We start from the raw sequence: 115,343 nt of genomic DNA, 5'->3' as shown, positions 1-115,343 counted from the left end.
CTAGTGTTTATGCCGTTAAAACTTATTGATGAACTGTATGAGAAACATTACAGGCTTGTAGGCAAACTCGCTAGCGATATACTCAATGAAAGTAGAATTCTACTCCTATTTCCCATATTATTACCTCTTCCATCGGAACACGAGTTAGTTAGCATGTATGTTGAGTCAATTAATAAGCTAAGGGAATCAATAAAGGAAATACCGAGTAATGTTTTCTATGCAGACGAGTATGACTATTTAGCTAATCATAGGAAGTCGACGACAATTAAGGCTTTAGTTACATTTTCGTTTCTTTACGATTTGCTGAACAGATACGGTTTTTCTGGCTTTAAGAATAAAAGAGGCTGGAAATCTTCATCAAAATGGTTTGAGGAAACAGTTAAGCTACTACTAGTCAACGAGTATGTACAAGGCATATTCAGTAAGAACGTTACAGATTATCTTGTTAAAGAGTATAAGACAGGAGGGCCTTGCCAAGAAGATATAGCTATCCCTATAAAGCGAGAAGATAGAGCTGATATACTTATTGTAGATACGAAACTTAGAAAAGACGATATTTGTCGAATACTGTTATCGAGTGCATACAAGCACCAGAACAATAAACAAGAGAGACAAGTTAGTGAATGTAAGCATAGAAAACAAACAGAATCACTAATAAAATATGAACACTACATCACAGTAAAATCTGATAAACTAAGAAAATTAGAGGAGCTTCTACAGAAAGAAACACCAATAGGCGACTACTATCTGGTCTTCATACAACGTGTCAAACCTTCAATCAAATGTCTAGAGAACTTAAATTCAGTAAAACCTAGAGGGTATAAGAAAATCATGATATACAGTATTGAGGATTTTGCTGAAATACTTACAAAGAGTCAAAACCTAGTAGATTAAAAGCTAAACAAAACACTCCAATAACTCTACGAGGTAGCCAAATATACCTGTCTCTTTAGATAATTATCAACACAATTAAAAATAAATTGGATTATACTGGGATACTCTCGATTAGCAATTTCTATATTTATTACTTGTAACAACTTGTTAGTTCATAATAAATGCTCCAATAGTTATTGTTAATGTTTATAGGGAAAGTTTTGTTTACTAGTCTCCTCACGCTTCTCAAGTTCTTTAAGCTCATCTAATAGCTCCTTAAGTAGTTTTCTTAGCATCTTCTCGTCTATTTCGTCAAGTTTTACCTCAAAGAGTACATTGTCTTCGTACATACTGCTCTCCTACTTATATGAGAAGAGGTTTTAACCAGCCGAAGTAAAACTAATAAGATGATGATCTATAAATCAGATCTCTTAATTCTTATCACTAATACGTCCAGCTAGAATAATACCTAATCGTAGATGTACGATTATCTGATACATTGAACTATAAATCTACAGGCATTGTGAACACAATATAATACCAGCGCTAAGACTATAGTTAAGAATGGGGGCGCTAGGTAATTGGTTGCTCGGTCTTCGGAGTATGTTAATAGAATATTGCAAGCCATAGACAACTACATAACTGATAACCTGTCTTATTTAAGAGCTTGTGACCTCAGCGAATTCTACAAAACCTTATTTAAAGAACTCAAAGAATTCTTTGGTGGTTCATGGGGATTTGATGGTGTTACTGAAGTTCTTATTTTTAGAACATTACACCACATAATAGGAGAAAAAGCAAAGATAATTAAAATAACAAATGATCTTAACGCCTTTTACTATGAAGGCAAAAACATTGTTCTAGGTGCTGGACTACCGCTCCAAATTAATAATGAGAAGATATGGCCAGACATTATAGTCTACATACCATACGATAATAACCCTAGGATGATAAATCAATTAGTCTCTATTCTGGAGATCAAAGCATATCCTCAAGGTGGGCTAAAAGGACTTAAAAACACAATAAATAGACTCAAAATCATACATAATCACTACAAGAATCCGAAGTCTGCACTGATAATATATGATGTTCCCGTCAAAGACAAGAAGAGAAGTAAGATGTGGAAGTACCTTCACAAAGAGCTAAGCGAAGAAGAGCTTATACCCGATTACATTGACGTAATAATTCTAGCAGAACATGACAATAAAGTTATTGATCTATTTAAGCCCTACGTTTCTCTTTAGCAAAGGTTAACGATACAGGAAGGTATTAGCCTTTTGTTGGTGTCGTTTCTAAAATACAAAGTCTATTTGAGCGTATTGCTTCTATTAGACTAGATCAGGACGTGAATAATAGATATTTTTATCTTTGTTTTTAAGACCTAGGTTACATACGGGTGTTTCTAGTATGGGCGGTGTCGATGAAGTTCTGAGAGAACTTCGCTTAGTTCGCGAGAGGCTTGAGAGGATAAAGAAAATTGAGTAGATATGGTGTATTCTTTACAACAAAAATATGGTTGAGGAATTGTTTGCTCTTGGATGCATGAATTTTTATATCCACATGATGATGTTTGTTGCGAGTATGCTGGTTAGTAGGCATATTAGTACGTGGGTGAAGTCGAGTATTGTGAAGCTGGTTATTTTAGCTATGACTAGGCCTATTGTGAATGCGACGATGGTCACTAGTATGAGGCCTAGTTCGATGACACTGTTTAGTACTTCCATGCTGGGTAGTATTACTGGTATTTGTCCTGTTGGTGTAGTGATTAGTGATTCTATTGATGGCAGTATTATCTGTAGTATCACTAGTATCAGTATGCTCAAGAATACTGGGGCCGTGTAGCCTAGGAAAGCATAGGTTCTCGTGGAGCTTTTTACTCTCTTCTTCTCGCTCACTACATTGTTTACGAAGTTTGTCAGGTTCTCGAGGATCTGGGGGTTGCCGCCGCCGGTCTCAACGATCTCGTTTAAGACGAAGAAGACGTAGTTTCCTAGCCAGCTTCTCAAGCTAAGGCTTTCTACAACGTTCCTGAAGGGCACGTTTAGCTCTAGTTGCTTTGCGATCCACTGCAGTATCTTGTCGAAGAACTTGTTATAGGTTCTCCTCTTAGGCAAGTCTCTTATTGCCTGGACTATATCATAGCCTATCTTCTTCATCTCCGTGATATCCCTGAGGAACTGCACGAGAGCATTCTCCACCTTATCTACCTCATTGTGCTCGAGAAGATACTCTACAGCTATAGGGATCGAGGTGAAAAGTAGTGTTACCGCGATAACATTATGTAGCCCCGGCATCAGCAGCCTTAATAGAACGAATAATGGTATGGAAGGCACTATTACTAATGGTAGTTTACGCTGTATATCGTATTTATCATAGAACTTAGGCTGTATTGTATGAACAGCTGATATCGTCACAAAAGCCAGGAGAGGCAGTAGCCCTACGGTAAAAATCTGTAGTGTAAGCATAGTAAGCGGGCCTGCGAACACCAGCGAAGACACTATCAGGAGTGCCGGCAAGATCAAGAACAACGCCATAGAAGCTTCACCCAGGGTACTGGCTACCTCACTATACCTCTTCCACTTATTGACAAGCTCCTTCAACTCATCCTCAGCTTTCAACGTCAAATAAGCTGTTGCATCACCACCACTCCTTATTATCGACGAATACCCTAGTACAATGGTCTGGAATTTCTCGCTAGGATGATTAAGCGCAATGCTATCAAGAGCGTCCAGCGGGTTATGGGAGAAAAACATGTAGTCTCTCCTGATTACCTTGGCCTCACGCTCTAGCTTGGGGAGAACATTCTTTCCAATAATCCTCTCAAAAGCCGAGTACAGGGATATGCCTGCAGCATGAAGTATCGCGGCATAGGTTAGGAAGAACGCTAGCTCGTTCTCTACATCACTCTTCCTATTAGATATCTTGAGGTTTATCTCCATAGTGGGTATAGACAGTATCACGAACGGGATTATGTTGACCAGAAATATCAGGGGGTTCCCGATTATATTGAAATACGTGAACAAGCTTGTCACTACAGTCAAAACCAACGTTATGATGAATAATAGGATGTACTTCCCAACGTAAAATGTTGGATGCGTGAATATTAGTGCTTTAGGCATGTTCTTCTTAACATTTTCCTCCATGTAGTTGAATAACTTGCTTATTATAGGCGCGTTCTTTAAATACATTATCACCAGCGTAGCGACCTTAGTGGTCTTTTTTCTAACAAGTATTTCGGAGTAAGCTAGCAGAGATAAGCCGCCAACGAAGTTTAGTAGAGATAAAACTATGATGTATGATAGGAAGTAGAAAATCTTCATCGGCAGCTCGACTCTCCAGCTTAGAGCAACTGCCATCATTAGTAGCGTCGAAAGAATATTTGCTACTATGAAAGAGTTAAATAATGTATTAATACTCTTTATTTTCTCTTCAACTAGCTTACTCATTCTCTTATCCTCCTTCTCTCACTATAGAACCTCTGTATATGCTTCACAACATCCTCGTACCTCAATATATTGTTCTCTACGAGAGACTCAAGGAATTTCCTTCTCAGCACCAGCTCCTCGTATACCATATCCTTTGTCCAGCCAAGCAGTCTTGCCATGCTCTCCAGTTTCACACTCTTCTTAACCACTTCCTCTTCGTCATCAGGGTAGTGTTTATCCTTTTCTGGATCCCAGTAAAATACCTTGATATAATCGACATCAGTAGCCCCCTTCACTCCAGTGATCTCATCAACCTCGATAACCCTCCTCATAGGCTTTCTCCCGGGGATCCTGATGAACCTCGTAATTATTACATTGCTTATCAATGGGAGAAACGATATCGGGACATTAATAGGCGGGGTCACTAGTCTCATTACCATAGATTTTATGGAGTCTCCATGAAACGTACAAGCACCTCCATGACCCGTGGCAAGTGCTTGTACAAACACGTAGGCTTCCTCGCCTCTAATCTCGCCGACTATGATAAACTGGGCTCTTTCTCTCAAGGCTAGTTTAACCAGGTCAAAGAGCCCTATCTCGGTTTTTGACTCAGCTAATGTGTACACGTGTCTTGCAACCAAAGGCTTCCATCCTATATGTGGCAGCCTCAGCTCGGGTGTGTCTTCTACACTAACGATCTTCCATGTCGGAGGCAATAGTGTCGCCAGGGTGTTGAGTAGCGTGGTGTTATGTACTATTATAGTGTTTGCTTCAAAAGTCTCATTACCCGGAACCTCAAGATCATAAACGTAGCCACCAGACTGCTCTACCATAGTGATCTCTCTAATATTCTCAAATACAACCGGGCCATTACTAGAGGATCCCGTCACACTATCAAGCTTGACAACGTATTTTCCATCAACATTCTCTATAGAGACGCTGTTTCCTAAACCAACATACTGGAGTACATGTAGAAACTTGTACGCTGTTTCCTCCGAGTCGAATACTATTTCCGAGCTCTTTGTAGCATCTCTAATTCCCTCCAAGAATTTAGCCAGCCATTCTCTATTGAACAAGAATAGATACCTGAATAATTCCTCTTTAAGGTTGACAATACGTTTAAGCAAGTAGGCTACACTACTATCTAGTAACATGTATTCTCTAGACACGCCTCTATCAACGGCCTCGTACTTGAGCCCAAGACTGTCGAGACAGTTCTTGATTTTCTCATGGACAAGGTCATCATTCTTGTCAACCCTAATTCTTAAATTACTAGTCTTATCGTTAGCCTGTACAAGAATATACCCAAGTATGTAGCCCAATTCAGGCTTTGCTATAATATCACGGTTACCCTCAGGCAGTACACGGGAAGACTCGTCACCTAGAATATTCTTCAGTATCTCGTCTTGTTTTATGTCCACGGTAGTTTTGGGTAGCTCAAGTCTATTAATGACTACCAGCTTGTCTCCACTATTGAGTTCAAGAGGTTTCTTCACGTATAAATTCCTGCCATCCGTAGTAATTAATGAATGATCCTCAGTCACTATTATTTGTCTCCCGCTTTCAGTAACAATCTTTACGAGCCTACGGGGAGCTCTATGCCTTATTATATACTTGGGCTTCTTCCACGAGACATTAAATCCTTTATCTAAAGCAAGTATCCTTAAATCAACATCTGATAAATCTATGTACTCCATGTCACCCTGTTTTACCACAGGCTTATGCCTACTTAGTAGATCCCATAATTCCTCTATTGTCACTAGCAGAGGCTTATTAGACAGGATCGCTGCTAATACGCTGTGCCCATGAACTGATTTACCGCTAGCCATCTCACCCACAATGAACACAGAGCCTTTATTCTCTAAGAGAAGCCACCAGTATGCCGCCATTAATGAGCTCACGGTACCAAACTTTATTAGATGACATATAGTGAAGGGTTCTTCTCGGAATTTTCTAATCGTAATACTTGAACCGAAAGGCGTTATCTCTCTAGAATAAGTTATTGCCACTCTATGTTTTTCCGGAAGAGAACCTTCTGCTATAGGGAAGGCGGTGGACACGTGTTTCTTAGCCTTATGGGCAATCATCAATATCGTGTTATCCAGGACAGACTCGTCGTCAAATATTATGTTGGATATCAACCAGTCTAGATATGAGTAATCTCTATGAAAAACCCTAACAGGCCTGCCGACTCCTTCTAGAGAAATATCCTCAATCCTAGGATCCTTTAACGGGACATCTAAAGGCCCATAACCCAGAGTATCCCTGATTATATAGTATTTCAGTTTATCAAAAGACTCCAGGACTTGCTCGTAAATACCCAAATCTTTAGCAATAGATATCATTTGTTCTTCAACATACTTGACAGGCTCTTCTTTCTCTAGAGGCTTCATAGCGTAGTAGAGAGAATTCATTATTATGTTGTAGAGACGTTTTTCTTGCTCATTAAGCTCGGGCTCGTCAACAATATAGTAGCCTAGTCCTTCATACTCATAGATATAAACAGCAGCTAGCCCGATATTGTATCTCTCAAGTAGAGTCCCGTTCTTAACTACATGAGGCATCTTGTCAAGCGACATTCTTAATATCTTGGACTCTCTTACGATTTTTGGCTTACGTTTTCTAAACAATCTAAACTTGATCAAGGCACAATCACACCCGACTTAATTAAAAGAGTAAAAGACCTCCCTCTAGACGTTACGACTACTATAATAGCGTTATTGGTATTGAGTTGTATATTGTAGGAAACTTTTTCACCTGGATTAAGGACTATGTTGATATCCGTCTTCGTCATATTTGATAAGGATAACAGGACGTTATTATCAAGATCGTGGACCAATATATCATCAATGTTTACTGATATTGGGCCTGTATTCACGATTGTTAAGTTCAGCACTCCATTGACGATTGAACCGTTTAGATACAGTTTTTCCATGTTTCTCTCTTGTTCAAGTGATTCAACATACCTAACGGTGTCCATGTACATAGAGTATTCTGTAAGGAATATTATCATGATTGAAATAGCTATAGCTAGAGCGAAGATGAACAGCAGTGCACCTATGATGTTAGATATAGACTTCTTCTTAGCCATCATTACACACCAAAAGTAAACGTAAATACATTGCCTAACCCAGTAATCAAGGTAACCGTATGAGTATCCTCAGCTAAAGGCGAGCCTACTTCTATCGATATTATCGCCAGCCTACTACTAACAGGTATTGTATCACCTAGATCTTCCCCATAAACATCGACAATAGTATAGTTCTCTTTAGGAACATCATTATTGTCTAGAAATATCGTCGTAATTAATACGTTGACATCACCATAATTATAGACCACGAGGTTTACATGAGTTGAATTAGTGTAGACATACGCTAACGACAATCTTTCAAGCAGTTGTTCTTTACGGTATGAGAAGACCTCAAATATAAGACCCTTTTTTGATTCAACATAAATAGATAAGTTAACTACATAAAGAGCCATAGCAGCCAGTGTTATCGCTATCAACATTACCGAACTGAATACTTGAGAGATAGATTTCATTAACAGTATACCCCATTCATTACCTCAGATACATAGTAGAATAAACAGCTAATAATAATCCTAGCGTGCCTAGTTCTTTATCACTAAACGGGGGGTCAGTGGGAGAACCCCAGTGTATATACAAGCCTTTACCTATACGGAGTATACAGGCACCACTTCGTGTCTCACTTCGATCAGTATAGAATTTAGTTACAACCATGCTCTCGATTCCACGTTTCTTTAAAAACACCGAGTAAGTAATCCTCATGTTATCAACAAGTTTCCTACTTATATTGTTGAAACCATAAGTGTTAAGCCAAGACTTAAAATTAACGATATCTGAGGTCCTATTCTCTACATCATCGTATTCCTGTATAGAAGAACCCACGATCGCGGTGCCTCTCCCTCTTGACCCGAAGAGCAAGTATTCAAATCCTTCAATCCCTATCTCTATAATATCATCATCGCATACAGCATAGTATAGCGGGTATCCTGATAGATGCACCCATATCCATCCATAATCTCTTATATTATTATGAAGTAGCTCAATAAATTCAAGAACCTTCTCAGTATCATTAAAATACTCTCTTGGAACAGGGATTAAGCCTCCAAATGGATTTATTATAATTACATCATCTCTAGGATTTAATACAAGTTCAAGCCATTCATCCATTGACGATATGGTCTTCACAACTATACCTAGTTTCCTTGACGCCTCTAGGATACCGTTTACTACTTCACTAACATTTTCTATTGATCCTTTTTTACTAAGATTTAATTGTGCAAAATCCTGTAGTAATATTGTTGGAGCAAATATATACATAGGCTTATGGATTAACTCAAAACCGCTGCACTTGACAATTACTGAAAAGTTTATATCGCCAACTATCTCAATAACATAATCCTCTCCCACAATGAAATCATATCCATAGGAACCAACAATATATATTCTCGAGATATCTCCTGGAGCAATAACACTATACTCGGAAGAGAAAATACTTGTTTCGCCATGAAGTACCATTTTAACCCTAATACTAGTCCGTCCATTATTATACAAGACTATGTGAGCATATATATTACTGTATTGTTTAACAAGCTTTGCATCAACTAACTCAATAGATTCTTCATTAGGAATACTCATACTTATCATGACAAAGTATAGTATAGTAGCTACACTAGCAACTATTATTATCAAAAGCAATGATGCTACTATAGGTGATAATACTTTCATCCTCATATCATATCCTTAGACTACTTTCTCGCCCCATTAAACATGATGTGAAAAAGCCGTATTAAAGCTAAGCGTCTAAGCAGATTCTCTTACATAGGAAGAAGCAATATATCGTGCAAGGAATATAAACACTATTGATAAGACGAAAGCAGTTATTGGAAAGACCATATCCCGAAGATCAATCTCATACATAAGTCTCGAGCCAGCTCCTCTATAATAATCGATCGAGATATATAGCAATAAAGCAATTACCGCACCCAAGATCACGATTAACACAGAAATAACTCTGGATTTTAATTGATCTTTTATCCTCAATACCAACCCCTCATTCCCAGCGAGCGAATCTAGTCAATGAGCAATTTAAATCAATATTTTGTCGTGGCCCCAACTTATATAACAACTCCTCACCACTTAATAGGAATGACTTGATTCCTCTAAATTTTCTCACTCCCTTAATTTTATTGTCCACTGCATGGTATTAAGGTTCTTGAAGCTGAAATACCTTGATGAAGCGCTGTTTCATATACTTCAACGCTATATTGTGTTCTGAGAAAAAAGTGTTTTATGATTTTTATGTTTGTCTTAATGTTGTTTTTATCATTTTTATTATTGTTTCGTGTTTTTGTAGGAGGATTACTGCTATTATGATGATTGCTATTGTTACCAATCCGTAGATTATTGGGTCTAGCGGCGTGGTCGATATTGTTTGTGTTATTGTTGTTGTGGAGACCAGGAGTTTGGTTTCTGTTTGTGTTGTTGTAGTGGTTGATACTTGTGGTACTGGCGTGGTTTCTGTTACTGTCTCCGTCTTAGTCATTGTTTCTGTGGTCGTTTCTGTTACGGTCTCTGTCTGGGTTTCTGTGACGGTTGTCGTGACGTATACTGTCACGGTTTCTGGTGCTTCTAGTGTTGAGGCATAGAGGTATGCTTGGTCGTATGTTGAAGCCGGATCCGATGACATGTTGACTATGGTGTACCCTGGTTTCTCCACGTAGATATCTATCTTTGTAACGTTGTTGTACGTGGTCTTGTTTAGTACTATGGCGTTCTCGCTTACTGTGATGTTTACTTTGCTGCTCCATGGATGAGCTATGACTATAGTGATGTTCGTGGGCTCAGTGATGTTTAGAGCAAGCTTATAGACTCCTTCTTCGGGCAAGAGCACGGCGCTGTCATAGAGTATTGTTCCTCCACGGGTGCTCCAGACAAGATCCTCGAATGCATCGACGACCTCCTTCGGAGCCCTCATCTCATCGTTAATGAGATCCGTTGCCTCGAGGACAAACTTCCACTCGCTAGCCCACTCGATTGCTTGTTGTAGAAGCACTTTGCTGCTATTGGTTACCCCGGCTTCGACCTCGAAGCTAAAGTAGACAGCTCTATAACCATAATATGGGTCCCAATAGACATCATAGACAGTTATACCGGCGGCGCCATTGGGAGACAAGGCAACTATCTTCAATGGCATCAGTTGTGTGACACGTCTATACACGTCCTCAGGAATAGTGATATTGACCTCTAGTTTAGCTCCAAGCCCAGGGATATCGACTAGTGCTTTAATACTGTTCTCAACTATCTCGGCTCTAGCAAGACCTCTCCTTAGATCCCTTATCTCGTGATCCAATGCTTTATCGAGGTATCCGGTAAGGTTTTCTCTCAGCCTCCTCCCTGTGGCATTCTCCACTATCTCGTACACCCTGTTGTAGAAACCTGTAACATAGCCCTTAGCGTTCCCAGTATGGTTAATCGCAGTGTAGGCTATGGCGCTCGGCGCCCCAAGCTGCCATCCAACCTGCGTGTATGCCTTGTACTTGCTGTTGATGCCCGTGTAGGGGTTCGGTATAACTATTGGTTCGCTTGGGAGACTCCAGCCCAATGCCTTGCCTTCACGTGTCAGCTCCAGCTCTCCGCTCCACGGGACATAGGGTACCTGCAGTGGAGTCGAGCCAATAGCTAGGCCAAGAGAGTAGGCGAACAGGTTCTCTCTACCCATCTCGCATAACTCCTCAGCGATCTTGTCGCGAGCATACTCCCACAGCGGTAGCCATATCAGCCCTAGGGCGCTTGCTAGTCTCCTGCTACTAGCTATGTCCTCGATACCACTGCCTATGTGGCCGCGTGACCCGATCTTTATCCTGGTCTCACAGGAGACCCATAGCATCCAGTCACTGAGTGTTCCATGGGTTGCAATAAGTCCTGCATGATGTTCTCTAACGTAGTCAAGAATACACTCCAGAGCCGATTTACCACCGCAATCTATACTGCTTAGATCCCAGTTGAACAAGAAACCAGCGTTCAAGCCAAGATATAGATTACTAAGTATCACTACCCTAGGCTCAACGGACCTAAGGTACTCGTCAATACTCTCCCCGGGGTACACTATAGTCACACTATATTTCTCGCCAACATAATGCCAGTTATGGAAGACAACGAAACTCCTGCAAAGCAGCTCAGCAAGCTTATTAGCACTCTCTATTTTCCCCATATAGCTTGATGGGAAAGAGAACTTGCTATTGATACTAATCATGTCTCGTAGCTGCCTATAGTTTTCCTTAATAAGCCAAAGCTTCACATGAGGATCTATTACTAGGACCCGCTCGCCAGTACTATTATAGACATAGTAGAGACCCATAGGCGAAACAATAGTATTATTGCCTTCATCAACTGCTCTCGCCCTAAACTCGACGAAGACACCTGGCTGTTGCCCGGGTATCTCGGCTATGCCCATGAAGAAAGGTATACTAGTATGCGGTATGGTCTCGTTTACACCAGCTATCCCCAAAACAGTATTTATGTCGTGGATCATCTTGTTGAAATCTCTTGTTATATTGTCCAGGTAATCCATTATCGTGTCGTTAGTCACAGGAGCAGTGGCCCATGACTCGTTGTTGACACAATACTCGAACACGAGATCCCTTATACCACTATAGCCCTTATCGTCAACAACCACTATAGAGATATTCAATGGCGTTGAATCAGGTAGGCTCCAACCCCTGGGTGCAAGCCCTAGAGTCTCCTTGTAAGCCCCGGGGTCCTCGAGAGTATTCGATACTTGTGCCAGTACTAGTGGCGGGATATTTTCTCCTAGAGCAGACGAGTTTACTTCCAAGGAGACATTATAGGTTTTGTCACCAACTATTATACTACAGTTTGCAACTCCCTTAACAGTCACTATAAACGGGATATCGGCTGAGAGCCATGATGCACTAGTATTGATTACTTTGTATGGGAGCCCAGGGAACCCGCTGATAAACCAGGAGTCTCCCAGTGGCCTAAAAGGTATTTCCCGGACTACTGGTTTTGGTAAGAAGTCCCTTAACCCGAGGTGATCGATTATTGTAGTCAATGTTATGTTTACTCTAGTATTATTGTACACGGGGACATAGTCTTCACTAAAGTACTCGTAGACTCCATCCTCGTCACGGTCATAGTAGCATCTAACATAGTATCCCCCTATGTCGTACAGATAGAAGGTCTCGGAGCCACTACTATTAGTGAAGCCCGATGCAACAAGCTCTAGTAATCCCGGTTCAAGCAACGACTCCTCCCAAACCTCCACGTACACGTTGCCTATAGGCGAGCCATCCAGATAGGTATTGACGACAAGCGTGATGTTCCCATAGCCAGGGTTATAAGTTGGCTCTACTTGTAAACCCATACTCAAGTTTATCTCAGAGAATACTTTGAGTACTGGATAACCCGTGTATGAGCCGTTTATATGTACGAGTATCAGTACCGGGGTTAAGTCTCTGGGGTTGCTTGGAACAACATATACTTCAATACTACTAGGAGTATTATCGTCAAGATAGTTCTGGAGAGATGTGTTTAATGTATACACCCTAGTGCTCACTAAACCCATGGATGCAATAATTAATACAATAAGAACAACTGTGGCTGGGAATCGATTAGACAAGAAGGATTACCACCTTCCGTTTTTACGTACTATGTACCAGGTAATCCAATATGTTAATATGTTATGGCATGGTATATTTGTTTTTATCAAAAGTAAATAGCTGGATGATAAATTTACTGTATTAGCATAAGGATAGCAAATCTTTTAAATTAATAAACATAAGTATAGGGGAAAACATATTCCGGTTTTTATAAATAAGCCATTCTGTTTATGTAAATGAAACCCTGTTTATATGATAAAATAGTATTCAACTAGAACAGCATTAAAATACATATACTGCTTTGTAAACTAGAATTATTTTCTTGTGGAGAACACATGCTAGGGTCTTTCTTCAAATATATCATAGCAGCCCTGGTATCGATTGTTGTTGTTTCCAGTATCTATGCTGGATTATATAAGGAGTTGAGGAGGAGAGAAGGAAAGAAAGTTGCGTTCTCTAAGGTTGTGGAGTCTTGGCTACATTGTTCGCCTAGCCGTGGCTTATTGTTTATTATGACACTTGGGCTTGCTGTTGTCACAGTGGTTGTGAGCTATGTGCTCAGGCTCGCTATAGCTTTCCTACAGGAGAGTCTTGGTGTTGTGTATAGAGAGGATTTATCGACTCGTATGCTGTATCTTTTCACGCTGATTACTGCTCTACACTTCATTGTCTTGACTTTCCTGAACACATTATCGAGGATATTACATAGTAAAAGTAGTGTTAGGGACACGGTGAATAAGATTAGTTACTACAGGTACTTCCACATACTCTACATAATCCCGGGTATCTTCATAGCAGAGTACATGCTCCTACTGGTTAACTACTTGTTCCTGTCAATGAACTATGATAGTATAGATAAGGTATTCTCCTCGGCTATGAGCGGTCTAGAGAATACTATGACTAGTAGTCTAGGGGGTCTTGGGGGAGCAGCTGTATTCATGGCTGTGGGTAAAACCTTTATTGTCACGAAGATAAAGATCGAGTCCATACTAGTGGTACCGCTATGGGGGCTGCTTGCTGGGAGAACATTCAGGAAGAAGCACTTGATAGAAAAAAGACTGAAGAACCTACTGGCAGTACTCTCTGTAATAGCTGCCAACACGTTCATACTATACGTTATTGTGGTTAAAACAATACTCTATGGCCAAGTAAACACAATGGCGCTAGTATTCTACACAGCTTCTTCATTCATATTAACTGTCTCAATGGTTCTCCTACTCTTCTTCCTGCTAATATACAGAGACTACACGGCTAAAACAAGCAGGGCAACCATCTATCCTGTTTTCGCACTTCTAGTAGTACTATTGGGCCTCTCCACGCTCTTCCATATGATACTAGTACAGCCGATACAACCAGTACAATCCCCTACAAGGCTCATAGAGTTTCTCGAGAAGATCTTTTCTTATCTACGCTGAGATAATGAGTTGTTTCCGCCTCCACTCCTTCTCGAATAACAGTGCTAGCACGACTAGACTTACTGTGTACAATATAGCTGTTAGTCTCAGCGGTAGCTCCAAGTCTATGTCGAGCAAGTAGCCACCAATAGCTCTCCCAGCCCCAGCCGGTAGCTGCCTCGAGAGGCTTAGGAGCCCGCTGGCAATACCTCTCCTACTATTTGGCACCAGGCTTAACGCGAAAGCTGTGTACAAGGGGTTCGCCACGTTCATCAAGATGCTTCTCACAAGGTATATCGTGCTCGCGGCAAGGTAGTCGTCAACGAGAGTCATAGCTATAAGTAATGGTATGCTCGGTATTGTTGCCGCCAAATATATTCTCAGAGGCCCACCATACTTGTCCGCCAGGACAGGAAGCCGGGTCATTATAAAAGCCATGGCTAGCTGCTGGAGCCCAAATATACTACCTATCTCACCGCTTGTAACACCGTATTTTGCAGCGAAATAATACCCTATGTTATGTATAGACATGGCTGCCCCGAAGCCAATCAAGCTCCCTATTACGATTAAGTAGTTGAATCTACCGAGTCCACGAATCCCCCTAAAGATCTCTCCTAGGCTAGGAGATCCCATCCTCTCAAAAGATCTTTCTCTAACTCTTGCAACAAGAAACACGTTAGCAATCATTATAGGCGTTAGTGCCAGGAGAGAAAAACCATAAGCCAAAGCCAAGTCTATTCCTAGGCTCATCGACAAAATGACTGGTATCCAGCCGAGGAAAGAACCAGCAGCGCTGCCGAGTGTCCTAGAAGCTCTAACATAGCTGAAAGAGTAATGTAGCATGCTGTCGTCAACACTCCTGGAAGTCAACACGTTAATACTAGTCATTACAAGGCTACTCGAGAAACCAAGAAGCAGGTAGCCCATAGCGATAAAGTGGAGTAGCCTTGTGGAGAACAAGAAGAAGCTTAGCCCATACAAAACAAGCCCTATAGAAGCTATCCTCTTAGAGCCATATACATCACATAGGATACCAGCCAGTAGCGTCGAGAAAGAAGCAACGAAAACACTGCCACCACTCATCAAACCAAAGATACTACCACTAACACCAAGAATACGGAGATAGGGAGCGAGAACAGCCCACGAGAAACCAAAACCAATACCATTAACTAGAGAAACCAACAGCAAAGACTTGTCAACCAAGCCCCTCCGCACACCACTACTCTTCAAAACAACATCAATAAACCCCTCCAAAACCAGGACACCCGCCGAAGGCAAGGGGGCTTCCGGGGAACATCAAGAACTATCATTGAATTCCAATATATAGTTGATGGGCTTCTTTTCTGTGGAAAACACACTAACTTTACCAGAGCTCTGTAAGCAATTGTAGAAGAAGATAGCTAAATAATAACACAGTTATGTTGTACTTAGTGTTTTCGCTAGGATATTATGCTTTATCGTATGTCTGCTTGTTTTAACATACGCATATAATTATTTTACATTCCTAGCTAATATTTTTGGTGGAATTAATTTATTTATGTTTAAAGAATATAGTTTATGCTGTCTAGATAAACTTATATATGTGTTTATACCAAATACTTGATGTAAAGGTGTTAGAATTGTCTAAATACATGATCTTAGCTCTTGTCCTCTTACTAGCAGTAATGGTACCTAGTATAAGTGTTGCAGCTGAGGATAACGATAGTGTACCTAGGATGATGTTCTCAAGGACTTATGGTACAGACACCTGGAGCCTCTCATGGATCAGCGACGAGCTTCTCATGTATAGCGAAGGATATGGATTCATAAGTCTTATCAATGTCTCATCAGGAGAAACCAAGACTATCTATGTTGGTGAACTAGCCACTAGTTTTGTACAGGGGATCCTGGTCGGCGGCGACAAGATCTTTCTGATCAACAGTAATGGTGATGGAGGATTGTACAGTTTGCCCCAAGAGAAGCTTTTATGGCTCAAGAAAGGAGTCTATGGGTTCATGGATTTACTTGGTGTATACAGCAATAGAGTCGTACTAGCTAATTACACGCATATAATAATAGTTAATCCATTCAGCGGCACTACAGATGTAGTTAAGGAGACTTCTGGTATCCGTCATACTCTAAGAAGCGGTTATGTCAAGTACAGAGATTACTATAACCAAAACTACTACATACGTGTATATAGTATAGACACAGGTATAACCAGGGAAGTCAAACTAGATGATCCAGGGAAAAACGATATCGACCCTAATCTAGATGTTTTGATAACCTATTATGATAACGGGACATTAGTTAAGAGATCTATTTCCACAGGCAACGAACTTGATAGAAGAACACTATGGTATATTACTTATGCTGACATAGTTGTTGATAGTGTAGACCACAAGATACTGCTTGTAACTTCTAATAAGATATATGTTATAGACATAGCTACACTTTATATTGAAAAAATGGTAGGTCATTCAGCAAACGGTATACACAGTATAGGTTTGTCGCCAAGCGAAAAATATTATGCTGTGCTATCACCTGGTAATGGAATCTATGTATATCGTGTAGATAGCATGGTACTAGTCTACAGATCCGGGGATCTTACTACAAGTCTTTATGATACTTACTGGCTTGACGACAAGCACCTTATAGCGTATGGCTATGACGCTGGAAAGAATGCATATGCGGTAATATATGATGTGAATGGGAGTATTATATCGACATATGAGTCATCACACGCTCCTGGAAAAGTGATAGTTAGAGATGATACGTTGTATTTGATTAGCTATGCTGGTGACGAACTATATGTTATGGAGCATGATCTTGAGAATGGTTTTCTCAAAGACTACAAAGTATTTGAATTACCTGATTACATCAATTACTTGAACTGGGTATGCCTAACTGACGGAAAACTAGTGGTTGAGTATAGTTATGTAGACGATTTCTTTTGGATGGTCTATACACATATAGTTGTCTTCGACTATGCCGGAGGATATGAAGTCTATAGAATAGATCATTCACCGGGGATGCTGAACATAGTCGTTCTAAACGGGACAGTAGTCAGAGGAACAACACCTGAGGTCATTGGCGATATAAGTCTCCCTACTAGAGACCGTGTCTATGAATACAATATCGAGACCGGGGAGGTAACACAGCTATACGACTACAATGGATTCTCAGAGAACTATAGCCAAAAACTAGATGCAAGACTAGCAGGCAATGGCAAGACCCTGGCGGTAGTCAAGTATACTATTGAACAAGGGCTTAGGAAACCCGGACTAGACATCTACATCGTAGACATCAACACAGGTAACACGCTACTGGAGCTAAGCATAGACGACTACGTGTACATGGGAGGTATGACGTGGAGTAACGACAACGAGACACTGATTCTAGCACTAAACAACAAACTTCTCTTCCTGAACACAAGCAGCGGTAATTACTACATGGAGCCCGTGAAGATAAACTGGTTTGTAAAGAAACTATCATACAGTCCATCAGGCTACTACATGTCAATACTAACCCATAGTCTATACTCACTCTCAGTATACCAGCTAAAAGAAACTCCTGTACAAGAGCCCCCGACAGAGACAGTGACAAAAACAGTAACTACCACGAAAACAAGCACGGTAACAGAAACCACGACGGAAACAAAGACAGAGACAGCAACAATCAGAGACACGACAACAGTAACCGAGGAGACAACAGTAACAGAAACCATAACAAACACGGTTACACAAGAAGTCTCCGGAGGTCAAGACAACGCCATACTATACATGATGGTAGGAGCCTTCGCAGCAGTAATCGCAGTACAAGCATACTACATCATGAAACTAAAAAAGGGGTAACAAAACCTTTTTCTTCATTCCAACACCAAGTATTCGCCTATAGTTTTTTCTGGCATCTCACCTATTACATGGTGGTTTTTCTATACAACGTCTTTACAAGGTTGTTGTGTATAATGTGATGGTGTTTCTAGAAGATTATAGTGCTTAGTATCAAGTGAAGACTATACGCTTATTTGACTACGTAAATTGTATAGGCATTACATACACATTGTTCCAGTTGTTCCACTGTACCAGCCTACATTGTTCCATGTTGGTTCTTAATAGGAATGAACACAGACTAGATACTATGAGACCATGTTTCTAAAGGTGATTATGTTTTGTCTCTAGGTAATAATGGCTGGAAAATATTGTCAATAATTCTCATTATCGCACTTGTTCTCTCAATAGGCTATATTGTATATGATAAACTTATTGTTGAAAGAATGGGAGGCGGAAGCCCATCGCTTAAAGAAGTGGCGAGTTTTTTAAGAGAGGTTGCCGAGCTTGAGAGAAAAGGATATGATGTCTATTACGTTGAATACCTCCTGCTTTCAGCTAGATACCACTATGCTAATGGTGATAAAGAAACAGCCATAGAGTTGTTCCATAAAGCACGAGACGAGCTAGAGAATGTTGTGCTTCTACCAGTGCTCCCATCGATAAACTATAGTGTTGCTGATAACACTCTCTACATAAAGAAGATACCAGGGAAATGGGACTTCGTACCGCTGGGTACTGTTTTTGTGTTGTCTCAACGAGGCTATCTTGTCTACCCGAGGAACGATAGATCATGGAAGCTAAGCTGCTTCATAATAATTGCCATAGGTTTTGACGAGAATAACCAGCCAGTATTCATGTACCAGGGAAGACTTCCTTTGATTCCACGAGAGGTTCCGTTGGGTGGCTTTGTCCCAAAGATCTATGTTGATGGTGAATGGATCGAGCCTGATGACATGAGGTTCGTTGGCCCACTATACTATGACGATGGTAGCGGACGCTATGGATACCCTACTGTCTATGAATACGATTTGTCTGGAAGATACCTAGAGTACTTGATGTACATACCACATAATAGAACATGGATCCACGAAATAGTTGATGTAGTGGAGGACAAGACTCTACTCGAGATACGAGCCCAGGCAATAGGTGCACCAATGTGGCTCGGCATATGGAATGAAACGTATTTACCACACGGGGTCTACGCTAAAGCCCGGGGAGTCGATCTCTGGGCTGGGTTCTGGGACATAGGGATCATGGAGGCTAGAGTGTATATCGGGGGTAAGGAGAGAGTTTATCACGGCGTGTTTGTATTCGATAGAGCTTCACACCGTGCCCACCAGGCTGCATCAGAGAAAAACCTTGGATCCCCTCTAGCCTTCTCCTGCATGGTGATCTACCAGCCTGGAATAAACATAATGATTGCATCATCCGAAAACCCCTCGCCATGGGATCCCGGGTTCCATTTAGAACACCAAGTCAGGATAAACCTGCTAGACCAAAGACTAGTCCTTGATACAACAAACTTCACCCTCCAAGACGACGGCAACCCACAGCCCAGGATATTCAGGCTCTACGGAACCCTCAGCAACGGGTACTTCAATCTAACAGGGGAAGTAATCGGCTACTGGCCCGAAAAATGGGTTGTGTCTCAGGGCGTATGGTGGAATAACGAAGGAGCAGCAGTATGGGGTAGAGCATTCATCCACTGGACTGGAGTAATAGTAGTCAACGGGCACAAGATAAACATAGACGCATATGGTGCAGGAGAATTCACACGATACACAAGCCAGTGCCAGGCATCCGAAAGAGACAGCAATGAGTGTTGGTGTCGCTAGAATTGGTGTCAAGACATCTAACTAGACTAACATGCCATGTGCAAAGATGCTAAACAAAGCTACTATAGAAGAGAATCAGGTCTGATGCTGCGATCCTATTGGCAACAAGATAGTTTTCAATTATTTGGATCGGCTTTTTATTAATTGTCTTGATAAACTTCATTACTTCATTTATTAATCCCTCAGTATCACACTAGCTCTCCGGCAACTACGTTTATCTAGACAATGATAGTGATGAGATCACTTTGACTAATATACTCGAGCAATAGTGTCTGCACAATGTTTCTGTGAAGAAATCAACATTGTTTTAGTATAAGGTCGGGAATACAAGAGAATGTTTACAGTACTCTCTTTTCTAGTTGTGCGGAAAGCAATGGTAAATGTTCTGTACGCTACTATATTGTATTGTTTGTTATCTCTGAGAGTAGCTTGTTTTGGACGAAAACCTATTGTTTTAATGTTTCTACAGAGGTGGTTGAGTAGGAGCATACGTACCAAGTTTGCCACGGTGTTATTAAGCCTTATGATCCTCATGGTGACATGTATATACTGGTAGGTCTTCCTTGAAGTCCCGGAGTTTATATTCACAATTGCCACGGCGATAGTAACTATAACTATGTTTCGAGGTACTGAACAAAAGAACAAAAACTTATGGTTACTCACATTATATGGTTTAATCAGTAAAGGTAAATAATAAATATAACTTAATGAAGTACTAGATCGACCTATGACCTAGGAAGCGAGGATCTTGATTATTTATTACCTAGCTCACCTCCTTACCAAAAGCAATCAAGTAATTGTTACTGCACAAAGTATGGAGTTTTTAGAGGAATTACTGAACATAAATTTGCTTTATTCTTGATTAGATAATAATTGCCTGCTCTGCCTCCATTAATGTATTGTTCTTTGTTATGATGTAAAATCTTAGACTACTCTCTTTAATAGTGTTTATCTTGAAGCAGGAAAAAATACCTAATAGCATGTATTCCCTGTTAAGTTTGTCAAGTAAATTAGCAAAAAAGATTTTGTCTTGATGAGAGGGATAAGCAATCCTATGTAATGTAACTGTTATTGTTTGTGGATTCAATGCTCCAGATTTTTTCATAGACGGTGTATATGGATGGGTGTGTAGCATCCCTATACAAGTTTTTAATTTTGCCAGCTCTATTCGGGGGAGTAAGTATGAATTTGTAGTTGCATAGTTTTTCACGATCTCGATATCTGTTATGAGAAGCTGTAATTCTCCATGAGAGCTCCAATCTTCTTTACCGTAGATATACATGGCGATTTCCTTGGGATAAGCCTCAAAGGCCCGTTCTTTTAGTCTTTCTAATAAAGAATATAGGTAAACAACTTTGGCCATAATAATCACCATAACTCATTTTTAATAATCCAACGATTAAGCTCATGGAGGTTACTGAAGCGTATTCGTGTAAGCTCGTTGACGTATTTGCTATTACATTCTCTTGGCCGAATTTTCTTGATGTTAATTGTATCGTGTATAGCATATATTGATAAGAGAACATTCTCTTTTATCGTTCCTATAGCGTAATTTAATGCTAACCATGCTGCTTCTGCTGATACAGTATATGTGACAACAGGGTTTATAGCGTATCCTTGTCCACCTATATTAGCTTGAAGAAAATCAGGACATAGTGGCTTAGAAGGTGTTCCTTTTCCGCAATAACCGCCAACCCATCCATCATCTCTATCCGCACCCAGGCTTACAAGAGGTTTCCCGAAAGCTATGCTCCATATAGTTAGTATTCTTCTAGGGGAAACCTTGTCTACGGCTGCTATGAGAACATCGCTTCTTTTGATAATATCATCGAATTTATTAAGAAGACCCGTAAGCTCGTTCTCACTTATAACTAGGTCCGATGATGGTATTGGTTCTGTAATTACAGTTATTTTTGTATCAAGAAACGGGTATGTTAATAGCAGTTTTTCTGCCAAAGCTTTAGATTTAGGTACACCAATATATCTAGGCCCATATGGTTGATATCCTACATTCTCTATATCAACGATATCATAATCTATGAGAATAAGTTCCCGAGGATTAAATCTTGCCAGGATTTCCGCTATAATTGACCCAATAGATCCACAACCTATAATAGCTATTCTCTTCTCATTAATTCCTTGAAGCTCCTTCTTCTTATTCAGATAGTGTTTAAGCAGTCTCAGTTCAAAACCATAGTATTTACCATTACCCATAGGCATTTCCGTTACCCTCTCTTTGTTGTGCTTTAGAGTTCAGCTTATCTTCTGAAATCCAAGAAAAATGAATAGAATTTACAGCGACAACATCTACATTTATTTTAGATAGTATTGATACTCGCCATGCCTTTCTTTCTTTAATATTGATCACATAAACATTATTTAAACCAGTTCTTGACGCATAGAGTCCAACAAACCATTGTGTAAGAGGGGATAACTCTCTGTTGTTTACAACATTCCCGGAGATACCTAACATCCCTTCTTTTATTATTGATGCAGGAAGCTTGCTTGCCTCCTCTTTATTGTAAACAGTATGTACATATAACGTATTAGTGTATGGATCTTCTGATACAATATATAGCGATATGTCATTATTGTTTAATAACTTGGTAGAGTTAGCCAACACGATATTATTTATTTCGGTAACTTGATAATCATAGTTGAGTATGGGCACATAAAACATTATCTCAAAATGTATTGTTAAAGATTGTCTTTCATTACTTGTAATTCTCGCTGAAGCTATGGAGTATAAGTAAGGTTTTGTTAGAGCAAGTGTGTTTGCCTCTAGCAGTTTCTCAGCAATCTCTCTAAATGTATTGCTATCTGTGCCTGATGGTTTAGCTTCTAGCCAGGGATGTGTATGCCCAAAAACTTCTCCTGCTCTAGCAGGTATTTGTATTGAGTATTTTGACTTGGGTTTTGCCTTTATTTCATAGACTTTTTCATGTAGTTTGTAGATTAGAGTGTTATCTTTTTCATAGATGTCGTATTTCGCTGCAAAACCTGATTCACATGAATGGAGTTCATTGTTGTTGCCCATGGAATTATTGTGATCTGTACTAGTACACTTTAAACAATCTTTGACTGTTTGTGTAAATACTTTGGCAAGAAAATCAATAGATGTGTATACTTTTATCATGGTTTTAATACTTTGTCGTGATTGGTTTATTTTATTTCTTTTCTTTATTCTATCAAACATTTTGTAAAGTCACCCCCTAAAGTTGGGATATACTAGATCAAAAATAGGTTCATGTTCTTTGGGATTATCTGTTTTTAGCAAACCTCTCAAATGATCCTTAAGAGCACCTATATAGAGGGTTTTCCTTTCGAGACACCTTAAGAATTCAGTGTCCCAGTGGACTTCGTAATACTCATAACCAATCGGAAGATTGTTTTTCCTCAAGTACTCTTCAAGGACATTCCTATATAATTTACTGTAAACTTGTTGTAAGGGGCTTCTATTGGAAAACAAACATGGATGAATGTATCCGGGATAAACATATACTCGTGGGATTTTCCTCGGATAATGTAAAAGATCTTCCGCAACAATAAAAGCATGTTTTCTCCTATTTTTTGTACCAACAAATATTATGAAAGCATATGTACCTATACATAAAGGAGTATCTAATGGTCTAATTACATCATAACTTGTTTCCAGCTCCTTGAGTATATACTTGTAGCTAACAAAAACTTTACGATTATTTAAATCACAATACTTAATATAAAAAGAGGTATTCATTATACCACCGTTTTTAATAATCCGTAGTTAAGCAACAGTCTTGTAAGTATCAATCTCGACAACATCACCATCCTTAAATACGCTACCAATGACAACTTCGTCGTCAGCACTTGGATTAATATCGATTAATGTTGCTTCGTCTCTACCAAAAATTCTTTTTAAGTAATCCCTGAATTCCTTAAACTTCATTGAACTTGGTACTTCGATTTCTCTCTGGGCATCAGTCATCCTGTCAATGACTACTAGCTTAAGACGAGGCTTCACTGCATACCACACCTCTCCTATCCTAGTTCTAGTTAATTTTTGTTGTACTCTATAGATAAATTTTACTCAAAAAATAATCTATTACTAGTTCAATAGGCTCGATAGTTTATATTTGCAATATGCTCAATTAGATACCAATTAGACCGAACAAGAGAAAGGAAAATAATCGAATAGTTAAAAAGGTAATCAGTTATTATAATATTTACCGGAGTGTTTTTTAGTAATAAGATCAATCTTATTGTTTACAAAGGCTAAACTTTGATATAGCAGATACTATTACTTTACCTGCTTGTTCTTTTTCTGCTCTATTCTTTATTAGTCCTCTCTCTACTAATGCAAGAAGTTCTTCTATCATTACCCTAAGCTCATTCGGAGTAACACGTACGACATAAATTCTCGTTCGTGGATCAATTTTTTCTTCTTTAAGTTTTCTTGTTTTCTCCACTATACTTTTCAGTAGATCAGGACAATTGTTAACAATATTGCTTGGGAGAATTATTCGGAGTCTATCAATAGTTGTTGCCCTTACAATTGGTATTGATTCTATCAATCGAAGATTCTTAAGCTTAGCTAAGCTTCTCTTAATACTTCCTACGGGAATATGAGGAGCTTTTTCTGAAAGGTCTTCTAGTGTTGCAACTCCACCATTTTCTAGAATCAATGCGAAAACTTCTAATTCAGTAGGCGATAACTCGAGCAGTAAGTTCGTTCGTTTCACAATCATAATATAGCCTCCCTCTCTTTTCAAAGTAGATTGTCTCACTAGTTTACCTCTTCGGCGCCAGCTTATTTACTTTTATCATTGTATTTACGGTATTTTTCAAGAATTTTCGAAGATCTATAGTAGGGAAAATTAATAAACAGTGATGCGTAATCTTAGTAAAAAATGTACACGGTGCAGATAATTGACCTCTTGTGTTGAATATTATAGGCGTTTGGGTTTCTTACTTAAGAATGCAGCAAAAGAGCTAAAAGCATTGGGAATATCCTCTGTGAAAAATCTAAAGTACGTTAAGTACGCTAAATATAGGGTAAGGATGAATAATTAAGATTATGATTTAATCATTTTCTTCATTAGCATAGTAATGTTTATTAGAATATCTCTTCCTATTTGATTATTAAATCTATTATCAAAAATTACTTGGAGGTCTACAGGTGAATAATTGTTTTCCCTAAATTTAATTATTATTTTATTGCTGAAATAAGGCGTTTCAGCCCGTCTTATGGTTATACCTATCTCTTCTAGATCATTTAAAAAATCAGCCAATTTTTTGTAAAAAGTCTTGTTGCTCACGATTTTCTGTTTTTCAAATTTTTCTACAAGATTTCTACGAGTATTACTAGAAGCTGATATAAGTTTAATACAAGCACTTGGAAGATCCTCTATAGAAACAGTGTAAATCTTTCTTCTTCCATCACAAATTTCTAGAACACCCTCTAAAATAAGTAGTAATGCATCTAAACACTTCTTTGCCTTACCTTTAGCAGAGGCTACTAGTGCATTTACGTCTTCAAAAAGCTTAAATACCTCTTTTACTGACACGGTTTTCTGCTTAGTTTTGATCGATAGTTTTATTGGTTCGTTACAAAGAGAATGTTCTTCCCGATACATGATATTCACTTTATCTGCGAACTCTATTAGTTCATTTAAATACTTCAATATATGCGCTAAATTGTTCTTTAGCGTATCAATATTCTTTGTGTAGTTAATTCCTTTATCCTTCTTAATTTCCTTATACTTTCTTAAGGCTTCAATATACAAGGTTAAACAATTAACTGTCTCAACGATATCTTCTTTTCTGTTAGTTAGTAATTCATATAGATCAGTAACATAGATGTTTTTGACTCTGTCTGAACACAATATAATAGACTCTTTATCAATAATTTTTTTATCTATTAGATCAACAACTATGTTTAGGACATTACTTTTACGTAATGATACACTTTTCTCTCTAGTTTTCATTGAACTTCTGTTTTTTGAGGAAGAACTTTCTAGGTATTTTTCTAGGTATTGTCGCAATCCAGAAAAATGCCATGGGATAGTCATGGGCTTTATATTAATGACGTAAAAACAACAAACATTATTGTTCTCGAAGTACCTTTCTCCAAGAATACCTAAGTAGGTTTTTATAGCCTCAGTATACAATACTGTAGACACAAACATATGTATTGACTTGTAGTTAAAAAATAAAGAACTAAACCAGTACTCTGTTGATATAATTTTTCGTAGATTTTCAAGTATGTAAACAGTATACCAAGCTCTTAGCATAAGTGTAACGAATGCTCTCCTATATGAATGTAGTAACTGGGTTAGCTTTGAATAATATGTGTAAAGGTATCTATACTTCTCGGGTTGTTTCTCAGTTTTATTAATTAGTTCAGCAAGAATGCCTTCATGAATATCATATATGCTTACATTCCTGCTAAAATTTTCATCAATATATAGGAAAAAAGATTTGTCTAGGTCTATACCTAGAAAATTCAGTAATCTGATAAATTTTTCCTCTACTTCGTTTAAAATGTTTTTATCATAGCTAGGTTTACCATATGTTGACAATATAGAGTTTTTACCAGTATATAGTATGAAGAGTATTCCATAATCTATTCTTTTGTTCCTAATCATTTCAGATATTTTGGCTAGTACTCTAAGGCCTATTAGTGATACAAAACTTGTAGTCATGATTGATGGATAAATCAATAGGATACTTCGCTTAGATCTAGATATTTTTTCCAGTAAATGTTCTAATTTTTGTGGACTAAGGCTTCTTTCCAATACATGCTCTGAAGCAGACTCTTTTGGCTCAAATTTGTATTCTATGATCTCTTTTATATCCATAGTAGCGTCTTTTGCCATATTTTATTGCCCGAGCTAGATTATTCTGCTAAACCAAGAACTCTACTTAAATCTTTACCTATGAGAGTTCTATAGTTCTTCAACCAAGATTTTCTAATGGCTTCAGATAATTCTGTATTCTTTGCTAAAATAATTAAGTGAAGTTTTGGAGAATCCCTTGAAGAAGAATTACCTCCCTTAAGGATGTTATCATAAGTATTCACGCTAATGAGCACTCTTGTGTTTGGGTACAAGATTTTCTCTAGCGCCTTATACATTAATTGCGCTCTTTTCCTTAATTGTTGTTCCGGTAGATCGGAAACAACAACTATATCAATATCATTATAGTATTTTTTATATAAACTGCTTCCAACAAGTGTTACTGAGAGAATACGGCCTCCCAAATACTCATCCAACATGGTAATTGGTAGGGAAAACTTCCCAAGGAACGTCATTGAACCCACCTTTACTACTAACTTGTTTCTACACGGTTAATTTATTAATTTTTCCCAATATAACCTTTACTTCATCTACTAGTAGTTGAAAAGTTCAATCTGATCAACATTGACTAGAAGAAACAATGTATTCATTAGATTTAACGAAAATAATATAAACGTTTATAACTTAGATCTACCCGAGGGGAGGGTGGCGTGAAATGAGAACACTTGGGTACATTACAATAGTTATTACTTTTATAGCTATTATTGGCGGCTTTACTGTTGGTAGTAAATTCAGCATTACAGTTGACGACCTTGATGATTCATCTTATGTAATTAGTAGTGGTAAAGGTAATGTACACATCAACTTAGAGAGTAATGATGGAGTCGTGTTCAGTAATCTTGCATTGGTTGTAACGATTGGAGAGCCTTTGTACGTAGAGCGAATAGTGATGCCGACAAAAGTGTTTCCAGGCAGCAAAGATAAGGCGATTATAGTGATTAGAAACAAAGGTGCTACGACCCTTCCCGTAAGTGTTGAAGCTGAAGGAATATTTTATTCTGGAAACGTATTCACCAATGGGTACCTGTTATCATCAAACGATGATACAAATAATAAATCTACAGAAAACTATATTATGGTATATGGGAGCGTATATGGAATTGTCCGTCCTTACAAATCGTTGAACCTTAATATATCAGTATCGATCGATCTAGCTGCACCTCTTGGTGTTTATGAACTCGTATATCATGTATATCGTGGGACAAGTACTCATGGCATTCAACTAGCAGAAATTCACGTTGCTACAGGTCTAGGCGAGCCAGTAGTTGTTAAAGAGATAATATTTCCTTGGTTATGGCCTGGGCAATATGGCAATATAACAATAAAGATCCTTAACAGAGCAAACACTACATACACTATTGAACTACGAGTTTATGATATAACAACGCCTCCTTATGTTAATGAAAACCCATTACTTATATTATGTAATAAAACAATAGTAGTAAACATAGAGCCTAACGAACTACAGTACCTTCAAATCCCAATCTACGTTAAGAGCACCGCAGCACCTGGAACATATGTGATCTTCGTGCAACTGGTCCGCAAATAAAAATGCTACAACAAATCATAAATAATTTTTTACTTTATTTACTTTACCTAAGTTGAGGCAATGTTCTCCGGTTTTCATATCACTCTCATAGTAATTCTCCTTAAAGCTTATATAGTTGCCATAATGTTTATATTCACGAATACATTATTGAGCATACGAGTTCTACAGACAAAATGGGAATATGTTTTACCTTATCTTCAGTAATTAATGAACGAGGCCTATCAATATCTATTGTTAAGACGATTAACAATAAGAGGGTGAAACCAAGACATAGAGCAATGTAATGGGAAATAATGAATTAACTTAGATCATACCATTGATTAAAACAAAATTTTTGCATTCATTCTTAGTACGTACAGAATTTTTTCCATCTCCACTTCCGCTCTACCACTGCTTTTGCGATAATTTTTACGGGCGTAGGCATATGCTTTTTCTTCTCCCAAGAGTTTTACCAGGAGTCTTGTTGGTGGACCTACTAGTTTTCCTGGTACTGGTTTTGATACTGGTAGCGGTGGCTCGAGGATGAAGCTTTTGCCTATGAGGGCTACGGGATAATCGTTGCCGTGATAGTAATGGGGTGAGTACTTGAGGATGGGGGCTATCTCTAATGCTTTCTTCCACCCGTCTTTTAGTCTGCTTATGTTTAGTACTTTCTCAACTATTATGCCTCCCACGACGTATATGCCTGCTTTGCCTTGGCGTACAGAGTCTGTGAAAACTCTTCTTATCTCCTTTATAGACCAGCGTCTGCTGCCCCAGAATCCTCTAGGGTACTCTGCCAAGCCAGCGACAAAGAGTACTATATCACCGCTACGAACTCTGTTGAATCTTGGGTCTGTGTAGAAGCCGAGGTCGAGACGAGGATCCCTGTGGAGAATCCAGCTCCATTCAAGAGGCTGTAGCATCTCGTACTTCAAGCCTGTACATGGCTCAATGGCTCTACAAGGATCAAGATGGGCTGGCAGTCTATCTTGTGGAATATGCTCGTCAGGTATGGGTATCAAGCCAGCACACTCTTTCTCCCGGAGAAACGGAGAGTAATAACCTGGCATGACCTTTAGATCAGACGTGGAAAGGTAAACTCTCATCATGAATAATCTAGGCAAGACAAAACCACCAGGTAACAGTATCAATGCCTATACCTTAATAACGAGTAGCAAACAATTTATTCAAGACAAGAATCATCTCTGTTTCTTGTATTTATTACTAGAATAGAATTTAAGTCTTTTACATATTACATAGCACTCTGTTACGTTAGGTTAGATTTCGGGGTACAAAAGGTTTATGTGAGTATATTCACTAGCTTAATAGTATAGAGTGCGTGGTATTCATGGGTATAAATCATGATGAGTTATCTGAATTCGCTTGTAGAGGTATCGAATACGCTTTAGCAATATATGCGGCGACAAGATCTCCTAGAGAACACTACTACACGAATATTCTTGGGACACTAGAGCTCTTGGGTCTAGATAGTTCTAGAGCCGAGGAAATCTACCATGAGGTAACTGGTAGGCTCATCCGGTTGATAGAATCGGTTTCTCAGGAGGATGTCGAGAAGATTATCCGGGAGTGCTTGGATGAATACAAGGTGTTTGATGAGGCTGTGAAGAGAATACATGGGTTACCGGAGTCTAGTAGGAGGATCCTGCAATACGGTGTTTTGAGGATTAGGAAGAGTATTGAGAAATGGCATGTCGAGTACTTTAACTCTGATGATGTCGCTGATTTTGTCTCAGTGATGCTTGGAGAGGATATTAGTAGGGACGAGATCGAGCAATTGTTTGTGCGAACACTACTAGCAGTGAGAAACCATAGTTCCGGCAGGAGATACTACTACACGGTCATGAAGCTTATCCCTAATACGAAGAAGCTAGTCTACGAGATCTCTTCGACTGTAGAGAAAGAACTACCTAGTTACGACGAGATATACTCCAAGCTCAAGTACACGGCTGAAGCATTCCAGATAGCAGCTCTCTGCAACCCAGACAGCATAGTCTTCAACGCACTATATGGATTCAAACTAGAGGACGTGGTTACATACCTAGAGATACCCAAGATCGTGCATAAAGGTAAGAAAAACAATCTCTCCGAAATCACGAAAGACATCTACAAAGCCGTCCAAACGCTTGCCCAGGAACACGCTGACAACACCATGGTGAACCGTCTCGCTGATGCCTTCAAAAACCTTGGCTATGAAATAGATCTAAAACACAAGGGGTTCCTCGAGTACGCTTACTGCTGCAGATACACAGCCACACGCCCAGGAACAGTACTATACATCTACGTATGTCCCTTCGCGGTGAAACTACCCGGTGTAGGCAAGGACGAAAAAGCGGTAATAGTATTCGAAGGCATAGGCGCAAACCTACTAGAATACATCAACATCCTGGGCAGACATGACTGGTACAAGCATCTAGCCAACGCACTATGGATATGTATACACAAAAACAACGTCTACATCCTCAACACCACCATTAAGGACCCGTGGCAGAAAGAAATAGTTGAAAGCCTTAGAAAAACCTACCCCAACGTACACATTATCCCCCCGCCTACACCTGTTGAGAGAAAACCTATCCCCATCCCCGTACCAACAACACCACTACCCATTACACCAACACCTGTACCAGTTGAAACCATACGATCACATGAGGACATGAAGACCGTGGTTGCACAAGTACTAGAAGACATGGGCTTCTCGATCTATGTGAACGCGGTGAAAGCCACTAGGAGAAACGCCGAAATAGAAGTTGACATATGGGCTGAAAAACAAGTCGGCATGTCGAGATTCAAAATACATGTATCATGTGGAAACTGGGATCGAGACATCGACAGACTTGCTGTAGCCGAGGAATCCAGTAAAATAATGGATTTGGTAGAGCTACCGCACCTCCGAATACTAGTCGTTAAATCAATATCCAAGACAGCCAAAGGACTAGCTGATCTAGACGGGTTCTTTGTTATAGAGCTAGGCGAAAAAACCGTGAAAGCAAACGCTCAAGACGTATACGAAACAATATACAGAGAGTTATCAGAAATATTCACAAACATAGCACCACTCAAACTCGTGGGGATAGCCAGGAGAGTAAACAAAACAGCAGAAGAACTACATAGCATAGCACAAGAACTCTCAAGACTATCACAAAACTACAGATAATTTTACCCTTAGACACTAGCCAGAACCAGGTAAACCTAATCTATACAGTCAACACTATAATTATCATAATTACTACGTGACACGAGTTCTTCTAAACCATTAGTTACCCTGTTATCTTGAATGCCTAATCGACATATGGCTAGTGTTTTTCTTTCGAATAATTTAAAAGTCTATGAGAGAAAACATAGAGCTGTGTGAAAACCGTGGGCAACTCCATGAAGTTTAAGTTTAAATGCAGGCTTTGCGGGGAAGAATTTGATTCAGAAAACGAGTTATTCCTTCACATTGAGAGAGAATGCATGAAACTTATAGGAGTAACAAAGTGTCCTGTATGCGGGAAAGAGTTTTCATCAGAAAGAAACCTGAGAATGCACTTGGCGAAAGGATCAATGATGTATGCAAGTGATCCGGAGCATAGAAGACACTTCATGTATATCGCCTTAACAGAAACTACGTAACTAATTACTTACTGTATTGATCATAGCTTTCTTTTGGTGATTCTTCTAGTATTTGTCTGGCATTAACGCTACTTGCTTTAATGAATAGAATATACAAGGTGATGAAACAAGTATATTCGCAAAATCAAGCCAATGTACTGAAGATACCAATTTGATCAAAACAACGTATTATGATTCATCATATATCGTCTCAGCAATAGAGAATAACTTAATACTCGTAACCGACGACAGGAAACTAATTAACAAGATAGACATGTACAAAAACAAGATAAATGAAATATTAAATAACAAAATAAGCGTTATGACAACAAGAAACTTACTAGAGATAAAAATGGGGTGAATCAATAAAAATTGTGTTTAAGGATACACTTTAGTTTTAGCTATCGTGATATTCACTCTTATTTCTACTAGCTTTATGTTTGAAATGAGTTTTGCTGCATGCACTAATTTCTTCGAAAAACCATTAGCCACTATTATTCCTCTTACCTCTCTGTCTTCTCTCTGCCTTAAAGCAGACATGTATGCTAGTATTTGTGTTAATGTTGTATCATCTGCAATACCGCTTTTCACCTCGATTACAACGAGCCTATCGTTCTTGTCGCGTGCTATTATATCAGCACGTCCAACGCCTGGTAGGTGAATTTGACGCCCGATAAGTTCTAGTCCATCTTCAATTATATTAAGATCTCTCGCTAGAGTGTCTTCAACAAGTCTCTCAGGAACTATTGTTTCCCCACTTGAACCCATTGTGTGTATAGATATGGACTCGCGGGTATTCTCCTCTCTTTCTCTACCAGTTGTTATGTGTCTCTGTTGTAGAGTCAATGGAGTGCTAATGACGGGCTTCTGCTTATACTCCATTAAGTAGCTTCTTAATTTCTCAAGTCTACTAAGGGCTCTGCCTGGTTCTGTCCATAAGAGACCATGTAAGACTCTGTGGCTCAACTGTTCTATGAACTCAATGGCTTTGTCAAGTAGATCTATAGCCTTGTTAATGTTGAGGTACATAAAGCCTGCTTGTCCAAGCACTCTAACACCGATATCCCTCTCCATATCAAGAGGCATGGGTCGTGGCATTTGTGTGGAGTACTCTTTCTCTGCCCTCAAATAAAGCGCCATTTCTGTTTCAAGCTGCTCTCGTGTTCTCTTAGAGATCTCGTTCCTATACTCCATAGGGACTGTATCCCATAAAGATAGATCTGTATAAGGCTTATCCATAATACTTGTCTTGCCATAGACACCGACAAGATACCATAAGCGGTCATAGATATTCCTTGAAACAAAGAACACTACACCACCATCAATAAATCTTTTGGGTCTCAACACATGAATAGGTGCGGCATATCCATAGTAGTATTTATCACTAAATCCCTCGTAGAAATTCCACCATTCATGTCCAAAGCAATATTTTTCTACATAATCGTAGCCACCCTTAATACTTCCATAAGCACACTCAATGTAAAAACGATGATCCCAGCCCCGATAACCACTAGGAGACCATAGGATCTTCCAAGCAATAGCCGGGCTCAAACCAGAATAAGATGTAGCCAATATATCACCACTAAATATGCCTAATACAAAATAGAATAATACGAAACACAATATATTTAACTAACTCCAGCCTAGGATATGTAGAAACATAATCACGTGTAGCTAAAATGATTCTCATAAACAATTAAGGAATTCAAAGACTAGGTTCAAGGCATGTAGAGAAGACTGCTAGTGCTATTTTAGACTCATACAAAATGTTTTCATTAATCTTGTAAGCAATGGTCTTAGGTGTAAGGGGAGCATTGGGTCTTCCCAGTATGACTCTAGGTCTTTGCATCGTTTCTCTATCCACTCAATAGAGCCTTTTTTCTGTGCTTCCTTGAGCTCGATCTCCATGGCTTTTAAGTGTGCTTCATAGGTTCTCGGGTAAGCATTTAGGATCACTTTCTCGTCTATCTTGTATCCCATGTTTTTTAGGAAACATATCTCGGCTACTTCATGTAGGATCAGGAATTCGTTGCCGAGTATATCATCTATACTGGTCTTTTCATCCTCATAGGTAAGAGCATTTATGTAAGTCATGAACTCTTTGAGGGATACACTACAGTCAAGACCCATGCTTTTAAATTTCTCTATAATGCTCTTTATCAGGCTTGCAATGTCCTTTTCCCGCAGCAACACGTGTCACCTAATGCATTGTTGCTTATGAGTAATAGTATGACTCAAGCTCGAAAACCTGTCTGGATTTTGATTATTTAAGAAAAAGCCATACTCTATTTAAAAACTATGTCTCGTTATTCCCTGATTTTCTATCGTTTTCTAGGACGTGGTATTAGGAATGGTGTTCTCCTTTTATACTCAATGTACTCGCTGCCGAATCTTAGCTCAAGTTCTCTTTCCTCAATGAGCTTCACGTAGGCTATGAAGATTGCTTGTACCAGCAGCACTATCGCTATCCCTGTAACCGAGTTTACGAGGAAGACTAGGCCTAGGTAGTAGAGCATTGTCCCGAGTAACATGGGGTTCCTACAATAAGCATATGGTCCCTCGACTACTAGTCTCCGGGGAGGTGCTGCTGGTACAGGTGTCCCCCTACCTATACTCCATTGAGCCCAGGCAGCCCACGCAATAAAGAACAAGCCCACGGGTATCAAGATTAATGCGATAACAATATTGTATGGCTCAAAACCGAGATTAATACCCTGCATCCTGTCTAGAAACAACGAGACACAAACTATCGCTAAAGGGAACAAGAAAACGAAGACTATGGCACCGATTACCAGGAAAGCAACCAAGTGCCTCCTGTCACGCTCACGCTTAGCCCATGTAAGTAGCTTATCGATAACTCCCATACAAGCACCTCTAAACTCAAAGTAGCCGAAACACTTACTCACATAACTAATCGATTAATCCAATTATATAGTTAATGCACACAGATATATCAGTCAATGGGATTTGGATACACTATTATTCCCTACTTATCTCTGTTAGTACGAATTCAACAAGTCCTATTTGGTTTCTGTAAAGATCCATTAATGAGCATCCCTTCTTCAACGATAAGGAGGAAATACAGTTCTTGTTTAGTGGACGCTTAAATGTGGGGGTTGTTTTTGTTAAAAAGTGCTATAAGGGAAAAGAATGTTGTGATTGTTATCTTCTTCTTAGAACCAGTATTATGGCTATTATGAGCGCTATTGATATCATAGCTAGCGCTATTGTTTGCGGTGATAGCTTCGAGGGTGTCGTGGTTGTCTCGGTTTCTCTGGGTGTTGTACTCGTAGTAGTTGTTGTGGTTGTTGGTGCTTGTTTTTGTATAACTATTGTGGTTGCAGTGGTGTGCCCCAGTTTGTCTACCGCATACAATGTTATGTTATGGAGTCCGGGAGCTAGTTTTCCTGCATCTAATGAGTAGCTTGTTAACCCAGTTACATTGATTGGTTCTCCGTCAATGTACAATATCAGCTTATCTAGGTTTGGCTCCACGATACTCCATTTGATCTCTAGTGTCCCCTCATAGACTATTGTACCGTTGGCTGGACTAAGTATCTCTATTATTGGAGCGGTGTTATCGACAACTATATTGTTTATCAGATGTAGTGCTTCCTCTGGATCAATTATTGTGTAGCTTGATGGCGGGGCGATTAGTGGGTAGGGGTCTATAGCATAGCTTGTGTTGTATGGCTGGTCTCCTATACCGTCCCCGTTGGAGTCTGTTCCATTATAGTCTATCCAGTAATTGCCTAGAAAACCATGGTAGAGCCCATTATTGTAGACGTAATAGAGTTCCGTAGGGCTAAACCACCTAACATCACTCTCATAAACATAGACACTATCGCCAATCCAGCACAAGAACACGACAACGCTATTCGAGTACTCTATATGTATGTCTTCACGGTTATTACCCTTAACTACAGAGTCTACTATACTCATATTCTGTAATTGCATTGTCCTTATGCCGAGCTGATTGTTTTGTATTACTGTACTCGTTATGTTGATGTTTCGTGAATGCAGTATATGTGCACCGATCATTGTGTTGTTTTGTATCGTCGTATTTTCTAGACTAATGTTTCGCGAAAAATCTATAATTACGCCATAGCTATTGTACCACATTATTGAGTATTTTATGTTGATGTTCCGCGAATACTGTATAATCGTGCCGATTTGCATATTGTTTTCTAGTGTTGCGTTGATTATGTTGATGTTTTGTGATAGATCTATTCTTATACCGTTCTCCGCATTATCATGTATTGTTATATTTGTTATTGTTATGTTGTACACCTTGTATAGCCATATTCCTGTATCTGTGTTTGATATACTATAGTTGCTTATCACAGCATTACTCACATTGTATAATAATATTTGTCCGACCGTAGGGTGCATGGTATTTAGTGGCTTACCACTTAGGTCAATGTTCTTTATGTAGACAAGTGGTTTGCCGTTGACACTAGTGTTCTTGACGACGAGAGTACTCCACGTAGCACCAAGATCCCAGAAATAATCGTCTAACACTCTTAAACCATCATTATAGAGAACAACATCAACAATAGTGACATAATGTGAGTAGCCAACAGTTAAACCATATTGAGTATTATTCTGTACAGTACACTCCACGATACTAACGTTCCGCGAATACCATATCTCTACGCCATTTCCGTTACTCTGTATTATTGAGTCTTCTATGCTAATGTTCTGTGAGTCCCATGTGAATATGCCACTTCCTGTGTTGTTTTGTATTACTAGATGTTTTATTGTTATGCTTGTTGAGTTTATTATGTATACTCCGAGGTCTCTCGTGTTTTGCCCGTCTATGATTACTGTTCCATTCCCTGTGATTGTTATGTCCTGTTTTCCTGTTATACGTACTCTCTCATAATAGATTCCTTCATTAACCACAATTATTGTCCCTGGAGTTGCAGCGTCAATAGCCTCCTGTATCGTCGAATAGTCTTGGGGTACACGAATAATGTTGTCTTGTGTATTGGTATTAGTTACTTCCGCCCCTACGGCTAGTATATGTGTTAATGAACCACATGACATTATGGTTAAAGTGAATACGATAATTAGGGCTAATACTAATCTATGGCCCATTAGGACATTTCACCTTCTGATCTATAGCCATAGTACAACACAAATATATAAGTGTTACAATGCATGATTCAAGTATATGCATACAATAGTTATGGCATGTACTGTAACATGGTATTTCCACTCTTCTTTTGCTAAGAATACATTAAATATAGGGTTCGTACAGTTATTACATTAGGTGCATAGTATTGTCTAGTACACCACCCCCGTTTATACCGCCTTTTACAAGTCGTCATTACTGGTACCCGCCTGAATCTGAGGGAACTGTTCGTGACCTAAGGGTTGAGGATAGTATAGTGGTTATCGAGACATATGAAGGTGGTGCCTATAGGTATAGGTTTAGGGGATTGAGTGTTTCTAGAATGAAGCTACCGGGCAAAGCAATAAGATACATTCTCATGCTCCCAGCAGCAGGTGTACTAGTAATACTCGCGATCATAGCCTTCTCAATGTTCACCAGCACAATATCCTTAGCATCAATGTTTATGCAGATATTTCTCATAATATTCATACTATGCTGTCTCTCAATAACACTACACATACTGGCATTGTACTTGAGTCCACGGAAAGACGTACTAGTAGTACTTGATGACACTGGGCTACGGCATTTCTTCGAGATAAAAAGAGAAGACCTCTACAGAATAAGGTCTATTATAGAAAAACTATAAACTACGGTAAACTATGCTGGGATCGTGATAACGTCTAGCTTAAGTATATGCTGTTCAAACCTTCTTTTACAGCTATTTCATGTAGTTGCTTATCGCCTGTCAAGAAATGTGATGCATTAATATATTTAGCAGAAGCTACCTGTATTGCATCTGCCTCATAGATATGATGTTTCTCTACAAGTCTCCAGCTTTCACTCAGAATTCTTATGTCCAATAGAACTATTGTCATAAGACCTAATTTTATGAGCCTCCGTGTTTCAAGTAAGAATCTCTTTCTTGCAAGCTGGTATGCTTCGTCAGTGATCCTACCAGTACTCCTAGCTTTATCGAGAACTCCTAGTACTTCGCCTATGTTCCATATATTAAATGATAGAGTTGCCTCGCCAGCATAAGCTTTTAGGTATAGCTCTCTAACGGTGCTACTCCCTGGTCCTTTAATGTATCTATTGATAACAGCACTACTATCGAGATAAACTATTGGCTCGCTCATCCCTCATAACCCTGACGAGATCACTTACAGTACCCTTCTTAGGCTCAACAGGCTCAAAGCCTATCTCATAGTTCTCATTACCCGCTAGCTCTTGCAACGTTTTGTCTAATAATTCATCAACAATATTATTCCTGATTAAGTCTTCAAGAAGACTGCTTACTTCAATACCTCTTCTTAACGCATACTTCTTAAATTTCTCCCATAAATCCTTGTCAATATAAATACTAGTCTTAACCTTAACCACCCTAACTACCTCCTCTACAGAATATACCGAATTCGGTATGTAAATTATCAGCTATGCATGCTCTGCTCAATATATCTTATACACGATCATAAAGACAATCAATAATGTTTACATTAATGAATAGTATTGTGGCAAGATTTACTAGTGTACTATGATTTTTAGTATTGTAGTCATAACTACTATGGATACTAGCCATGAAGCTATAGCTATTACCGAGGCTTTAAGAAGGTCTCTTGTCTTACGTTCTTCTCTCATCTTTGTCAACGGCTCGGTCGCTCTCCAAACAGCATTTACCGAGCCATGGAGCGATGATGGCGGTAGTATACTGTTTGTTTCAAGCAGTAGTATTGACTCCGGGATCGATAGTGTTATACATAATATAATATAAGAAAACACGCTATACCATGGGTTAACCCTGCCTATAATGGGAGACTTGGGCTTGAGTATAAGCACTATCGGGGCATGCCATAGACCCCATACTACACCAGTCACAAAGACAGCATTCCAGAAACCTAGTTTCCCCAGTAGTTTCATGAACAAGAATGATCTCCACCCTATTTCCTCACCGAAAGCAAACAATGCATTTATCGTTATACTAGCAATATACCCGAGGCCAACTATGAACAATACCGTCTTCAATTTACCACCAGTCTTGTAGAGACTACGTGTTTTCTCGAAGCCAACTATTCTAAACAATAAGCCTAACGCGATAAACAATAGCAGCGCCATATAGGTGTAGAAAGGTGCAAATAAAAAAGTGATCAAGGCTTGTCTACTCATGACTACTTGGTTCTTAACAAAGTCAATGAAACCCTCCACTCCATAGCCTGAAACATAATAGAGCAGCATTACTGATGTAAATGGCACATACATCCTCAAGAAACCATACACAGTAAGAGCAGCAGACATAGAGGGATCAGCTAAGTCAACTTCTCTTCTCTTGGCAACAAGTACATGGAAAACAACATCACATACTATTGCGAGAGAAAAACTCGCCAACACAAACAATAGTATATCATTGCCACCGATAAGCAAAGTCTTCCACCGGTATAATGAGGACTACGTGTCTCTACTAATATTCTCCTAAGGCTACCTCTAATACTCTTTTAGACACAATAAAAACGCTAAATTTCCGCTAGAACTTTGATCATAGTCTTTACTATTTCTTCTTCAACTTTCTGAGCCTTATCATCGTCTTGATAAATCCTCCACTTATCTCCATAAAGCTCATCAGTTACTACAAGAGCAATACCCAGGTCAACACCCCTATACATTGCCACGGACATGAGCGCTGTACTCTCCATGTCAACGGCTAGAACATTCATTTCACTGTACTTCCCAATCTTGTCTCTTGTCTCTCTGAATATCGCGTCAGTAGTCCATATACCGCCCGTATAAAGCCTGGTGCCAAGGGACCGAGCTGTGCATCTAAGTTCTCGCTGAAGTACTTCTACAATTTTTTCACTAGGCTTTGGCACTACATCTGGTGGATAATAATGATAGCTTGTACCCTCCTCTCTGATACCCCATGTAGGTATGACGATATCGAAGATCTTTACAGAAGGATGGATTGCCCCGCAGCCGCCGAAGACAAGAAACTTTCTCGCACCCGCGGCAATCAATAACTCCAAAGCCATAACACTAGCTGGTGCACCAAAGAATATACTGGCAACACAAATATCAACATCATTATATTTGCCTCTAACACTCTTCCTATAAGGTATTGCCAATTTAACTTCTCTAGAATCCTCCAATACTTGTTTAGCAATATCCACAGGTCTATCCCAGAATACAAGAATAAATCTTTCACATGGAGAACGGAATTTCTCCATTTCAACAAACATCTTTGGCTCAATAACAGGTTCTCCACGACCAGGAGTTATCATTATTTGAAAACCTCCTTCAATAACTCAACATTATTTCGTCTAAGGGTTCTCTACATCACTTAATACCTGGTTCTAACATTAATTACTTTCTTCACTGCATTAATTCATTTAGTGTTTACCTTAAACATAATGGTATTGATTTTTATTCTCTTAATACATGCGAGAGGTTAATGCCTATTCGCCTAATGCTTATTTTCTTGTAGCAACTATAACAACGCTTCCTATAACCCGGCTTCTCCAGAATACGTTGATGTTTTCTATTCTCATTCCAAGCTGTCTAATCTTTGAATACAATTGTTTTAATGTGTATGGTGTTTCTGGTTCTATACCTAGCTTGGTCTTAAAGAACCTTATGATGTTTAGTATCACAGAGGGTACATGTCTTAAAACAACATCTCCGATCAATAGGTTCCCGTTGGACTTGAGTACTCGTTTAAACTCATTAATGGCTTTGAGACTCGGGAGCTCGTGTATGACACCTGTAGTAAACACTATGTCTACAGACCCGTTTCTTAATGGTAGCATTGATGCATCAGCCTGAATAGCCTCTACATCCCTATGTATCTTCTTGAGTATCTTGAGGAAATACAAGTCCTTGTCTACGCCAAGTAGGAGCAGTGGACGCCCAATGTAGCTCTTGGTAATAACAAGATTCAAACCCAGACCACACCCTATATCAGCTACAACACGTGGATTCCTCCTAAGTAATTCAATATAAAGCCTGCAGACACTCTCAAGTCTCTTAGCTCTATCTTTTTCACTCAGTAGCTTCCTAACCCTCTGGACGTGCTTGTCGACATTAATATCCTTGCCTTTACGTATATCCCAGACTATACCCAACATAATGCTATTAAAGATATAGGCTTCAATACATGGCATAAGGAATCCTTCTACACCAAGTTCCCCGGCAATATTTTTGGCGTAATCCCTAACCCTCGGCGCTACGTTATCAAGGTTCTCTGTACTAGTGTTCATCCAACCACCTAGTAGTGTTGTATGTTATAACCTTGGTTAAAGTATTGTATTCAAAGAGTATTAGTGTAAAACAAGTATAAATAACCCAATACACGTAACCGTTTTGATGAGATTGCTATATAGTGGCGGAATAGATGTTCTAGTGGAAATTATATAAAAACTATTTATGTTCTCCTCCGGGCAATGAAGCAGTATTGTAATTTTGGCACTGGGCTTTCGTTACTTTAGGTACTGCCATCCCTGTACTATCAATACTAGTATTATTATGGTGAATACTATTTTGAATAGTAGTGAAATTAGCCAAATTATCGATATACCTGTCACGGGTATGAATGATAGTGCAAGATAGAACGCCATAACTATTACTGCAAGTAAGGCACCGCTTCTCTTCATGTTCCATAATAGCCAGCCGCTAACTATCTTCAGGACCCCGAATACAACCGCGATTAAACCAAGTATGCCTAAGGGGTATAGATGATATTCTGTGTGATGGGAATGTGCTGACACGGCTATTGATGTCCAGAAGAATACTGTAGCGATTCCACTGATAACAATTATTAGTCCATATATAATGAGTAATACTGCAGCAACAGCTATTACACCGGGTCTTTCGGAGGTAAACTGGCTACTCATAAATGTCACCACATTATATGTAACATTAAATATGGAAATATTAAAGAATAGCTTTGGAGCATGGATTTCCATGGTTTTCTTGGTTTAGAAGAATTGCTACTTCACGCTACCGAGTATAAGCACATCAGTTTCCCAGACAATTATACAAACTTTATAACACCAGCACGCCAGATCATGGAATTGTAGCACCAACAGAGGTAATGTTGTTTGAGTCACCAAGATTATGTCTACGACTTGGGATCCTCTTCTACCAGCAAGTACAGAGACTACGTTATAGGAATAATGTCTCTTTGGAACAGAGACTTGGAGAGACTTCTTGGAGAAAAGATAGTAGCGGCACGTAGGGAGAAACCTAGAGTTGAGAGAAAGCTTTCCGATGGACACGAGGTACTCGGGATTAGAGCCTACATTATTGGGTCGAATATACTGGTGAGAAGCCCTGGCGGCATAGAGATCCCATTGCGTATAGCTGCTAATACTGGTATGGCTGTTAAAGGAGATACAGTATATTTGTACATGAGGCTTTCCTCCTTGGGAGGGCACCCTATACCAAATCCTTGGTCACGTACATTCATTGGATTAGCTAAAACAAGTCTCGACAAACTCTATGGGAGCATGAAGCTAGAAGCAAAACCTATACTCTACCCACTATTGTCCACTGAGCGGGTGGAAGACCCTAGAGTAGACCCCGACAACATGTCTGAGTTATACCACGTTAGAGCATACAGTACCTACAAGGAGGTACATGGGGCAGACTCCTACGTGATCACATTCAGGTCAGATATAGGCAACAATGGCATGCCGAATAACATGGAGCCAGTACTATTCAGAACCCCCGATGGAAGCCTACACATAATTCGTAGCTACCGAGATACATTCCCCCTAAACAAGGAGTACATGGTTACAAGGCCATGGATAGAGGAAATGAGTGTAGGAGCGATAATGATCGGGCCTAGAGAGAAAAACATCGTCGAGGCAAGAGAACTCAGAACATACCCCGAGCTCACGCCAACGGATAGCGAGCGTAAAACAGGTGGCAACTGCACAGTCAAGATATCCAGCAATGAGTACCTGTTGTTCTTCCATAGTGTTGAAGCATACTTTGGAGGCTACTACACTTATGTAGCAATAATGGATGGTAACGGAGAACTACTTGGCATGACACCAGAGCCAATAATCTCGCCTAGAGTAAACGACTACATTGGGGCAAGACCAGCAACAGTATTTGTCTGTGGAGCACAACTAGTTGGAAACAAGATATTGTTGACAGCTGGTAAAGACGACGAGATAACGCTGGTGATGGAGGCGAGTCTGGATAGTATTATCGAGAAAATAAAGTTTATCAAAGGATAATATTGGCAGAAATCTTCTATAACACTTTACTATGTTCTTTTTGTAGTCAATATTACCTATGGGTTTTCTTGTAAACAATTATTATGACTATCAATACTACTGTAAACAGTATTGCCCATACAAGGAATGCTGAAACCAAGGCAGTTGTTCCTAAGCCGGGCTTGGTGGTGTTTGATGCTGTGTAGATGCTTTTTGTAGTGGTTGTAGTGTATTCAATAGGTGTTTCTATGAGGTCTTGTAGCGTGAAAGAGTATCCTACGCCAGCGAGTATGCATTTATCACCATATGCTTCTTTGAATAATTGTCTCGCGAGATCACCGCTACAATGAATAGGCATAACATATTCTACACCATACTCCTTGAAAGTGTTTATTATACTCTTGATCCTGTCTTCACTTGACCCCGCTAAATGGAATCCCCCGCCAACAAGAAGTATTTTTGTACCAGTAAGTTCGGCGGCTCTAGACACGATCTTGTCTACTCCAGGGTGAGCACAGCCAGTGAACACCAATGTACCACTATGTGTGATTATAATTAGTGCCTGTTCATAGACTCCGTTACCATATATCTCCCCGGTAGTCATAACACCCTTAGAGATCACAGTAGGCTCCTTGACTTCAACGATTCTTGCACCCATAGATACTATTCTGTTCTTAAAATCAACTGGGAAAGACTCTGGCAGGTACACTGTTATATTCGGATTGACTTCCAGCAGCTTAAAGAGACCACCAACGTGGTCGCCATGAATATGAGATAGTACAACGACATCAATACTACTCGGGTCCAAGCCGAGTTTCCTCATGTTCTCAAGCAATATATCGCCGTTACCTCCAGTATCAAACAACAATACAAGATCGTCTACAACAATATATAGGGAGAGACCCCAGCTAACTGCAAGCCCGCTCAAATAGGGATTGTTATCATATACAACATATACCTTAACATTATTAGCATAACCAGCATTAACAAGAAATGTTTCTCGTTGATAAAGAGGAGCTTCGTAAAGCGAGGTGATTAGTGGAGCTGTGAATAGCAAGACAAGTAGACATAAACGATATGTATTCAATACATCCTCCCGGGGCCGGAGATTCTACTGAATACTATTGTCCCAAAACCCCCTACTATACCTTTAATTCCCCCTTTTTCCTATTTGCTCTAAATCCTTGGCACAAAATAAATACAATACTTAGGAATACTTTAGTGACTCATGTTTTCAAACACTCTTTAAACTCTATATCAGGAATAGCAATAGGGCTTCTTGATTTCACGTTCTTCAATAGTTTTACTGTTATAGCACCATCACTCAATGGCTCTAAGGCTACTACTACGTCATGGAACTCTACATAGTATTGAGGTACGTTCCTCTCGTCATCTATCCTCATGTATCTTAGTGTTGTAACTCCCAGCTTCCTTAAGTACTCGATCATGTTTATGATTACTCCTTTAATAGCGTCGGATCCATAGATATGGAATAATCTCTCTGAACCAAGTACTATAGCTACATCTACTCCGCTGAGAAGACTTGGTATACAGGATTCTCCCAGAAAGTAGTGTAATTGTGTAGTACGTGGATCTATATCATGTATTTTCATTAAATTAAGTATTTTATCGCAGTCTTTGACGTATTTGCATTCCATGATTATATTCTTGAACTCACGAAGTAACTCGGGATTAAAACTCGTTACCTTGATCTTTAGTCCTCTTGATATTAGCTCTGATAATAATTGCATGAAATATCTTAGGAAATGCGATCCATGAACCCACTTTCTTTTATCAATAATTAGTACCTGGGTACCCGGCTCAATTATTTGGGAACCAAATATTTTCTCGAGAGAATAGCAATTCAATTCAATAGGTTTCCTTCTCGATGATACTTTTTTCACAAAGTCTTGCCTAATGTAGCTAAGCACCGTAATACCTTTACTGGTTATCAGAAACGGTAATGATACAACTCTTAACGCCTTACCACGGTACTTCTTGATCTTCAGTATTCTCTCTAGAAAACCTGTTTCATGGATCTTATAGTCAAGGTCAATAACTACATCTGACACAAACTCCAACATTTTTAGATCCTCGTCAGTATGACCAGAGTTCATGCTATCGGCAACAAGTACGACAAGTCCTTTGCTAAACTTACTTATGAAGTCATAGACCATTTGGACCCATGTCCTTTTCGCTTGGTACCCGCTAAGAATCTTTGTTAACGGAGTAACACTATCGATGATAACGATATCGTATTCGCTTATGGCCTCGCTAAGGATCTTCGTGATATAGTTGATCAGCTCAACATCGTTTACAAACGGGATCTTGTTAAATTTGAGAATACCCTTGGACACAAACTCATCTACATCACTAAACCCGATACGTTTGGCGATGACACTGAGTTTTGATGGTGTCTCGCCAAATACGATGTATAGTACTCTAGAATTATTCAATAAAATATTGCTATGTGCTATAGATAACGCTAAAGTGGTTTTCCCGGCCCCAGGAGCCCCCTCAATGAGGACCATGGTGCCGGGCTCAAATCTCCCAATGAGCTCGTCGAGTTCTACGCTACCTGTTGAATAAAACATGTTGGTACATCTCGTTATGTTTTGATATAGTTGTCTCCATAAGCTCTTCATATAAACTATCACGTAGTTACTAATAAGTTTTTGATATTAATGTGGTTCTAGATAATGTATATTACAATAAGGATCAAACCAATAGCTAATTTATTTACTTACCCTATAACCGTAAAGAATAGTATACATGTATGTTTGCAGTAGTACACTAGGAATAATTGTGTCTACATCAAAGCTGTTGGGGTTAAGGAGAATAAACACAATGTTCCTGGAAGGTGATTTATATGAAGAAATCCCTGTCATCCCAATTACTATACTCGTAGTAGCACTAGTATAGTACATGAAAACACGAAGTCGCTCTCGAACCAGGGCATGACGTAGTATCCAGTACGCCATCCACACTTAAAGGAGTTTTACACGTACTAGATGACGTTGTTCTCCAGAGAAATGGAGAGAACTATTCATACAAGCAGCGTTAGAGTACATTCCCGAAGGAGCATTTACCCCGCCAAGCGCTAAGGTTTCTCTACAGGGGATTCCATGAACATTTTTGGTTAAGTGTTTTGGTCTTGGTTATTGAGGAAAAAATAATTATGTTGAAGACTTGGGTTCTTCTATTTTATTAATCCAGTCGATTAGGTGCATCCTATAGTTTGGTCTGGGGACGAGTGTTCTAGCGTTCTCGGGGCACTTGTTGATACATAGGCCGCAGCCCATACACTTGTCGTTGACGAAGGCCTTGCCGTTTCTCTCCTCGATCGCGTTGAAACTACAGATCTTAATACACTCACCACAGTCATTGATCCCACGGCATTTCTCTGGGTCGACTACAGCTTTGTATGGTCCTGGCGCGATTCCTTCTCCTGTAACCAAGTATGCTCTTGTTGGGACACAGTATCGGCGGTCACAATTACATATAACGAATGTCCATTTACTACTCCTCATACAAGCATATATCTCATGGACAAGCCCGTGTTTCTCGAATTCACGGAGGAGCTTGAGTGCTTCTTCCGGTGTGATCTCACGGTATTCATCACTAATCTCCTTGTAGATCTCTGCTCCATAGAGAATAGTCATGTCAGTCATTATAGGCTCCTCGTTGACGCCGAGGGCTCTCTTGCATACACAGGGCCCAATAGCTATATGGCCTTTGCCGGTCTTGCCGATGAATTCTATCACCTTCTTCGCTGTATTATAGTCTATCACGACACCATGGGGTAGAAACCAGAGTATCTTAGCAAGACCCTTGAGCAATGCCTTGCCCACACGGTTTTCAGTGAAAAACTTTGATCTAAGCATTTTATCCAAGAGCCTTAGTATAGATGGTTCTAGACGAGCATATAGTTTATGGAGTTCACGCTGAATCTTAGACTCCTTGGCAACATGGCCGTCGGCTATAATGTGTAGTAATGTAAACAAGAGGGTATAGACTAATACCCCCTGGATAGTACTCTCCAACATGAACACCATAGAGTTCATGGAGTTACAAAACTATATTGTAGACTTGAAAGAATTTAAAAACTAGTATAATTCTTCAATAATAAGACCTTGAGAATATAGTTCGAAAACACTTATACTGTGAGAAAATAGAAAAGAAAAAATCTTGGTTTAAAATACGGAGGCTAGCCTTTCTTGACTAGTTCGCGGAGCTCCTTTATCCTCTCTTCAACGCGTTTTAGTTCTTCCTCGAGGAACTTCTTGTAGTCTTCAAGGAATGATAGTTCGTCCTCAGGTGTAGGTGGGATTGGCGGTGGAGGTGGTGGGTAGTATACTATCATTGGTGGTATTGGTGGATATGGGTATGGATATGGTGGTTGTTGCTGCTCGCTTGGTTGCTGTTGTTCTTGCTGTGGCTGTGTAGGAGGCTGGAATGGGTTGGGGATGTTGCGCCAGTATTTATGCCACCAGTAAGCCATGTTCTCACCCTAGTACCATGTGTATGGAGTGTATGGGTAGTATGGTAGTGGGGCGTATATTCTCCATAGGTACCAGCGCCAGTACCAGCCAGGCCAGCCGAACAACCACCAGCATGCTCCTCTGCCGAATAGCCAGCCGGGTCTCAGCCATGGCGGTAGGTAGCTGAATGGGCCTCTGCCAGGCCATGGGCTCCACCAGCCCCATCCTCTACCTCTCCATCCCCATCCAGGCCACCAAGGCATTACTTTTCTCACCTCCTCCTATCCTATACTTGAGTGTCTATCTTAATTATGTGCTATAGCACAAAATAAACCTTTGCACTAAACCCTACTACACCACTGAGCTATAAGAAGAGCCTAATGTTTCGGAACAATAGAGTGTAGAACACTCCTGTTAAGCTGATTTATATGATTCTATGAGTAGCCTGGTATATGGATGCTGTGGGCTCTCAATAATTTCCTTGATCGAGCCTTGTTCCACTATTCTACCCTGGTAGAGTACTATTGCTTTATCGGCTAGATACTGTGCCACAGGAAGGTCATGTGTAACAGTAAGCATGGCTGGCTTCAGCCTACTATGTATCTCGATCAGGATATTGATTATCTGTGCTTGTATAGAGACATCGAGAGCAGACGTCGGCTCGTCTAGCAACACAAGCTTGGGCTCGTGGACTAGAGCCCGTGCTATCAATACCCTCTGTTGCATACCCCCACTAAGCTGGTCGGGATACATGTCGAGAACAGACTCGTGGAGATGAACTAGGTGGAGAGCTTTCTTAACTTTCTCCAAGGCTTCATCACGTGGAACATCATTCCTCTCAAGAGGCTCCATTAGGATCTTTTTCACTTTGAGCCGTGGGTTCAGCGAACGCCCCGGGTCCTGTGGTACATAGCCTATTTGTCTTGTTATAATCTTCCTCTTCCTCCTACCGATCCTGTAGATGTCCTGGCCTAGAACCACGACACGCCCCTTGAGGGGCTTGAGGAGCCCTAGGATTATTTTTATCAGCGTAGTCTTTCCTACACCGCTTTCACCGATAACAGCTAGTCTCTCACCGGGCTCTATAGTGAAGCTTATATCATTCAAGACAAGGTTTTGCCTTGGCAACAGGCTCCAGAATCCCTTGACTACACGGTATCCAGCCGTAACCTTGTCTAGAATGAGCACCGGAGACTTCACTGTCTATCACCATGTAGCCAGCAAGAAATCCTTCTACCACGTACTTCGACTAGAGGCGGCTCCTTCTCCCAGCACACATCACGTGCATAAGGGCATCTCGGATGGAATGGGCATCCCGGCGGATAACGCCCTGGCTCCGGTGGTTCACCAAGATAAGACTCCAGTTTCTTCCACACACCAAGCACTGGGACGGCTCGTGACAACATCTGGGTGTAGGGGTGGAGCGGGTTCTTGAAGACCTCGTCTTCAATACCCTCCTCAACAATTCTCCCAGCATACATGACGGCCAGACGATCACATATCTTAGAGGCCAACACCATGTCATGAGTTATCATGATAACTGTTAGCCTGAGTTTCTCCTGGAGCTCATCAAGCAGGTTAAGGATTTGTACACGTAGATGAGCATCGAGAGCCGAAGTAGGCTCATCGGCAACAACTATACGTGCCCCCGTCGCCAAGGCCAGGGCTATGGCTGCTCTCTGCTGCATACCCCCGCTGAGCTCATGGGGGTAGCTGTCAAGCACATTATCTGGATCAAGGCCAACTAGTTTCAAAAGCTTCCTAGCCTCTTCGAGAGACTTCTTCTTGTTCAGCCCCCTAGTGCTTTTAAGCACATGGTAGAACTGGTCGTCGATCGTCATGTAAGGGTTTAGTGCTTTCCCCGGGTTCTGTGGTATAAGCGTGACTATCTTGCCACGGCTCTCCTCGTAGTAGTGTTTATCGTCTTCAACAATTGTCTTACCGAGAACCTTTATCACACCTCTTGTTACAGCGTATGGAGGCAGTATACCTACTATAGCGTTGCCTAGTGTTGATTTACCGCAACCACTTTCACCGACAATACAATAGATCTCTCCTTTATTGACCTCAAGGTTGATATTATGGACGACCCATAGTACATTCTCTTCTTCATCCATGTACCCTATACTGAGCTTCTTGGTCTCAACAGCTAGAACCATAGCCTCCACCTTCTACGCAACTTGGGGTCGAGTTCTTCTCTAAGAGAATCGCCTAGGAGACTGAACCCGAGAGCAGCCAATAAGATGAATGCTCCGGGTATAAGGCTTATCCATGGATAACTATAGATGTACCTAAAGCCGTTCTGGACGAGAACACCCCAGTCAGGATAGTCTGAAGGCAAGCCCAACCCGAGGAAATTGATCGCTGCTGCTTCAAGTAATACGCTACCACTATCAGTTATTGCTTGCACGAAAACTGGTGTAAAAGTGTTGGGCATGATGTGTCTCAACACTATTTTCCAGCTTGGGACGCCAGCGAGCTCCGCTAAGACAACATAATCCATTTCTCTTATACCACGTGCATGAACGTACGCTATTCTCGCGTACCAAGACCACCATGTTATGACGAGACTCGCTATGACAACGTATAGTCCTCTGCCAACGAGAGTGTTGAGGGCAAGCGCGATTATTATTGCCGGGAAGGCCATAAATACCTCGGTGAAGTAGTTCAGGATCTTCTCTATCACGCCACGATAGTAGGCTGCAGTCACGCCGACAACAAAGCCTATAACCAGACTGATGCTGACAACCAGTGTTATCTGTAGCAGGGCATACCCTGCTCCTATGAGTATACGAGACAACAAGTCCCTGCCGAGAATATCAGTTCCAAACGGGTGCTCAATACTCGGCGGCTGTGGACCACGGAGCTGTGTTTCAGGCTTCGCTATACCCCATCCTTCCTCAGGGTAAGGGGCTATCCATGGACCGAAGACGGCCATGAATGTTATTATCGTTGCTAGTACCAATCCTATACGGAACCCTATTCTCTTCCTCCAAGCTCTGGCCAACAGCTTCTTTATGGCGTGAGCGTGTTCTCCAAGAGTTCTTCTCCCGCTCATAGCCTCACCCTTGGGTCGATGATTGCCTGGAGTATATCGGCTAGAGTGTTGACTATGATATAGAATATGGTCACTGTCACCATCAGGCCTGTTACTAGAGTGTAGTCGCTCTTACCGATCACGCTGTAGGCTATGGTGCCTAGTCCTTCTCTACCGAAAACAACCTCGACTATCATAGCATCTATGAGGCTATACGCGAAGGCGAGACCAAGGACTTGAGTGAGACTAGGTATTGCTCCACGGAAAGCATATCTCCATATCACAGTTCTCTTTCTAACACCCCATGCCACAGCAGCACGTACATAGTCTTCACCGAGATTCTCTGCTACAAGAGCACGTGTAATCCTGATCCCTAGGCCGAATGGGTATGTCGAGACAACGAGAGCTGGCGGTATGAGCCTCAATAGTACGTCGAAGAACACGTCTAGATTTCCCTGCAGTAGTGAGTCAAGCAGGTAGAAGCCCGTGATCGGATGGAAACCCGTTGAGATCGCTAGGTACTGGTCTACTCTCCCATAGCCAGTGAAGCCTATTGTCTGAGCCAACACTACTATGAGGGCTATGCCGAGCCAGAAACTGGGGGCATTCGCGAGTATTATCGCGAGAGACTGTACTGCTTCATCGAACTTGGAGCCTCTTCTGAGTGCTGACTCAACACCCAGGATCACGCCGAGGCTCACGCCTATAAGGTAGGCCATGAACAGTAGCTCGAGTGTGGCAGTAAGTCCTCTCCATATGATCTCGGTTACAGGAACCTTGTACTCTATCGAGATGCCCATGTTACCGCTCAGTACCTGGAGGACATATTTTACAACCTGGATCGGGAGAGGCTGGTCTAGCCCGAGCTCTCTACGAGCATTCTCAATGGCTTCACTAGCTTTTTCTCCACGAGGATTACCAGCCCATATCCGGGCTGGATCACCGGGGGCGGCGAGTATTATGAGGTAAGAAAAGACAATAACACCTATTATTACCAAGACGCTCCATGCCACACGCTTGGATATGTAGTGGAGGCTCACAGGCACTTCTTACTACCCTTTAACCTGGACGTACTGGAAGAAGATCACGTACATGTACAGTGGGTTCAACGCTTCATCGGGCAATACTATTCTTGGGTTGTAGACATAGGGTTGTACGTCATCCCACAGGTTAATAGCCACGGCTTCATTGTACACGATTACTTGTGCCTGAGTGTAAAGCTGTAGAGCCCCATCGTAGTCAACGCCCTCGATCTCCCATGCCTCATCTATAAGCTTCTCGAACACAGGGTTCTTGTATCCAACCCAGTTCCACTCCTTCACATCACTGTGTAGTAGGTTGTAGAGGTAGTCGTAGGGAGAGGGTATGGTGGGCCACCAGTCGTTTATAATAAGGTGTGGAACCTCGTCGGGGTTCTCCCAGACCTTCGGACCGATCTCGACAATAGTATCCCATGGTGCAGGTATTATCTCGACCTCAATACCCAGCTCGGCTAGTTCACCCTTGAGTATCTCTGCGAAAACCTGCTCGTTCTCATAGTCACTAGTTATCATGATCTCTATCTTCAAGTGCTTACCGTAGAGCCCTGCTTTCTCAAGCAACTCCCTGGCGAGAGTCTTGTTGTAGGTATACGTGAGGTTGTCTACATGACCAGGGAACCCATGGGGTATGATGCCGCTTCCGGGTACACCGAAGCCCTTCAAAGCCTTCTCTACAACACGATCCCATGGTATGGAGTGTGCTACCGCTAATCTGAACTCCGTTATGTTTGTCGGGTATCTTCTGGTATTGAACATCAAGACATAGTTGTGGTACGTGGTCTGGTTCTTTACTTTAAATCCTTCCTTGATCAGGTTATGGATCTCTCCTAGGGGGACGCCAGCGGCTATATCTATAGCACCAGACTTGAGGCCGTTGAGCTGGCTTGTATCATCAGTTATTATCTTGATCACTACTACGTCTGGCGCATAGGGGTTGTTGACTACTTTCCAGCCCCACCAATCCTTGAATTTCTTCAGTCTAATCTCGCTCTCCGGATTATAGTATTCGATCATGTAGGGCCCGCTCCCGGCTTCATGTCCCTGGTCAAACCAGTTTCTCAAAGCCGGGTCGAGTGGATCACTTACACCAGCTTCCTCGAGCACTTTCGGGCTATAGATGTAGGCTCCATAACTAGCTGCAGCAATCAAGTCGAGTCTCATGGGCCTCTCGAGTATGAACTGGACAGTATAGTTATCGAGAACCCTGATCTCCTTGACACCCTCCCAGATATACCCAGGGCCTTCCCCCTCCTCCAAGTACGCCTTCAGAGCACGCTCTATACTGAATTTAACAGCATAGGCTGTGACAGGAGTACCATCATGGAATTTAGCGTCGTGGCGTAGATGGAAAGTCCACACAGTATTGTTCTTGCTCGACTCCCATGACTCGGCTAATGCTGGTATAAGCTCTCCTGTCTCCGGGTTATAGTATAGTAGTGGCTCATACACGACACCAAGCACGACAAGACCTGTATCAAACTCTAGTGATGGATCAATACCTGTTATAGGGTCGACGTAAGCATAGATCGCTATACGAGGACGCTCTCTAGCAGACTGATATACCCAGTAGTAAGACAGCATTCCTGTCACAAGGACTACTATTATGAGTATTATGGCCACTGGTTTACGCATAAACACGCACCTCTGGGAAAGGGGGGACTACCTGGGTAATTTAAGGGTATCGTAGAACCCTGTGATAGGGGGTTTATTACTCTCCTATAGGCTTATCTATGGTTGTGGGGGGTAGTCATTATACTTAACCTGTATTCCATGGCTTTGCCAGAGGTTTCACGGATATGTTTACCAGCCCATTACACCCCTTGATCACTATTTTTATCCATAGTATAGCCTTCTCGTTCCCTACGATAACTACTGACGTATTATAGCCTGGATAAGGCAGGTCATCGGGGTCCACGTGACCCCATTCATGTAATCCTACACCATCACTATAGGGCCCATAGGCATACATTTCAACTTCAACACTATCATAGCTACCATTTACATCAACATCTACACCATAGATCTTCGTTGGTAAAGTGCCATTATGCTCCATTACAAGTCCAACCCATAGCAAAGTATCCTCCTTGGGTAGGAGGCAGTGTTTACAACACTCAATATTCATTAGCAATAAGATACTACTATCATTACTCAACATCATTTGGTTGTCTTCAAGCCCCTTACACTTAATGCAACAACAGCAGCAATGTTCACAGCATTTGAACACCCTATAAGAGCCTATATGAGGGTTTCCAGAAGCTACAGTAACATAGACATTAACCTTGAGAGTATCAAGCCATATAGCATAAGCCATACTCATAGTTAATAAAATAGCCATAATCATTAACGAAGGAATTATACTTTTCAATATGTCCTACATCCCCACTTAAACTTACTAAGTTAAGTATTATCCTTACCTAATAAAATAGTAATGTATGAAGTATATGTATGAAAAGTACATAAAACCAAAGAGATACCATAGAGACACTGTTAAACAAAAATATAGCAGACCTACTTATTAAGCTTGATGAAGAGAACCCCCTACTCTCTGCAACACAAAGTGGTTGAAGGGCATCATTGTATGAGTGCACGTAGGCGTCTATACGACCTTGATTACAACTTGTGGCGAAACATTATGGAACTCTACTCGAGAAACCCATTGGAACATGTCTATCTTCTATACGACCTTATCTACGAGATTGATAACACGGATGTATACTTCAGCATTGATAATAACAGGATCAATGGGTACGTGCTTGTCTGGCATGGGCCAAATGTTAATGGCGTTCATTTATGGGGAAACGTCAGTAATCTAGTGGAGTTCATACCCTTTGAAAAGAACACAATTATCCATGTATACAATAGAGAGAATCTAGACCTAGTAGAGAAACTCCTTGAGTCAAAGAATATTGTTTTCAAGACAATGTACTATCTTGATATGCTTGTCTCAGAGAAAGAATTCACGCCTTATCATCCAGAGAAAGCTGTCAAGCTCGATCCAGAGAATAAGCACCATGTTAGAGAGTTTGTGGAGCTCAAGAAAATCCAGGGCAGAATTATTGATTACACCAGTGCTCAAGCATTACTATCTAGGACAAGATACTATGGAGTATTTGTCGACACCAAACTTGTTTCCATAGCTTGCTGCTACTTGAGAACAAACGAGGTCTGGATTATAGGCGATGTTTATACTCATCCAGAATACCGTGGACACGGCTACGCGAAAATAGTCACATCGGCTATGACAAGAGACGCCATAGTATCCGGCGCCAAGGCCTTACTCCATGTTGCGGAGAACAACGAGCCCGCGATAAGAGTTTATACAAGAATAGGCTATAGGAAGGTAATGAAGAAGCCATGGATTTTCATAGAATCTAGTTGAGAACCAGGAGGGGGTATACGTATTGATTAGCAGGAGTGAAGCTCTTGACCTACTCAAGAAGAATCTACGTGACGAGAAAATGGTAAAGCATTGCCTGGCCGTCGAGGCTATAATGAGGGCTGTAGCGAGGCGGCTTGGCGAGAACGAGGAGCTATGGGGTCTAATAGGGCTTCTCCACGATATAGACTACGATATAGTTAACAGGGATCTCAAACGGCATGGACTCGAGGCAATGAAGATCCTTGAGGGGATACTGCCGAGAGAAGCCATCGAGGCTATTGCAGCACACAATGAGCACAACGGGTTCAAGCCAACAATACCAGGCGTAGAAAAGATAGTTCACGCACTACGTGCAGCAGACCACTTGTCCGGACTCATAATAGCTACAGCACTAGTAATGCCACATAAGAAGATCGAGGAGATAAAACTCAAGTCACTCAAGAAGAAATACAGGTCAAAAGACTTCGCCAAAAACATAGATAGAAACAGGATCAAGGAGATAGAAGAACTAGGCATAAGCCTCGACGAATTCATGGAAATAGGGCTAAATGCACTAAAAGAAATAGCAGGAGAATTAGGGCTATAGCGTTACAGGAAGTAATGGAACAACTTTTCTTTATTCAATCATCCAATATAGACCTACACTACTCTTTTGACGAGTCTCCTGAAGAACCTCCGGTACACGATCAGGAAGATTATGCCGCGGAGATACACATCGATGAACATTGCTGTCCACGCACCTACCGCTCCATAGATGTTTACTAGGAATGCTGCAGGCAGTACACGGAAGAGATAAAGCCCGGTCACGTTCAACATCATTGGCACCAAGGTGTTTCCACCGCCACGTATACCACCACTTAGCGTCATTACCAGTGCTAGTCCCGGCTCGCTTAAACCAGCTAGTATAAGGTATATGGATGCTAGTTGAGCCACATCTGCTGTAGGGGAGAATGGCAGCACGAGGTAATACGATGTTGCTGCGAGAAACACCCCTAGTACGGCCATGATTATTGTTGCTATCCTTGCTGCTTCCCACCCGATCCTCTTGGCTTCATCTATGTTACCAGCTCCTATCCGTTGCCCAACAAGAGCTGAGGCTGCTACCGAGAAAGCGAAGCCAGGCATGTAGATGAAGCTCTCAATACGAATACCGATCTGGTGAGCGGCAAGCGCTACTTCACCGCATCTAGCTATGAAAGCTATGTACGCGTTGTTACCGATCGCGAAAACAGCTCTCTCGAGAGCCGTTGGAGCACCTATCCTCACAATCCTATAGATGAAACCCTCTCTTAAGAAGCGTATATTGACTGTTATTGCCGGGGGAATACCTGTTTTCTTGAGGAAGAACAGTTCCAGTGGGACCATGTAGACTATGGATATTACAGTAGCCACAGCGGCACCAACAACACCCATTCGAGGAAACCCATAGAGCCCGAATATGAACAACGGGTCAAGCACTATGTTCAAGAACGTGCTGCTGAGAACAACCACCATGGAATACTTCGTAGCACCAATTGCCCTGAGAGATGAATCCATTGATACTGCTGCCACGAGAACTGGGAGCCCAAGGATTCTCGTAGCAAGATAACTGGCTCCAACAGCGACAACTCCCGGATTAGGCCCGGCTATGAGGCTCACAAGCCACGATGAATTATAGTGTACTACTATAGCTACAAGTGATGTAGTTAAAACACCATAGACTATGGCTTCGCCTAGAGCACGCCTTGCTTTAGACAATTCGCCTGCACCATAGCTCTGGGAGACGTAGACTATGACTCCAGTCGAGAACAATGCAACCACGACGAAGAAAAGCCACGACAAGTAGCTGCCAACACCAACAGCGGCTAAAGCAGTGGTTCCAAGGCTGGATACAAAATAAGTGTCGGCTATAGAGTACAAGCTCTCGCTGAGCTCGCTTATCAGCATTGGCCACGAGATCTTCAGTACCTCTCTAGTTAGACTCCTATCACCCATAGGCTCCACTCTACAAGAGATATAGGATAAGGTAATAGCCTCTATAAATAGTTGGTATTAAACAAAAGATACAGTAATGGTGGTTGTTAAAAGATTTCTAGAGTAGCCTTATACGTTTGCTTGTATTTGCAATTATTCAATAGACCTTATAGTCTTTACTAGAGTCTCCACGTTGTCTGTTATCACGACATCGTATAGTTCAGTTAGGTCGGCGAGCACCTTGGGGTCATTGACTGTCCACAGCATTACTCTACAGCCAATACTCTTCACGGTCTTCAAGTAGTTCTTGAAGACGTTCACGCCAACAACTTCTATGCCTTGGATAGGTGGGTTTATACTGTAGAGATTGAGTTCACGTGCTAGCTCAATAGCTCTCTGTGCTTTCTCTAGACTATCAATGTTTAAGCCAAGTTTAATCTTTGGGTCAAGACTGCGCATTCTCTTTAGCGCTTCCTCGATAAAACTTATGATAAAAACTCTATCAAACAAGTTATACTTCTTAACCAACTCGTACACAGGCTCAACAGCATCAACATCTTTTATCTCGATGGCAACAAGAGTATCATATGGCAATGCCCTAAAGACTTCTTCGAGAGAAGGAATAGTCTGTCCAAGACCTAGATGGAGTTTCTTAAGCTCTCCGACACTAGTCTTCTTGACATCAACATCTACTCCAGCAACCCTACCAGTACTTCTATCATGGATTACAACAGGGACGCCATCACTTGAAAGCCATACGTCAAGCTCAACACCATCAGCCCCGTATAGTACTGCAGCAAGAAACGAGGCAATAGTGTTCTCAGGATACTTCATGGGGTAGCCTCTATGTCCCAGTACAAGAGAAGCCATATACTACACCATGGTAGGCTCCTATCTAGGTGGTTAAACTTAAAATTTTCCATCATGTAAATAATGTATCTAGGTGTCCCTCTTGATCGACCAAACTATTCTCATCTACTTAGTAGTCTCTTTGACAGCTCTAGTCATTCTAATAGCGCTACTACTAGTAGGGCTAGCGAAAGCAGCTGCCAACAAGTTAGTGAGACCTCCGAGGAAAGTGCTCGACTGGAAGCCAAGCGACCTCGGTTTCAACTATGAAGACGCTGAAGTGACTACAGATGATGGGGTGAAGCTCAAGGGATGGATTATTCCACGCGGCAGCGATAAGACAGTGATAGTACTCCACGGCTATACGTCAAGTAAATGGGATGAAGACTACATAAAGCCTGTCATAGAGATCTTGGCTAGGAACAACTTCAATGTAGTAGCATTCGATTTTAGAGCACATGGTGCAAGCGAAGGAGAGATCACTACGCTAGGATACAGAGAAGTAGATGATGTAAGAAAGATTATTGACTGGCTTCAGGAAAACAAACCCGAGCTAGCCAAGAGCATTGGTGTTATAGGGTACTCTATGGGTGGAGCAGTATCACTAATGCTTGCCTCCAAAGACAGTAGAGTCAAAGCTGTTGTCGCCGATAGCCCCTATATTAATATCATCACTTCTGGACGCCGGTGGATCAAGAGGCTAAAGCCTCCACTAAGGAACTTATTGCTTTCGGTGTACTCGCTGATAGTAAAATATACTTCCAAGAAAGCAAACATAAATGTAAAAGACTTGGTAATCCTTAATTACGCCGACAAGATTAAGCAGCCAGTATTCATTATAGCCGGCAGGAAAGACGATCTAGTTGCACTACATGAGATCGAAGAGTTCTACAAGAAACTCAGAGAACATAACGAAAACGTTGAACTATGGGTTGTTGATACAGGGCATGTCGCGGCAATAAAGGATTACCCGAAGGAGTACGAAGAAAAAGTCGTTGGCTTCTTCAAGAGGTGGCTCTAAAGTGGCCGAGAAAGTACGTGTAGGCCCTATACTAGGGCTACTCGGGCTACTAGTCTTATTCTACTTTGCAGGCTACTACATGATAGCAGCTATTGTTGACACGCTATGGAAAGAGGGACTTATCCCTGGTACAAAAGAGGACTGGAGAGTATACGCAGGGCTCCTCAGGACTATACCACAGATAATAGGTCTAGCCCTCTCGTTCCTTTGGGGAGTACTTGCCGACAAGATAGGGCGTAGGAAGGTACTTGCAGTACTAGGAGTCATGATGGGGCTGTCGCTTCTAGCAGTAGCAACAGCCAGATCATACATCGAGCTAATGATATACTTCACGATATTCGGTATAGCAATAACAGGAATAGGCCCAGTGATCTACGCGTTCATAGCAGACGTAGTACCATCAGAGAAGAGGGGCTCCGGCTACGCTGTCTACTATGCTTCAAGCGTCCTCGGCATGGCTATAGGCCTTGTTATCGCCGGCATACTACTGACATGGAGATACGCCTACCTGACAACAGGTCTTGCCGTCCTCGTCTTCGCGATACCCTTGTACGTCATATCACGTGGAGTAACAATAGGGTATGCTGAGAAGAAAGAAGTAGGCAAGTACGGTCTCAGGAAAGCATTGAAAGCACTAGCGATACCAACAGTACTCATTATAATACTCCAGATAATAGCATGGACTATACCATGGGGTATGCTGAGCCTATGGGCTGTAAATTACTTCGAGGTTAAGTGGGGCGTAAGCAAGAAGTCTGCATCACTAGTTGTATCCATAGCAGTACTATCAATAGCTCTTGGACACGTTATAGGCGGAACACTTAGTGACAGAAGAGTAAAGAAAGGCGACATACTGGCTAGAGTAAAGATACCAATCATAGGCATCATAATAGGCTACGCTGCAATGGTCGCCATGCTAACATACCCCTACCCCTATGGTAAAGAAGACTTGTTAACACTATTACCGCCAGCAATACTAGCACTATGTGGAATGATGTTCACTACATTCGCTTACCCGAACATAAACTCCGTTATAAGCGATGTAGTCAAACCAGAGATCCGTGGAACAGTCTTCTCAGTATACAATGTGCTCAACACTATAGGATGGGCCGTGGGACCAGTAATATACGCATTGCTCTCGAAATACTTCATGGACATAGGATTTGAGGAAAAACAAGCACTAATGTACTCAGCTGTACTAATAGTCTCGCTATGGATAATAAGTCTCATAGCATGGATTATACTAGCGAAAACATATCCAAGAGATAAAGCTAGAGCAGAACAACAATAATATGTCTAAAAACAAACCTTTCTTTCCCTCTACTTTTGTTTCCTACACGGTCTTGTTGCAACAATATTTGCTCCGAGACCAAGAACATTCTCCACAATAATATCGCCTATTTCGACAGGAGCTTTTACCTCTATGTTGGCTAGATACTTCGAGACCTCGAGCAACTTGTCTTTCGGTATGGGTTTATCTGTTTTCACAGAGACAACAGGTAAGTCGCCGTCTCTGCACTTAACAACACTCATCAACACTCTTTTTGGTGACCTGACTTCCGTTACAGCGTACTCTGCTCCACGAGGACAAGCATTGCCTTCAATAGACTTTATCTCTCCACCCTCGATCACTACCTTGACTTCGCAGCCACGAGGACAAACTATACACAATACTTTCCTCACAACCCGAGTCATTGCCCGGAGACCTCCAGGGTTATCTTGTCGGTAGTCTTGAGGATATCGTCTTTAGCTAAGACATACCTGATCATTTCGGCGGGTCTTACCTTAGGCATGAACAGCTTCCTACCAGTCTCCGGGATTCTAAACCATACATTGTCTTCTGGCCACTTGACTCTAGCGTATAATACGACGTCCTTGTCTCCACTAACATAGTGTGGGACGGCGAGCCTTATGTTCCTGCCTTTGACTATTCTCCTCCATTTCCTGGTGTGTATACCCTTGTTTTCTATGAATAAACGAGCTCCATCAGCTGCCTGTTCTCCCTGTTCTACAGCGTAGTCAACAAAATCGTTTATCACCAGTGCGTTGCCTGCAACGAATATCCCGGGTATACTGGTCTCAAGGTAGTCGTTGACTATGGGTCCACGTGTAGCCGGGTCTATTGGTACGCCTAGTTTCTCGAGAAGCCTAACCTGTGGTATGAGCCCAGCCGCTATGACCACTGTATCGCATTCAATTTCTCTCTCGGTTCCTGGTATTGGCTCTAGGTTCTCGTTGACTTTTGCCACGACTACTTTCTCGACGCGTTTACGTCCCTTTATCTCTACTACAGCGTGGCTGAGATACAATGGTATGTTATAGTCTTTCAAGCACTGTACTATATTCCTGGTTAAACCACCGGGGTAAGGCAGGATCTCTATTACAGCCTCGACTCTAGCTCCCTCGAGGGCGAAGCGTCTGGCCATAATCAATCCTACGTCTCCAGAGCCCACTATGACTACTCTCTTGCCGGGCATAACACCCCATAGGTCCATCATTGCCTGTGCTTCTCCAGCCGTATAGACGCCGCTGACATTAGCTCCAGGTATATTGATCTCGTATCTATGCCTCTCTCTTGCACCCGTGGTGTAGATTATAGTCTTTGTAGTGATATCGAGTACTCTACCCGGCATTATGACCGAGATCTTTTTCTCCATGATGCTACGATACTCTATGGACTCAACATAGGCGTTCGTATAGTACTCCACGCCAAGAGACTCGATCTTCTTGATGAACCTATAAATGAACTCTGGCCCAGTAAGATCCTCCTTGAAGTAATGGATTCCGAAACCCGGGTGTATACACTGTAGCGTTATCCCGCCTAGCTTCTCTCCCTGTTCAAGCACAAGAGTCTTGAGACCATACTCCGTAGTCTTTATTGCCGCTGCTAAACCAGCTGGACCACCACCTATAACGACTACGTCGTAGACAAGCCCGGCCATGTCTTACACCTCCTTGAAAACCTCTTTCACCTCACCGACACCGTACTCGCTCCCGGATCCCTTGAAGCTGACTTTCCACAGAGGTATGTCTTGTTCTCTTGATATCAAGAGGGCTATTCTCAGTCTACAGAACGATCCCTGGCATCTACCGAACATAGCATGTGTCCTAAACTTTATCCCGTCAAGAGTAATAGTCTTGACCCCAATGGCTTTCATACGTTTTATCGCCTCAATGATCTCTGCTTCCGACACCTCCTTGCACAAGCAAATGATCCTACCGTACCTGGGGTTTTCCTTAACGATTCTGGCTTTCTCATCCTGGTTCATTCTACTGATTCTTTTGATCCCTCTTCTTATCGGGTTCCATTTCCTCTTTTCCACGAGACTAGTTCTCTCGGCAATCATGTCTCTTACATAATAGGCTATTGCCGGTGCTGCTGTTAATCCAGGAGACCTTATCCCAGCCACGTTTATGAAGCCCCATGGCTCTTCATAGAATTTTATGATGAAGCTTCCCGTGGAGGGCTCTGGTCTCAAGCCAGCGAACATCCTGATGATTTTTGTCCTTGGAGGAATAGTCTTAAGGATCTTCTTGGCGGCTTCTAGTATGTACTTGATCCCATTTCTTGTAGTAGACTTTTCCTCCTTGGCATCAATGGGCAGGTCCTCGGCCGTAGGGCCTATCAGCAGGTTCCCTTCAAGTGTTGTGGTGACATAGACTCCCTTGGTTTTGGGTGTCGGTGCCGTGTGTACGATCCGTTTAACCTTGATGTCGACATCTTCATCGTAGATAACGTATTCTCCTCTCCTCGGGAAAATAGTGAACTCGTCTATACCAGCAGACCTAGAGATCTCGTCTGCATGGATGCCAGCGGCATTGATAACCATGTCTGCTTCGATGAAACCATTATTAGTCTCTACACCAACAACCTTCTTCTCCCTGACAACAACACGTTTTACCTCTGTCTCAAAGAGGATTCTGGCACCATTGGATACACTGTTTTCAGCGAGAGCAACAGCTGCCTCCCAAGGACTCATCTGTCCGGCTGTAGGCGCCCACAAGCCAGCTATAGCATTAGGGTTCACGTTCGGCTCTAGAGCGGCAAGCTCTTCTTTGTCAACAATTCTTACGCCAGCTACACCGTTTCTCATACCAAGGCTTAGATAGTGTTTAAGAGCACTAGCCTCTTCATCGTTTGTCGCGACTATGAGTTCCCCAGGCCACTTCACGGGTATATCGAGTTCTTTAGTCCACTTATACCAGAGGTCATGCCCCTCCAAGCATAGTTTTGCTCTGAGTGGATGCTTGTCGGGGTCTTCTTCATGGCATGGATGGATTATAGCTGTATTAGCCTTGGTAGCACCCCACCCAACATCAGGTTCTTTCTCGACAACAACCACGTCAAGATTCTCATACATACTGAGAACACGTGCTATGGAGAGACCAGTAATCCCAGCGCCAATTATCAGTACCCGTGTCTTCCCCATAACCCCCACCTATGATCCTCGGCTCTTGTTTTGTTACTCTAGTCCATAAGCCCATGGGACTTCTTTTGCCCAGCCTAGAGCGCGTTCCACGGCTTGCTTCCATCCACTATAGAGTTTCTCCCTCTCTTCAACACTCATGCGTGGCGTAAACTCTTTCTCAGGTCTCCATAGACGGATTATCTCATCGAGATTCTTCCATACACCGACGGCTAAGCCCGCTAGATATGCTGCTCCGAGAGATGTTGTCTCGAGTATAACTGGCCTGATTACTCTGACTCCAAGGATATCAGCTTGGAATTGCATCAAGAAGTTGTTCTTTGAAGCACCACCGTCAACCTTCAATACCTTTATCTCAAGCCCAGTGTCCTTCTTCATAACCTCTATGACGTCTCGTGTCAAGTAGGCTATTGCTTCTAGTACCGCGCGTGCCAAATGTGCCCTGGTGGTTTTGCCCGTGATACCTATGATTAGCCCTCTAGCGTACATATCCCAGTATGGCGTACCTAGTCCGACGAATGCCGGGACGAAATAGACTCCCTCATTGCTTGCAAGAGATTTAGCTAGATCCTCTGTTTCAGCAGCAGTGTCTATGATCTTCAAGCTGTCCCGGAGCCATTTGACTGCAGCACCAGTAACAAATATGCTTCCCTCGACTGCGTAGACAGCCTTGTTTTTCTCCAGAGAGTAGAAGATTGTTGTCAACAGCCCATGTTTTGATTTAACACGTTTACTACCAGTATTCATTAGGACAAAATTGCCTGTGCCATAGGTACACTTTACATCACCTTCCCTAAACCCTACTTGGCCAAACAAGGCTGCCTGCTGATCACCAGCATCACCTGCAACCGGTATAGAAACGTTGTTGAATAGTTTCTCACTGACATCGGGCCCCGTGTAGCCGTAGATGTATGATGATGGGAGAGGTAATGGTAGTGCCTCCCTAGGGATCTTGCCTTGGATTTCAAGGAGTTCATCGTCCCAGTCAAGCTTCGATATATTAAAGATCATTGTCCTCGAGGCATTAGAGTAGTCTGTGACATGAGCACCGCCACGCTCCGGCGTAGGAGTATTCTTTGAGCCTCGTGTGAGATTCCAAATAATCCATGTATCGATTGTCCCAAACAATGCTTCTCCACGTACCGCCTTCTCTCTAAGCCCCGGGACATTGTCTAGAAGCCACCAGATTTTTGTCGAAGAGAAATAGGCATCTGGTACAAGACCAGTCTTCTTGTATATAGTCTTCCTGTACTTCCTCAGCTTCTCGACAAGAGGAGCTGTTCTCCTACACTGCCATACAATAGCGTTATACAATGGTCTACCATTCCTTGGATCCCATACGACAATTGTTTCTCTTTGATTAGTGACACCTATAGCAGCTATATCCCTAGGGTTAACCTTGGTCTTCTCAAGAACTTCTCTTATGACAATACGTGTGTTCTCCCAAATCTCCAGGGGATCGTGTTCAAGCCATCCGGGTTTGGGATAAATCTGTCTATGCTCCCTATAAGCATAGCCAACAAGTTCTCCATTCTCATTAAATAATGCGGCACGAGTACCAGTTGTACCCTGATCTATTGATAAAACATATTTAGCCAAAGCAAACAACACCTCTCGTGGGCTGATGAGTAAAACAAGTTCTTGCTTATAATAAATTAAATAGTCTACCTATAAAAACTGAAAAACAGCAAACGATGAATGAAAAAATAGTAACCTAGTAGGGAGACGTGCAACCTAACATATATCCTAGATCTACTTCTTCATCTTAGTGTACGCTAGGAGTCCTACAACTATTAATATAATCACTATTATTGCGGCAATCAACCCAATGTTTACTCCTGGTTGTGGTGCTACTGATGTTTCTGTAGTTGTTGTGGTAGTAGTTGTCGTAGTAGTTGGTGTTGTCTCTGTTTCAGTTTCTTCAGGCGTTGTAGTAGTTGTTGTCGTCGTAGTAGTTGTCGTGGTTGTTGTAGTCGTTGTAGTTGTGGTTGTCGTAGTAGTGGTTGTTAGCTCTCCTACTTGAGCATATATAAATAGCGTGTAAACATCTGGCGCTGTTATAGTTATTATTGTTGTATCGCTAGTGTAGTCGACTCTAGTGTTCTCGGTAGGATCTATTTCTACAGTGTATATGCCAACTATTGTTAGTGTGAACTCTAGTGTTCCAGCAGTATACTCTGATAAATCAATTAAGCCGTTGAAGGTGTCTGGGGCGACTTCTTCGAAGAGCCCTGTTGTCGTGTAGTATACTGTTATTGACGTTGTCTCGTTGGCGAATACTGTCAGGGTGTGTGTATCAGCATTATAGTCGTATAGGAATACTTGCCCTGCATCACCAGTAACATTTATGATCTCTACTGTCTCACCAACTATCAGCGGTATGTCGACGACAACACCTCCACTAATTGCTTGGTCAAACACTATGTTGTATTCAGCAATAGCTATATCGAGCACTGGGTCGTAGTTGATTGCAATGCTTATCTTGCTTATTGTCTGTGCCTCAACAACACTCGGCACAGCAAGCAGGGCAGTAGCAAAAAGTAACATGAACAAAAATACATATTTTGTCACGCATACATCCCCTCCTTACGCTCTTCAGAAAGATAATTGGAAATAATAGCAAAAAAATATTTACGTTTTTACAAACGAATACTGAGGAAAAAGACTTATGCTCTTATGGATGGTGCTTGTGGTGTGTGGCAACGTGTACTACTATTAGTACGTAGAATACATGTACTAGGTCTACTTCAATGCCTGTTGTGTTCTTTATCTCTTGACTTAAGACCTCTAGGGTCTTGTTTATCAGTAGTATTCCTGTGACGTTGTATTCTTCACATGTCTTGTTTACTAGTACTTTTATGTAGTTGTAGATTTGTTTTGGTGTAACTAATCCCTTCGCTCTCATCCACTGCTGTATAGCTAGACCTGTGTCACCTGGTAAGGCTCTTGCCACGATTATTACTCTGACGAGAATCCTTGTGGTTTGCTCAATGCTTATGTTCTTTAGCTTTGCCTTGTACTCGCAAACGACTTGTCTGACCGCTTCCTTAATGGCTTCTGGCCCTAGCTCGCGTCTTTCTCTCCAGCGCTCCATGATCTTTTCTCTAACGTGTTCTGGTAGTCTCTCAAGGACTTTCTGGACTCTCTCCTGGACGTCTACACGCTGTGTAGTGATCTTCTGTGATAGCCTGTGTACGACTGTTATATCGATGCCAAGGTAGTAGGCAAACGTGGCCTTGATTAATACGCCGTAGGCTCTCACGAATAGGTGATATCCTCTAATAGCTGATCTTAGTGCTAGGCCTAGGTAGCCTTCTTCTAGTAGTTGCTGGCTTAAGTTGAGTTCTGAAACACCTTTTGCTTCAAGTAGGAATACAATGTCTGGTACTGTTACATTGTAGTCCTCAGCAACCTTTGTAGCGTTGTCGAGTAGTCCCTTGAGCTCAGTTGCCTTCTCAATTACTGCTATTACTGACTCGTTTGTTAGTGTGTTGTTGGTGCCGAGATTCTCTCTAATGGTCTTACCTAGTACTATGTATGCTGTTACTGGTGCACGGCCGTAGAATAATGCTGCCACGAATGCGTATCCCGTGGCTAGTGTCTCGTTTGTCTCACTTAGGTTGTATGCTTTCTCTAGGAAGTAGTCTCCACGCTCTAATAGCTTCTCTGCTATAGTTATATTGTATTCAGATAAGTAGTTGTTTGCCCAAATGAATAATGGGTATGTCTCGTTTCTTACAGTCCATGCCAGTGCCACTGCCTCATCGAATGTAAGGTTTAGTTTAGCCCACCAGGGTTTGTCTTCCTCCGCCTGTGTGGCTGGTACACTCCAAGCCATAACAGGCATAGCTACTCCTGTTATAGATGCTCCTATTAGCGCCACAAGGATTAATCCTAAAGCTTTGAGGTAAGTGTTCTCCATACCCTACTCACCTTTCACCCAGGTTTTCCCTGGGAGACAGTTTGGTGTTTGGTTTATAAAAGGGGCAAGATGAAACAATCCTTCACCGCGAAATGACTGGTTGTTCCAGCCCTCTGGAACAATATTATTGCTTGTATACACTATTCAATAAAATTCTACGCGTACTCCAGGTCGTGCTGTAGGGAAACAGTATTGCTGGTGGGCTGAGTTACCGTGATATTAGTAGGTTAAACAGGCTCCGATTACCTAGCTCTATGTTAATAGATAGTCTGAAGTCTAGATAATTATTTAAATCACTATGTTTAAACCCTATGGTCTTGGAGGGACGTAGTTTTGTCTTTTGACCCTAAACCTATACTGGATGAAGCTGTTAGTAAGGGTGCTAGCTACGCTAGTGTTCTATACCAAGAATATGTGTATGAGCTTGTTCTCATGGATAATGGGGTTTTGCGTGAGTATAGTGTTACTAGGAAGAAGGGTGTTGGTATAAGAGTTATTGTTGATGGATTTGAAGGTTTCTCCGCAACAAACAATCTAGACAAGGAGTCTATACGTATTGCTATAGAAAAAGCGATCAAGACAGCTCGGGCAATGAGCTATGGTGGCAAGAAAGTAAAACTCGCTGAGAAACCTGTATCAAAAGACAAGATCTCCTCTAAATACTCCATAGACCCCTTGACCATTGATCCTGAGGAGAAGGTCGGTATAGTGAAAGAGATGAATAAAGCGTCTAGAGAAATAGAAGGAGTTGTATCCTCTACAACAAGACTAGGGATACAATACGACCACAGGATCTTTGCGTCAACAGAAGGAGACTACGTTGATGTGGAGGTTAGGCTTGTAGGTGTTGGACAGTATAGTATTGCCTCTCGTGCAGGCGTTATGGAGAGAGTATATGATTCACGAAGCATGGTTGCTGGATGGGAGTACATAAAAAGCCTTGACCTCACGGGTTTTGCTAGAGAAGTCTCGGACCTAGCCGTCAAAGCAACACAAGCCAAGGCGATCAAGCCAGGTACGTACACGGCCATACTAGATAACGAGATGGTAGGTCTCCTTCTCCATGAAGCATTTGGTCATGCAACAGAAGGAGACATCGTGGCGGGGAAAGGAAGTATTCTCTATGGTAAAGTTGGAGAGAAAGTAGCCAGTAAGCACGTGACAATAGTCGATGACGGTCTTATTGAGGGAGGATATTTTGTTCCCTACGACGACGAGGGTGTCAAGAAGAGGAAAGTCAAGACGGTGGAGAATGGTGTCTTGAAGAGATTCCTGCAATCACGTACAACAGCAACATTGCTCGGCATGGAGCTCACTGGTAATGCGCGTGCACAAGACTATGAGCATCAGGTTCTTGTCAGGCAGACAAACACCTACATGGAGCCCGGCGACTATAGTGTCGAAGAATTATTTGAAGGAGTCAAGAAGGGTGTCTACGTACGTGGACGTGGTGCTTTGGGAGGGCAGGTTGATACGAGCATGGGTACGTTCACGTTTACAGCTGGTCCAAGCTACTTGATCGAGAAGGGAGAGATCAAGGAGCTTGTACGCGGCGTAATGCTCTCTGGCATGATCCTCGAGACACTGAAGAATGTTGACGCTGTTGCAAAAGACCTCAAGGTTAAGACAAGTGTTTTCGGTGGATGCGGTAAGGATGGGCAGTTGGCTAGAGTGGGTGATGGTGGCCCGCATATACGTGTCAAGAAGATAACTATCGGGGGGTGAAGGTCATGGCTAGACCATTTGAAATACTACATGGTCTCTCAGAGAAAGCTCTTGCTAAAGCACGTGAACTAGGTGCTAGTGAAGCAGAATTCTATGCTACCTGGTCTAGAGAACTCCTAGTGAAAGTAGCTGGCGGGAATATTGTTGGTATAGTGGATAAGAGTATTGGACGATACTGTGTACGTGTTGCAGTTGGGAAGAAAATTGGTGTGTATGGTTCTGAGGAACTGTCACTCGAGACCATAGACAAGGTTGTCGAGACAGCGATAAAAACAGCCAAAGCGGCGCCAGAGGATCCGAGGTGGAGTGGTTTTGCACGAGGCTATGATAGAGCAAGTGTGGAGGGTATTTATGACGAGAAAACTGCTTCTATGGAGGCAAACGAGTTAATGGAGATAACGAAGAAAACCTTGGATACAGCTGTTGACGCCGCGAAGAAGAAGGGTGCTAAAGAAGCTCTTGTATCGAGAGCGTTGATTGGTGTTGGTGAGACACTATTATTCATAGCCAATAGCTATGGAGAGGAAATATATGGTAAGACAAGTAGTGCTGGAGCATGGATTCAAGTGAAGGTCAAGAAGGGAGGTAATGAATCAAGTTATTCGGCTCTATATGATAGCAGGAAAATGGTTGAAGAAAAGATTTATGGCGAGGTAGAGAAAGCCGGGAGTCTAGCAGTAGAATTCCTTAAAGCTAAACCAGTAGACTCTGGAGTTTATAGAGCATACTTCACACCAAGAGTTGCTGCCTTGATTCTCTCCACGGTGCTTTCTCCAGCACTCTCTGCTCTCAATGTCCAGGAGAAAAGGTCTCCTCTCAGAGACAAGATCGGGCAGGAGGTTTTCTCTGACAAGATAACAATATATGACGATCCATACATGCCGTGGGCTCCTGGTGCAAGAGAATTTGATGACGAGGGAATCAAGACCACCAAGAAGCCATTGTTCCAGAAAGGCGTGCTCGCAAACTATGTCTACGATTACTATACTGCCAAGAGGGAGAACAAGGAGTCTACAGGCAATGCACGTAGACGGAACATAACATCGCCGCCCACGCCAGTGGTATATAACCTAGCTGTGGAACCAGGTGGTTTAAGCGAAGACCTTATAGCTAAAGAGGTTAAGGAAGGAATCATAATATATGATGTCATAGGCTACTGGATGTCCAACCCCGTTAACGGCAACATAATGGCTACAGTATCCCATGGATTCTATGTTAAAGGAGGCAAGATAAAACACCCTATTAAAGGCGTTGTAATATCAGGTAACCTCTATAAGCTATTGAAGGAAGACCTTGTAGGATTGAGCAAAGAGAGAGTTGTTATAGAAAATACTGTATCTCCAGGAATACTTGTTGAAAGAATAAACGTGGCTGGTAAAAAATAACATAAACCAGATTTTTCCCTTTAACTCCTCAGCTCTCTACCTTAGTTTTTCTCTTAGAGAAGCTATACCAAAGCACACTAGTGTAATAGCCTCAATAACCTCCATAAGCTCCTTAGCTGACTCTGCTTTGTAGACAAGTTTGTATGCACCTTCCCTCATTACACCAGGGATTAGTGAAGCTGCATCAGCAAATACTGTTTCCCTGAGTTCTACAACAAGCTCCATTGGTTTCTCGAACACCAGAGGCTTTGCTTTACCCTCTTTCAGCACTTTAACGCTTTCTTCAACACCTTTCTCGAGGCTCTCAATGACTTCGGGAAGGCTCTCGAATGATGCGGCATAGCGTCCTAGTCCTTGTTTTAGTGGGACAAACACTGCCCATGGAGTATGCTTCTCCACATCTGTTTCCAGAGCCTTATCCCCGGCTACAAGAACTACTGGAACACCATACTCGCCTGCAACCAATGCGTTTAACAGGAACTCGCTTGTCTGATGCCCATTAATGTAAACGCGGTGGAATGTCATGCCACTGTATGTGTGGTCGAGATAGCCCTTCATAGTACCTGCTGCCGCGTGGTATCCTATGAAGTAGGCAGCATCATAGCCTTCCTCGATCCCAGTAATCATTGACAAGGGTCTCGGGAATCCCTGGACAAGTGTTACACCGCGGGGTATCTCGCGGTAATCAATATTGGTCATGTACCCATGGCTATCAGCTAAAGTGACTTTATCGAAGCCGCTGGCAAGCAGTTTCTCTACAACAGCCTTGGAAATCCTTGTTACGATCCATTCGCTCCTAGAGTATTGTGGAGATCTAGGGACAAGACCTCCAACGGGTATCCCGGGTAATCCTTCGAAATCAACTGAGACATACGCTCTCAAAGTTTTACCACCAAGACGCTTTTCCGAGTTTACATAATTAATTACCATAAAGATTCTTTAAACTCCTTGGCTTATACCATGTAATGCCGTAAAGAATCTCGGGGATTGTATTGTATAGGATACAAGGTCTCCAGAGACTTGTACTGTATGGAATAGTCATAGGTTTTATATCAAGCATAATAACATTGGTCTTTATAGAAGGATTAATGCTGCTTACTTCAGCATACTCATTACTACTTGGTGTTGACTCTAGTATATCGGGTAATGATTTTTCTGTTGTAGCATTAAAAACACCAAATAAATACTTGATACCAGTAATAGTGTTTTCATCCATAGTGTTAAGCTACGTTATTATCAAACTCCTTAATGCTCGTGAAGCTATGGGGGCGGGTATAGAGTCTCTTCTTGAAAGCTATCATTTTAGGGCTGGGAGAATAAGGATGAGAGTTGTTTTCGCGAAAATAGTATCGACAATAATCACTATTGGTGGAGGGGGTAGTGGTGGACTCCAGGGGCCAGGGAGCCTTATAGGAGGTGGTATTGCAAGTGTTTTCTCAAGATATTTTGGTACGAGAAGTGTTGAACGAAAGACTCTCGTACTAGCAGGTGTAGCTGGCTCGCTTTCAACAATATTTCAGGCACCACTTGGTGCAACAGTATTCGCGCTCGAAGTACCTTACAAGAGAGATCTAGAAGCTAGGGCCTTGGTACCAGTATTATTCTCGAGTATAACGGGATTTCTCATCTCTTATAGTATACTTGGTCCTAGGCGGTTGTTTCCAATAGTGAGTATAGATGTATCAACGATATTCATGTACACAAGCATATTGTCGTACATAATATTTGGAGTATTCTCTTCAATAACAGCACTTCTTTACGTCTCCACTATAAGAGGTATAATGGTTTTAAGAAAAGTTCTTGTCAAGAAATTCTCGGATATAATCGTGGCTAGTCTATTCGGCTTAGTCCTTGGCGTAATAGGGCTTATTGAACCTGGTGCTCTCGGTCTGGGTCCAGTATATTTAAATAATTTGTTTAAGGAAATCCTATCAGCCGAGTCCATGTATCATGTGTTAACAATTGTTGTAATACTCTTGTTGATGAAAACCATTGCCACGGGTTTAACTGTAAATTCAGGTGCAAGTGCTGGTTTATTTGGGCCAGGAATCTATGTGGGAGCCTTAACTGGGATCATATACTACTATATTATAGGCCAGTATATCTCGCCGTTACCTGCAATACTCTATGCCTATATTGGGATGGCTGCCGTCTATGGAGCAGTATCAACAACACCGTTTGGCACCAGCATACTCGTAAGCGAGATAACTGGGAATTACGCATTACTCTTGCCTTGTCTCACATCAGCAATTATTTCAAGAGAAATCATAGGTAAACACACACTATACATTAATCAGAGAAACACACGGCTCGTAAGAGAGTTAGAGAATCTTCTCATTCTCATTGCTAATACCAATATCGGTGAAGTATTATCTAAGCCTGCGGCAAGTGTTGTGAAAACCGTCCCTGTGCTAAAGCCTAGCGACAACATAGAGTATCTTCTCGAAGTATACACTACTACTCATCTAAGATATCTCCCTGTAATTGATGATAAAGGTAGACCTCTCGGACTGATAAATACAGAGACCCTATCACGACAAGCAGATAAGCTAACTATAAAGCATAAAGTAAATGAACTAGATTTGATCAAACCTCCTGAAACAAATATAAATGCATGTTTATCTGAAATAATAGATCTAATGACGAGATACAATATGCCAGTGGTAATTATAACCGATGACGATGGTATGTATGTAGGTCTAGTTACAGCCTATGATCTCCATAAATACATTATAGAAAAACTATACAAGGCAAAGTAGCAGTCTAGCTAGTCTACACCTCGTGCACGTAGTGAATCCTCTATATGGGATATCCTCATGATCATTATCATTAATGAAGTATACAGTAATCCTATGTACTTGAGAGGATTCAGTCCAGGCTCCCATCCACGTGCTTTGAGTGAGTACATTATCTCGGCTACTTCATTTAATGTATCATGTATTATCAAGTAAGCTAGGGTCAGGGCATTGAGGCCAAGGTAATGTCTTAGATGATATGGTGGTGTTGTAGTGTAGAATAGCGCTATTGCTGTAAACGATGTATAGCCGTATACTATCACACGGATAACACTTGTTGTCAGGGTTCCCGAGAGATAGTCTATGAGAATTATTATCGACGATAGGAACAAGTACGATATTGTTGTACCAGCTAGGACGCGGTATGCGTGGATGAATATTAGCATGGCAATATTGATCGCTATGAGGAGCGGGTAGTATTCTATGTCGAGGTAGAATATTGTTGAGGCAATAAATGCTATGTATGCTATCTTTGCTGGAAACAAGTTGATGTTATGGAGGATGGTCTTGCTGTACTGTAGTCTATTTGCTTCTCTGAATATTTTCTCCACATAGAACACCCCGTGGCATAACCCTGTGTTTCATCAATACATCGTCTGTAGCACTACTCCAGTCACCGGTTAGCACAAGCCTGCCGTTATCCAGGAGGAGAAGAGTATCGGGTTCAACCATGTCAGCGTATAGTACGTGGTGTGTTGCTATGATTATTGTCTTGCCTCTTCTTCTACCATAATCGATTACTTCGATCAAGTCGTTAACGCCTTTATTGTCTAGATTAGCAAAAGGCTCGTCGAGAAGCCATACATCTTGATCTGCAACCAAGACGCTAGCGATAGAGACTCGTCGTGCTTCCCCGCCACTCAAAGTAAATGGGTCTCTCTCGAATAATTCTCTGGGAACAAGTTTCTCAACAATAAACCAGTTGCCTTCAGCACCTGTTGCCTCCAGAATGAACTTTATCTCATCGATAACTCTTGCTTCAACGAACCCATAGTATGGGTTCTGCCATACATACCCCACTATTCTGGCTAGTTTCTTCCTGCTAATACTCCAAGGGATAATACCGTTTATCTTGACTACTCCTTGCGTAGGCTTGATTAATCCGGCTAATACCTTCAATAGCGTCGTCTTACCGCTTCCATTGGATCCCAATAGGATATGTACTCCTTCCCCAAGGGAGAAAGAAATATTGTCTAGAGCACGTTTCCCATTATAATCCACTGTCACTCTATTGACAATTACTTCCATAGTCTAGGCATCCTCTTCTCAATAGTTGTCAGCAGGATATACCCGCCAACACCAATACTTATTGTTGAGCCTAGGAGCACACCTGGTACTGCATATTCCAGCTCGATAGCGAATATTATGTGAAGCAGTACAACACCTATGATTACTGTGACAATTAATATCTGTGCTATAAGCACGAGTACCTTCGCCCATTCTTTACCATAGTATGTCTTGCCTATAGACCAGGCGAATAAGCCTGCAGCGAAATTAGTGAGCGTACCCAAGACAATGTCTATGATCCCGTATGGGGAAACCATGTTTGCTAGTAAACACCCTATAGTCAATCCTATTACAGCTGGGAACCCGAAGTACGGTATATAAGGTAAGGGTAGCAATGCATCACTTATCCTCACCTGGAGTGGACCGAAGCTAATTGGCTGGAGCACTATGGTCACAGCAGCATAAACAGCTGCTATCACAGCTGCTTTAGCCGACTCTATAGTCAAACGAGACCTCATAGCATTTACCACCTTAACCTAGTCTAACACGAAAAACGTAAAACATAAATATTTCGCTTATCTTCATAATAGTTTCAAAAGGCATATTAACTTTGAAACATCTATATTATAGTACAATGTATCCAAGTACAAGTATGTAAACAATGTCTCCCTTCTATAAGAATATTAAATAAAACATAGTATCTAATGTTTGGTCTTAATATAAACCATCCAGTTTCTGTATAGGATGATCATTGAGAAACAACTAATTCTGACTATAACATATTCTTACGATAATTTTTTAAATAGTATATGTGCTTAATTGAATAGTGTAAGTTCTGAATTATGCACGGGTGGGATATAGATGGTCTCCCCTCGGGCTATTTCTAAAACCATTGCAGCTGTAATAGCTGTTATTATCATAATCGCGATCATTGGTGGAGTCGCCTGGTGGTATTACACTCAGCAGCCCACGAAGAAAGAGGAGTTGGTGATCTACCACTGGTGGACAGCTGGTGGTGAGAGAGAAGCCATAGACAAGGTATTCGCGATTTACAAGGATGAGTATGGAATCGATATTGTTGAGAACCCTGTTGCAGGTGGCGCTGGAGCCGTAATGAAGGCTGTTATATGGGGCCTCTTGGCAGCCGGGACTCCACCAGATACGTTCCAGGTTCACGCTGGTGGTGAGCTGAAAGAATATGTTGACGCAGGTTACCTCGAGCCTGTTGATGAAGTATGGGACGAGCTTGGCTTAAAGGATGTTATCCCCGAGACACTCCAGGCCATGTGTAAGTTCAATGGACACTACTACGCTGTACCAATCAACGTACACAGATCCAACGTACTATGGTACAACCCCAAGATCTTTGATGAACTAAAGATTATTGACAAGTTCGGTGACCCAAGAGAATGGAACCTAACAACACTACTCGAAGTCGCCAGGTACATCAAACAGCACAAGCCAGACGTAGCCCCCATAGCTCTTGCTACTAGAAACAAGTGGCCTCTAACACACTTATTCGAGGTACTACTAGTCCTCCACGGTGGACCCGAGATCTACGTGAAGTTCTGGACAGGCAAGTTCAACTACAACGACCCCAACGACCCCGTATGGAAGGCTGTTAGAGACGTACTAGAAGTAATAGGTACAATGGCCAAGGAGGGCTTGTTCAACAGCAACCACCCAGAGCTAACATGGGACCAGGCTGCAGCACTAGTAGCACAAGGCAAGGCAGCCATGTACATCCACGGTGACTGGGTAGCCGGCTACTACATAGCAAACAACTACAAGTACGGCGAGGACTGGGCTGCAGCACCATTCCCCAAGAACGTGTTCATACTACTATCAGACTCCTTCAACATGCCTAAGAACGCTCCACACCCAGATGCAGCCAAGAAATGGCTACTCGTAGTAGGCTCCAAGGAGGCACAAGAACAGTTCAACCTAATCAAAGGCTCAATCCCTGCTCGTACAGACGTATCACCAAGCTATCCAGACCCCTATAGACCCGAGACAGCAGAAGACTTCAAGAAATCAACACTAGTGCCAAGCGCTGTACACGGCGGTGTCTCGAAGGAGGCCTTTGTAACAGAGATGCACAACATACTAACCAACATGATCACCGCCATTGGCGCTGGAACAAGCGTTGAAGACGCGGTCAACGCCGCTATTGCATCCATACAGAACGCTATACCAAACACTGGCCTACCAGACTTCTGGGCCGGCGTATCAGTAGACTACTTCATAACAAGGAGGAGCTAACCATAACTATACGTAATCACATGTAATAAGCAATAAGTTTTTTCCCTAATACACCCGTTCTCTATTCGTGAGGTAAACCTCTGGTGAATCCGTAGTGCCTAAGGTAACAACGATCAAGGACTTCCTTGTATTCGTTGGACCAATATTGATAATAATATCGGTTCTCTACTTCATGATAATAGAGACAATATATGTGTCGATGAGTGACTGGAGGAGCGCCAGGATATCACTTAACTTTGTTGGACTAGAAAACTACCAGAGGATCTTTAGTACAGAAAGATTCTGGATAGACTTACGCAACAACCTTATGTGGATAGCCATATTCGTTGTACCCACATCCTTCCTTGGACTAGTAATAGCCTATTTAATGATGATTACTGGCAAGGAAACATTGTTTAGAACAATACTATTGATACCAACAGCAATGTCAATGGTTGTATCAGCTACAATATGGGTCTGGATGTACGGCGAAAACGGTGCAATAAATACTCTACTAGACATGATTGGGCTAGGCTTCCTGAAGCACTCGTGGATAGCAGACCCCGGTACAGCATTGTACGCACTGATCTTCGTCACGGTATGGCTCTACCTAGGCTTCGCCACAGTAGTATTCGAGGCAACCATAAAGAGTATCGATAAAGCTATTATCGAGGCAGCTAGAATCGATGGAGCATCTGGTTTCAAGATATTCTACAGAATAATACTGCCTCTCTCTAAGTCGGGGTTCCTTGTAACAATACCTTTGCTCTCACTAGCTATACTCAAGCTATTCGACCTAGTATTTGTTGCAACACGTGGCGGACCCGGATACGCCACCGACGTCCTAGGTATGTACATGTGGGAAATGGCGTTCTGGGCTAGGTTCATGGCTGACGGTGCTGCCATAGCTGTCGTGATGTTCGCGCTATCGCTAGTGATCGTAATACCATACGCCGTAACAGCTTTGAGGAGGTGGTTCAGGTAATGGTCTCCATGACTTCCTTCAAAGACTTATCCTCGATAAAGAAGCTCACCAGAATACAGCAGAAAATAGACTCCGTGTTCAGCACCAAGTATGGAATGTACCTAAAGATCGCTATTGCCTACCTGGTGCTCGTATTAGTGTCGGTGGTATGGATTCTCCCACTATACATAGCAATAGTTACTGCCTCGAAGAGCAATAGAGAAATATACCAAAGCAATGTATTGCAACCACCTTCAAACCCGTTGTTAGACCCATGGATAGAGGCATGGAATAGGATATCGCGAGGATTCTTCAACAGCATAATAGTCTCGCTGCCAGCGACATTCCTTGCCGTACTAATAGGCATAATGGCCGGCTACTATCTAGCGCGATATAGGTTCAAGGGTGCACAACTACTATTCTTCACGATAGCTGTGGCGTCATTCATACCGTACCAGATAGTATTGATACCTATAGTACAGATACTGTCTAGTATAGGGCTCATGGGCACTCATATAGGCCTGATACTGGCTTACACAATACTATTCAGCCCATGGGCTGCATTGATCTCAGCGGCATTCTTCATGACAATACCCAAGGATCTAGAGGAAGCGGCGTTGATTGATGGTGCTACACCGATAAAAACATTCTTCAAGGTAGTATTGCCTGTCGCCTTACCCGGCATAATATCGACTACAATAATAATATTCATGAACATATGGAACGAGTTCCTGATAGCAGTAACACTAAGCACTAACCCATTGGTCAGAACTGTCCAGCCAGAAATAGCAAACCTAAGAGGTACAACAACGGTCTCGTGGAATACATTGATGGCGGGTTCTGTGATAGCAATACTGCCGCCAACGATCATAGTCATTTTCCTGGGTAGATACTTCGTGAGGGGTCTCCTGGCAGGGGCCCTGAAAGGTGTCTAAACCCATGGGGGTGACCCCGTGTGTCTAAAGTCGAGCTCCGTAATATAGTCAAAAGGTTTGGTCGAGTAGTAGCTGTAGACCACGTGTCCCTCAAGATTAATGACGGTGAGTTCTTCGTACTCCTGGGACCAAGTGGATGTGGTAAAACAACTACACTGAGAATAATAGCTGGACTTGAAGACCCTGACGAAGGCTATGTTCTCATAGACGACAAGATAGTGAACGATGTCCCTCCGAACAAGAGAGACATAGCAATGGTCTTCCAGAACTACGCACTCTACCCACACATGACCGTATACAAGAATCTTGCCTTCCCACTCGAGAACATGGGGCTTAGTAAACAAGAAATAGATAAGCGTGTCCGTGAAGTAGCCAAGCTACTCCACATAGACCACCTACTCGACAGGAAACCAGGACAGTTATCCGGTGGAGAACAACAACGTGTAGCTTTGGGACGTGCTCTCGTACGTAGACCACGTGTCTTCCTCATGGACGAGCCTTTGTCCAACCTTGACGCTAAACTAAGGGTATACATGAGAGCCGAGCTCAAGAGACTCCAGAAAGAACTAGGAATAACCACGATCTACGTGACCCACGACCAGGCAGAAGCAATGACTATGGCCGACAGAATAGCAGTCATGAACAAAGGAAGAATAATGCAAGTAGGTAAACCACGCGAACTATACTTGAAGCCCGCAAACATATTCGTAGCAGGCTTCATAGGATCCCCGCCAATGAACTTCTTCGACGCGACATTCACCGTCAAGGAGAACAAGTACATACTCGACGCAAGTGATTTCAAGCTAGTGCTAGACCCAGAGATAGGCAGTATTGTGGAGAAGAGTATTGGCGGTGGAGGAGAAGTAGTAATAGGCATAAGACCCGAGCACATGGAGATCTATGATAAACCAGTGGAGAACAGTATTGAATCAGAAGTATATGTTGTTGAGCCTCTTGGCTCGGAGACCGTGATAAACGCTAAAGTCGGCAAGAAAATATTCAAAGTAGTAGTCAAGGGAGACGTGGACTATCCTATTGGAGCAAAAATCTATGTCAAACCAGTAATGAAGTACCTACACATATTCAACAAGAAAACCGGGGAAGCCATAGTCTAGCTTATAACTACCTTATTTTTCCTTTAACTTCATCCTGTATTCTATAAATCTCCTAAACAACTCTAGCTTGTCAAGACTCTGTCTAAGCTCTTTATTATTCAACATAATGTATATCTCCCAGCTTCTCAGAGCCGGGCATATGTAGCAGCCTATCCTGTAGAACCCCATGTAGTACAATGGGTTCATTGGTATGCCTTTCGATAATATGTAGAGCTGTACATGAGCTGTACTCCATAGTTTTAAAGGCGATACTATCATGACTCTTTCCTCACCGTGTCTAGCTGGGGGTCTAGCACTCCTGGTCCTCGACTCGACATCACGGTCGCCTGTTATGATCAACGTATTGCCTTCAGCAAGATCTCTAAGCCCGTTCTCTATACTGGCTATCTTCCTTCCCGTACACCATCTATTGCTGTGCGTGGGCATAGGCATTCCTTCCTCGAGAATACCCTTGTCAACACCAGCGTAGACTCTATGGACTTTTATGCCGAGGATCTTTGCGATCTTTTCTACGTACTCTATTGTCTGCGGGAACTCCGTTCCTGTATCAGCGAACATAACCTTGATCTTGTTCTTCGGGAAAACATCCAGGGCTAGGAGGAGAGCTGCAGTACTATCTTTACCACCACTCCACGGTACTATCACTGTGTCAGCCCAGTCTCTATACTTGCTTAGGAAGCTCTTTGAGACTCTCTCATAGAGTTCCATAGACTTCCTATTAACCTCAATGACCTTATCAAGACTAGTACCAACATCACCATCGGGTTGCTTGAAGAGCTTCCCCGTAGGCTTAAACCCTTCATCAGGTATCTCTAGCTTACCCACAAGCTCTTTGCCACAATATACGTCATGTTCTCCACCAAACTTCCTAACCAAAAGCGGTGTACCACAAATTTTTCCTCCAAGAATCTCCTCGAGCATACACGTGTTTAAACCAAGGAATACATCATAAGCAGGATTATACTCATACCCTGGGAGCCTATCTCCCGAGCGTAACATGAAAACATATGTTTTAGAGTCATTGTCCCAGCATACCGCAAGCCTGATCTTGCTTCTTGCAACATCGAGTTCGTGTGCCAAGTGTTCTATACGCGTATTCCTTATCTTTGCCCGTGGGACAATATGTACAGCGATATTAGGTGGCAGAATGTGATCAAGCTCCATAGCGACCTTCTCATCTTCTCTGCCAAGAAGCAACACATAGAATTTATCATCGTCAACAATATCCTTGATCTCTTCTAATGCTTTGTCAAGACTACGTGCACCATGCAGAGTATGTACTCTGAAATCCCATTCACCATAAAACGTCCTAAACACAGCCTTCATAGCGTCTGCATCGCGTTTACTACGAACTATAACCTCAAGCATAACATCATAGCCTAGCCATATATCTTGTATTAGGGTCAAAAATACTTGTCTCACGATCCCATTTGTTCGATAAACTCATAGAACACCATAACAGATAGCATACCATAAATGTTTTTAAACTAGAGCCCACCGAGTATTATTGCGGGAAAAAGAGTCCTCTCAGGTGTAGCAGTTGTCGAGAAACTACATCCTAATAATAGCTATAGCAATAGCCCTCATAGCGGGCATTGCTATCGCCTACTTCATGTGGTTCATGGGTGAAGAGAAAACCTTAAAGATCTTTTGTGCAGGCTCGCTGAGAATACCATTACAGAAACTAGCAGCAATTTATGAGAAAGAATATGGTGTTAAAGTACACATAGAGGCTAGTGGTAGTGTTGAAGCTGTAAGGAAAATAACCGATCTAGGTAAAACAGCTGATGTCCTGGCTGTAGCCGATTATACTCTCATAAAGAAATACATGATCCCTGATTATGCTAGTTGGTACGTCGTGTTCGCTACAAACGAGGTAGTCCTAGCGTTCACGAATACGTCGAAATACGCTGATGAACTAAGAGAGCATCCAGACAAATGGTATGAGATCCTGGCACGAGAAGACGTCAAATGGGGTTTCTCAGACCCCAATAAAGACCCCTGTGGCTATCGTAGTGTAGCGGTTATAGTGCTTGCCAGCATGTACTATAACGACCCATCGATACTTGGTCTCATAACGAATAAGACGAACATAAAGGTAGAAATATCGAATAACACGGCAATAGTCACCGTCCCGGCTAATCTCCAGGTATATGCAGATGATCTCATGATTAGGCCTAAGAGTGTTGACCTGATTTCACTGCTTGAAAGCGGCGTGCTTGATTACGCTTTTGAGTACAAGAGTGTTGCCGTGCAACACAATCTCAGCTACATAGAGCTGCCTAAGGAAATAAACTTGAGCGACCCATCACTAGAACAAGTCTACAACAGGGTAACAGTAAAGATTCTTGTTGGCACAGATGACGAGAGAAGCATATTAATCAAGACAATAACATACGGAGCCACAATACCTTTAAACGCTGAAAACAGGGATCTAGCAATAAAGTTCATTAAGCTACTGCTCAGTGATACAGGAAGAGAGATATTCAACAGCCTAGGACAGCCTTTCCTCGAAAAGCCGATATTCTATGGTGATGTACCAGAGGAGCTCAAAGGCTAGGGATGAGAGGATCCTCTATGTCTAAGAAGTTCTATAGGTTTGAATCGTTTTTTCTGACAATAGCGGTTTTATCATCTATAACAATACTGTTCCTCTTGGCACCAATTATCGCATTGTTCCTCATGATGGATCCCATGGTATTCGAGAAAGCCTTGTTTAAAGACCGTGTTCTCGCGGAAGAAGCTTGGGCTGCATTCTATAGGACTATGCTTGCTGCAACACTCTCATCAATACTACTCTTGGTCATCGGTATTCCACTAGCATACATTCTCGCCAGAAAGGATTTCCCAGGCAAGAATATACTCGAGGGGCTAATCGATATCCCGCTGATGATACCCCATGCTGTAGCTGGTATAATGATTCTTGTGGCATATAGTAGACGCGGCTTGTTTTCATCAGTAACAAGCACTCTGGGGATACCTATTGCCGATAGTTTCTGGGGTATAGTGGCGGTAATGTTGTTCGTCTCAGCACCGATAATGATTGATACAGTTAAGGTGGGCATACAAGACGTTGACCCCATGTACGAATATATAGCTAGGAGCCTCGGTGCAAGCCCATGGAGGGTCTTCTTCACTGTAACACTCCCGATCTCATTCCACAGCATTATAGCAGGGTTCATACTATCGTGGGCTCGTGCAGTAAGCGAGGTAGGCGCTATACTGATAGTAGCGTATTATCCAAAAACAATCAACGTTCTTGTCATAGAATGGTTTAACACCTATGGACTCCAGTATGCTATAGCTTTATCAATAGTACTGGTAGTAGTCTCGCTCATCCTGTTCACACTATTAAGAATGGTGGTGACGCGTAGATGATTAAAGTAGAGGATCTGCTCGTGGAACTCAAAGACTTTAGGCTTTGGATAGAGGAACTCGTGGTTAATGATAGAGAGTATCTTGTTATCATGGGGCCTAGTGGTGTAGGGAAAACTGTTCTACTCTACACGCTACTAGGAGTGATAAAGCCGAGGAGAGGACGGATCATTATAGACGGTGTTGATGTCACACATGAGCCCCCAGAAAAGAGAGGAATAACTATTATACCACAGGACTATGGGTTATTCCCACACATGAGTGTTTACGATAATATAGCTTATGGGCTTCGTGCACGAGGGCAAAGCGAGGAAGTAATCAAGAAGAAAGTAATCGGAATAGCACGTACTCTTGGTTTGGAGAAAATACTCTATAGAAAACCACGTACATTATCTGGTGGTGAACAGCAACGTGTAGCACTTGCTAGAGCACTAGTAGTAGAGCCCAGGATACTATTGCTTGACGAGCCCTTCTCTAACCTGGACCCTCGGATAAAAACAAAAGCCATGGAGTTCCTCAAGGAACTCCATAAGAAACTGGGTTTCACAGCAATTCATGTGACTCATCACCTAGCAGAAGCGGTATACTTAGCCGACAAGATAGCCTACATAGAGGAGGGAGAACTAAAGATCGTTGCAACACCAGAGAAATTCCTCAAAACAGAATGGGCTGCACCATACCTCAAGGAAGTAAGGCATCTTCTGGAAAAGGTAAGGCTTTAGAGAAAACGGTCAGACCCGGTGGAGGATCATCACGGGAGTCAGTCCGTGCAATTCTCTTCACTCCATTAGGAAATACAGTAGCAAGCCAGGTAATAAAGTAGTCATGTATGTGTTGTTACAAGGGCATCTATACGGTATTCAGTTTTAGATCAATGTTTAATCATGTAACTATTCGGGATTGATATAGACTGCCGACGCCCTCTTTATTCTCGCTTTTCTTGAGAGCAAGTATATCGAGGCAAAGAAGATCATACAACCTATAATCTGGTATATCATCGGCGTATTCTTTAGGAGCGATACTAGTGTATAGGCGGTTGCAAACCCGGTTACGAACCCTATGATAATACCTCCTACAATGTCTACAGGATAGTGTACGCCTAGGCAAGCCCTTGACCATGCAACTATTAGAGCTGTTACTCCTGAGGTAAGAATTGCTAGTATTGTTGCAAGCAAACGGATGCTCTCAGGGCTCGTGAAGTATATTGCCACGATATATGATGTTGCTACACTAAACGCGAATTGCGCATGGAACGACGGGAAAGATCCTTCAAACACATTTTTCACACATCCATAGTGGTCATAGTAGTTCTTCGGCCGCTTTGTTCTGAGCATATTCTTTACTATGATGTTTACCGGGAGTGTGACCGCAAAGCTAATCAACATCATGAAGATAGCGAACACCAAGACATCAATACTATTACCGATAACCGCCTGGAGTAGAGATGTAATCAAGACACTGATAAAGACAGCAAGGTCAGGATAGTAGTCTATGAAATAGCATACTTTCTTTAACATAGCTTCAACACCATGATTATTAATGTTCACTATTAATTTTCTACACATACATAAACACATAATAGTAATTAATAAAGCATTATTTTAAGATACATATTAAATTAAGTCTCTTCTTTAGCTCTAAGCAATATATTCATAGCTCCGCAAAATATGACCTGAAAAAACTTCAGTAACCAGGGTTGAAGTCATTGCCCACTACGGGCTCTTTTGTCCTGGCCTTCATCACCTACTATTACTAATATTTGTTAAACCCTATAAAAGAAAATCATGCCATTAATATCAGTCGAAATATTGTTATCAGCGTTGAATCTGTTACAAGTATTGGTTGGATAAGTATATCAGCCTCCTAATGTAACATGTTCTATTCAAATAGGAAATGTGGGGATGCATCGATTATGATTAAGGTTTTGTTGATACCTGATAGGAAGGTTATAGAGTTTGAGGAGAAAGAATTGAGGGTCAGGGATATTCTTGAGCGGTTTGATTTTGACGAAGATGATGTAGCAGTACTTGTAAATAACCACTTGATAGAAGACCTAGATTACATCGTGAAGGAAGGTGATGATGTTAAACTAGTTAGAGTCGCTACGGGAGGATAGCCCGTCAATATAATTGATGATTTCTTAATGTTTTTGGTAATGAGTTATAGTCTCTGCTATTTGTCTTAAAGAAGCATCATACCAGTATGTTCTTGTCCTTGGTAATCAACCTGTTACTCCACATGATGTGTAAAACCGTTATTGCTTGTAGGCTCTTTTTGTCAAACAGAATTGTTTGAATTATTTTCCCATAAATATTTTTAATTGTCAAGCACGCTTATTTACAAGATGAGGGATTTGTTATGAAGTACACAGTGATTATAATTGGTGTATTTATTATTGGCGTGATTGTTGGATTTGCTTTATCCAATGTAATCAATAGCCTTGCTAGAGAAGAAGAAAGACCTGTATTGAAGTTCTTTGCTGGTGCTGCAGCCGAGAAGCCTTGGAGAGAGATAATCGAGGAGTTTGAGAAAGAAACAGGGATTAAAGTCGAGGCGTATTTCAGTGGTTCTGGTAAAGTCCTTACTGTCCTAGAGATAACAAAAGATGGCGATATTTTTGCTCCTGGCTCCCCTGATTACATGATAAAGGCTATTGAGGATGGTGTAGTCGACCCTAATACTGTGAAGATAGTTGCATACCTTGTGCCAGCAATAATCGTCCCCAAGGGTAACCCAAAGAATATCACTAGTCTCGAAGACTTGGCGAAACCTGGAGTAAGGATTGGTATAGGTGATCCTGAGACTGTTTGTGTAGGAGAATATGCGGTTGATCTACTTAAGTACAATGGATTATATGATGTTGTCAAAGATAATATTGTTGTTTATGCTGAAAGCTGCTCAAAGACAGCCATGTTGCCTGCCACAGGAGCTGTTGATGCTATTATCGGCTGGCATGTTTTCCACTACTGGTACCCGGATAAAACAGAGATCATATGGCTTAAACCGGAGCAAATACCAAAGATCTCCTATATACCCATAGGTGTAACCAAGTTCTGTAAGAACATAGACCTTGCTCTGAAATTCATAGAATTCGTTACAACCTCGGAGTTCGCTAAAGAAGTCTTTAGGAAATACCATTACTTCGCGACAATAGAAGAGGCTAGAGAATATGCACCCTATGCCGAGGTACCAGAGATTAATGCAACGAGTGGCTGAATACGCTCCACTGCTCTTACCGTGTATTATGGCTCTATTGTTTTTGTATATAGTAGTGTCAACTATTACTTGGGCTGGCTTAAAGTCGCTACAAATGATTTTTTCTGAAGAGGCTGTTTTTGCCGTTAAACTAAGCTTAATAACATCATTGACAGCGACAATAGCCGCCTTGTCTACAAGCATACCGCTAGCCTATGTTTTGTCTAGACATAATTTCAGGGGAAAGAGTGTTGTAGAGACAATACTTATGATCCCATTCGCCATGCCACCAGTAGCCCTCGGAACAATACTACTCATATTCTTCACCAATACTTTTGCTGGTAAGACACTGGATTCATTGTTCAGTATAGTATTCGAAGTACCAGGACTAGTTGTAGCCCAATACACTGTCATACTGCCGATGATGACGAAAATACTGAAATCCACTTTCGACATGGTTGATATAAAGTACGAAGCTGTAGCACGAACACTAGGCTATAGCAGAACCGCTGTTCTATACAAAGTAGTATTGCCCATGAGTAAGACCGGTGTATTCTCCGCTTTCATACTAGGGTTTAGTAGAGCACTAGGAGAATTCGGTGCTTCAGTCACCTTGGCTGGGGCAACCAGGTTCAAGACAGAGACTCTCCCTATAGCAATATACTTGGCGTTGACATCAGGCGATATAGCTTTGACTATAGCGCTTCTAGTAATACTATTGATCATAGCATTCATCACGTTGGTGGCCCTGAACATTATCGAGAAAAAGAAAACGATCATGATATAGAGGTGTCTACAGTATGCTCGTTGTAGAGTCTGTAAGCAAGTATTTTGGTAGGAGGAAAATACTAGACAATATATCATTACATGTAAGACGCGGGGAACTAGCCGTACTACTCGGCCCCAATGGTGCTGGAAAAACAACATTACTAAACATAGTAGCTGGTATAATCAATCCTGATTCTGGAAGAATAATTATAGGCAGTAAGCTTGTTTTCCAGAAACTCAACGGATCACCAATTGAGGTTAATGTACCTCCAGAGCATAGGAATGTAGGCTATGTACCACAAGATTACGCGTTATTCCCGCATCTCAATGTGTACGAGAACATAGCATTTGGGCTTAAGCGTATGAAGCTCGGTGAAAACGAGATTAAACGTAGAGTAAAAGAGCTAATGGATATCATGGAGATTAGCGGTATAGAGAAAGAGTATCCCCACCAGCTAAGTGGTGGTGAGAGACAAAGAGTAGCGATAGCAAGAGCCCTAGCACCTGACCCGGAAGTCCTCCTTCTAGACGAGCCCTTTAGCTCAATAGACCCAATGTTTAGAGAGCGTGCCCGAGTAAAGCTCAGAAGCATACTCAGAAGAATAGGAGTTACCACATTGATGGTGACACATGATCTGAATGATGCCTGGATCTTATCTGATAAAATATTTGTTCTAATTAACGGGCGCATAGCTGGAAAAGGAACTTCCGATAACATGCTCTCGGAGATAGAATCGGAGGAAGCAGCTAGATTCCTTGGATTCAATATGCTGAAGGGTACCGTGAACACCATTGGTAATGGTTTCATGAAGATATTGCTTAGTGAGAGCACGAAAGCCATAGTATATGTCTCGAATACCAATAATAGGCTGAGAGCAGGCGACAAAGTATTCCTGCTTTTTAGACCTGATGACGTGGTTATAGTCTCTAGTAAATATAGTGGGATAAAAATAAACGTGTTCGAAGCAATTGTATCTAGTATACAGGTCACCAAATGCAATATTAAGCTAGAGCTAAGACTACGAGACATCAATACTGTTGTTAAAGCAGAGGTGGGGAGAGGTTATCTTCTAGAGATACTAGACAAGATAAAGCCTGGGAACAAAGTATACATACATATCCCACCAAAAGCATTGGCATTAAGTAGAATCAAGTAATTAGCGGTTATGGCTACAAAAAATACTTAATTGGTAGAATAAAAACAATATTGCATCCATTACTCTCTCTTGTAGGGTCTTCCAACGTGTCTCGGTGGTCTTGATTTACCTATTATTCCTGCAGTGACCACTAATGTTGCTATGTAGGGTATTGTGTTCATGAGTGTTATCGGGATTACTGCTTTCACTGTACCTATGTTCTTAAGCCATTCGCCGAGCACCCAGAAGAAGCCAAATAGTACACTACCTCCAAGAGCTAGTAGTGGATTCCAGTTACTGAAGTTCACTATGGCCAGTGCTATGAATCCTCTGCCTGCCGGCAACTCCTTGGTTATGGCTGCCAGCCAGTCTATGCTAAGGAATGCTCCTGCGAGTCCAGTTAGTGCTGCACCATAGACTGTTGCAAATAACTGCATTCTCTCCACGTGTACTCCAACTACGTCAGCTGCCTCGGGGTTCTCGCCTACAGCACGTATTTTGAGGCCAAGGCTTGTTCTGTAGAGTATATAGTATGTTACTATAACTAGTATAATCGATGCTATGAAGATCGGTGATATCTCTAGCCCAGGTATCCTGGGTACCTTGGCTTCATAGGGTGGTGTGTGGTAGCCTCTAACTCCCCATATCGCTTCTATAGCGAAAGCCACGAAGCCTAGTGCGAACAGGTTTATACCGAGACCACTAATGATCTGGTCTCCTTTGAAGTAGGCTGATATATAGCCGTGAATAAGACCTATCAGGACACCCATGCCGACGCCAGCAAGTACTCCTATCCATGGGTTCACGAATGCTTCTGCAACGGCAACAGCTGCTAGAGCCGACAACAGCATTATTCCTTCCAGTCCAATATTTACAATACCTGCTCGTTCAGTAAACAATTCTCCGAGAGCAGCGAGTAGGAGTGGTGTCATAGCGAATGTGGTATCCCTTATTAGGTCAAGGATGAGGCTAGACTCCAACACTTATCCCCCTCCTGAATTTTGTTTTGAGTAAACGTACGAGACCCGGTACAGCCAAGGCCATAATGATTATACCTTGTACAGCCTTGACCATCTCTAGGGGTACACCGGCAACAATTTGCATACCACGTGAACCCGATGTCAATGCGCCAATGAATATTGCTGCAGGGATTATTGCTAGCGGGTGGTTTGCCCCTATAAGCGATACGGCTATGCCGTCGAAACCTAAGCCCATTAGGTTCGACAATCCTGTTGTTATAGCGTATGTTGGTGGTCTACCACAAATCTCTAGCACACCAGCAATACCTGCTGTGACACCACCGATCATGAATGCTGATAGCATTGCAAGCCTAGGGTCTATACCACCGTATCTCGCGGCATTAGGGTTCATACCTGTTGCTCTTATCTCATAGCCTAGGACAGTATGCCATAGTAGATAGTAGACTAGTATAACGACACCCAAAGCTATAATGAATGCTAGCGAGAGCTCTGATCCAGGGACTAGTATTGGTAGTCTTGCTGCTTCCGGCATACTAATTGTTTTCTCTGGTCTCTCTGGGTCGGCATAGACATATACTCTAGCATACTCTACAATCCAGTACGCTATCCAGTTCAACATTATTGTCGTCACAACCTCGTTTACTTTACGGAAAGACTTCAGCACACCAGCAATAAGACCCCATAGAGATCCAAGGAACATGCCAAGCAGGAATGCTAGTGGGAAGTATAGTGGTCCGGGAAGAGTCATCGATGCAACAATTATGGCTCCAAGTGCGCCCATGTACACCTGTCCTTCAGCACCTATGTTGAATAATCCTGCGCGAACACCAACAGCGAACGTCAGCGCTGTAAGCATTAGTGGTGTTGCGAAACTAAGAGTCATCGCGAGATAATATGGGTCCTCTAGCGAGAACGATGTCTCAAACATGGCGCTATACGCTTTGATGGGGTCATAGCCTCCGAGAGCCATTATAATACCTGCTATCACGAATCCCACTATTATCGCTACGATGATCTCTATGAGACGCTCTATTTGTTCACGATACTTCTCGTAGAGTTCCTTAAAGGAAATCTCTTCTTGAGAAGATGGTTTCTTTTTCTGTTTCCCGAAACCAAACATTCCATGTTCACCTCTTGGCTCGGGCTAGAACTTGTTCAAGAGTATAACCACCCATCATTAAACCAATTTGTTCCTTGGTTAACTCCTCGGGACGAGCAATACCCATGAACTTTCCTTCATACATAACGGCCATTCTATCACTAAGCTGTAAAACCTCATCTAGATCAGCTGAAACCAGGAGAACAGCCTTTCCTTCATCTCTCATTTTTATCAATAGTTTCCTTATGTACTCTGTAGCAGCGACATCAAGTCCTCGTGTTGGCTGTGCAGCAATAATGACTGTTGGTTGCTTACTTATCTCACGTCCAACAACAAGTTTCTGCTGGTTACCACCGCTAAGACTTTTCGCTGGGGCTTTGACTCCAGGCGCGATTATATCGAACCTGTTGATAACGTTTTCGGCATGCTTGAATATGTTATCCCAGTTCAGTGTATAGTATTTGCCGAGGAACTCCGCGTTCTTATGTATACCCAGTATAGCGTTCTCAGCTATACTCATCTCGAGTATGAGTCCCAGTTTTGTTCTATCCTCAGGTATGTGGCCGAGACCCATCTTGTAGAGTTCAGCTGGGTTCTTGTTTGTCACCTTCTTGCCCAATAGAATGATCTCTCCTTTCTCTACCTTGCGTAGACCAGTTATCGCCTCGATGAGCTCTGTCTGTCCATTACCTTCGACACCGGCTATGCCAAAGATCTCTCCTGCTCTAACTTCGAACGAAACTCCTTTAACAGCCCAGCCTCCTAAGTCGCTTTTCACCCACAAGTCCTTGACTATAAGGGCTGGCTCACGTGGCTTAGCTGGTTTCTTCTCGATCTTAAATACTACCTCACGCCCAACCATCATTTTTGCTAATTGCTCTGGAGTAACATTCTTTGTCTCGACAACACCTACTACACGTCCTCTCCTTAGAACAGTTATTCTATCAGTTATCTCCATGACTTCACGTAGCTTGTGTGTTATGAAAATTATTGTTCTACCTTGTTCTTTCAATACTTTTAGTGTCCTGAATAACTCCTTGGTTTCTGTTGGTGTAAGGTTTGTTGTTGGCTCGTCTAGGATGAGTATCTTGACGTTACGGTAGAGCATCTTAAGGATCTCTATTCTTTGTCTAACACCGAGTGGAAGATCCTCGACAACAGCGTCGAGAGGTATCTTCAGCCCTGTTTCCTCCATAAGTTTGACTATTTCTTCTCTCTTAACAGTCTTCAAGGGGAGACCAAGTGCTATGTTCTCGAATGCCGTGAATACTGGCACAAGAGCTAGATGCTGGTGCACCATACCAATACCGTGTTTGAGTGCCTCCGAGGCGCTCTTGAAGCTCACTTTCTTGCCTCTGATATAGATTTCTCCCTGGGTAGGTTTTAATAGACCCGAGAGTATCTTCATTAGGGTTGTTTTTCCTGCACCATTCTCTCCCAGTAGACCATGTATCTCTCCTTCACGAGCCTCGAAGTCAACGCCGCGGAGCGCTACGGTACCGTCGGGATATACTTTAACAATGTTCTTCATGTATACTATAGTATCCCCCTTCGCCATAGAGCATCCTCTAAGAAAATTCTTTCCACAGAGTCTATGATATAGGTATTAAGAAGGAGTTTCTATAAAAAATTAATGTTGGGATTATTTTTATGAGATTAAACCAAGGCTAGCCTGTTGGTACTCCTAGTTGTTGACGTATCTGCTTGATCTCGTCTGCATCAAGTGGTATCATCTTCTCTATGTCTGAGAACTTGAGTCCCATAACCTCGATGTCTGGGTTTGTCTTGAGTTTCTCGGCTAGCTTGTCTACTTCATCCCATATCCAGTCGGGTATCCTTTCTCTCATAGCCTTAACCTTGTTGATGATATAGGTCTTGTTTATCTCCTTACCAGCTTGTTCGGCAATTGCAAGGAATGTCTCTAGGTCTTCTAGCTTGCTTATGGCAACACCGCCTTCTTTGAGACCTAGCTCGAGTATTCCGCCGTAAGTCTCGATCTTGCCGTCGTAGTAGTCTAGTGCTCTCTTGACAGCAGTGTATACACCTACGTCTACTCTCTTCATCATGCTAGCTATGATGTATCCTGGCTTGATCCAGTCTTGGTCGCTGTCTACACCAATAGCGAATGGTGGACCATACTCCTTGCCCTCAGCTTTACACTTCTCTTCAACAGCCTCGAAGATACCTAGACCTGTAGCACCAGCAACGTTGTAGACGACACAAGCACCTTGTGCGAGCTGTGCCTGTGTAGCAGTCTTGCCTCTAGCTGGGTCGTTGAATGCTCCAGTGTAGGTCCAGAGCACGTTTAGTGGTGTAATGTTCTCACCTGTGTGTTGCTTGTATATTTCTTCACCGTACCTGATGCCCCAGTAGTATCCTGCCTCGAACTTGTATAGGACTGGTATCTCCATGCCAAGGACTACGCCGACTGCGCTACAGTTGTAGTAGTGTGCAACCATGGCTGCCAAGGCTCCAACTAATGCGCTGCCTTCATGCTCTTTGAATAGAACGCTTAGTACGTTGGGTTTGTCTGGTATGTAGCCGTCGATTATGGCGAAGAGCTGGTCTGGATACTCGTCAGCAACCTGTTTGACAGCATCTGTCATTAGGAATCCTACCGCGATGATGACAACGTATTCTCCTGATTTAGCGAGGGTTCTAAGGTTTGGTAGGTAGTCGGACTCTGTTTTACTCTGTACCTCAACTAGTTCTAGTCCGAAGTCCTTAGCTGCCTTTGATGCACCGAGGTAGGCCATGTCGTTGAAGCTTAGGTCACCACGTCCACCAATGTCGTAGACAACAGCAATTTTCGTCTTCTCTTTCGGCGCGGCAGGCTTCATGTACAAGAAGTAGTATGCTCCTGCTACACCGATTATTATTATGAGGACTATTATAGCTGCAAGAGCGGTCTTAGTTATACCTTTCTTCCCACGCATAAAACTATTCACCATTGAGAAACTTGTGGTGTGCTAACTACTATTATTAAAAGAATGCACGAGGGATAAATGTATTTCCCGGTATGAAAGAGTATAAACAAGGTGTAATTCTACTTCATTTCTTCAACACGCTCAATAATCCTCTGATGAATCTCCACAACCTCCATCGCTTTATTCCGGGGATCAATATCCCTTGTGATCAGTCTGCCTACAACCTCGTAATCAGCACCAGCCAGAAGCCCATCCCCGGGCTTGGCTCCCTGGATGCCTATTCCCGGCGATATTATCTTTATGTGTCTCCACCCATAGTCCTCGAGAAGCCTACGTGCCTTCCTTATAACCCAGGGGCGTGTAGCCGGTGCTATGATACCCCATGAGTTTGCTCTGACGGCTAGGCCAAGCAGTTTATCGAGCACAGGATCGAGGAAAGATACTCCGCCGGGATGGCTCATCGATACTATAGTCAGTAGCCTAGCGTTGTTTGATGCAAGGTACTCGCTGAGCTCTTTCAAGCCTTTGTCGTAGCCTATGAATGCATGGGCTGTAAAAGCGTTGAACCCTATTTTCACGAGAGGCTCGACAGCGAGAAGCATCATGTCAGATATGTCGGCGAGCTTGAAGTCAGCGATCTTTAGTTCAACGTTCTTCATAGCATTTATTATGTCCTTCAGCTCCTCGAGTCCACGTAGTTTAACAAGAAGAGTTAACCCGACTTCATAGCCTGCCACTAGATCCCTAGTAGACTCTATAATGTCTATAGCCCAGTTATAGGCGTCAACATCGGGTGGAGGGTCAAGAGCTATTATGAGACGTGGTTTTCTCTTCACAAACCACACCTACCCATTTCTTATCCACGTTCTTCTCTAAGTCTATACTCTAAAACACCCTTCATAAAACCATAGTATACAGGAGACGGTGCTAGTGGTCTGCTCTTGAACTCTGGGTGTGGCTGGGATCCAAGGTAGAAGCTATCGTAGTTCTTGATCTCGAGGAACTCCGGGTATCCCTCGGGACTCCACCCTGTGATCCTGAGTCCACCGCTTTCAAGTTTGTCTATGTAGCTCGGATTGACTTCGTATCTATGCCTATGTCTCTCGTAGACGATATCCCTCCTGTAGAGGCTGTGTACTAGACTACCTGGGACAAGTCTTATCGGCTGAGCACCAAGCCTCATCGAGCCCCCGAGGTGTTCTACGTGATACTGACTCGGCAACAGATCGACTACTGGATGCGGTGTATTCGGGTCTATCTCGGTGCTATTAGCTTTATCGAGACCAACAATGTTGCGGGCTGCTTCAACAACCATTAACTGCATGCCAAAGCATATGCCAAGAATAGGCTTGCCTCTCTCACGTAGATACTTTATAGCAGCTATCTTGCCTTCCGCGCCTCGTTTACCGAAGCCGGGGAGGATTATTGCTCCATCAACATCGTCTAGTACGCTGAGGCTAATCCTCTTGTTCTCGATATCTGTTGCCTCAACCCACTTGAACACAGGTTTTACTCCAAGCCATGCTGCAGCGTGTTTTACTGCCTCGATTATACTGATGTAGCTGTCACGTATCTTAGTGTACTTGCCGACCATGCCGATGACTACTTCTCGTGTAGGATTCTTTACCCTGTTGACGAACTCAAGCCATTTACCGAGATCTGGGTCACGGTATTCTAGCCCTAGCCTAGAAGCTATGTATTCTGTATAGCCTTGCTTATGGAGGACTATAGGCACCTCGTAAATGGTTTCGACATCAGGGTTGCTGAACACTGCTTTTATAGGAAGGTTGCTGTACAATGCTATCTTCCTACGGGCTTCTTCTTCGAGACTACGCGGAGACCTTATGACCAGGGCGTCTGGCTGTATACCTATCCTACGTAGCTCCTGGACACTGTGTTGCACAGGCTTTGTCTTCTGCTCGCCCGTGGTAGATAGTATGGGTGATAAAGCAACGTGTATAAACATTGTATCCTCGTATCCCTCCTCAATCCTCATCTGCCTTATTGCCTCAAGAAACGGTAGCCCCTCAATGTCCCCGACGGTACCACCAATCTCCACGAGCACTACATCAGCATTAGTCTCCTTGGCAACATCCCTGATCCTGTCCTTGATCTCGTTTGTTATATGAGGTATTATCTGGACACACTGCCCTAGATAAACGCCTTTCCTCTCCTTCTCGATAACAGACCAGTAGATCTGACCTGTCGTTATATTGTGTTTCCTGCTGAGATTGACGCCGAGAAACCTCTCGTAATGCCCGAGGTCTAGGTCTGTTTCACCGCCATCCTCTGTAACAAATACTTCTCCGTGCATATACGGGTTCATTGTGCCAGCATCAACGTTCACATAGGGGTCTATTTTTATCGCTGTCACATTATAGCCCATGGACTTCAGGAGAAGACCCGTACTGGCAACAACAACGCCTTTACCTAGACCTGAGAGCACTCCTCCTGTAATGAAAACGTATTTAGTCAATGCCGTTCACGATAATAGTGTAGTCCTAGACCACTACTTATATTCTTGGCTACTTAAACAGCCAAGGCGTGCAACCAAGATTTAGTAAATAATGTTAATAAAGGAGATCAGAGGGATCATAAGCACATGGGCTTTGAAAACGGGTGCAAAGAAAACTTGCCTCAAGAACTTGTACTCGAATATGTTTCTTGGCATGAAATACATGAAGCCTTGATCGATTTGTCCAAAAAGATAATAAATGACGGACACCAATTCGACGCCATAATAGCTATCGCCAAGGGAGGCTTTATACCCGCGAGAATAGTATCCGATCTCCTGGGAATCGAGGATATCGGTGTTATCGCTGTAAAATTCTATAAGAAAGCAGGAGTACAAATGGCTAAGCCAAGAATTCTCCACTCATTAACCATAGATGTGTATGATAAAGCAGTATTGATAGTAGATGATGTAGTTGATTCAGGTAGAACACTACAGTTAGTCCTAGAAGAAGCATACAGGCATGGAGCCAAGAAAGTCAAGACACTAGCACTATACGTCAAGCCATGGACAACAATGAAACCCGACTACTTCTACAAAACAACGAGAAACTGGGTAGTCTTCCCATGGGAGTTACTGGAGGTATATCGTGAACTAGGAATGAAAGCGTTGAAGGAAATAAGTGATGGCTTGAAAGAAGTCGATAGCCATATATTGAATAAGATCCTTGAACTACTTAAACAAGAATAGCGATCATATTTTTATTTCCCCTGGCAAAAAGGATTCTATCTATCTCTTTTGGCAAACCTATTAGTACAATCCATAGATATTAAAGTCAACATTATTTTAATCAGAACATATTGAATATATTACTGCTAAGGGAATCTAGGTGTGTTGATTTGAATAAACCTCCTACTGGAGGTACGAGCACTATAACAGGTTCAGTAATACAGGAACTCTATGCTCTCCCGAAGGAGCTCAGAAGCACGTATACCAGGTTCCTTATTATTTTCTATATTCTTCTTAGGTTTGGAGTAGCGTTTTTTGATTCAATACTTAGTGCTTTTTACGGATACCTATATATGCATGGGAAAATAGCTGCGGACGAGTTTGCTGCAAGAATTTACGAGCTTTGTTTAATGGAGACTGTAACCGATAGTTTTACAATGCTTTTCTTAAATATAGCGATCATTTTTGTTTTGGGTGGAGTGACTGGGTCCATCATTATAATGCATAGAGACCTCAAAGCGTTTAACCGTAACAACGTAGATAACATTGTTTCAAGAGAGAATACGTTGTATAACATAGTTGTAGCTCTCCTTGTAGTATACTTCATTATACTAGGAGTACGTGTTGTATACATGTACCTATTATTTGGAGCCGGGTATATTTTCACTCAATTGTTTTACTATAGAGATCATTACCTAGTGAATGAAAAGGATATTATGAATGCGCTTGAGCTTGTCTCGCTAGCGGAGACCAACATGTTTAACAACGATCTCACGTATAGACTTATAGTATTCTCACTATTATTGACACAAATACTTATTTGTTTAACCGTGTATTACTCAGCGAAATTAGCCACAAAAGTTCTTGAGATCAATAGTTATAAATACGCAGTAATAGCATGGTCTGGTGCATTAATTATAAAAAAGATCGTTATGATAAGACTTAGCATTATTCTCTCGCTTAAACTAGTTTTCGCAGCAGCATTCCTGATATTATTCGTTTTAAGCATATTGTTCATGAGGAGATTTTCATATAGACTCGAAGAACTGTTATCAAAAATAATAAGATAATGTATTGTGTATACTTGGTTTCATACTAGTCTTTATTTCTCTAAGGCATGGCAAGTAGTTTCCTAGAGGTGCAGAGAGTTGTACAACTCGGTTCCTAGCGAGGATAGAGTGAGAGCCTATATAGAGAACGTCAAGCTGGTTATCAATAGCCTCAGGAGCAAGGATATTGATAAAAAATACCCTAAGCTTGTTGAAGCTGCCGAGCTTTATATGAAGGATGCAGAATATTATCTTGAGGAAAAGAAAGACTTGTTTACAGCACTTGCTTGTATAGCTTATGCCGAAGGACTTATTGATTCTCTGAGATACCTTAGTTTTGAAGAGATCGAATGGGAATCTCTAGGCAAGCTTCTTGCTAGACCAAAAGTACTTGTCGCCGGGAGTTTCGAGATAATTCACCCCGGTCACATATACTATTTGAGGGAGGCATGGAAGAAGGGCAGAGTATACGTTGTTGTGGCACGGGACAAGAGTATCGAGAAGTTTAAGAAACGAGAACCCATAGTACCCGAGGAACAGAGGCTAGAGGTTGTAAAGAACATCAAGTACGTCTACAAGGCTGTTCTCGGCGACGAGAACGATTATTTAAAGCCTGTAGAGGATATAAAGCCTGATATAATACTGCTCGGACCCGATCAATGGCCTCGGGAAAACGAGCTTTTGGAGGAATTGAGGAAGCGGGGATTAAAGGACATTAGGATCGAGAGACTGCCTCATAGAGTTGATGGAAAACTGTATAGTACATCAAGGATTATAGAGAAGATCAAGGAAAAGTATTGTCACCCAAGTGATTCACGATAGAACTTCTCTCTAATCGGGTACTGTGATGCTTTCTCTTTCTCAGCGCTTTCCCTCGCTATCTCAGCTAGTTTATTGAGATCTATATTCGCTCTATACCATGGGCCCACGTTTTTCAGCGTCTCAGCAGCTTTGGTTACATTATAGCCTATGTTGTAGGAGTCTCTAATGGCTTGCTCATCTTCCAGAACATCATCAGCTGTGTGGTGGTATGCTATAGCCCATGCCGGTATGTGGACACCCATGCTATTCATTGTCACCATCATATAGGCTAACACGTGTATTGAACCACTATCATTACCTGTTGCTATGAACCCAGCGACTTTTCCTTCAAGAAGGCTTCTACCCGTGTGAAAAATCATGTTCTCCATACTCGTAAGCCTATCAATAAAGTTCTTCAACACTCCTGATACAGAGTACCAGTATATTGGTGTACCAAATATTATGCCGTCGCTCTCCAGAACCATGTCACCGATCTTATTGAAGTCATCGTCCTTAATAATGCATGGGAACCTGCAGACCAAGTGCTCATCAGATACACAGCCTATACAAGGCTTGATATTGTAATCGTAGAGATGAATAATTCTCGGCTCACCACCAGCATCAATAACGCCTTTCTCAGCTATTTTCAAGAGCTTGTATACGGCACCATATTTACGTGGTGAACCATTTATCAACAGTATCTTGGGCTTCATTGCATTCCACACCCCCATGCTTTTTCCTTTGGTTTTGCAGTATTTTTCCCGCAAAAATATGTTTCGCATGTACGTTTATTCCACTTTCTACAAGATAAACAGTATCAAAGAAACTATTATCATGGAATACAAGCGTAGGAGGAAACAGTATTGGCGTTACATTGATTTCGCCGATAGTCTATCGAGTACACTTGTTACCATTGGTCTGAGTTTCGGCGGTATCTTCTCTATCCCGAGCTCAAGGAACCCTCTTATGATGATAGATATCGCTTCATCCTCAGTAAAACCTCTAGCCATAAGGTACTCTAGTTCGTCCTGAGAGATCCTCCCTATGCTTGCCTCATGTGTCAAGTTTGTATTGCTTGTACTACTCTTCAAGACGGGTATTGTTGCTATTGTAGCATTGTCGCTAAGCAGTAGACCATGACATTCAACATGACCTCTTGTACCCGGTACTTCGGCTACAATTGTTGCCCTGGATTCTATACTGCTCTTATCCATGCCGAGGAGTCTTGATATTATTTCGGCACTGGCATCGGCTGCGAGAAGATATGCTGTCGTTGTGTATCCTAGGTTGCTTTCTCCTTTACCAACAACTATGGTGTCGCTTCTCGAAACAGAGTTGCTGCCTTCGTGATATATTTCTGTTATGAAACTTATTTTCTTGAGCTGTGTATAATTCACGTAGTAATCATAGTATACAGCGTTATCCATTAGAGTAATCTTTTTGACCGTAGATACTGCTACTGAAGGCGTCCAGTTATGTATCATAATCTTGTAGAGTTTAGCATTCCTCCCAACATATACCTCAGTGAAACTCGTGTGATAGCCTTCTTCGACGAGGGACAAACATCCAGTGGCTGCAACGGCTTCACCACCATCATCAATTATCGTTAGGTTGTATACTCTCTGTCTAACACCTCTACGTCCGAGAACGAAACACGTGTATATCGGGTCGACTAGCCTAGTATTCTTTGGAACATAAAGAAACACTCCGTCATCAATGTTCTTGGGATCTATTTTTATTTTCTTGAACCCATACTTCTCTATTAGATCGGGGTAATTCTTTATTGCATCACGTATGCTAGTATATATAACACCATACTCCATTAATGCTTTAGACAACGTGTGATAAACAAGTGACTCGTTGAGGACAATAGAGCCCTGCTTAGTAACCTCGAATCCGAGCTGTGTTACCTTAGACAAAGCCTCCTTAAGTATCTTCTCAATACTTACTTCAACCGTCATCTACACCACCATTACTCCTTCATGAAGCTCTTGTAGCCGTGGAGATGGAGTTTCCTAATAACGTCGTGTGCATCACCACTATAGACAATCCTCCCATTAATGAGTATGTAGCCTTTCCCAAGATTATCGAGGTAGCGGAGAATATACCCTAGGTGTGTAACCAAGAGAACAGCTGAGCCTTGGTCAGCTAGTTTATCGATATACGATGCTATCCTCTTGATACTATCAATATCGACACCACTATCAGGCTCATCGAGTAGTGCTACTCGTGGTTTCTGTAGAATAGTTAGGAAGAGCTCTGTTCTCTTTACTTCACCGCCGCTAAAACCATCGTATAGATCTCTGTCAAGCAGGTACTCTACATTGAGTTCTTTAACAAGCGTATTTACTTCTTCAAGACTCGTATACATGGACGCTATCTTCTTAGCCAAATACCCGAGCTTAACCCTGATCCTAGGCGGGCTCTGGAACAACAACGATATGCCTGCTCTGGCACGCTCCCATACAGGCTTCCCAGTTATATCCTCTCCATTGAACAGTATTTTCCCTGTCACAATCTTGTATCTAGGTAAACCAATTATTCCATACAAGAGTGTTGACTTACCACTACCATTTGGACCAAGGAGAACAGCTATTTCACCACGCTCAATATCAAGGCTGACATTCTTTACTATAATGTTGCTGGAGTCATTGACCGTGATGCTCACGTTCTCTAGCGCCAGTACTGGCACCTAGCCCACCTCTCTATTGTGAATCTATATGGAGTACTTTATATCTATCCCACTTAATCCAGGTTATCTGCTACACTCAGCGGGAACACTAATCTCCGAGCAACAATTTATCCCTACCTAAACCCGTATTCTCCGGGACACTACATGTTTTAAGGAGGAGTTTTATGATACTACACTAGCCCGATTACCTTACGTGTACTCGAACCATACAACGGGGTTCACTATGTATGCAAGGGATGTTGGTGAAGAAGAGATAGTTAGAATGATCGTGAAGCTTCTCGATAAACCGGTTCACGGAGAAAGACTCCCTGAAGGCGATGACGCGAGAGATATTACTGTGAAGGGACCCAGGATCCTCTTTAGCATCGATGGCTATAGCATCGAATCAGCCTTGCTTCCATGGAGAACACTGGAGGACATAGGATGGGCTGCGGTAACTGGTACCGTAAGCGATATAGTATCGAAAGCTGGCTGGCCCGAAGGTGTAATGGCTAGCATAGGGATCCCCCGTGAGTGGAGCATAGAAGAAATCATGAGCCTAATGAAGGGTATTCGTGAAGCCTGTAGTTACTATGGTGTCAGGTTCCTTGGAGGAGACACGAACTCCTCGAAAGACCCATGGATCACTGTAGCAGCAATAGGCTTCACATCAACAGCATATCCTCCCCCGAGAAACAACGCCAAGCCCGGGGACGCTGTTATCGTGACTGGAGACAACTACGGCGCGATGGGAGTTGTTGCACTGGATGGTATCGAGAAAGCTAGGGATATCAAATGGGTTGTAGAGAAGACGAAGAGACCTATAACCGAAGTAAGGACAGCAGGCATTATACAAGGGTATGCAAAAGCTTTCCATGCAACAATGGATGTAAGCGACGGGCTTGCATATACTATACACACTATAGCCAAGGCATCAGGAGTAGGAATACATATCAAAGAGAAACCCCTATACCCAAAGGAACTCGACGACTACTGTAAAAACAATGATAAATGCATTTGGGAGCGCATACTCTTCGGCGGAGAAGAATACGGTGTAGTACTTGTCGTAGACAAAAAATACCTAGACAAAATAACTAGGGAACTAACAAACTACGATATACCATTCAAGATAATAGGAGAAGTAATTGAAGACAAACAAATCACTATAGAAGGTTATGGAGAGCTAAAACCACGCAGATGGGATCAATTCAAAGGATGGACCATACTTAGCTAGCCATCAATAAGATAATGGCAGTAGCCAAGTACAGTATTCCCTATAGTTCTCCAGCTATGACCAATGAAAATGCTGTTGCTACCGTTGCTCCGAGAACCATCGAGTAGAGATTTATTGGCTCATTATTTACTATAGATACCAGGTAGATTATAACAAAATAGCCTACAACAGGTATTAAAGCTATCAGTAATCTCATACCCCATGGTATAGGTTTTGCTCTCCTGGTCGGAGGGAATATCTTGTTTAATTTAAGTCTAGAACATACACTTCTAAAACTACATGATGTACACCTACTGTAGTCAATGACAAAATACTTCTTCTTAACCACGTACAGTAGACACCAGATAATAGCAACCCAGCTAATAAGACCTAGTATAACAACACAATACCCAGTAACCACCCTAAAGCACCCAATTACTCTAAGCTCAATATCATAACATCATAACCCTAAAATAAAAATTATAGTGTATAAAGAAGAACATCTTTCTCAAAATCATAAGCTAACTAGAATCCTGTTTTCTTACAAAAATGTTGCTCTGCTTCGCCGACCCTCTTCATCGCGTTAAGTAACGCTCTGACACGGGTTCGCTCTTCATCGCTTCAATTATATATTAAATCATAATAGCTATATATAGCCAACACCAATAAGGACTTTATGGCAGTATTGATGGTCTAATAAAAGAAATGTATTATTGCTTAAAACTGTTTTTGAAGATATTTTTCTTCTAGGTATTTTATGAAGTACTCGGGGTTTATTGTCTCGCCAAAGCTTCTCTGAAGCAGTTCTTTCGGTGGATACACTGAGCCCCAACGGTGTATTTTCTCTCTCAAGTATTCTCTTACTTGCTTGAATCTTCTTTCTCTAGCGATCTCGTCTATGTTGCCTAGTTGTTTCTCGGCATGGTACTTTATTTGTGCCGCGAGTATTGTGCCTAGAGAGTATGTTGGGAAGTAGCCTATGCTTCCCATGCTCCAGTGTATATCCTGGAGAACGCCTTCGCTGTAGGTCTTGGGCTTTATCCCTAGGAGTCTCTCCATTTCTTGGTTCCATAGTTCTGGGAGTTCATCAGCTTTTACTTCCCCTGTTATCATTAGTTTCTCGAGTTTGAACCTGAGGATTATGTGGAGGTTGTAGGTTACTTCGTCTGCTTCGGTTCTAATGAGGCTGGGCTTGACGGTGTTGAAGTATAGGTAGATGTCATTGGGGCTATAGTTCTTTATGAACCTGAGGCTCTTGGCTAATATGGGGTATATTGTTTCGACGAAGCCCATACTTCTACCGATAATGTTTTCCCAGAACCTGGACTGGCTCTCGTGGAGACCTAGTGAGGTGATCTCTGTTAGTGGTGTCATGGAGAACCTTTTATCGATCTGTAGCTGATATAGAGCATGACCGAATTCATGGACTGTCCCAAGGAGGCTCCTCTTGAAGTCCTTGCCCTCATACCTAGTCGTTATCCTTACATCGAATATCCCCATGTGTATAGTGAAGGGATGTGCTGACTCGTCTAGTCTAGCCCTGTTGAATGGGTAGCCGAGTATCCTGAGGACTCTCTCGTTGACACGCTTCATAGCCCTGATGTTATACTCTACTTCCTCAAGCGGGTGTGTTTGGGGATACGTTTTCTCCTCGAGAACACGCTCCAGGATCTTCTTAACACCGGGCTCGAGTACACGGAAAACCTCCTCTACCTCGCGTGTAGTCATACCCTCCTCGTAGAGATCCAGGAGTGCATCATAAGGGTGCTCTTTGTACCCTAGGTACTCTGCTTTCTCTCTATTTAACTCAATGATCTTCTTGAGATAAGGCTTGAATAAATCATAGTTGTTGGCCTTCTTAGCATTCCTCCACACGACAACAGCTTCCTGCGTAACCTTAGCGAACTCGTGGACGTGTCTAGGCGGGAGCTTCTTTGCAACCCTAATAGTCCTCTCTAGGACACGAATCAACCCCTTCTCATAATCATTAAGATCCTTGAGCTCGGCCGCCTTCTCAACAAGCTTGACAAACTTCTCATCAGTGATAAGCTTCTGGGCAAGAACGCTAAGCTCGGCAACAGCACTACTCCTCTCAACAACACCTTTCTCAGGCATATAGGTCTCTGTGTCCCAGTGGAGAAGATTTAAAGCATGCCCAATAGCCCAGATCTTCCTATAGTAATCCAGGATCTCCTTGATAATCTTCTTCCTAGAAAACAAGCCCACAACACCTCCCATGAAAAACAAAATTCATTACCCAGCAATAAAAACTTGTCTAAGACCGAATCAAAAATAAAACACCTATAGTGAAAACAGAGAAAAACTAGTATAGTTCAGAAACAACTAAGAAGTATTTGCTATTACTCAATCTCTAAGGGTGGGATAGTGTACTTGAGTGAAAACAGTAAGAGAAATCGTATGAAGGTACTTGCCATAGTTCTTCTATTCATATTATCCATAGGTTTCTCCGTATACGTAACCCATCAACTTATGGTCAAGGAGTTTAGCAGGAATGGCTTCATAAAATCGTTGGCTAGAGCGAGTCTTGTCCCGATAAGGGATGACTTGGCAGATATTATTAAGTCTCTAAAAGAAGGTAATGAAACGTTGTTTAATGCATCTGTAGACAAACTAGCTGCTGACCTAGAATATCTTGAGTACTATGGTGAATATCTTAGTCTTCTAGGTAAGGAGAACAAAATACATGATATTGTTAGGTTGTTAAATGAAACTGCACGATTACTTAAAATCCATGGTTTCGAGAAGATTAGGACAAAGTATTTGACAGACGAAGAATTCAGGGAAGCTCTTGAAACAGTGTATAGTGATTTCTGGGATAGAGCAAACTTCGTTACCACCGTAGGAGACGACTTCTATAATGATGATCTCTACATAGAACATTTGAGGGAATTATTATCCGAAATCTAAAACAAAATAATCCCAACGAAGATGTATTGTTTTTAACACCGTAAGAGTACGTAACTATAGTTTTATTGAGAGAACAATCTCCTGTTCAATAATTTTATGCTGATAGTTTTTGACATACCTTTCATATATGTTTTTGTCTATTATCAGGCGTAGCTTCTTGAACCCAGCGTTTCTAGCGATCTCGAGCATTGTATCTATAGCCTCAGGTAAACTGGCTACGTCTTTGATCCAAAGGTATAGACTAGCTGTATCCTTATTCATCCAAAGGCTCTCAATGATAAAGGCTGTCTGTAGTCCTGGTATGTAGCCTTCTATGGTTTTTACTACCTCTTCTTCTACAGCGTATTTCCATCTGCTTTTAATCCATGCAGTGAAAGATGACTCTATGCGTGGTGATATAAACCATGTATCCTCTAGTACATTATAGTTGCTTGGAAACTCCTTGACATCATATGATACGCTATGTGGTTTAATGTTTTCTATGTCTAGTTCTGCATTAACTATATTGTATGCAATGGTGTTGAACCCGCATTTCTTGTAGAAACCCACAGCTTCTTTAGCGGGCCAAACACTAACGGTATCACAGTTGCGTTCTTTCGCGATCTCTATTGCTTTGTTGACAAGGGATCTACCGATACCTCTACGCCTATAGTCCCTATGGACCTCGAGTATATCGATGAAAGCTGTTTTGCCGAGAACTCCTTTCTCCTTACCGATATAGAGCTCTAGTTCACCAACAATCTTGCCGTCAAGTAGAGCCACGAGAGGATACTGGTTGTGGACAAGCACGTAGTTGATATGGATAGCGCATGTCTCGATACTCATCCATGGGCCGCCGTGACCCCAGCGATCCAAGACGCTGAGCTCGTCGTAACTAGCCTCAATTCTCCTTCCATCAACCCATTTATACCACTTATCAACACCAGAACAATGAACCTCAACAATACCCTTAACATCATCAAGAGAAGCCATCCTAATATATAACATTAGCAAACACCTAATAACATGTATTTCAAATACTAGGTATTTCTAAAAGATACAGTATAGCTATCCCGCGTAGTATATATGTTTCCCTAGATTTTCAGGTAGATTCTCCAAACCCTACTTTGAGCTCATTGGGAGGCCTATATAGTAGACCAGTCTTCTTGAGAACTTCTCTTCAAAATAAGAGCTCTCCTTACCCCTAGTATTGTATACGCTGTACAAAGAATGCTTGAACCATTGACTTCGATCAATACCTTGGAAACCCTGAGCTAATAGCCTCCTCAAAATAGATGCAATTGTTCTTCCTTCAAGAGAAGCATAAGTCTTAACAAGCATATAGAGCTCTTCATCAAAATTCTTGATCGCCACTAGCCTAGTTCTTTTCAACTGGTTGAACAAGTCCATACTAGGCAACCTAGTTAAACCAGGTAAACCAAACTACATATTCTGTTCCCTCAAACCCATGTAGCATGATAGCTAAATAACATGTTTAAGCGAATACGATGAAAAGTATTTACTAAGTAAACACTTTCTGGTGTCTCATTATGATTATCCGTAATGCCACGTATAATGATCTTGATGCTATGGCTAGTGTTTATGCGAGAGCATTCGGGTTTAAGGGTGATATCTCGCTCGTTAAAATGGTGTTTGAGGTTTGTCTTGAAGTCCAGCCTGATGGTTGTTTTGTTGCTTGCCTGGATAACAGAGTTGTTGGCACGGGATGCTTCTTTATCTACGGTTCTTTTGCTTGGGTTGGTGGTGTATGTGTTGTTCCGGAGTATCAACGTAGAGGTATTGGCACTAGGATCATGGAGAGAATACTCCGGGAACTCAAAACACGGGGTATCGAGACCATTAGGCTTGACTCAACTAAGGCAGGGTACAGGCTCTATAAGAAGCTGGGTTTTATCGAAGAGTACAAGACTATAACCTACGATCTCTCAAACATTGATACCAGCTTATGTCCTAGTAAAGATGAAGTAGAGGTTCTAGACAATATCCCCGATTTCGTCGCTGAAACGGATCGCATGGTTTTTGGTGGGGATAGAGTACGTGTACTCAGGGCCTGGCTTAAGAGAGGGGCAAAACTACTAGTCATCAGGGATCAAGGCTACGCCATGGTCCAGAAGACCAGGATCGGGCCCGTGATAGCAAACAACGAGGATACAGCTTGTACATTAATACTGGAGAGCATAAGACTGGGTGTAACAAAGATAACTATCCCCGAAGCCAACACCAAGGCGGTAGAGCTCATGAATAAAGTGGGAGCAAAACCGCTAGTATACTGCACCAGAATGAGACTAGGGCCTAAATACAATGAAGACACAAGCAAAATATATGGAATTCTAAATTACGCAAAAGGATAAACATTGATAGAACTTAACTTAGTTTCTACCTTTATATAACATATTTTCAATGCTTCCCCGATATCAGCCTTAGCTATTACTATGAGTGGTGAAGAATTATGTGGTAAAGTTGCTCAATACATAGGATACTTCTGTGAAGAAAAATGTATATGTTGTTCGATAGATTGTAATCGCAATAGTCTTTTATTCATGTAGAGCTTCTATTTTGAAGTGGTGATATCTTGTTCCGTTGCCCGAGATATCTCCTGGACTCTGTTAGAAAATTGATGGTTCGTAACGGTGATCTGAGCTTATTAGGAGACTATATTGTTGTTGGTCTTGGCGGAGGATTTGATGTTCTTCCCCAACTGCTTGAGGATCCCCGTGATGTATCTGGTTATGCTAGGACAATAAAGACGTACACTGGGTACTATAAGGAGGCAAAAGTTTCTGTTGTAGCTATGGGTGGTGGACCGTCTTATACTGAATGGGTTGTAGCACTAGCTCATATGAAGAATGCTAGAGCATTGATAGGGGTAGGGTGGTGTGGCGCTCTCCAAGAGGACATAGAGATAGGAGATGCTGTTATCCCAGTAGCGACTATACGAGACGAGGATACCTCGACACACTATGTTGATCCATGCTTCCCTGCTATAGGTGATCCCAGGCTTGTGGCTATGGCTATGGAGAATATTAAGCCCCGTATTGAAAAACTAGGGTCAAATCTATGGCTAGGAGTAACAGTAACAACTTCAGCAATGCTTGCTGAAACACCAGAACGTATTGAGGCATGGAGAAGACATAGAGCTTTATGCGTGGATGGAGAGACATCAACTCTCTATACTCTAAGCTACCTTGCTGGTATACCGTCACTAGTTCTACTTGCTGTAAGCGATAATGTTGTTCTAGGAAAAGACTGTGGATTTGAAACAGAGCTAAGTAGGAAAGTTGATAGAATATATCAAGAACTGGCAAAAGGGGCTCTTGAAGTAATTACGAGGCTGCAGAGAGCAGATACTACATAAAGCGTATTGCGAAAATGTTCCTCGATCAAATAGGTATTTCTAACTAGTGCCCAGGAATTTTATGTGAAATTTAGTTGGGATTCCATAGCCATTCTGAGTAATGAGTACATGTTGTTCTATGCTACTCCGCTTTTACCTGGTATGTATACTGCTGGCCTGTTTGCGAAGGCCATGTTTGCTTCAAGACTATAGTCTATGAAGTCTGCTATAACTTGTTTATAGAAGCCTCCCATGGAGTGTCATGTTGGATACATCTTTGGTTCCTCGGATTTCCTAGACCTTACATAATACATGCTTACACACACTATCATTACTATCGATGTCAGCGCTAATATTATGGCTGCATATGATCTCTCGGGCGGTATTATAGTACAGTATGTTGTGGTGTCGTTGCTATAAACTATAATAGGCTCTAGAACCCCCTCATCGCTTCCGAAGAACTGCTGGATGCTGCCACAGTATATCGTGTTTCTTACCACCAAGTAGCTATGTATATGGTGAACGGGTATCGCTATTGTCAGTAGCATTATTGATGCAAGCATCAGGATTATATTGGCTGTTCTAGTAACATAAACTCCTTTAAACATCATTAACAGGAATATCGTGTAGAGTGCTGTCAATATAATAACCACGTAGAGTGCTGGTAGAGCTTTGCTTCTGATATTCGATACGCTAGCATCTATAATAGTGTAGTAGTCTTCACTACTAGTGTCAACGGGTACAATAGGGGAACTTGCTGACAAGTAGTTTACTGGCAGAGCTTTAAACCCCTTGACCTCGATATGCGTCTTCTCTAAATTTGAGTACCCGTTGAAGAACCCCCTGTAGATAATAATATCCGATGTACAAACCTGATAGACTAGATAGATCGCCGCCACCAAGAGAATCAATGCTATGGCTTCAACTACTGGTTTCTCGATGACTCTCACTGCCTACTCACCACTATTGTTTGTTCTTGGACATAGTTTATTTTCTCGCAAACAATCCTGATCCTAACAATATTTTTGTCTATGAGCCCTGTATAATATGGCGTATAAGTCCATGTCCTGCCAGGGTAAATCCTAGTAGTCTCATTGAGTACCCCAACCACTGTCTCATTAGATACTAGCGTGACATTATACTCTACTTCCACCGGGAAAGGCAGGTTGTTGACAATCTGGAATGTGCTATTAGTCTTCTTAACCACTGGTGGCTCGAGGACAAGAGTCTTTATTACAGAGTACTTGAACAAACCCGCCGTTGTATTAAGAAACACCGTGATATTGTATGTGTTCCTGAGTCCTTTCACAAAGGGAGTATAACTTAGAGGGTACGTATAGAATAGACGGCCCTTGCCGGTAGTTCTATCATAGGAGAAGCCTACATGTGGTGCATAATACTTTTCAACACTAGTACCATTAATGAACACCTTTATCCCGATTACAACATCACATTCCTCACTCTCTAAATACCATACCGGGATGTTCTCAAATGCAACCACTATCTTCAGCTCAATAATGGAATCTCTATAGACGATATCTGCTTTCTCAACAAATACTCTCTGAGAAGACTGAGCTCTAGATCCCAGTACCTCAAACGCATTATGTTCTTCCCCAGTGAAGAGAGGGACATAATATATCTCGAAAAACACGAAGACGATAATTGATACAACAGCACAGAAAATAGTGAGACTATTGAGTCCCGTAGAGTACTCATAGCCCAAGAACTAAACCCCGAGAACTACTTAACATCAACCACTACTTAACATTATCTCTAGTAAAACATGCAGATACTAATGGGAGGCAACACAGGTATCCGCTGGAATACTTATTCTAGCCAAAGCTCTCTCAGTACATCGAAGAGTAGTAGCCCCTGCGTCTGTGTTTCATCTATACATTTCTTCCACTCCATGATCAGCCTTACATACTCTTGATTCTCCATGATCTTCTTGTCTAGTTCCTCCATAGACTTAAGATCTTCGTACTCCTGAACAGTAATGAAATAAGGCTTACCACCTATGAATACTCTGAACAGTCTAAGAGACTTCATCTCCTTAAACTCATCTCTATGACTCCTAACATACTCGAGGATCTTCCGGCTAAGCTCTAAACACTGTTTCTCCATCCCATCCTTAGGGATCCACATTTCTACAAGATAGACAGGCATTGCATTAACCCTCATAGATCCTTATTTATCGACTTCGGTATAAATACCATCTATGGTTTCATAACCGGTTTTCCATTGAAGGTTGAGGTAAAGGGTTTTACTGAGCTTAAGAAAACATATCATGGAGGAGCATCAATGAGGACGCATGGATAAGGATGATGTGTCTCTATTAGACCATTGTGTTGAATGAATAATAGCTGGGTGTAGATATAATGTGTCTGGGCTCCCGCGCCCCGTCCGTAGCTCCCGTATGGGAGTGTATGGGACGGGGTGTGGCCCCTTGCCCTTCCAACGCTTTCTTCCTTGGTTTATGGTATGAGGGTTGTTTGGTGTAAGCGTTGATTGTTTCTGTTCATGATTTCATGTATTTTATTAGGCTTGATTCTTTTATGATCGCGTTTCCTGGGTGTAGAGTTGGTCTTGTTGGTAGGAGGGAGTTTCTTGAGTGGGCTCGTGAGAATACTGATCCCGTGTATTATCAGCGTCTAGTCTCCTCGCTTATTCGCGGTCTCAAGGAGTCTCTTGTGATCTATGATAGGAGGTATAGTGGTCTAGACGACTATATTGATAGGCATAGGAGAGAGCTTGAGGAGATCAAGAAGCGTGCTGGGAGCCAGGGTGTTCTCGTGCTGTTTAGTGGTGGTAAAGACTCTACTGTTGTACTCTTGCTCCTGGAAGCTCTTGGTATACCGTACAAAGCCGTGTTCTCGTATCTACCAGTCCTCGAGGATCTTCTTTTGGAGGAGTCTAAGAAGCTAATCAAGAGGTTTAGCGCAGATATAGCTGAGGCCCCGAGAGAAAAGATACTCCATAAGCTGGTGAGGGGGCTACTTCCTTCTAAAATAGATCGATGGTGTACTAGGCTTAAACACCATGTTCTGAAACCCTATATGGAGTCCTATGGGCTTAGAGCTAGTGGGCTAAGAGTCTACGAGACCGGGTCTAGGATAAAGAGGTATAGACACAAACACATTGTTCCACCAACACATAACGCTCGTAGGGTAAACCCTATACTCTACATGACAACAGCAGATGTACTACACATAGTCGTCAAAGAGAACCTGTTAAACCCAGTCTATAGTGTAGCTACAAGAGCCTCCTGTACCTTCTGCCCATACGCATCATCAGCAGAGATAACACTACAACTACTAAAAAGCATGACACAAGGCGTAGAGACAGTAAACGAATACGTTAGAGCAGTAGAAGAGTACATGAAGAAAATAGGTGCCAACGGAATAGACCCTATAGACTACGCATACATGGGGCTATGGAGATATAGTAAAGAGACAGCAAAAACAATCTACAAAGCAAGAAAAAGAATCATAGAAGAATGCAGAATAGAAACCCTATCCTTATCTAGAGCACAAGAAATAATCACGAGAAGCCACATAGAAGCCTCCAGGGGCGTAGACAAAGACTTTGTTCGAAAGATTATCACTGAACTAGAGAACGAGATCAAACAACCGCAACAACATTAGCTAGCAACAACAATCATATTAATAATACTTCTCCCAAAAGATAAACTCCTCTTAACGCAGTATTTTTCGTGTAGTCCCCTATTCTATGTTCCACTAAGGTTTGTATTGGGTTTTATTTTATTGAAGAAAAGTGTTTTTCAATACGATTATATGAATCTTTTCATAGTCAATATTTTATGGTTTGTCTCTTTACATGATTCTATTATGTTTTAAAATGTATTATCTCTATGCCCAATCTTTCAGCTACTTGAGCTTGCTTTTCATCTAATGTTAACAACGGCAAGTTCTTTTCCTTGGCTAGAGCGAGATATAGTGCATCGTAGACAGTGATCTTATGGTTTAGCGCTATTTTGAGTGCTTTTTCTATATACTTGTCCTCGGGCTCAAGGACTATATTCACGCCTATCATAGACGACATAATCATGTAAAGCTTTAATGCTTCATTAATACTCATGATCTTCTTTAGCACACATGCCTTCCATATGGAGTTAGTAACCTCCTTAACAATATGGTCTACGGACACAGAGTTTATGAGATATTTTGATAGAGCCCTCCACCCTGGTTCCTTGAGTATAAATGCTGAAAGAGCGGATGCATCAACTACTATCACGATCCTCCCTCACAGAAGTTTTCGAGAAACCCTGTGGAGCATGTACGGGTATTTTCTCAAGCTCTTCAATAACTCTCCTCATATTCTCCTCGGCTTCAAGCTCTCTAATTCTCTCTTCAACAAACCTTCTAAGCTCTTCAGCCCAGTTGATTCTATCCTTATACTTCTCCATCTTCTCCTTGATTTCCCTCTTTACCTTAAAACTAACAACACTCATGTAATCACCAAGGTATACATTTAGGTAAACCAATTAATAAACAGTTGGGTAAACCAATGCTTCTTATCTAGGAAGGAGAAGTAGTCTTAAGTCAAACAAGTATATCACTTTATTTCTTCGTATGTTACGCTAAGTGTCTTTGTGTTTTATAGGATTTGAGGAAGTGTTATTAGGGTTGTTGGACTTGTTTTTGTGGAGTGGATAGTATGGGTAGGAGACTTAAGGGGCTTGAGGCTACAAGGCTTTTCCGGAGCATAGTCCCTCTGGTTTATTGGTCGCGTGACCTTGGAGTACCTGTTTTCAGTTATGATAGGAGGAGGTATGGCGAGCTCTTTAGGATAAAGCTTGTACCCCCTGGTGATATTAGGCCTGCTTTTGAGAAGGATGTCGAGGTTACTCGTAGGGCTGTAGAGGAGAGTTATGGTAGAGAGCTTGCGGACAGGGTTTTCGGGAAACAACCTCTTGTACTGCTCAACAAGGTCCAGTCTATTGATGCCTCGGATGAAGTGATAGTGTCCGGGTATAGTATTGGGATCCGTGAGTACGATATCTATTCTAGAAAATGGGTTTTCAAGCCAATGTACTATGGAGTGAAACTTATTGCTGACGAGGAGCTAGCCCCCTTCATAGTTGCTACGAAGACTATCCACGAAGACGATGTGCTCAGCCAAGGAGACTATAGAGGAAAACCGCCAAGCGACTTGAAATGGATCCCTATAGCTTCTAGGAACCAGGATGTCTACGGGCTAGGTAAAAACATGAGGGACGGAAGGATCAGGGTTGCCAAGGTGTGGAGACTTTCTAGAGACTTCTACTTCGAACCCGAGAGGAAGACTCTAAGGGATCTGGTGGAAGCCAACAGTGAGCACTTGGATGCTCTTGAGAGAGACGCAATCGAGTTCCTCAAGACTATAGACAAGTATGGAACACCACTCATAAACATCAGCGGAGGCAAGGACAGCACATCGGCAGCATATACAGCTGTTCTAGCAGGCTACAACAAAGCTGTTTTCCTGGACACAGGGATAGAGTTCCCCGAGACCATAGAGACCGTGGAGAAGGTTGTCGAGAAGCTAGGTCTCGACCTCATTAGGATCGAGGCGGGAGACACTTTCTGGCGAGCATTAAGCGTCTACGGGCCCCCAGCGAGAGACTATAGGTGGTGCTGCAAAGTAATCAAGCTTAGTTTCGTAGCCCGCGTACTCAAGAAGAAGTTCGACAGGATTGTCAGTATTGTTGGTCAGAGGAGATACGAGAGCACCTCGAGAGCACTAGCAGGGAGACTAGCGCCAAGTGGGTCAACAGCATTCGACTACATTGCCGCTCCTATACAGAACTGGACTAGCCTAGAGGTATTCATGTACATTGAGTACCGTGGACTCCCACTGAACCCCTTGTATAAAATGGGCTATGAGAGAATAGGATGCTATCTCTGCCCGACAAGCAGGCTCGCCGAAATAGATGCAGTGAGAGAGACACATAGAAGCCTATGGGATAGATGGTACAGGTACCTCTCACGCTATGCTAGAGAAACGAGACTGCCACGTCCATGGGTAGACTATGGTTTATGGAGGTGGAGATTCGGGTACCCCAGCGAGATAATATTCTTGGTCAAAAAACTAGGGCTCAAAGCAAGAGATATCATCGAAACCAGTGTATCCCACTACGCTTCGCTAGCAATAGAAGTCTCGACAGAGAACAAGTTATGCAAGATAATACATCTACACAATATACGTGGAGTAGACTTAGACAAATACGTGAAATACCTCAAGATCACAGGGTTAAAGGGAACCAGGAAAGACAACTATGTAGAAGTTAGTATTGGAGAACACAAGGCTAGAGTCTATAATGATGGAAGAATAGAAGTGTGCACAAGAAACCCCAAGGTGGTAAAGAGTATCATTAAGAAAGTGGCGCCAATGATCTTCATGATCAGCCTATGCTACGGCTGCGGCCTATGCCAGATAACGTGTCCAAGAAGAGCAATCAAGCCAGGAGAAATAGAGCCAGATAAATGTGATAGCTGTAGAAAATGTATACACGTATGCCCGTCTGCATCAAGTTTTACTAAGAACTTATTGAAACTCATTGAACTAGAATCTTAAATGATTCAGCGTTGCTAGTATGTTTCTTAGATGTATCCTTTCTCTTTAGCTACAGTAAATAACATCATCATTTCCCTGACTATCGATTCTCTAATGGTATCACACGGTTTTGTATCCATAAGTTGTGTTAGACACAACTTGTCTATCCTTCCTAGAGTAACCATGAATTCCTTCATTAGGGAAATTGATTTCTCAGGATTCCTCCCGGTTAGCTCAATGATCTTCTTCAAGATATTCTTCATAGATTTTATGAGTAGTTCCCTATGTTTGTCATCGTAAAGCAGTATCTTTGGGTTATACCACTCTGTTAACGAGTAAAGTAGCTCTATCT

General features: G+C 42.0%; 111 protein-coding genes (2 of these 111 running past the window's edge). 38 read left to right on the top strand and 73 right to left on the bottom strand.

The window, feature by feature from the left end; genetic code table 11:
* On the top strand, nucleotides 1–894 hold the 3' portion of the coding sequence (locus tag J4526_07555; protein ID WFO74919.1) for a hypothetical protein. It extends 342 nt beyond the left edge of the window; the window shows 894 of its 1,236 coding nt (coding positions 343–1,236); its start codon lies beyond the left edge, outside the window; the stop codon is at nucleotides 892–894.
* Nucleotides 895–1,073: 179 nt separating this feature from the next.
* Here J4526_07555 and J4526_07550 read toward each other — a convergent pair whose 3' ends face one another.
* Nucleotides 1,074–1,223, bottom strand: coding sequence for a hypothetical protein (locus J4526_07550; protein WFO74918.1), 150 nt, complete (start codon nucleotides 1,221–1,223; stop codon nucleotides 1,074–1,076).
* Nucleotides 1,224–1,454: 231 nt separating this feature from the next.
* Between J4526_07550 and J4526_07545 the strand changes: the two genes are divergently transcribed.
* Nucleotides 1,455–2,117: a hypothetical protein gene (locus J4526_07545; protein ID WFO74917.1), complete on the top strand. Its 663-nt coding sequence runs from the start codon at nucleotides 1,455–1,457 to the stop codon at nucleotides 2,115–2,117.
* 306 nt (nucleotides 2,118–2,423) lie between these two features.
* Here J4526_07545 and J4526_07540 read toward each other — a convergent pair whose 3' ends face one another.
* The 7 genes from J4526_07540 to J4526_07510 all read right to left on the bottom strand — a co-directional run bounded on the left by J4526_07540 (nucleotide 2,424) and on the right by J4526_07510 (nucleotide 12,964).
* Nucleotides 2,424–4,319 carry a type II secretion system F family protein gene (locus J4526_07540; GenBank protein WFO74916.1) on the bottom strand — a complete coding sequence of 632 codons (1,896 nt, stop codon included), beginning with the start codon at nucleotides 4,317–4,319 and terminating at the stop codon, nucleotides 2,424–2,426.
* Nucleotides 4,316–6,943 (bottom strand): Flp pilus assembly complex ATPase component TadA, encoded by a 2,628-nt coding sequence (gene tadA / locus J4526_07535; protein ID WFO74915.1) that lies wholly within the window; start codon nucleotides 6,941–6,943, stop codon nucleotides 4,316–4,318. Before tadA ends, J4526_07540 begins: the two co-directional genes overlap by 4 nt.
* Complete coding sequence (locus J4526_07530) at nucleotides 6,940–7,389, bottom strand: hypothetical protein (GenBank protein WFO74914.1); 450 nt, start codon at nucleotides 7,387–7,389, stop codon at nucleotides 6,940–6,942. The genes tadA and J4526_07530 overlap by 4 nt, the downstream gene beginning before the upstream one ends.
* A 2-nt stretch (nucleotides 7,390–7,391) precedes the next feature.
* Nucleotides 7,392–7,841, bottom strand: a complete 450-nt coding sequence (locus J4526_07525; GenBank protein WFO74913.1) for a hypothetical protein — start codon at nucleotides 7,839–7,841, stop codon at nucleotides 7,392–7,394.
* Nucleotides 7,842–7,860: 19 nt separating this feature from the next.
* Nucleotides 7,861–9,057, bottom strand: a complete 1,197-nt coding sequence (locus J4526_07520; GenBank protein WFO74912.1) for a hypothetical protein — start codon at nucleotides 9,055–9,057, stop codon at nucleotides 7,861–7,863.
* Nucleotides 9,058–9,126: 69 nt separating this feature from the next.
* Nucleotides 9,127–9,366, bottom strand: coding sequence for a hypothetical protein (locus J4526_07515; GenBank protein ID WFO74911.1), 240 nt, complete (start codon nucleotides 9,364–9,366; stop codon nucleotides 9,127–9,129).
* Nucleotides 9,367–9,622: 256 nt separating this feature from the next.
* Entirely contained in the window at nucleotides 9,623–12,964 is a 3,342-nt protein-coding gene (locus J4526_07510) for a hypothetical protein (protein ID WFO74910.1), read from the bottom strand.
* A 315-nt stretch (nucleotides 12,965–13,279) separates the two neighbouring features.
* Between J4526_07510 and J4526_07505 the strand changes: the two genes are divergently transcribed.
* Complete coding sequence (locus tag J4526_07505; protein ID WFO74909.1) at nucleotides 13,280–14,359, top strand: hypothetical protein; 1,080 nt, start codon at nucleotides 13,280–13,282, stop codon at nucleotides 14,357–14,359.
* Here J4526_07505 and J4526_07500 read toward each other — a convergent pair.
* On the bottom strand, nucleotides 14,351–15,592 hold the full coding sequence (locus J4526_07500; GenBank protein ID WFO74908.1) for an MFS transporter: 1,242 nt from the start codon (nucleotides 15,590–15,592) through the stop codon (nucleotides 14,351–14,353). The two genes, J4526_07505 and J4526_07500, sit on opposite strands and share 9 nt — an antisense overlap.
* 365 nt (nucleotides 15,593–15,957) lie before the next feature.
* Between J4526_07500 and J4526_07495 the strand changes: the two genes are divergently transcribed.
* Both J4526_07495 and J4526_07490 read left to right on the top strand, forming a co-directional pair.
* Nucleotides 15,958–18,171 carry a WD40 repeat domain-containing protein gene (locus J4526_07495; protein ID WFO74907.1) on the top strand — a complete coding sequence of 738 codons (2,214 nt, stop codon included), beginning with the start codon at nucleotides 15,958–15,960 and terminating at the stop codon, nucleotides 18,169–18,171.
* A gap of 317 nt (nucleotides 18,172–18,488) precedes the next feature.
* Nucleotides 18,489–19,985, top strand: coding sequence for a hypothetical protein (locus J4526_07490; GenBank protein WFO74906.1), 1,497 nt, complete (start codon nucleotides 18,489–18,491; stop codon nucleotides 19,983–19,985).
* An 862-nt stretch (nucleotides 19,986–20,847) separates the two neighbouring features.
* Here J4526_07490 and J4526_07485 read toward each other — a convergent pair.
* The 8 genes from J4526_07485 to J4526_07450 form a co-directional block, all read right to left on the bottom strand.
* Nucleotides 20,848–21,348 carry a hypothetical protein gene (locus J4526_07485; GenBank protein ID WFO74905.1) on the bottom strand — a complete coding sequence of 167 codons (501 nt, stop codon included), beginning with the start codon at nucleotides 21,346–21,348 and terminating at the stop codon, nucleotides 20,848–20,850.
* A 5-nt stretch (nucleotides 21,349–21,353) separates the two neighbouring features.
* Nucleotides 21,354–22,205 (bottom strand): ThiF family adenylyltransferase, encoded by an 852-nt coding sequence (locus J4526_07480; protein ID WFO74904.1) that lies wholly within the window; start codon nucleotides 22,203–22,205, stop codon nucleotides 21,354–21,356.
* Complete coding sequence (locus J4526_07475; GenBank protein WFO74903.1) at nucleotides 22,192–23,181, bottom strand: hypothetical protein; 990 nt, start codon at nucleotides 23,179–23,181, stop codon at nucleotides 22,192–22,194. The genes J4526_07480 and J4526_07475 overlap by 14 nt, the downstream gene beginning before the upstream one ends.
* 9 nt (nucleotides 23,182–23,190) lie before the next feature.
* Nucleotides 23,191–23,721 carry a hypothetical protein gene (locus tag J4526_07470; protein ID WFO74902.1) on the bottom strand — a complete coding sequence of 177 codons (531 nt, stop codon included), beginning with the start codon at nucleotides 23,719–23,721 and terminating at the stop codon, nucleotides 23,191–23,193.
* A 27-nt stretch (nucleotides 23,722–23,748) separates the two neighbouring features.
* Entirely contained in the window at nucleotides 23,749–23,985 is a 237-nt protein-coding gene (locus J4526_07465; GenBank protein ID WFO74901.1) for a hypothetical protein, read from the bottom strand.
* A 235-nt stretch (nucleotides 23,986–24,220) separates the two neighbouring features.
* Nucleotides 24,221–24,709, bottom strand: coding sequence for a hypothetical protein (locus J4526_07460; protein ID WFO74900.1), 489 nt, complete (start codon nucleotides 24,707–24,709; stop codon nucleotides 24,221–24,223).
* Nucleotides 24,710–25,036: 327 nt separating this feature from the next.
* The gene (locus J4526_07455) at nucleotides 25,037–26,839 is read right to left on the bottom strand and encodes a hypothetical protein (protein ID WFO74899.1); all 1,803 of its coding nucleotides are present in this window, start codon (nucleotides 26,837–26,839) and stop codon (nucleotides 25,037–25,039) included.
* Between the two features lie 20 nt (nucleotides 26,840–26,859).
* The gene (locus J4526_07450) at nucleotides 26,860–27,273 is read right to left on the bottom strand and encodes a hypothetical protein (protein ID WFO74898.1); all 414 of its coding nucleotides are present in this window, start codon (nucleotides 27,271–27,273) and stop codon (nucleotides 26,860–26,862) included.
* 200 nt (nucleotides 27,274–27,473) lie between these two features.
* Between J4526_07450 and J4526_07445 the strand changes: the two genes are divergently transcribed.
* On the top strand, nucleotides 27,474–28,367 hold the full coding sequence (locus J4526_07445) for a hypothetical protein (protein ID WFO74897.1): 894 nt from the start codon (nucleotides 27,474–27,476) through the stop codon (nucleotides 28,365–28,367).
* A 320-nt stretch (nucleotides 28,368–28,687) separates the two neighbouring features.
* Here J4526_07445 and J4526_07440 read toward each other — a convergent pair whose 3' ends face one another.
* Nucleotides 28,688–29,473 carry a hypothetical protein gene (locus tag J4526_07440; GenBank protein ID WFO74896.1) on the bottom strand — a complete coding sequence of 262 codons (786 nt, stop codon included), beginning with the start codon at nucleotides 29,471–29,473 and terminating at the stop codon, nucleotides 28,688–28,690.
* Between the two features lie 224 nt (nucleotides 29,474–29,697).
* On the opposite strand from J4526_07440, the gene J4526_07435 reads away from it, so the two are divergent.
* The 3 genes from J4526_07435 to J4526_07425 all read left to right on the top strand — a co-directional run bounded on the left by J4526_07435 (nucleotide 29,698) and on the right by J4526_07425 (nucleotide 32,319).
* Nucleotides 29,698–31,521 (top strand): hypothetical protein, encoded by a 1,824-nt coding sequence (locus tag J4526_07435; protein ID WFO74895.1) that lies wholly within the window; start codon nucleotides 29,698–29,700, stop codon nucleotides 31,519–31,521.
* Between the two features lie 215 nt (nucleotides 31,522–31,736).
* Complete coding sequence (locus tag J4526_07430; protein ID WFO74894.1) at nucleotides 31,737–31,979, top strand: C2H2-type zinc finger protein; 243 nt, start codon at nucleotides 31,737–31,739, stop codon at nucleotides 31,977–31,979.
* 151 nt (nucleotides 31,980–32,130) lie between these two features.
* Nucleotides 32,131–32,319, top strand: a complete 189-nt coding sequence (locus J4526_07425; protein WFO74893.1) for a hypothetical protein — start codon at nucleotides 32,131–32,133, stop codon at nucleotides 32,317–32,319.
* Nucleotides 32,320–32,336: 17 nt separating this feature from the next.
* Here J4526_07425 and J4526_07420 read toward each other — a convergent pair whose 3' ends face one another.
* The 4 genes from J4526_07420 to J4526_07405 form a co-directional block, all read right to left on the bottom strand.
* Nucleotides 32,337–33,530 carry a DUF91 domain-containing protein gene (locus tag J4526_07420; GenBank protein WFO74892.1) on the bottom strand — a complete coding sequence of 398 codons (1,194 nt, stop codon included), beginning with the start codon at nucleotides 33,528–33,530 and terminating at the stop codon, nucleotides 32,337–32,339.
* 174 nt (nucleotides 33,531–33,704) lie between these two features.
* Nucleotides 33,705–34,148: a hypothetical protein gene (locus J4526_07415; protein ID WFO74891.1), complete on the bottom strand. Its 444-nt coding sequence runs from the start codon at nucleotides 34,146–34,148 to the stop codon at nucleotides 33,705–33,707.
* A 131-nt stretch (nucleotides 34,149–34,279) separates the two neighbouring features.
* The gene (locus J4526_07410) at nucleotides 34,280–34,822 is read right to left on the bottom strand and encodes an isoprenylcysteine carboxylmethyltransferase family protein (GenBank protein ID WFO74890.1); all 543 of its coding nucleotides are present in this window, start codon (nucleotides 34,820–34,822) and stop codon (nucleotides 34,280–34,282) included.
* A 298-nt stretch (nucleotides 34,823–35,120) separates the two neighbouring features.
* The gene (locus tag J4526_07405) at nucleotides 35,121–37,058 is read right to left on the bottom strand and encodes a right-handed parallel beta-helix repeat-containing protein (protein ID WFO74889.1); all 1,938 of its coding nucleotides are present in this window, start codon (nucleotides 37,056–37,058) and stop codon (nucleotides 35,121–35,123) included.
* A gap of 185 nt (nucleotides 37,059–37,243) precedes the next feature.
* Between J4526_07405 and J4526_07400 the strand changes: the two genes are divergently transcribed.
* Entirely contained in the window at nucleotides 37,244–37,723 is a 480-nt protein-coding gene (locus J4526_07400; GenBank protein WFO74888.1) for a hypothetical protein, read from the top strand.
* Nucleotides 37,724–37,757: 34 nt separating this feature from the next.
* Here J4526_07400 and J4526_07395 read toward each other — a convergent pair whose 3' ends face one another.
* From J4526_07395 to J4526_07370, 6 genes are all read right to left on the bottom strand, one after another.
* Entirely contained in the window at nucleotides 37,758–38,213 is a 456-nt protein-coding gene (locus J4526_07395) for a type II toxin-antitoxin system VapC family toxin (protein ID WFO74887.1), read from the bottom strand.
* Nucleotides 38,185–38,457: a hypothetical protein gene (locus J4526_07390; GenBank protein WFO74886.1), complete on the bottom strand. Its 273-nt coding sequence runs from the start codon at nucleotides 38,455–38,457 to the stop codon at nucleotides 38,185–38,187. Before J4526_07390 ends, J4526_07395 begins: the two co-directional genes overlap by 29 nt.
* Before the next feature lie 141 nt (nucleotides 38,458–38,598).
* Nucleotides 38,599–39,492: a CPBP family intramembrane metalloprotease gene (locus J4526_07385; protein WFO74885.1), complete on the bottom strand. Its 894-nt coding sequence runs from the start codon at nucleotides 39,490–39,492 to the stop codon at nucleotides 38,599–38,601.
* Between the two features lie 89 nt (nucleotides 39,493–39,581).
* Nucleotides 39,582–40,343 (bottom strand): nucleoside phosphorylase, encoded by a 762-nt coding sequence (locus J4526_07380; GenBank protein WFO74884.1) that lies wholly within the window; start codon nucleotides 40,341–40,343, stop codon nucleotides 39,582–39,584.
* Nucleotides 40,344–40,532: 189 nt separating this feature from the next.
* Entirely contained in the window at nucleotides 40,533–41,318 is a 786-nt protein-coding gene (locus J4526_07375) for a class I SAM-dependent methyltransferase (GenBank protein WFO74883.1), read from the bottom strand.
* Nucleotides 41,319–41,537: 219 nt separating this feature from the next.
* A complete protein-coding gene (locus J4526_07370; GenBank protein WFO74882.1) occupies nucleotides 41,538–41,951 on the bottom strand; it encodes a hypothetical protein in 414 nt (137 codons plus the stop codon).
* Nucleotides 41,952–42,158: 207 nt separating this feature from the next.
* Here J4526_07370 and J4526_07365 point away from each other — a divergent pair, with 207 nt between their 5' ends.
* Complete coding sequence (locus tag J4526_07365; protein ID WFO74881.1) at nucleotides 42,159–43,304, top strand: hypothetical protein; 1,146 nt, start codon at nucleotides 42,159–42,161, stop codon at nucleotides 43,302–43,304.
* A gap of 52 nt (nucleotides 43,305–43,356) precedes the next feature.
* Here J4526_07365 and J4526_07360 read toward each other — a convergent pair whose 3' ends face one another.
* The 12 genes from J4526_07360 to J4526_07305 all read right to left on the bottom strand — a co-directional run bounded on the left by J4526_07360 (nucleotide 43,357) and on the right by J4526_07305 (nucleotide 54,206).
* Nucleotides 43,357–44,370, bottom strand: a complete 1,014-nt coding sequence (locus J4526_07360) for an MBL fold metallo-hydrolase (GenBank protein WFO74880.1) — start codon at nucleotides 44,368–44,370, stop codon at nucleotides 43,357–43,359.
* 139 nt (nucleotides 44,371–44,509) lie between these two features.
* Nucleotides 44,510–45,877 (bottom strand): hypothetical protein, encoded by a 1,368-nt coding sequence (locus tag J4526_07355; GenBank protein WFO74879.1) that lies wholly within the window; start codon nucleotides 45,875–45,877, stop codon nucleotides 44,510–44,512.
* A 141-nt stretch (nucleotides 45,878–46,018) separates the two neighbouring features.
* Entirely contained in the window at nucleotides 46,019–46,264 is a 246-nt protein-coding gene (locus tag J4526_07350) for a hypothetical protein (protein WFO74878.1), read from the bottom strand.
* Nucleotides 46,265–46,459: 195 nt separating this feature from the next.
* Complete coding sequence (locus tag J4526_07345; protein WFO74877.1) at nucleotides 46,460–47,326, bottom strand: 4Fe-4S binding protein; 867 nt, start codon at nucleotides 47,324–47,326, stop codon at nucleotides 46,460–46,462.
* Nucleotides 47,327–47,490: 164 nt separating this feature from the next.
* Complete coding sequence (locus J4526_07340; protein WFO74876.1) at nucleotides 47,491–47,784, bottom strand: DUF5320 domain-containing protein; 294 nt, start codon at nucleotides 47,782–47,784, stop codon at nucleotides 47,491–47,493.
* A gap of 9 nt (nucleotides 47,785–47,793) precedes the next feature.
* Nucleotides 47,794–48,027 carry a hypothetical protein gene (locus J4526_07335; protein WFO74875.1) on the bottom strand — a complete coding sequence of 78 codons (234 nt, stop codon included), beginning with the start codon at nucleotides 48,025–48,027 and terminating at the stop codon, nucleotides 47,794–47,796.
* 151 nt (nucleotides 48,028–48,178) lie between these two features.
* Nucleotides 48,179–48,964, bottom strand: a complete 786-nt coding sequence (locus J4526_07330; GenBank protein WFO74874.1) for an ABC transporter ATP-binding protein — start codon at nucleotides 48,962–48,964, stop codon at nucleotides 48,179–48,181.
* Complete coding sequence (locus J4526_07325) at nucleotides 48,961–49,923, bottom strand: ABC transporter ATP-binding protein (protein ID WFO74873.1); 963 nt, start codon at nucleotides 49,921–49,923, stop codon at nucleotides 48,961–48,963. The genes J4526_07330 and J4526_07325 overlap by 4 nt, the downstream gene beginning before the upstream one ends.
* Nucleotides 49,914–50,822, bottom strand: coding sequence for an ABC transporter permease (locus J4526_07320; protein WFO74872.1), 909 nt, complete (start codon nucleotides 50,820–50,822; stop codon nucleotides 49,914–49,916). The genes J4526_07325 and J4526_07320 overlap by 10 nt, the downstream gene beginning before the upstream one ends.
* Nucleotides 50,819–51,847 carry an ABC transporter permease gene (locus J4526_07315; GenBank protein WFO74871.1) on the bottom strand — a complete coding sequence of 343 codons (1,029 nt, stop codon included), beginning with the start codon at nucleotides 51,845–51,847 and terminating at the stop codon, nucleotides 50,819–50,821. Before J4526_07315 ends, J4526_07320 begins: the two co-directional genes overlap by 4 nt.
* Before the next feature lie 6 nt (nucleotides 51,848–51,853).
* The gene (locus tag J4526_07310) at nucleotides 51,854–53,473 is read right to left on the bottom strand and encodes an ABC transporter substrate-binding protein (GenBank protein ID WFO74870.1); all 1,620 of its coding nucleotides are present in this window, start codon (nucleotides 53,471–53,473) and stop codon (nucleotides 51,854–51,856) included.
* Nucleotides 53,474–53,597: 124 nt separating this feature from the next.
* The gene (locus tag J4526_07305; protein WFO74869.1) at nucleotides 53,598–54,206 is read right to left on the bottom strand and encodes a hypothetical protein; all 609 of its coding nucleotides are present in this window, start codon (nucleotides 54,204–54,206) and stop codon (nucleotides 53,598–53,600) included.
* Nucleotides 54,207–54,419: 213 nt separating this feature from the next.
* On the opposite strand from J4526_07305, the gene J4526_07300 reads away from it, so the two are divergent.
* Together J4526_07300 and J4526_07295 are read left to right on the top strand one after the other, a co-directional pair.
* Entirely contained in the window at nucleotides 54,420–55,220 is an 801-nt protein-coding gene (locus J4526_07300; protein ID WFO74868.1) for a GNAT family N-acetyltransferase, read from the top strand.
* Between the two features lie 22 nt (nucleotides 55,221–55,242).
* Nucleotides 55,243–55,806 carry an HDIG domain-containing protein gene (locus J4526_07295; GenBank protein WFO74867.1) on the top strand — a complete coding sequence of 188 codons (564 nt, stop codon included), beginning with the start codon at nucleotides 55,243–55,245 and terminating at the stop codon, nucleotides 55,804–55,806.
* Between the two features lie 53 nt (nucleotides 55,807–55,859).
* On the opposite strand, the gene J4526_07290 is transcribed toward J4526_07295, so the two are convergent.
* Nucleotides 55,860–57,194 (bottom strand): MATE family efflux transporter, encoded by a 1,335-nt coding sequence (locus tag J4526_07290; protein ID WFO74866.1) that lies wholly within the window; start codon nucleotides 57,192–57,194, stop codon nucleotides 55,860–55,862.
* Between the two features lie 132 nt (nucleotides 57,195–57,326).
* Nucleotides 57,327–58,043, bottom strand: coding sequence for a glycerophosphodiester phosphodiesterase (locus J4526_07285; protein WFO74865.1), 717 nt, complete (start codon nucleotides 58,041–58,043; stop codon nucleotides 57,327–57,329).
* Nucleotides 58,044–58,125: 82 nt separating this feature from the next.
* On the opposite strand from J4526_07285, the gene J4526_07280 reads away from it, so the two are divergent.
* On the top strand, nucleotides 58,126–59,043 hold the full coding sequence (locus tag J4526_07280) for an alpha/beta fold hydrolase (GenBank protein ID WFO74864.1): 918 nt from the start codon (nucleotides 58,126–58,128) through the stop codon (nucleotides 59,041–59,043).
* A 79-nt stretch (nucleotides 59,044–59,122) separates the two neighbouring features.
* On the top strand, nucleotides 59,123–60,334 hold the full coding sequence (locus tag J4526_07275) for an MFS transporter (protein ID WFO76377.1): 1,212 nt from the start codon (nucleotides 59,123–59,125) through the stop codon (nucleotides 60,332–60,334).
* 29 nt (nucleotides 60,335–60,363) lie between these two features.
* Here J4526_07275 and J4526_07270 read toward each other — a convergent pair whose 3' ends face one another.
* From J4526_07270 to J4526_07245, 6 genes are all read right to left on the bottom strand, one after another.
* Nucleotides 60,364–60,738 carry a DUF1667 domain-containing protein gene (locus tag J4526_07270; protein ID WFO74863.1) on the bottom strand — a complete coding sequence of 125 codons (375 nt, stop codon included), beginning with the start codon at nucleotides 60,736–60,738 and terminating at the stop codon, nucleotides 60,364–60,366.
* A complete protein-coding gene (locus J4526_07265; GenBank protein ID WFO74862.1) occupies nucleotides 60,735–61,985 on the bottom strand; it encodes an FAD-dependent oxidoreductase in 1,251 nt (416 codons plus the stop codon). Before J4526_07265 ends, J4526_07270 begins: the two co-directional genes overlap by 4 nt.
* A gap of 3 nt (nucleotides 61,986–61,988) precedes the next feature.
* Entirely contained in the window at nucleotides 61,989–63,473 is a 1,485-nt protein-coding gene (locus J4526_07260) for an NAD(P)/FAD-dependent oxidoreductase (GenBank protein WFO74861.1), read from the bottom strand.
* 33 nt (nucleotides 63,474–63,506) lie between these two features.
* Nucleotides 63,507–65,069 carry a glycerol kinase GlpK gene (glpK, locus tag J4526_07255; protein ID WFO74860.1) on the bottom strand — a complete coding sequence of 521 codons (1,563 nt, stop codon included), beginning with the start codon at nucleotides 65,067–65,069 and terminating at the stop codon, nucleotides 63,507–63,509.
* Nucleotides 65,070–65,222: 153 nt separating this feature from the next.
* Nucleotides 65,223–66,041 carry a hypothetical protein gene (locus J4526_07250; GenBank protein ID WFO74859.1) on the bottom strand — a complete coding sequence of 273 codons (819 nt, stop codon included), beginning with the start codon at nucleotides 66,039–66,041 and terminating at the stop codon, nucleotides 65,223–65,225.
* A gap of 103 nt (nucleotides 66,042–66,144) precedes the next feature.
* Nucleotides 66,145–67,392 carry a hypothetical protein gene (locus tag J4526_07245; protein ID WFO74858.1) on the bottom strand — a complete coding sequence of 416 codons (1,248 nt, stop codon included), beginning with the start codon at nucleotides 67,390–67,392 and terminating at the stop codon, nucleotides 66,145–66,147.
* Between the two features lie 432 nt (nucleotides 67,393–67,824).
* Between J4526_07245 and J4526_07240 the strand changes: the two genes are divergently transcribed.
* Nucleotides 67,825–69,117, top strand: a complete 1,293-nt coding sequence (locus J4526_07240; protein ID WFO76376.1) for a TldD/PmbA family protein — start codon at nucleotides 67,825–67,827, stop codon at nucleotides 69,115–69,117.
* 5 nt (nucleotides 69,118–69,122) lie between these two features.
* Nucleotides 69,123–70,502: a TldD/PmbA family protein gene (locus J4526_07235; protein WFO74857.1), complete on the top strand. Its 1,380-nt coding sequence runs from the start codon at nucleotides 69,123–69,125 to the stop codon at nucleotides 70,500–70,502.
* Between the two features lie 36 nt (nucleotides 70,503–70,538).
* On the opposite strand, the gene J4526_07230 is transcribed toward J4526_07235, so the two are convergent.
* Nucleotides 70,539–71,384 (bottom strand): M55 family metallopeptidase, encoded by an 846-nt coding sequence (locus J4526_07230; protein ID WFO74856.1) that lies wholly within the window; start codon nucleotides 71,382–71,384, stop codon nucleotides 70,539–70,541.
* A gap of 110 nt (nucleotides 71,385–71,494) precedes the next feature.
* On the opposite strand from J4526_07230, the gene J4526_07225 reads away from it, so the two are divergent.
* Nucleotides 71,495–73,261 (top strand): chloride channel protein, encoded by a 1,767-nt coding sequence (locus tag J4526_07225; protein WFO74855.1) that lies wholly within the window; start codon nucleotides 71,495–71,497, stop codon nucleotides 73,259–73,261.
* 8 nt (nucleotides 73,262–73,269) lie between these two features.
* Here the strand turns inward: J4526_07225 and J4526_07220 are convergent, their stop codons facing one another.
* The 3 genes from J4526_07220 to J4526_07210 are packed head-to-tail and all read right to left on the bottom strand — an operon-like array spanning nucleotide 73,270 to nucleotide 75,042.
* Nucleotides 73,270–73,848, bottom strand: coding sequence for a cobalt transporter (locus J4526_07220; protein WFO74854.1), 579 nt, complete (start codon nucleotides 73,846–73,848; stop codon nucleotides 73,270–73,272).
* The gene (locus J4526_07215) at nucleotides 73,820–74,545 is read right to left on the bottom strand and encodes an ABC transporter ATP-binding protein (protein WFO74853.1); all 726 of its coding nucleotides are present in this window, start codon (nucleotides 74,543–74,545) and stop codon (nucleotides 73,820–73,822) included. The genes J4526_07220 and J4526_07215 overlap by 29 nt, the downstream gene beginning before the upstream one ends.
* Entirely contained in the window at nucleotides 74,536–75,042 is a 507-nt protein-coding gene (locus J4526_07210) for a QueT transporter family protein (protein WFO74852.1), read from the bottom strand. Before J4526_07210 ends, J4526_07215 begins: the two co-directional genes overlap by 10 nt.
* 343 nt (nucleotides 75,043–75,385) lie before the next feature.
* On the opposite strand from J4526_07210, the gene J4526_07205 reads away from it, so the two are divergent.
* The 4 genes from J4526_07205 (at nucleotide 75,386) to J4526_07190 (ending at nucleotide 79,779) form a co-directional block, all read left to right on the top strand.
* Nucleotides 75,386–76,786: an extracellular solute-binding protein gene (locus J4526_07205; protein WFO74851.1), complete on the top strand. Its 1,401-nt coding sequence runs from the start codon at nucleotides 75,386–75,388 to the stop codon at nucleotides 76,784–76,786.
* Between the two features lie 94 nt (nucleotides 76,787–76,880).
* Entirely contained in the window at nucleotides 76,881–77,750 is an 870-nt protein-coding gene (locus J4526_07200; protein ID WFO74850.1) for a sugar ABC transporter permease, read from the top strand.
* Between the two features lie 95 nt (nucleotides 77,751–77,845).
* Nucleotides 77,846–78,664 carry a carbohydrate ABC transporter permease gene (locus J4526_07195; protein WFO76375.1) on the top strand — a complete coding sequence of 273 codons (819 nt, stop codon included), beginning with the start codon at nucleotides 77,846–77,848 and terminating at the stop codon, nucleotides 78,662–78,664.
* A gap of 20 nt (nucleotides 78,665–78,684) precedes the next feature.
* Complete coding sequence (locus tag J4526_07190) at nucleotides 78,685–79,779, top strand: ABC transporter ATP-binding protein (protein WFO74849.1); 1,095 nt, start codon at nucleotides 78,685–78,687, stop codon at nucleotides 79,777–79,779.
* A 12-nt stretch (nucleotides 79,780–79,791) separates the two neighbouring features.
* Here the strand turns inward: J4526_07190 and J4526_07185 are convergent, their stop codons facing one another.
* Complete coding sequence (locus J4526_07185; GenBank protein WFO76374.1) at nucleotides 79,792–81,147, bottom strand: phosphoadenosine phosphosulfate reductase family protein; 1,356 nt, start codon at nucleotides 81,145–81,147, stop codon at nucleotides 79,792–79,794.
* A 187-nt stretch (nucleotides 81,148–81,334) separates the two neighbouring features.
* On the opposite strand from J4526_07185, the gene wtpA reads away from it, so the two are divergent.
* From wtpA to J4526_07170, 3 genes are read left to right on the top strand one after another with little or no spacing between them, the layout of a single operon-like run.
* On the top strand, nucleotides 81,335–82,339 hold the full coding sequence (gene wtpA / locus J4526_07180) for a tungstate ABC transporter substrate-binding protein WtpA (protein WFO76373.1): 1,005 nt from the start codon (nucleotides 81,335–81,337) through the stop codon (nucleotides 82,337–82,339).
* Nucleotides 82,340–82,356: 17 nt separating this feature from the next.
* Nucleotides 82,357–83,157 carry an ABC transporter permease gene (locus tag J4526_07175; GenBank protein ID WFO74848.1) on the top strand — a complete coding sequence of 267 codons (801 nt, stop codon included), beginning with the start codon at nucleotides 82,357–82,359 and terminating at the stop codon, nucleotides 83,155–83,157.
* Entirely contained in the window at nucleotides 83,154–83,876 is a 723-nt protein-coding gene (locus J4526_07170; GenBank protein WFO74847.1) for an ATP-binding cassette domain-containing protein, read from the top strand. Before J4526_07175 ends, J4526_07170 begins: the two co-directional genes overlap by 4 nt.
* 168 nt (nucleotides 83,877–84,044) lie before the next feature.
* Here the strand turns inward: J4526_07170 and J4526_07165 are convergent, their stop codons facing one another.
* Nucleotides 84,045–84,671, bottom strand: a complete 627-nt coding sequence (locus J4526_07165; GenBank protein WFO74846.1) for a phosphatase PAP2 family protein — start codon at nucleotides 84,669–84,671, stop codon at nucleotides 84,045–84,047.
* 395 nt (nucleotides 84,672–85,066) lie between these two features.
* Here J4526_07165 and J4526_07160 point away from each other — a divergent pair, with 395 nt between their 5' ends.
* The 4 genes from J4526_07160 (at nucleotide 85,067) to J4526_07145 (ending at nucleotide 88,274) form a co-directional block, all read left to right on the top strand.
* Nucleotides 85,067–85,270, top strand: a complete 204-nt coding sequence (locus J4526_07160) for a MoaD/ThiS family protein (GenBank protein ID WFO74845.1) — start codon at nucleotides 85,067–85,069, stop codon at nucleotides 85,268–85,270.
* A 242-nt stretch (nucleotides 85,271–85,512) separates the two neighbouring features.
* Nucleotides 85,513–86,370 (top strand): molybdate ABC transporter substrate-binding protein, encoded by an 858-nt coding sequence (modA, locus tag J4526_07155; GenBank protein WFO74844.1) that lies wholly within the window; start codon nucleotides 85,513–85,515, stop codon nucleotides 86,368–86,370.
* On the top strand, nucleotides 86,354–87,136 hold the full coding sequence (locus J4526_07150) for an ABC transporter permease subunit (GenBank protein ID WFO74843.1): 783 nt from the start codon (nucleotides 86,354–86,356) through the stop codon (nucleotides 87,134–87,136). The genes modA and J4526_07150 overlap by 17 nt, the downstream gene beginning before the upstream one ends.
* Before the next feature lie 13 nt (nucleotides 87,137–87,149).
* Nucleotides 87,150–88,274, top strand: coding sequence for an ABC transporter ATP-binding protein (locus tag J4526_07145; protein WFO74842.1), 1,125 nt, complete (start codon nucleotides 87,150–87,152; stop codon nucleotides 88,272–88,274).
* Between the two features lie 59 nt (nucleotides 88,275–88,333).
* Here the strand turns inward: J4526_07145 and J4526_07140 are convergent, their stop codons facing one another.
* The 6 genes from J4526_07140 to J4526_07115 form a co-directional block, all read right to left on the bottom strand.
* The gene (locus J4526_07140; protein WFO76372.1) at nucleotides 88,334–89,185 is read right to left on the bottom strand and encodes an ABC transporter permease; all 852 of its coding nucleotides are present in this window, start codon (nucleotides 89,183–89,185) and stop codon (nucleotides 88,334–88,336) included.
* Nucleotides 89,186–89,222: 37 nt separating this feature from the next.
* Nucleotides 89,223–90,353 (bottom strand): ABC transporter permease, encoded by a 1,131-nt coding sequence (locus J4526_07135; protein ID WFO74841.1) that lies wholly within the window; start codon nucleotides 90,351–90,353, stop codon nucleotides 89,223–89,225.
* 7 nt (nucleotides 90,354–90,360) lie between these two features.
* A complete protein-coding gene (locus J4526_07130) occupies nucleotides 90,361–91,890 on the bottom strand; it encodes an ABC transporter ATP-binding protein (GenBank protein ID WFO74840.1) in 1,530 nt (509 codons plus the stop codon).
* 109 nt (nucleotides 91,891–91,999) lie between these two features.
* Nucleotides 92,000–93,268 carry a BMP family ABC transporter substrate-binding protein gene (locus tag J4526_07125; GenBank protein WFO74839.1) on the bottom strand — a complete coding sequence of 423 codons (1,269 nt, stop codon included), beginning with the start codon at nucleotides 93,266–93,268 and terminating at the stop codon, nucleotides 92,000–92,002.
* Between the two features lie 110 nt (nucleotides 93,269–93,378).
* On the bottom strand, nucleotides 93,379–94,095 hold the full coding sequence (locus J4526_07120) for an orotidine 5'-phosphate decarboxylase (protein ID WFO74838.1): 717 nt from the start codon (nucleotides 94,093–94,095) through the stop codon (nucleotides 93,379–93,381).
* A 20-nt stretch (nucleotides 94,096–94,115) separates the two neighbouring features.
* Nucleotides 94,116–95,735, bottom strand: a complete 1,620-nt coding sequence (locus J4526_07115) for a CTP synthase (protein ID WFO74837.1) — start codon at nucleotides 95,733–95,735, stop codon at nucleotides 94,116–94,118.
* A gap of 156 nt (nucleotides 95,736–95,891) precedes the next feature.
* Between J4526_07115 and J4526_07110 the strand changes: the two genes are divergently transcribed.
* The 3 genes from J4526_07110 to J4526_07100 all read left to right on the top strand — a co-directional run bounded on the left by J4526_07110 (nucleotide 95,892) and on the right by J4526_07100 (nucleotide 98,311).
* Nucleotides 95,892–96,461: a phosphoribosyltransferase gene (locus J4526_07110; protein ID WFO74836.1), complete on the top strand. Its 570-nt coding sequence runs from the start codon at nucleotides 95,892–95,894 to the stop codon at nucleotides 96,459–96,461.
* A 149-nt stretch (nucleotides 96,462–96,610) separates the two neighbouring features.
* Nucleotides 96,611–97,510, top strand: coding sequence for a hypothetical protein (locus J4526_07105; GenBank protein WFO74835.1), 900 nt, complete (start codon nucleotides 96,611–96,613; stop codon nucleotides 97,508–97,510).
* Nucleotides 97,511–97,588: 78 nt separating this feature from the next.
* Nucleotides 97,589–98,311, top strand: coding sequence for a DUF357 domain-containing protein (locus J4526_07100; GenBank protein ID WFO74834.1), 723 nt, complete (start codon nucleotides 97,589–97,591; stop codon nucleotides 98,309–98,311).
* On the opposite strand, the gene J4526_07095 is transcribed toward J4526_07100, so the two are convergent.
* From J4526_07095 to J4526_07085, 3 genes are all read right to left on the bottom strand, one after another.
* Nucleotides 98,290–99,003 (bottom strand): flavodoxin family protein, encoded by a 714-nt coding sequence (locus J4526_07095; GenBank protein ID WFO74833.1) that lies wholly within the window; start codon nucleotides 99,001–99,003, stop codon nucleotides 98,290–98,292. The genes J4526_07100 and J4526_07095 overlap by 22 nt on opposite strands.
* A 156-nt stretch (nucleotides 99,004–99,159) precedes the next feature.
* Complete coding sequence (locus J4526_07090) at nucleotides 99,160–100,251, bottom strand: SufD family Fe-S cluster assembly protein (protein ID WFO74832.1); 1,092 nt, start codon at nucleotides 100,249–100,251, stop codon at nucleotides 99,160–99,162.
* Nucleotides 100,252–100,262: 11 nt separating this feature from the next.
* On the bottom strand, nucleotides 100,263–100,982 hold the full coding sequence (locus tag J4526_07085) for an ATP-binding cassette domain-containing protein (protein ID WFO74831.1): 720 nt from the start codon (nucleotides 100,980–100,982) through the stop codon (nucleotides 100,263–100,265).
* A gap of 223 nt (nucleotides 100,983–101,205) precedes the next feature.
* Here J4526_07085 and J4526_07080 point away from each other — a divergent pair, with 223 nt between their 5' ends.
* Nucleotides 101,206–102,195, top strand: a complete 990-nt coding sequence (locus J4526_07080) for a thiamine-monophosphate kinase (protein ID WFO74830.1) — start codon at nucleotides 101,206–101,208, stop codon at nucleotides 102,193–102,195.
* A gap of 40 nt (nucleotides 102,196–102,235) precedes the next feature.
* On the opposite strand, the gene J4526_07075 is transcribed toward J4526_07080, so the two are convergent.
* Nucleotides 102,236–102,595 carry a hypothetical protein gene (locus J4526_07075; GenBank protein ID WFO74829.1) on the bottom strand — a complete coding sequence of 120 codons (360 nt, stop codon included), beginning with the start codon at nucleotides 102,593–102,595 and terminating at the stop codon, nucleotides 102,236–102,238.
* A gap of 296 nt (nucleotides 102,596–102,891) precedes the next feature.
* Nucleotides 102,892–104,412, bottom strand: a complete 1,521-nt coding sequence (locus J4526_07070; GenBank protein WFO76371.1) for a carboxypeptidase M32 — start codon at nucleotides 104,410–104,412, stop codon at nucleotides 102,892–102,894.
* A gap of 153 nt (nucleotides 104,413–104,565) precedes the next feature.
* On the opposite strand from J4526_07070, the gene J4526_07065 reads away from it, so the two are divergent.
* Nucleotides 104,566–105,102: a hypothetical protein gene (locus tag J4526_07065; GenBank protein ID WFO74828.1), complete on the top strand. Its 537-nt coding sequence runs from the start codon at nucleotides 104,566–104,568 to the stop codon at nucleotides 105,100–105,102.
* A gap of 54 nt (nucleotides 105,103–105,156) precedes the next feature.
* On the opposite strand, the gene J4526_07060 is transcribed toward J4526_07065, so the two are convergent.
* The gene (locus J4526_07060; GenBank protein ID WFO74827.1) at nucleotides 105,157–106,089 is read right to left on the bottom strand and encodes a GNAT family N-acetyltransferase; all 933 of its coding nucleotides are present in this window, start codon (nucleotides 106,087–106,089) and stop codon (nucleotides 105,157–105,159) included.
* A gap of 114 nt (nucleotides 106,090–106,203) precedes the next feature.
* Entirely contained in the window at nucleotides 106,204–106,500 is a 297-nt protein-coding gene (locus J4526_07055; protein ID WFO74826.1) for a hypothetical protein, read from the bottom strand.
* Nucleotides 106,501–106,631: 131 nt separating this feature from the next.
* Here J4526_07055 and J4526_07050 point away from each other — a divergent pair, with 131 nt between their 5' ends.
* Together J4526_07050 and J4526_07045 are read left to right on the top strand one after the other, a co-directional pair.
* Nucleotides 106,632–107,453 (top strand): GNAT family N-acetyltransferase, encoded by an 822-nt coding sequence (locus J4526_07050; GenBank protein ID WFO74825.1) that lies wholly within the window; start codon nucleotides 106,632–106,634, stop codon nucleotides 107,451–107,453.
* Nucleotides 107,454–107,674: 221 nt separating this feature from the next.
* The gene (locus J4526_07045; protein WFO74824.1) at nucleotides 107,675–108,457 is read left to right on the top strand and encodes a hypothetical protein; all 783 of its coding nucleotides are present in this window, start codon (nucleotides 107,675–107,677) and stop codon (nucleotides 108,455–108,457) included.
* A 239-nt stretch (nucleotides 108,458–108,696) separates the two neighbouring features.
* Here J4526_07045 and J4526_07040 read toward each other — a convergent pair whose 3' ends face one another.
* From J4526_07040 to J4526_07030, 3 genes are all read right to left on the bottom strand, one after another.
* Nucleotides 108,697–109,386, bottom strand: coding sequence for a hypothetical protein (locus J4526_07040; GenBank protein ID WFO74823.1), 690 nt, complete (start codon nucleotides 109,384–109,386; stop codon nucleotides 108,697–108,699).
* Nucleotides 109,383–110,159, bottom strand: a complete 777-nt coding sequence (locus J4526_07035; GenBank protein ID WFO74822.1) for a hypothetical protein — start codon at nucleotides 110,157–110,159, stop codon at nucleotides 109,383–109,385. Before J4526_07035 ends, J4526_07040 begins: the two co-directional genes overlap by 4 nt.
* A 104-nt stretch (nucleotides 110,160–110,263) precedes the next feature.
* The gene (locus J4526_07030; protein WFO74821.1) at nucleotides 110,264–110,602 is read right to left on the bottom strand and encodes a hypothetical protein; all 339 of its coding nucleotides are present in this window, start codon (nucleotides 110,600–110,602) and stop codon (nucleotides 110,264–110,266) included.
* Between the two features lie 338 nt (nucleotides 110,603–110,940).
* Here J4526_07030 and J4526_07025 point away from each other — a divergent pair, with 338 nt between their 5' ends.
* Nucleotides 110,941–112,080 (top strand): phosphoadenosine phosphosulfate reductase family protein, encoded by a 1,140-nt coding sequence (locus tag J4526_07025; GenBank protein WFO74820.1) that lies wholly within the window; start codon nucleotides 110,941–110,943, stop codon nucleotides 112,078–112,080.
* A gap of 202 nt (nucleotides 112,081–112,282) precedes the next feature.
* Here the strand turns inward: J4526_07025 and J4526_07020 are convergent, their stop codons facing one another.
* Nucleotides 112,283–112,690 (bottom strand): type II toxin-antitoxin system VapC family toxin, encoded by a 408-nt coding sequence (locus J4526_07020; protein WFO74819.1) that lies wholly within the window; start codon nucleotides 112,688–112,690, stop codon nucleotides 112,283–112,285.
* Nucleotides 112,677–112,907, bottom strand: a complete 231-nt coding sequence (locus J4526_07015; GenBank protein WFO74818.1) for a CopG family transcriptional regulator — start codon at nucleotides 112,905–112,907, stop codon at nucleotides 112,677–112,679. The genes J4526_07020 and J4526_07015 overlap by 14 nt, the downstream gene beginning before the upstream one ends.
* Nucleotides 112,908–113,113: 206 nt before the next feature.
* On the opposite strand from J4526_07015, the gene J4526_07010 reads away from it, so the two are divergent.
* Nucleotides 113,114–115,012 (top strand): phosphoadenosine phosphosulfate reductase family protein, encoded by a 1,899-nt coding sequence (locus J4526_07010; protein ID WFO74817.1) that lies wholly within the window; start codon nucleotides 113,114–113,116, stop codon nucleotides 115,010–115,012.
* Between the two features lie 26 nt (nucleotides 115,013–115,038).
* Here J4526_07010 and J4526_07005 read toward each other — a convergent pair whose 3' ends face one another.
* Nucleotides 115,039–115,343: the final stretch of a hypothetical protein gene (locus J4526_07005; protein WFO74816.1), read on the bottom strand. It continues 547 nt past the right edge of the window; only the last 305 of its 852 coding nucleotides appear in the window; its start codon lies off the right edge, out of view; it ends in the stop codon at nucleotides 115,039–115,041.

The organism is Desulfurococcaceae archaeon MEX13E-LK6-19, assembly GCA_029637525.1.
Classification (GTDB): Archaea; Thermoproteota; Thermoprotei_A; order Sulfolobales; family Desulfurococcaceae; genus MEX13ELK6-19.
This window is presented reverse-complemented; position numbering and strand designations above follow the sequence as displayed.

Coding starts and splice junctions, on each gene's coding strand:
- J4526_07550 (WFO74918.1), bottom strand. CDS start 1,223: ATGTACGAAGACAATGTACTCTTTGAGGTAAAACTTGACGAAATAGAC.
- J4526_07540 (WFO74916.1), bottom strand. CDS start 4,319: ATGAGTAAGCTAGTTGAAGAGAAAATAAAGAGTATTAATACATTATTT.
- J4526_07530 (WFO74914.1), bottom strand. CDS start 7,389: ATGGCTAAGAAGAAGTCTATATCTAACATCATAGGTGCACTGCTGTTC.
- J4526_07525 (WFO74913.1), bottom strand. CDS start 7,841: ATGAAATCTATCTCTCAAGTATTCAGTTCGGTAATGTTGATAGCGATA.
- J4526_07520 (WFO74912.1), bottom strand. CDS start 9,057: ATGAGGATGAAAGTATTATCACCTATAGTAGCATCATTGCTTTTGATA.
- J4526_07505 (WFO74909.1), top strand. CDS start 13,280: ATGCTAGGGTCTTTCTTCAAATATATCATAGCAGCCCTGGTATCGATT.
- J4526_07485 (WFO74905.1), bottom strand. CDS start 21,348: ATGGCCAAAGTTGTTTACCTATATTCTTTATTAGAAAGACTAAAAGAA.
- J4526_07480 (WFO74904.1), bottom strand. CDS start 22,205: ATGCCTATGGGTAATGGTAAATACTATGGTTTTGAACTGAGACTGCTT.
- J4526_07475 (WFO74903.1), bottom strand. CDS start 23,181: ATGTTTGATAGAATAAAGAAAAGAAATAAAATAAACCAATCACGACAA.
- J4526_07470 (WFO74902.1), bottom strand. CDS start 23,721: ATGAATACCTCTTTTTATATTAAGTATTGTGATTTAAATAATCGTAAA.
- J4526_07460 (WFO74900.1), bottom strand. CDS start 24,709: ATGATTGTGAAACGAACGAACTTACTGCTCGAGTTATCGCCTACTGAA.
- J4526_07455 (WFO74899.1), bottom strand. CDS start 26,839: ATGGCAAAAGACGCTACTATGGATATAAAAGAGATCATAGAATACAAA.
- J4526_07450 (WFO74898.1), bottom strand. CDS start 27,273: ATGACGTTCCTTGGGAAGTTTTCCCTACCAATTACCATGTTGGATGAG.
- J4526_07445 (WFO74897.1), top strand. CDS start 27,474: ATGAGAACACTTGGGTACATTACAATAGTTATTACTTTTATAGCTATT.
- J4526_07435 (WFO74895.1), top strand. CDS start 29,698: ATGGGTATAAATCATGATGAGTTATCTGAATTCGCTTGTAGAGGTATC.
- J4526_07430 (WFO74894.1), top strand. CDS start 31,737: ATGAAGTTTAAGTTTAAATGCAGGCTTTGCGGGGAAGAATTTGATTCA.
- J4526_07410 (WFO74890.1), bottom strand. CDS start 34,822: ATGGGAGTTATCGATAAGCTACTTACATGGGCTAAGCGTGAGCGTGAC.
- J4526_07405 (WFO74889.1), bottom strand. CDS start 37,058: ATGGGCCATAGATTAGTATTAGCCCTAATTATCGTATTCACTTTAACC.
- J4526_07395 (WFO74887.1), bottom strand. CDS start 38,213: ATGAGCGAGCCAATAGTTTATCTCGATAGTAGTGCTGTTATCAATAGA.
- J4526_07380 (WFO74884.1), bottom strand. CDS start 40,343: ATGATAACTCCTGGTCGTGGAGAACCTGTTATTGAGCCAAAGATGTTT.
- J4526_07375 (WFO74883.1), bottom strand. CDS start 41,318: ATGAACACTAGTACAGAGAACCTTGATAACGTAGCGCCGAGGGTTAGG.
- J4526_07370 (WFO74882.1), bottom strand. CDS start 41,951: ATGAGTAGCCAGTTTACCTCCGAAAGACCCGGTGTAATAGCTGTTGCT.
- J4526_07355 (WFO74879.1), bottom strand. CDS start 45,877: ATGTTTTATTCAACAGGTAGCGTAGAACTCGACGAGCTCATTGGGAGA.
- J4526_07350 (WFO74878.1), bottom strand. CDS start 46,264: ATGGCGTACTGGATACTACGTCATGCCCTGGTTCGAGAGCGACTTCGT.
- J4526_07340 (WFO74876.1), bottom strand. CDS start 47,784: ATGGCTTACTGGTGGCATAAATACTGGCGCAACATCCCCAACCCATTC.
- J4526_07335 (WFO74875.1), bottom strand. CDS start 48,027: ATGCCTTGGTGGCCTGGATGGGGATGGAGAGGTAGAGGATGGGGCTGG.
- J4526_07325 (WFO74873.1), bottom strand. CDS start 49,923: ATGGTTCTAGCTGTTGAGACCAAGAAGCTCAGTATAGGGTACATGGAT.
- J4526_07320 (WFO74872.1), bottom strand. CDS start 50,822: ATGAGCGGGAGAAGAACTCTTGGAGAACACGCTCACGCCATAAAGAAG.
- J4526_07310 (WFO74870.1), bottom strand. CDS start 53,473: ATGCGTAAACCAGTGGCCATAATACTCATAATAGTAGTCCTTGTGACA.
- J4526_07300 (WFO74868.1), top strand. CDS start 54,420: ATGAGTGCACGTAGGCGTCTATACGACCTTGATTACAACTTGTGGCGA.
- J4526_07290 (WFO74866.1), bottom strand. CDS start 57,194: ATGGGTGATAGGAGTCTAACTAGAGAGGTACTGAAGATCTCGTGGCCA.
- J4526_07285 (WFO74865.1), bottom strand. CDS start 58,043: ATGGCTTCTCTTGTACTGGGACATAGAGGCTACCCCATGAAGTATCCT.
- J4526_07275 (WFO76377.1), top strand. CDS start 59,123: ATGATAGCAGCTATTGTTGACACGCTATGGAAAGAGGGACTTATCCCT.
- J4526_07270 (WFO74863.1), bottom strand. CDS start 60,738: ATGACTCGGGTTGTGAGGAAAGTATTGTGTATAGTTTGTCCTCGTGGC.
- J4526_07265 (WFO74862.1), bottom strand. CDS start 61,985: ATGGCCGGGCTTGTCTACGACGTAGTCGTTATAGGTGGTGGTCCAGCT.
- J4526_07260 (WFO74861.1), bottom strand. CDS start 63,473: ATGGGGAAGACACGGGTACTGATAATTGGCGCTGGGATTACTGGTCTC.
- J4526_07245 (WFO74858.1), bottom strand. CDS start 67,392: ATGGAGAACACTTACCTCAAAGCTTTAGGATTAATCCTTGTGGCGCTA.
- J4526_07240 (WFO76376.1), top strand. CDS start 67,825: ATGGATAATGGGGTTTTGCGTGAGTATAGTGTTACTAGGAAGAAGGGT.
- J4526_07235 (WFO74857.1), top strand. CDS start 69,123: ATGGCTAGACCATTTGAAATACTACATGGTCTCTCAGAGAAAGCTCTT.
- J4526_07215 (WFO74853.1), bottom strand. CDS start 74,545: ATGGAAGTAATTGTCAATAGAGTGACAGTGGATTATAATGGGAAACGT.
- J4526_07210 (WFO74852.1), bottom strand. CDS start 75,042: ATGAGGTCTCGTTTGACTATAGAGTCGGCTAAAGCAGCTGTGATAGCA.
- J4526_07205 (WFO74851.1), top strand. CDS start 75,386: ATGGTCTCCCCTCGGGCTATTTCTAAAACCATTGCAGCTGTAATAGCT.
- J4526_07195 (WFO76375.1), top strand. CDS start 77,846: ATGTACCTAAAGATCGCTATTGCCTACCTGGTGCTCGTATTAGTGTCG.
- J4526_07185 (WFO76374.1), bottom strand. CDS start 81,147: ATGCTTGAGGTTATAGTTCGTAGTAAACGCGATGCAGACGCTATGAAG.
- J4526_07175 (WFO74848.1), top strand. CDS start 82,357: ATGTCTAAGAAGTTCTATAGGTTTGAATCGTTTTTTCTGACAATAGCG.
- J4526_07170 (WFO74847.1), top strand. CDS start 83,154: ATGATTAAAGTAGAGGATCTGCTCGTGGAACTCAAAGACTTTAGGCTT.
- J4526_07165 (WFO74846.1), bottom strand. CDS start 84,671: ATGTTAAAGAAAGTATGCTATTTCATAGACTACTATCCTGACCTTGCT.
- J4526_07160 (WFO74845.1), top strand. CDS start 85,067: ATGATTAAGGTTTTGTTGATACCTGATAGGAAGGTTATAGAGTTTGAG.
- modA (WFO74844.1), top strand. CDS start 85,513: ATGAAGTACACAGTGATTATAATTGGTGTATTTATTATTGGCGTGATT.
- J4526_07150 (WFO74843.1), top strand. CDS start 86,354: ATGCAACGAGTGGCTGAATACGCTCCACTGCTCTTACCGTGTATTATG.
- J4526_07145 (WFO74842.1), top strand. CDS start 87,150: ATGCTCGTTGTAGAGTCTGTAAGCAAGTATTTTGGTAGGAGGAAAATA.
- J4526_07140 (WFO76372.1), bottom strand. CDS start 89,185: ATGACACCACTCCTACTCGCTGCTCTCGGAGAATTGTTTACTGAACGA.
- J4526_07135 (WFO74841.1), bottom strand. CDS start 90,353: ATGTTTGGTTTCGGGAAACAGAAAAAGAAACCATCTTCTCAAGAAGAG.
- J4526_07130 (WFO74840.1), bottom strand. CDS start 91,890: ATGGCGAAGGGGGATACTATAGTATACATGAAGAACATTGTTAAAGTA.
- J4526_07125 (WFO74839.1), bottom strand. CDS start 93,268: ATGCGTGGGAAGAAAGGTATAACTAAGACCGCTCTTGCAGCTATAATA.
- J4526_07095 (WFO74833.1), bottom strand. CDS start 99,003: ATGAAGCCCAAGATACTGTTGATAAATGGTTCACCACGTAAATATGGT.
- J4526_07090 (WFO74832.1), bottom strand. CDS start 100,251: ATGACGGTTGAAGTAAGTATTGAGAAGATACTTAAGGAGGCTTTGTCT.
- J4526_07080 (WFO74830.1), top strand. CDS start 101,206: ATGTATGCAAGGGATGTTGGTGAAGAAGAGATAGTTAGAATGATCGTG.
- J4526_07070 (WFO76371.1), bottom strand. CDS start 104,412: ATGGGAGGTGTTGTGGGCTTGTTTTCTAGGAAGAAGATTATCAAGGAG.
- J4526_07060 (WFO74827.1), bottom strand. CDS start 106,089: ATGTTATATATTAGGATGGCTTCTCTTGATGATGTTAAGGGTATTGTT.
- J4526_07050 (WFO74825.1), top strand. CDS start 106,632: ATGATTATCCGTAATGCCACGTATAATGATCTTGATGCTATGGCTAGT.
- J4526_07030 (WFO74821.1), bottom strand. CDS start 110,602: ATGCCTGTCTATCTTGTAGAAATGTGGATCCCTAAGGATGGGATGGAG.
- J4526_07015 (WFO74818.1), bottom strand. CDS start 112,907: ATGAGTGTTGTTAGTTTTAAGGTAAAGAGGGAAATCAAGGAGAAGATG.
- J4526_07010 (WFO74817.1), top strand. CDS start 113,114: ATGGGTAGGAGACTTAAGGGGCTTGAGGCTACAAGGCTTTTCCGGAGC.